The organism is Winogradskyella sp., from assembly GCF_013213835.1.
In the GTDB taxonomy this organism is placed as follows: domain Bacteria; phylum Bacteroidota; class Bacteroidia; order Flavobacteriales; family Flavobacteriaceae; genus Winogradskyella.
In genome coordinates this window covers 1-110,836 of record NZ_JABSSU010000002.1, presented here as the reverse complement: position 1 = coordinate 110,836, position 110,836 = coordinate 1, and the positions used below count along the sequence as shown (strand labels likewise).

At 33.6% G+C, this 110,836-nt stretch carries 102 protein-coding genes, 1 tRNA gene and 1 pseudogene; 62 read left to right on the top strand and 42 right to left on the bottom strand.

Translation table 11 applies throughout. The annotated features are described in order from the left end of the window. The 8 genes from HRU50_RS02810 to HRU50_RS02775 all read left to right on the top strand — a co-directional run. On the top strand, positions 1-2,846 hold a 2,846-nt coding region (locus HRU50_RS02810), incomplete at its 5' end, for a gliding motility-associated C-terminal domain-containing protein (RefSeq protein WP_296347947.1). Positions 2,847-2,880: 34 nt separating this feature from the next. Beyond that, positions 2,881-3,807 (top strand): type IX secretion system membrane protein PorP/SprF, encoded by a 927-nt coding sequence (locus HRU50_RS02805; RefSeq protein ID WP_296347945.1) that lies wholly within the window; start codon positions 2,881-2,883, stop codon positions 3,805-3,807. Positions 3,808-3,818: 11 nt separating this feature from the next. Continuing rightward, a complete protein-coding gene (locus HRU50_RS02800; RefSeq protein WP_296347943.1) occupies positions 3,819-5,798 on the top strand; it encodes an OmpA family protein in 1,980 nt (659 codons plus the stop codon). Positions 5,799-5,903: 105 nt separating this feature from the next. Then, entirely contained in the window at positions 5,904-6,428 is a 525-nt protein-coding gene (idi, locus tag HRU50_RS02795; protein ID WP_296347942.1) for an isopentenyl-diphosphate Delta-isomerase, read from the top strand. Next, a complete protein-coding gene (locus HRU50_RS02790) occupies positions 6,428-6,838 on the top strand; it encodes a 6-carboxytetrahydropterin synthase (protein ID WP_296347939.1) in 411 nt (136 codons plus the stop codon). Before idi ends, HRU50_RS02790 begins: the two co-directional genes overlap by 1 nt. 7 nt (positions 6,839-6,845) lie before the next feature. Then, a complete protein-coding gene (locus tag HRU50_RS02785) occupies positions 6,846-7,817 on the top strand; it encodes a type I phosphomannose isomerase catalytic subunit (RefSeq protein WP_296347937.1) in 972 nt (323 codons plus the stop codon). Positions 7,818-7,888: 71 nt separating this feature from the next. Continuing rightward, positions 7,889-8,158: a hypothetical protein gene (locus tag HRU50_RS02780; protein ID WP_296347935.1), complete on the top strand. Its 270-nt coding sequence runs from the start codon at positions 7,889-7,891 to the stop codon at positions 8,156-8,158. 48 nt (positions 8,159-8,206) lie between these two features. Next, positions 8,207-8,280 (top strand) — tRNA-Thr (locus HRU50_RS02775). A gap of 66 nt (positions 8,281-8,346) precedes the next feature. Here the strand turns inward: HRU50_RS02775 and HRU50_RS02770 are convergent. From HRU50_RS02770 to HRU50_RS02735, 8 genes are all read right to left on the bottom strand, one after another. After that, positions 8,347-9,057: a DUF4369 domain-containing protein gene (locus tag HRU50_RS02770; protein ID WP_296347932.1), complete on the bottom strand. Its 711-nt coding sequence runs from the start codon at positions 9,055-9,057 to the stop codon at positions 8,347-8,349. Between the two features lie 22 nt (positions 9,058-9,079). Continuing rightward, positions 9,080-10,387 carry a DUF819 family protein gene (locus HRU50_RS02765; RefSeq protein WP_296347930.1) on the bottom strand — a complete coding sequence of 436 codons (1,308 nt, stop codon included), beginning with the start codon at positions 10,385-10,387 and terminating at the stop codon, positions 9,080-9,082. A gap of 63 nt (positions 10,388-10,450) precedes the next feature. Beyond that, positions 10,451-10,627: an Arc family DNA binding domain-containing protein gene (locus HRU50_RS02760; RefSeq protein WP_296347928.1), complete on the bottom strand. Its 177-nt coding sequence runs from the start codon at positions 10,625-10,627 to the stop codon at positions 10,451-10,453. Between the two features lie 8 nt (positions 10,628-10,635). After that, positions 10,636-11,142 (bottom strand): DUF1648 domain-containing protein, encoded by a 507-nt coding sequence (locus tag HRU50_RS02755; protein ID WP_296347926.1) that lies wholly within the window; start codon positions 11,140-11,142, stop codon positions 10,636-10,638. A 2-nt stretch (positions 11,143-11,144) separates the two neighbouring features. Further along, positions 11,145-11,303 (bottom strand): DUF4177 domain-containing protein, encoded by a 159-nt coding sequence (locus HRU50_RS02750; protein ID WP_296347924.1) that lies wholly within the window; start codon positions 11,301-11,303, stop codon positions 11,145-11,147. A 12-nt stretch (positions 11,304-11,315) separates the two neighbouring features. After that, positions 11,316-12,176 (bottom strand): SPFH domain-containing protein, encoded by an 861-nt coding sequence (locus tag HRU50_RS02745; RefSeq protein ID WP_296347923.1) that lies wholly within the window; start codon positions 12,174-12,176, stop codon positions 11,316-11,318. Positions 12,177-12,474: 298 nt separating this feature from the next. After that, a complete protein-coding gene (locus tag HRU50_RS02740) occupies positions 12,475-13,404 on the bottom strand; it encodes an alpha/beta hydrolase (RefSeq protein ID WP_296347911.1) in 930 nt (309 codons plus the stop codon). 376 nt (positions 13,405-13,780) lie between these two features. Then, on the bottom strand, positions 13,781-14,386 hold the full coding sequence (locus HRU50_RS02735) for an alpha-ketoglutarate-dependent dioxygenase AlkB (protein ID WP_296347908.1): 606 nt from the start codon (positions 14,384-14,386) through the stop codon (positions 13,781-13,783). 83 nt (positions 14,387-14,469) lie between these two features. Between HRU50_RS02735 and HRU50_RS02730 the strand changes: the two genes are divergently transcribed. After that, complete coding sequence (locus HRU50_RS02730; protein ID WP_296347905.1) at positions 14,470-15,147, top strand: M15 family metallopeptidase; 678 nt, start codon at positions 14,470-14,472, stop codon at positions 15,145-15,147. Here HRU50_RS02730 and HRU50_RS02725 read toward each other — a convergent pair whose 3' ends face one another. The 3 genes from HRU50_RS02725 to HRU50_RS02715 all read right to left on the bottom strand — a co-directional run bounded on the left by HRU50_RS02725 (position 15,148) and on the right by HRU50_RS02715 (position 17,089). Continuing rightward, the gene (locus HRU50_RS02725) at positions 15,148-15,666 is read right to left on the bottom strand and encodes a hypothetical protein (RefSeq protein ID WP_296347903.1); all 519 of its coding nucleotides are present in this window, start codon (positions 15,664-15,666) and stop codon (positions 15,148-15,150) included. An 8-nt stretch (positions 15,667-15,674) separates the two neighbouring features. After that, positions 15,675-16,652: a hypothetical protein gene (locus tag HRU50_RS02720; protein WP_296347901.1), complete on the bottom strand. Its 978-nt coding sequence runs from the start codon at positions 16,650-16,652 to the stop codon at positions 15,675-15,677. Between the two features lie 92 nt (positions 16,653-16,744). Continuing rightward, positions 16,745-17,089: a DUF6249 domain-containing protein gene (locus HRU50_RS02715; RefSeq protein ID WP_296347900.1), complete on the bottom strand. Its 345-nt coding sequence runs from the start codon at positions 17,087-17,089 to the stop codon at positions 16,745-16,747. Positions 17,090-17,231: 142 nt separating this feature from the next. On the opposite strand from HRU50_RS02715, the gene HRU50_RS02710 reads away from it, so the two are divergent. Continuing rightward, a complete protein-coding gene (locus HRU50_RS02710) occupies positions 17,232-17,816 on the top strand; it encodes a sigma-70 family RNA polymerase sigma factor (RefSeq protein WP_296347898.1) in 585 nt (194 codons plus the stop codon). After that, positions 17,803-18,210, top strand: coding sequence for a hypothetical protein (locus tag HRU50_RS02705; protein ID WP_296347895.1), 408 nt, complete (start codon positions 17,803-17,805; stop codon positions 18,208-18,210). The genes HRU50_RS02710 and HRU50_RS02705 overlap by 14 nt, the downstream gene beginning before the upstream one ends. On the opposite strand, the gene HRU50_RS02700 is transcribed toward HRU50_RS02705, so the two are convergent. The 4 genes from HRU50_RS02700 to HRU50_RS02685 form a co-directional block, all read right to left on the bottom strand. Beyond that, positions 18,207-19,532 (bottom strand): hypothetical protein, encoded by a 1,326-nt coding sequence (locus HRU50_RS02700; protein WP_296347893.1) that lies wholly within the window; start codon positions 19,530-19,532, stop codon positions 18,207-18,209. The two genes, HRU50_RS02705 and HRU50_RS02700, sit on opposite strands and share 4 nt — an antisense overlap. A 206-nt stretch (positions 19,533-19,738) precedes the next feature. Further along, complete coding sequence (locus tag HRU50_RS02695; RefSeq protein WP_296347891.1) at positions 19,739-20,335, bottom strand: Crp/Fnr family transcriptional regulator; 597 nt, start codon at positions 20,333-20,335, stop codon at positions 19,739-19,741. Between the two features lie 273 nt (positions 20,336-20,608). Further along, positions 20,609-22,516 (bottom strand): molecular chaperone HtpG, encoded by a 1,908-nt coding sequence (gene htpG / locus HRU50_RS02690; protein ID WP_296347889.1) that lies wholly within the window; start codon positions 22,514-22,516, stop codon positions 20,609-20,611. Positions 22,517-22,766: 250 nt separating this feature from the next. Then, on the bottom strand, positions 22,767-25,208 hold the full coding sequence (locus HRU50_RS02685; protein ID WP_296347886.1) for a prolyl oligopeptidase family serine peptidase: 2,442 nt from the start codon (positions 25,206-25,208) through the stop codon (positions 22,767-22,769). Positions 25,209-25,385: 177 nt separating this feature from the next. On the opposite strand from HRU50_RS02685, the gene HRU50_RS02680 reads away from it, so the two are divergent. Then, positions 25,386-26,396, top strand: coding sequence for a 3-oxoacyl-ACP synthase III family protein (locus tag HRU50_RS02680; RefSeq protein WP_296347884.1), 1,011 nt, complete (start codon positions 25,386-25,388; stop codon positions 26,394-26,396). 322 nt (positions 26,397-26,718) lie between these two features. Here the strand turns inward: HRU50_RS02680 and HRU50_RS02675 are convergent, their stop codons facing one another. Then, positions 26,719-29,166: a TonB-dependent receptor gene (locus HRU50_RS02675; RefSeq protein ID WP_296347882.1), complete on the bottom strand. Its 2,448-nt coding sequence runs from the start codon at positions 29,164-29,166 to the stop codon at positions 26,719-26,721. 97 nt (positions 29,167-29,263) lie between these two features. Here HRU50_RS02675 and HRU50_RS02670 point away from each other — a divergent pair, with 97 nt between their 5' ends. After that, positions 29,264-29,626 (top strand): CoA-binding protein, encoded by a 363-nt coding sequence (locus HRU50_RS02670; RefSeq protein ID WP_296347879.1) that lies wholly within the window; start codon positions 29,264-29,266, stop codon positions 29,624-29,626. Position 29,627: 1 nt separating this feature from the next. Here the strand turns inward: HRU50_RS02670 and HRU50_RS02665 are convergent, their stop codons facing one another. The 3 genes from HRU50_RS02665 to HRU50_RS02655 form a co-directional block, all read right to left on the bottom strand. Then, on the bottom strand, positions 29,628-30,953 hold the full coding sequence (locus tag HRU50_RS02665) for a vanadium-dependent haloperoxidase (protein ID WP_296347877.1): 1,326 nt from the start codon (positions 30,951-30,953) through the stop codon (positions 29,628-29,630). Positions 30,954-30,956: 3 nt separating this feature from the next. After that, positions 30,957-34,202, bottom strand: coding sequence for a VCBS repeat-containing protein (locus HRU50_RS02660; protein WP_296347875.1), 3,246 nt, complete (start codon positions 34,200-34,202; stop codon positions 30,957-30,959). Positions 34,203-34,305: 103 nt separating this feature from the next. Beyond that, positions 34,306-35,844: a sodium:solute symporter gene (locus HRU50_RS02655; RefSeq protein ID WP_296347872.1), complete on the bottom strand. Its 1,539-nt coding sequence runs from the start codon at positions 35,842-35,844 to the stop codon at positions 34,306-34,308. A gap of 79 nt (positions 35,845-35,923) precedes the next feature. Between HRU50_RS02655 and HRU50_RS02650 the strand changes: the two genes are divergently transcribed. The 4 genes from HRU50_RS02650 (at position 35,924) to HRU50_RS02635 (ending at position 41,722) form a co-directional block, all read left to right on the top strand. Further along, a complete protein-coding gene (locus HRU50_RS02650) occupies positions 35,924-38,479 on the top strand; it encodes a T9SS type A sorting domain-containing protein (RefSeq protein ID WP_296347870.1) in 2,556 nt (851 codons plus the stop codon). A gap of 76 nt (positions 38,480-38,555) precedes the next feature. Beyond that, positions 38,556-39,173, top strand: coding sequence for a recombination mediator RecR (gene recR / locus HRU50_RS02645; RefSeq protein ID WP_296347868.1), 618 nt, complete (start codon positions 38,556-38,558; stop codon positions 39,171-39,173). Positions 39,174-39,185: 12 nt separating this feature from the next. Then, complete coding sequence (locus HRU50_RS02640; RefSeq protein ID WP_296347867.1) at positions 39,186-40,292, top strand: glycosyltransferase family 2 protein; 1,107 nt, start codon at positions 39,186-39,188, stop codon at positions 40,290-40,292. An 83-nt stretch (positions 40,293-40,375) separates the two neighbouring features. After that, a complete protein-coding gene (locus tag HRU50_RS02635) occupies positions 40,376-41,722 on the top strand; it encodes a dihydrolipoamide acetyltransferase family protein (RefSeq protein WP_296347865.1) in 1,347 nt (448 codons plus the stop codon). Between the two features lie 91 nt (positions 41,723-41,813). Here the strand turns inward: HRU50_RS02635 and HRU50_RS02630 are convergent, their stop codons facing one another. Further along, positions 41,814-42,893, bottom strand: a complete 1,080-nt coding sequence (locus tag HRU50_RS02630; protein WP_296347862.1) for an NADH:flavin oxidoreductase — start codon at positions 42,891-42,893, stop codon at positions 41,814-41,816. Positions 42,894-43,003: 110 nt separating this feature from the next. On the opposite strand from HRU50_RS02630, the gene HRU50_RS02625 reads away from it, so the two are divergent. The 10 genes from HRU50_RS02625 (at position 43,004) to HRU50_RS02580 (ending at position 50,682) form a co-directional block, all read left to right on the top strand. Further along, entirely contained in the window at positions 43,004-43,780 is a 777-nt protein-coding gene (locus tag HRU50_RS02625; RefSeq protein ID WP_296347860.1) for a 3'-5' exonuclease, read from the top strand. Positions 43,781-43,890: 110 nt separating this feature from the next. Next, on the top strand, positions 43,891-44,787 hold the full coding sequence (locus tag HRU50_RS02620; protein ID WP_296347858.1) for a carboxypeptidase-like regulatory domain-containing protein: 897 nt from the start codon (positions 43,891-43,893) through the stop codon (positions 44,785-44,787). Between the two features lie 38 nt (positions 44,788-44,825). Continuing rightward, positions 44,826-45,437: a fumarylacetoacetate hydrolase family protein gene (locus tag HRU50_RS02615; RefSeq protein ID WP_296347856.1), complete on the top strand. Its 612-nt coding sequence runs from the start codon at positions 44,826-44,828 to the stop codon at positions 45,435-45,437. Between the two features lie 5 nt (positions 45,438-45,442). After that, a complete protein-coding gene (locus HRU50_RS02610; RefSeq protein ID WP_296347854.1) occupies positions 45,443-45,784 on the top strand; it encodes an Hpt domain-containing protein in 342 nt (113 codons plus the stop codon). After that, positions 45,785-47,032, top strand: a complete 1,248-nt coding sequence (locus HRU50_RS02605; RefSeq protein WP_296347851.1) for a competence/damage-inducible protein A — start codon at positions 45,785-45,787, stop codon at positions 47,030-47,032. It abuts the gene before it with no gap. Positions 47,033-47,196: 164 nt separating this feature from the next. Beyond that, on the top strand, positions 47,197-47,433 hold the full coding sequence (gene rpmB / locus HRU50_RS02600) for a 50S ribosomal protein L28 (protein WP_296347849.1): 237 nt from the start codon (positions 47,197-47,199) through the stop codon (positions 47,431-47,433). Between the two features lie 26 nt (positions 47,434-47,459). Beyond that, the gene (rpmG, locus tag HRU50_RS02595) at positions 47,460-47,642 is read left to right on the top strand and encodes a 50S ribosomal protein L33 (RefSeq protein WP_296347847.1); all 183 of its coding nucleotides are present in this window, start codon (positions 47,460-47,462) and stop codon (positions 47,640-47,642) included. Between the two features lie 6 nt (positions 47,643-47,648). Continuing rightward, positions 47,649-47,801, top strand: a complete 153-nt coding sequence (locus HRU50_RS02590) for a DUF4295 domain-containing protein (protein WP_008271041.1) — start codon at positions 47,649-47,651, stop codon at positions 47,799-47,801. Positions 47,802-47,945: 144 nt separating this feature from the next. After that, complete coding sequence (gene ftsY, locus HRU50_RS02585; RefSeq protein ID WP_296347846.1) at positions 47,946-48,920, top strand: signal recognition particle-docking protein FtsY; 975 nt, start codon at positions 47,946-47,948, stop codon at positions 48,918-48,920. Between the two features lie 103 nt (positions 48,921-49,023). After that, on the top strand, positions 49,024-50,682 hold the full coding sequence (locus HRU50_RS02580) for an amidase family protein (RefSeq protein ID WP_296347844.1): 1,659 nt from the start codon (positions 49,024-49,026) through the stop codon (positions 50,680-50,682). On the opposite strand, the gene HRU50_RS02575 is transcribed toward HRU50_RS02580, so the two are convergent. Further along, positions 50,679-51,728: a serine hydrolase gene (locus HRU50_RS02575; protein WP_296347842.1), complete on the bottom strand. Its 1,050-nt coding sequence runs from the start codon at positions 51,726-51,728 to the stop codon at positions 50,679-50,681. The two genes, HRU50_RS02580 and HRU50_RS02575, sit on opposite strands and share 4 nt — an antisense overlap. 239 nt (positions 51,729-51,967) lie before the next feature. On the opposite strand from HRU50_RS02575, the gene rimO reads away from it, so the two are divergent. Further along, the gene (gene rimO / locus HRU50_RS02570) at positions 51,968-53,272 is read left to right on the top strand and encodes a 30S ribosomal protein S12 methylthiotransferase RimO (protein WP_296347840.1); all 1,305 of its coding nucleotides are present in this window, start codon (positions 51,968-51,970) and stop codon (positions 53,270-53,272) included. On the opposite strand, the gene HRU50_RS02565 is transcribed toward rimO, so the two are convergent. Further along, positions 53,262-53,948 (bottom strand): hypothetical protein, encoded by a 687-nt coding sequence (locus HRU50_RS02565; RefSeq protein WP_296347838.1) that lies wholly within the window; start codon positions 53,946-53,948, stop codon positions 53,262-53,264. The genes rimO and HRU50_RS02565 overlap by 11 nt on opposite strands. A gap of 4 nt (positions 53,949-53,952) precedes the next feature. Further along, a complete protein-coding gene (locus HRU50_RS02560) occupies positions 53,953-56,433 on the bottom strand; it encodes a M14 family metallopeptidase (protein ID WP_296347836.1) in 2,481 nt (826 codons plus the stop codon). A 132-nt stretch (positions 56,434-56,565) separates the two neighbouring features. On the opposite strand from HRU50_RS02560, the gene bshC reads away from it, so the two are divergent. From bshC to yidC, 9 genes are all read left to right on the top strand, one after another. Then, positions 56,566-58,167, top strand: a complete 1,602-nt coding sequence (bshC, locus tag HRU50_RS02555; protein WP_296347834.1) for a bacillithiol biosynthesis cysteine-adding enzyme BshC — start codon at positions 56,566-56,568, stop codon at positions 58,165-58,167. Between the two features lie 3 nt (positions 58,168-58,170). Next, positions 58,171-59,541, top strand: coding sequence for an aminotransferase class V-fold PLP-dependent enzyme (locus HRU50_RS02550; protein WP_296347832.1), 1,371 nt, complete (start codon positions 58,171-58,173; stop codon positions 59,539-59,541). A 77-nt stretch (positions 59,542-59,618) separates the two neighbouring features. Beyond that, the gene (gene guaA / locus HRU50_RS02545; RefSeq protein WP_296347829.1) at positions 59,619-61,154 is read left to right on the top strand and encodes a glutamine-hydrolyzing GMP synthase; all 1,536 of its coding nucleotides are present in this window, start codon (positions 59,619-59,621) and stop codon (positions 61,152-61,154) included. Between the two features lie 60 nt (positions 61,155-61,214). Further along, positions 61,215-63,113, top strand: coding sequence for a LysM peptidoglycan-binding domain-containing protein (locus HRU50_RS02540; protein ID WP_296347827.1), 1,899 nt, complete (start codon positions 61,215-61,217; stop codon positions 63,111-63,113). A gap of 4 nt (positions 63,114-63,117) precedes the next feature. After that, entirely contained in the window at positions 63,118-63,519 is a 402-nt protein-coding gene (locus tag HRU50_RS02535) for an OsmC family protein (protein ID WP_296347825.1), read from the top strand. Between the two features lies 1 nt (position 63,520). Beyond that, the gene (locus tag HRU50_RS02530; RefSeq protein ID WP_296347823.1) at positions 63,521-64,066 is read left to right on the top strand and encodes a DUF922 domain-containing protein; all 546 of its coding nucleotides are present in this window, start codon (positions 63,521-63,523) and stop codon (positions 64,064-64,066) included. A 1-nt stretch (position 64,067) separates the two neighbouring features. Continuing rightward, positions 64,068-64,295, top strand: coding sequence for a DUF3820 family protein (locus HRU50_RS02525; protein WP_296347821.1), 228 nt, complete (start codon positions 64,068-64,070; stop codon positions 64,293-64,295). Between the two features lie 136 nt (positions 64,296-64,431). After that, a complete protein-coding gene (locus tag HRU50_RS02520; protein ID WP_296347819.1) occupies positions 64,432-66,048 on the top strand; it encodes a CTP synthase in 1,617 nt (538 codons plus the stop codon). A gap of 113 nt (positions 66,049-66,161) precedes the next feature. After that, complete coding sequence (gene yidC, locus HRU50_RS02515; RefSeq protein ID WP_296347817.1) at positions 66,162-68,066, top strand: membrane protein insertase YidC; 1,905 nt, start codon at positions 66,162-66,164, stop codon at positions 68,064-68,066. Positions 68,067-68,196: 130 nt separating this feature from the next. Here yidC and HRU50_RS02510 read toward each other — a convergent pair whose 3' ends face one another. Together HRU50_RS02510 and HRU50_RS02505 are read right to left on the bottom strand one after the other, a co-directional pair. After that, complete coding sequence (locus tag HRU50_RS02510) at positions 68,197-68,610, bottom strand: DUF2141 domain-containing protein (RefSeq protein WP_296347815.1); 414 nt, start codon at positions 68,608-68,610, stop codon at positions 68,197-68,199. 158 nt (positions 68,611-68,768) lie between these two features. Then, positions 68,769-69,788, bottom strand: a complete 1,020-nt coding sequence (locus HRU50_RS02505; RefSeq protein ID WP_296347813.1) for a fasciclin domain-containing protein — start codon at positions 69,786-69,788, stop codon at positions 68,769-68,771. 68 nt (positions 69,789-69,856) lie between these two features. On the opposite strand from HRU50_RS02505, the gene HRU50_RS02500 reads away from it, so the two are divergent. From HRU50_RS02500 to HRU50_RS02420, 17 genes are all read left to right on the top strand, one after another. Further along, the gene (locus HRU50_RS02500; RefSeq protein ID WP_296347810.1) at positions 69,857-70,567 is read left to right on the top strand and encodes a toxin-antitoxin system YwqK family antitoxin; all 711 of its coding nucleotides are present in this window, start codon (positions 69,857-69,859) and stop codon (positions 70,565-70,567) included. A 104-nt stretch (positions 70,568-70,671) separates the two neighbouring features. Then, entirely contained in the window at positions 70,672-71,472 is an 801-nt protein-coding gene (locus HRU50_RS02495) for a DUF3050 domain-containing protein (RefSeq protein WP_296347808.1), read from the top strand. A gap of 100 nt (positions 71,473-71,572) precedes the next feature. Continuing rightward, positions 71,573-72,760 (top strand): tRNA 2-thiouridine(34) synthase MnmA, encoded by a 1,188-nt coding sequence (gene mnmA / locus HRU50_RS02490; protein ID WP_296347806.1) that lies wholly within the window; start codon positions 71,573-71,575, stop codon positions 72,758-72,760. A 74-nt stretch (positions 72,761-72,834) separates the two neighbouring features. Then, positions 72,835-73,776 (top strand): nitronate monooxygenase, encoded by a 942-nt coding sequence (locus HRU50_RS02485; protein WP_296347804.1) that lies wholly within the window; start codon positions 72,835-72,837, stop codon positions 73,774-73,776. A gap of 8 nt (positions 73,777-73,784) precedes the next feature. Further along, on the top strand, positions 73,785-74,411 hold the full coding sequence (locus HRU50_RS02480) for a Crp/Fnr family transcriptional regulator (protein WP_296347800.1): 627 nt from the start codon (positions 73,785-73,787) through the stop codon (positions 74,409-74,411). Between the two features lie 64 nt (positions 74,412-74,475). Continuing rightward, positions 74,476-74,682 (top strand): DUF2892 domain-containing protein, encoded by a 207-nt coding sequence (locus tag HRU50_RS02475; protein WP_296347798.1) that lies wholly within the window; start codon positions 74,476-74,478, stop codon positions 74,680-74,682. 192 nt (positions 74,683-74,874) lie between these two features. Continuing rightward, a complete protein-coding gene (locus tag HRU50_RS02470; protein ID WP_296347796.1) occupies positions 74,875-75,441 on the top strand; it encodes a PAS domain-containing protein in 567 nt (188 codons plus the stop codon). A 152-nt stretch (positions 75,442-75,593) separates the two neighbouring features. Further along, positions 75,594-77,339, top strand: a complete 1,746-nt coding sequence (locus tag HRU50_RS02465) for an aromatic amino acid hydroxylase (protein WP_296347794.1) — start codon at positions 75,594-75,596, stop codon at positions 77,337-77,339. 299 nt (positions 77,340-77,638) lie between these two features. Next, positions 77,639-78,706: a ribosome small subunit-dependent GTPase A gene (gene rsgA, locus HRU50_RS02460; RefSeq protein ID WP_296347793.1), complete on the top strand. Its 1,068-nt coding sequence runs from the start codon at positions 77,639-77,641 to the stop codon at positions 78,704-78,706. A 291-nt stretch (positions 78,707-78,997) separates the two neighbouring features. Beyond that, positions 78,998-79,753: an SDR family oxidoreductase gene (locus HRU50_RS02455; protein WP_296347791.1), complete on the top strand. Its 756-nt coding sequence runs from the start codon at positions 78,998-79,000 to the stop codon at positions 79,751-79,753. A gap of 192 nt (positions 79,754-79,945) precedes the next feature. Then, entirely contained in the window at positions 79,946-80,863 is a 918-nt protein-coding gene (locus HRU50_RS02450) for an AraC family transcriptional regulator (protein WP_296347789.1), read from the top strand. Between the two features lie 18 nt (positions 80,864-80,881). Next, on the top strand, positions 80,882-81,367 hold the full coding sequence (locus tag HRU50_RS02445; protein WP_296347787.1) for a hypothetical protein: 486 nt from the start codon (positions 80,882-80,884) through the stop codon (positions 81,365-81,367). Between the two features lie 125 nt (positions 81,368-81,492). Further along, positions 81,493-82,038 carry a hypothetical protein gene (locus HRU50_RS02440; RefSeq protein WP_296347785.1) on the top strand — a complete coding sequence of 182 codons (546 nt, stop codon included), beginning with the start codon at positions 81,493-81,495 and terminating at the stop codon, positions 82,036-82,038. Between the two features lie 261 nt (positions 82,039-82,299). After that, the gene (locus HRU50_RS02435) at positions 82,300-83,238 is read left to right on the top strand and encodes a HEPN domain-containing protein (RefSeq protein ID WP_296347783.1); all 939 of its coding nucleotides are present in this window, start codon (positions 82,300-82,302) and stop codon (positions 83,236-83,238) included. A gap of 113 nt (positions 83,239-83,351) precedes the next feature. Further along, on the top strand, positions 83,352-84,395 hold the full coding sequence (locus tag HRU50_RS02430) for a nuclease-related domain-containing protein (RefSeq protein WP_296347782.1): 1,044 nt from the start codon (positions 83,352-83,354) through the stop codon (positions 84,393-84,395). Positions 84,396-84,473: 78 nt separating this feature from the next. Further along, on the top strand, positions 84,474-85,631 hold the full coding sequence (locus HRU50_RS02425; RefSeq protein ID WP_296347780.1) for an agmatine/peptidylarginine deiminase: 1,158 nt from the start codon (positions 84,474-84,476) through the stop codon (positions 85,629-85,631). Positions 85,632-85,677: 46 nt separating this feature from the next. Further along, entirely contained in the window at positions 85,678-87,060 is a 1,383-nt protein-coding gene (locus tag HRU50_RS02420) for an MATE family efflux transporter (protein WP_296347777.1), read from the top strand. A 248-nt stretch (positions 87,061-87,308) separates the two neighbouring features. Here HRU50_RS02420 and HRU50_RS02415 read toward each other — a convergent pair whose 3' ends face one another. Beyond that, positions 87,309-87,605, bottom strand: a complete 297-nt coding sequence (locus HRU50_RS02415; RefSeq protein ID WP_296347775.1) for a GIY-YIG nuclease family protein — start codon at positions 87,603-87,605, stop codon at positions 87,309-87,311. A 343-nt stretch (positions 87,606-87,948) separates the two neighbouring features. Between HRU50_RS02415 and HRU50_RS02410 the strand changes: the two genes are divergently transcribed. After that, positions 87,949-88,176 (top strand): hypothetical protein, encoded by a 228-nt coding sequence (locus HRU50_RS02410; RefSeq protein ID WP_296347773.1) that lies wholly within the window; start codon positions 87,949-87,951, stop codon positions 88,174-88,176. Then, entirely contained in the window at positions 88,176-88,748 is a 573-nt protein-coding gene (locus tag HRU50_RS02405; RefSeq protein ID WP_296347771.1) for a phosphatase PAP2 family protein, read from the top strand. The genes HRU50_RS02410 and HRU50_RS02405 overlap by 1 nt, the downstream gene beginning before the upstream one ends. Here HRU50_RS02405 and HRU50_RS02400 read toward each other — a convergent pair. The 5 genes from HRU50_RS02400 to HRU50_RS02380 are packed head-to-tail and all read right to left on the bottom strand — an operon-like array spanning position 88,735 to position 93,385. Beyond that, positions 88,735-90,357 carry a glycosyltransferase family 39 protein gene (locus tag HRU50_RS02400; RefSeq protein ID WP_296347770.1) on the bottom strand — a complete coding sequence of 541 codons (1,623 nt, stop codon included), beginning with the start codon at positions 90,355-90,357 and terminating at the stop codon, positions 88,735-88,737. The two genes, HRU50_RS02405 and HRU50_RS02400, sit on opposite strands and share 14 nt — an antisense overlap. After that, positions 90,350-90,973 (bottom strand): lipid-A-disaccharide synthase N-terminal domain-containing protein, encoded by a 624-nt coding sequence (locus tag HRU50_RS02395; RefSeq protein ID WP_296347768.1) that lies wholly within the window; start codon positions 90,971-90,973, stop codon positions 90,350-90,352. The genes HRU50_RS02400 and HRU50_RS02395 overlap by 8 nt, the downstream gene beginning before the upstream one ends. Beyond that, entirely contained in the window at positions 90,970-91,686 is a 717-nt protein-coding gene (locus HRU50_RS02390) for a glycosyltransferase (RefSeq protein WP_296347767.1), read from the bottom strand. Before HRU50_RS02390 ends, HRU50_RS02395 begins: the two co-directional genes overlap by 4 nt. Before the next feature lie 39 nt (positions 91,687-91,725). Further along, a complete protein-coding gene (gene meaB / locus HRU50_RS02385) occupies positions 91,726-92,808 on the bottom strand; it encodes a methylmalonyl Co-A mutase-associated GTPase MeaB (RefSeq protein ID WP_296347766.1) in 1,083 nt (360 codons plus the stop codon). Between the two features lie 10 nt (positions 92,809-92,818). After that, a complete protein-coding gene (locus HRU50_RS02380; protein ID WP_296347763.1) occupies positions 92,819-93,385 on the bottom strand; it encodes a DUF2911 domain-containing protein in 567 nt (188 codons plus the stop codon). Positions 93,386-93,583: 198 nt separating this feature from the next. Between HRU50_RS02380 and HRU50_RS02375 the strand changes: the two genes are divergently transcribed. From HRU50_RS02375 to HRU50_RS02360, 4 genes are all read left to right on the top strand, one after another. Next, positions 93,584-94,141 (top strand): RNA polymerase sigma factor, encoded by a 558-nt coding sequence (locus tag HRU50_RS02375; protein WP_296347969.1) that lies wholly within the window; start codon positions 93,584-93,586, stop codon positions 94,139-94,141. Further along, positions 94,125-94,694, top strand: coding sequence for a hypothetical protein (locus tag HRU50_RS02370; RefSeq protein WP_296347761.1), 570 nt, complete (start codon positions 94,125-94,127; stop codon positions 94,692-94,694). The genes HRU50_RS02375 and HRU50_RS02370 overlap by 17 nt, the downstream gene beginning before the upstream one ends. A 56-nt stretch (positions 94,695-94,750) precedes the next feature. Further along, positions 94,751-96,370, top strand: a complete 1,620-nt coding sequence (locus HRU50_RS02365) for a hypothetical protein (protein WP_296347759.1) — start codon at positions 94,751-94,753, stop codon at positions 96,368-96,370. A 118-nt stretch (positions 96,371-96,488) separates the two neighbouring features. Next, positions 96,489-97,175 carry a peptidoglycan DD-metalloendopeptidase family protein gene (locus HRU50_RS02360; protein ID WP_296347757.1) on the top strand — a complete coding sequence of 229 codons (687 nt, stop codon included), beginning with the start codon at positions 96,489-96,491 and terminating at the stop codon, positions 97,173-97,175. Positions 97,176-97,187: 12 nt separating this feature from the next. Here HRU50_RS02360 and HRU50_RS02355 read toward each other — a convergent pair whose 3' ends face one another. The 11 genes from HRU50_RS02355 to HRU50_RS02305 all read right to left on the bottom strand — a co-directional run bounded on the left by HRU50_RS02355 (position 97,188) and on the right by HRU50_RS02305 (position 108,585). After that, positions 97,188-97,589 (bottom strand): hypothetical protein, encoded by a 402-nt coding sequence (locus tag HRU50_RS02355; protein WP_296347753.1) that lies wholly within the window; start codon positions 97,587-97,589, stop codon positions 97,188-97,190. Positions 97,590-97,627: 38 nt separating this feature from the next. Continuing rightward, positions 97,628-98,050 (bottom strand): VOC family protein, encoded by a 423-nt coding sequence (locus HRU50_RS02350; RefSeq protein ID WP_296347751.1) that lies wholly within the window; start codon positions 98,048-98,050, stop codon positions 97,628-97,630. A 13-nt stretch (positions 98,051-98,063) separates the two neighbouring features. Beyond that, positions 98,064-99,665 carry a WG repeat-containing protein gene (locus HRU50_RS02345; protein WP_296347750.1) on the bottom strand — a complete coding sequence of 534 codons (1,602 nt, stop codon included), beginning with the start codon at positions 99,663-99,665 and terminating at the stop codon, positions 98,064-98,066. A gap of 41 nt (positions 99,666-99,706) precedes the next feature. Next, positions 99,707-99,913 carry a hypothetical protein gene (locus HRU50_RS02340; protein ID WP_296347749.1) on the bottom strand — a complete coding sequence of 69 codons (207 nt, stop codon included), beginning with the start codon at positions 99,911-99,913 and terminating at the stop codon, positions 99,707-99,709. After that, the gene (locus HRU50_RS02335) at positions 99,882-100,256 is read right to left on the bottom strand and encodes a hypothetical protein (RefSeq protein WP_296347747.1); all 375 of its coding nucleotides are present in this window, start codon (positions 100,254-100,256) and stop codon (positions 99,882-99,884) included. Before HRU50_RS02335 ends, HRU50_RS02340 begins: the two co-directional genes overlap by 32 nt. A gap of 86 nt (positions 100,257-100,342) precedes the next feature. Next, positions 100,343-103,696 (bottom strand): preprotein translocase subunit SecA, encoded by a 3,354-nt coding sequence (gene secA, locus HRU50_RS02330; RefSeq protein ID WP_296347745.1) that lies wholly within the window; start codon positions 103,694-103,696, stop codon positions 100,343-100,345. A gap of 225 nt (positions 103,697-103,921) precedes the next feature. Continuing rightward, entirely contained in the window at positions 103,922-104,143 is a 222-nt protein-coding gene (locus tag HRU50_RS02325) for a DUF2795 domain-containing protein (protein WP_006989959.1), read from the bottom strand. A gap of 157 nt (positions 104,144-104,300) precedes the next feature. After that, positions 104,301-104,876, bottom strand: coding sequence for a cob(I)yrinic acid a,c-diamide adenosyltransferase (locus HRU50_RS02320; RefSeq protein ID WP_296347733.1), 576 nt, complete (start codon positions 104,874-104,876; stop codon positions 104,301-104,303). 295 nt (positions 104,877-105,171) lie between these two features. Beyond that, the gene (locus tag HRU50_RS02315) at positions 105,172-105,858 is read right to left on the bottom strand and encodes an ABC transporter ATP-binding protein (RefSeq protein WP_296347731.1); all 687 of its coding nucleotides are present in this window, start codon (positions 105,856-105,858) and stop codon (positions 105,172-105,174) included. Positions 105,859-105,940: 82 nt separating this feature from the next. Continuing rightward, on the bottom strand, positions 105,941-106,705 hold the full coding sequence (locus HRU50_RS02310) for a class I SAM-dependent methyltransferase (RefSeq protein ID WP_366927331.1): 765 nt from the start codon (positions 106,703-106,705) through the stop codon (positions 105,941-105,943). Between the two features lie 8 nt (positions 106,706-106,713). Continuing rightward, positions 106,714-108,585: an ABC-F family ATP-binding cassette domain-containing protein gene (locus HRU50_RS02305; RefSeq protein WP_296347730.1), complete on the bottom strand. Its 1,872-nt coding sequence runs from the start codon at positions 108,583-108,585 to the stop codon at positions 106,714-106,716. A 100-nt stretch (positions 108,586-108,685) separates the two neighbouring features. Between HRU50_RS02305 and HRU50_RS02300 the strand changes: the two genes are divergently transcribed. After that, on the top strand, positions 108,686-109,489 hold the full coding sequence (locus HRU50_RS02300; RefSeq protein ID WP_296347728.1) for a polysaccharide biosynthesis/export family protein: 804 nt from the start codon (positions 108,686-108,688) through the stop codon (positions 109,487-109,489). 4 nt (positions 109,490-109,493) lie between these two features. Then, a pseudogene (locus tag HRU50_RS02295) lies at positions 109,494-110,836 on the top strand (sugar transporter); the annotation flags it as partial.

Sequence of the window (110,836 nt, the reverse complement as noted above, 5' to 3'; positions counted from 1 at the left end):
CGGACACCAATGTTGATGACACGAGTGATGATGGTGATGACAGTGATGGCAATACAGAAGACGATCCAACGGATACTGATATTCCAGAGATGCCAGAATTAGAGTTAACAAAAACAGTTGTAATTAGTAATGATCTTACACCTGTTGGAACCCCAAGTTTAGGTGACGAGTTAACATATACATTTACTGTTGAAAATACAGGTAATGTAACAATGAGTAATATTGTTATTGACGATGCGTTAACTGGATCTGCAGGTCTAGCGATTAGTCCATCTTCATTAGCACCTGGAGAAATTGGAACTGTAACAGCAACTTATATCATAACACAAGCAGATGTCGATGCAGGTAATGTAACGAATAGTGCGACTACTACAGGTGATAGTCCTTCAGGAACTAGTGTAACTGAAACTAGTGATGATGGTGATGACAATGATGGTAATACAGAAGATGACCCAACTGTTATCGATATTCCACAAGATCCAATGTTGGCAATAGAAAAAACAAGTAGTTTAGATTTAGGCTCAGATAATATTGCAACGGTAGGTGATATTATAACTTATACCTATACTGTTACCAATACAGGAAATGTGACAGTCTTTGATGTTAGTGTGACTGAAAATGCAGTAAACTTTACAGGAACTGGGACATTACCTGTACCAACATATCTTAGTGGTGGTGCTGACCTAGATGGTGAAGCAGATCTTGAAGATATGATTGTCGGTGCTGAGACAATAGTTTATACTGCTACTTATGCGATTACTCAAGCAGATATTGATAGTGGTTTTGTAACTAATCAAGCACTAACAGATGGTACAGGACCTCTTGGTGATGCAGTTAACGATATTAGTGATGATCCATCGGATACAACTAGTGACGATGACCCTACAGTTACAACAATCCCACAAGAGCCAAGTATTGCAATAGAAAAGATAAGTAGTTTGGACTTAGGAACTGATGGTATAGCAACAGTAGGTGATATCATTACTTATACATATACAATTACCAATACTGGTAATACTACAGTCTTTGATGTAAGTGTAACTGAAGATGCAGCTAACTTCACAGGGACAGGTGTATTACCAGCACCAACATATGTAAGTGGTGGTAGCGATGAAGATGGAGAAGCTGATTTAGAAGACATGATAGTAGGTTTAGGTACAATAGTGTATACAGCAACATATGCAATTACCCAAGCTGATATTGATGCGGGAATTGTAACGAATCAAGCTTTAGCAGTTGCAACTAGCCCGCTAGATGTTACTATTGATGATAATAGTGATGATCCATCAGATACTACAAGTGATGATGATCCTACAGATACTATTATCCCTCAAGATCCTAGCATCGTTGTTGATAAAACCAGTAGTTTAGATTTAGGGGCTGATGGTATTGCAACAGTAGGTGATATCATTACATATACTTATACCATTACAAATACTGGTAACACTACAGTCTTTGATGTAAGTGTAACTGAAGATGCTGCTGACTTTACAGGTACAGGTACTTTACCTACACCAAACTACTTAGGTGGTGGCGGTGACATAGATGGTGATGCTGATTTACCAGATATGATAGTTGGTTCTGATACTGTAATTTTTGAAGCAACATATGCTTTAACACAGGCTGATATTGACGCTGGTATAGTTACAAACCAAGCTGTGGCTGGAGCAACAAGTCCACTCGGTGTAATATTAAGTGATGACAGTGATGATCCGACGGATCCTACAACGGTAACAGATGATCCAACAGATACTGAAATCATTCAAGTACCTTCAATAAGTCTTATTAAAACGGCATTACCGTTAGCGGATACTAATGGTGACGGAATTGAAGGAAGTTTAGGAGATGTTTTAACCTATGTATTTACAGTAGAGAATACAGGAAATGTTACTTTAACGAATATAGTAGTTGAGGATTTATTACCAGGCTTAAACTTGGTAGGAGGACCTATTGCCTCTCTTGCACCAAGTCAGGTTGATAGTACTACATTTACGGCGACATACGTAATTACTCAAGAGGATTTAGATATTGGATTTGTAACGAATTCCGCTACGGTAAGTTCAGAAGCACCATTTGGTGATCCAACCGATCCTTCAGATGACATAGTAGATACTAGTGATGATCCTAATGATGATGAAGAGGAAGATCCAAACGGTGATGGTAATCCTGATGATCCGACAGTAACAGAATTAAATTCAATTTTCGATTTAGAGGTAACTAAAGTTGTTGATGAATTAACACCAGTAGTAGGAGACGAAGTAACCTTTACAATTGAAGTTGCTAATGTTGGTAATGTGACTGCAACAGATGTTATTATAAGTGAAGTAATACCAGATGGATATGTGTTTGTTTCGGCAATAACAACAACTGGTACTTATTCTGAGTTTGACGGTGAATGGATAGTTGGTCAATTAAACCCTGATCAAGTAGAAATACTTCAGATAACAGTTGAAGTTCTTGGTTTCGGTGACTATCTAAATACAGCCTTTGTTGCCAATGCTAATGGTGGTGATGATATAAATACAAGTGATAACGAAGACGATGCTTCAGTAGATCCTATTTGTTTAACGATTTGGAATGAATTCTCGCCAAATGGTGATGGTGTTAATGAAACATTCTTGATTGATTGTATAGAAAGATTCCCAAATAACACATTAGAAATTTATAATAGATGGGGTAACATCGTTTATAAAACAAAAGGCTATTTAAATGATTGGTCAGGAACATCTAATGGTAGAGCTGTAATTAATGGTTCAGACCATTTACCAGACGGAACATATTACTATGTGTTAGATCTAAAAGATGGTTCAGAGCCTAGAGTTGGATGGTTATACATTAATAGATAAGACTAATTAACACTTAATTATAAAATACATTAAAATGATACATAAATCATCGATAATAAAAGGATTAGTAGTTTTAGTATTTACACTAATGAGTGCTAATAGTTTTGCACAGCAAGACCCTCAGTATACACATTATATGTACAATACTCTGAGTGTGAACCCTGCATATGCAGGTCAGAGAGAAACACTTAGTGTAGTAGGACTGCATAGATCTCAATGGGTTGGTATAGATGGTGCACCACAAACACAAACTTTAGGAATCCATTCGCCACTAAGAAATGAGCGTATTGGGTTAGGTTTAAATATTGTGAGTGATGCTCTTGGACCAGCAAGAGAAACATCGGTTGATGCAAATTTTTCGTATACCATTCCATTAAACGCTAATGATTTAAAATTGTCGTTTGGAGCAAGAGGAGGATTTCATATGTTAGATACAGATTGGAGTAAAGGGCGTTTCAGAAATCCGGATAGAGTTTTTAATAATAACTTAAATCTTATATCACCAACAATTGGGGCAGGTTTATACATGCACACTAGAAAGTGGTATTTAGGACTATCAGTTCCAAATATTTTACAAACAGATCATTATGATGATTTCCAAGAGTCAATAGCTACTGAGAGTCAACATTTCTATTTAATAGGCGGTTACGTTTTTAATGTAAGTGAAACAACTGAATTTAAACCAGCATTTTTATTAAAAGGGGTTTCAGGAGCACCTTTAATTGCTGACGTTTCTGCTAACTTATGGTTTCAAAAGAAACTAACAGTGGGTGTCGCTTGGCGCTGGGATGACTCAATGAGTGCTTTAGTAGGATTTCAAGTAACACCAGGAATGTTCATAGGATATGGATATGATGTTACAACCACTGGCTTAAATAATTATAATGGTGGATCGCATGAACTAACATTAAGATTTGAAGTAAAACGACTAGGTAGAATTTTATCACCAAGATTCTTCTAATATATAATAGTATGAAAAAAACAGTGAGATATATAAGTATAGTGTTAATTGGATTACTATCTCTTCCAATACTTGCACAAAATGGAAAAATCAAAAGTGTTGAAAATGACTATAAAGATTTTGCTTATGTAAAAACCAGTGAAGTCCTTCTCGAAGTAGCCAATAAAGGATTTAAATCATCTGATCTTTTTCAAAAATTGGGGAACTCGTTTTATTTCAGAAATGATATGGAAAATGCATCAAAATGGTATGCTGAATTAATGACAATGAGCGATGTCATAGATCCTGAATATTATTTTAGATATGCCATGTCTTTAAAAGGAATTGGTGAATATGAGGAATCTGATAAATGGATGAAAAAGTTCAATGAACTTAATCCAAAAGACACCAGAGGTAAAGCCTTTTTATCTAAAACGGATTATAAAGCGTCAATAGAAGAATTAAGTAGAGACGATATCGAAGTTGAAAATTTAGATTTCAATACTGAAGTCTCAGATTTTGGGACTACAGAGTATGAAAACTCTATTGTATTTTCATCTGCACGAGGTGGTGGAAGAAAATATAGATGGAACGAAGAACCTTATTTAGATATTTATTCAGTTGAAAAAACTGAAAGTGGATTTGGAGAGGTTACAGAAATACAAGGTAAGGTAAATACTAAGTTTCATGAGTCTAGTGCAGTATTTTCACCAAATGGACAATATATGTTCTTTACAAGAAATAACTTCTTTAATTTAAAGTATAAAGAGGATGAAGATGGAGTTAATAGACTTCAGTTGTATAGAGCTACAAAAAGTGAAGACGGAACTTGGGACGAAATTCATAAAATACATTTTAATAGTGAAGAGTATAGTGTTACGCATCCAGCTTTAAATCTAGAAGGTAATAGATTATACTTTGTTTCTGATATGCCAGGATCCTTTGGCCAATCAGATATTTATGTTGTAGATGTTAATGATGACGGAACTTTAGCACAACCAGAAAATCTTGGACCTGCAATAAACACAGAAGGACAAGAGTCTTTTCCATTTGTAAATACTAATGGCGACTTATATTTTGCATCTAATGGTTATCCTGGTTTAGGAGGATATGATGTATACAAATCTGAAGAATTAGACAAAAAAGTAGCATCTGGTAACAATAAAAACTTTCCAATTGAAAATGTTGGGATGCCTGTAAATAGTCAGTTTGATGACTTCGGATACTATGAAAACCTTGTTACAAAACGTGCTTTTTTTAGTTCTAATCGTGAAGGTGGAAAAGGTAGCGATGATATCTACACATTTGTTATTCCAGAATGTGAGCAATTGGTAGCAGGTACAGTGGTTGACAAAAAGACTAGTGATTTAATACCTAATGCCACAGTCATTTTATACGATGGTGAAGGTAACGAACTTAATCGTATGACTGTTGGAGAAGATGCGGCTTTTAAGTTTGAGTTAGATTGCGAGATGGAGTATTTAATTAGAGGTGAGAAAGAAACATATACTTCTGATGAAAAACGCTTTACTACACCAAAGAAGAGTCAAGAGCTTACTTTACAGTTATTATTAGAGAAGGATGAACAAGAATTATCACCTTGTGATGATTTAGCGAAGTTATTAGATATACCAACTATCTATTTTGATTTAGATAAGTACGATATTAGATATGATGCTGAAATAGAACTACAAAAAGTTATAGCTGTATTAAACAAGTATCCAACTATGACTATAGATATTCGTTCGCATACAGATTGTAGAGCACCAATGGCCTATAATGAAAGACTTTCTGAAAATAGAGCACAGTCTACGCGTCAATATCTTATTGATAATGGCATTGCTAAAGAGCGCTTAACAGCCAAAGGATATGGTGAGTCTCAATTGGTTAATGATTGTGGCTGTGAGCCAACAAATGAATCTAGTTGTACAGAAGAAGAACATCAGTTAAATAGACGAAGTGAGTTTATTGTTACAAGTATCAACGGTAAGACATGTGATGATAAGGAATAATAAGTCATAAAACTTGAAGTAAAAAGAGCCGCTTAATATTTTAAGCGGCTTTTTTTTATGAATTCCTTTACTTTTTTTAAATTTTAACAACTTAATTTTGCTTACATGATAGAAGAACAAGTTATTCTCGTTGACGAATACGATAATCAAATTGGCTTAATGCCAAAGATGGAAGCTCATGAAAAGGCTGTTTTGCACAGAGCATTTTCTGTATTTATTTTTAATAACAGAAATGAATTAATGTTGCAGCAACGAGCGATGCACAAGTATCACTCGCCAGGTTTATGGACTAATACATGTTGTAGTCATCAACGTGATGGTGAAAGTAATTTAGAAGCTGGCAAAAGACGTCTTGAGGAAGAAATGGGTTTTGTAACAGAGTTAGAAGAATCAACATCATTTATTTATAAGGCGCCGTTTAGTAATGGTCTTACAGAGCATGAGTACGATCATATTATGATTGGTTATTATAATGATGAACCAATTATAAATAAAGAAGAAGTTGCTGACTGGAAATGGATGAATTTAGAAGCAGTAAAGCTTGATATAGCTCAACATCCAGAGAATTACACGGCTTGGTTTAAAATCATATTCGAGAAGTTTTACGAATTCATAAATGTGAATAAATAATGAAAGTTACTGTACATAGAAAAGCACACTTTAACGCTGCGCACAGATTATATAGAAGAGACTGGAGTTTTGAGAAAAATGAAGAAGTATTTGGTTTATGTAATAATCCTCATTTTCACGGTCACAATTATGAATTGATTGCCAGTGTTACTGGTGAGGTTGATCCAGAAACAGGTTATGTGATTGACGCAAAGGTTTTAAAGGATATCATTAAATCAGAAGTTGAAGATGCATTCGATCATAAGAATCTTAATATTGAAGTACCTGAGTTTAAAGAAATGAATCCAACCGCAGAAAATATTTCAGTGGTAATCTACAATAAGATAAAAGCCAAAATAGATCCAGAATTTCATTTAGAAATAACTTTGTACGAAACTCCACGTAATTTTGTAACTTACTCTGGAGAATAATTATTTCATGAAAGAATCTTTACATCCATTAAAGTTTCAGCCTATATTAAAGGACAAAATCTGGGGAGGAGAGAAACTTATTAAACAATTTAATAAAGCATCAAAATCAAAAATCTTAGGAGAAAGTTGGGAAATAAGTACAGTGCCAAATGATGTGTCTGTAGTTTCAAATGGAGCTCTTAAAGATAAAACCTTGCAAGAATTACTAGATTCTTATAAAGCTGATTTATTAGGTAAGAAGAATTACAGCAGATTCGGTAACGATTTTCCTTTACTCATCAAATTTATTGATGCTAAACAAGATTTAAGTATACAACTACATCCAGATGATAAACTTGCTAAAGAACGACACAATTCTTTTGGTAAAACAGAAATGTGGTACGTGATGCAGGCAGATGAAGATGCAAATCTAATTGTTGGATTTAATCAAAAAATGGACAAGGAAACATATCTAAAGCATCTAGAAGATAAAACCTTAACGCAAATATTAAATTTTGATAAAGTAAAAGAAGGCGATACCTATTTTATTGAAGCAGGTAGAGTACATGCAATAGGTGCAGGAGTTTTATTGGCAGAAATTCAGCAAACTAGCGATGTGACTTATAGAGTATATGATTGGGATAGAGTAGATGCAGAAGGTAACTCAAGAGAACTGCATAATGATATTGCTATTGACGCATTTAACTTTGAAATGGAAGATGATTTTAGAGTTGAATATGATACAGAGCAAAACATCTCTAATGAAATGGTAAGTTGTCCATTTTTTACAACAAATTTCCTTGAATTAGATACATCAAGAAGTATCAAAAATACATATGATTCATTCTTGATTTATATGTGTGTTGACGGTGAAATTGAAGTCACAACTGAGAATTCTAAAGATACAATTTCTAAAGGTGAAACAATTTTAATACCTGCTTCAGTAGATGCGTTTAATATTAATACAAATTATGCTAAGCTTCTTGAAGTTTATGTGTAAAACTTCAGTTGGCTAAAGTGAGGATTTAGTATTGTAATCATTACCTTTGTATCACAAATTATAAGTAAATTATGGCAAATAAAAGAGACTTAAAAAAAGATATTAATTACGTTTTTGGTGATATTATTGAAGCAGTTTATTACTGGGAACTAGAGAATGCTCAAAAACCTTCAACTGAAAGTGAAGCTATTATTGACGATGCCATCGCTTCTTTTGATGAGTTAATTACGCGTGTAAATGATAGAAGCGTAGAGGATAGAAAGGCACATTTTAAAGCTATTAATACAGATCTTGAAGCAAAAGGAAAAGCTTTAATAGAACGTATTAATAAATTAAGTTAAAAGTATTTGCAGATTTAAATTTCAAGTTTAAATTTGCGCCCATCTTTTGCCGATATAGCTCAGCTGGCTAGAGCAGCTGATTTGTAATCAGCAGGTCGTGGGTTCGAGTCCCTCTATCGGCTCAAAAGAATAAAAAAAGTCCAATCGTTTTGATTGGACTTTTTGTTTTTAATATTCAGCATTCGGTATTATCTTATAGGTCTATTTTCAATATATTCTCTCAGCTTTATTCCGTAAAATGATTTCTTAATATTAGTATCTAGGCCGTTATAAACCGAATCTATATATCTTGGATTAGCTGAAGGGATTTCATAAAGTGCTAGGTAAGGTGCAATTTCGCTGTCCTTATGATTTAATGCAAACTGAATGGTGAAAGAGTATTTTCGTTTTAATAAAGTCTCTGAAACTTTTGTTAAAGAATCAACCGCAATACTATCATTTTCTTTTTGGGCTAATAATGAGGCTTCAATGATATCTAGATTTTTATCATTGTATTTCCCCATAATTTCAAGATACTCATCTAATAAGGCTTGTTGCTTTGAACCACTAATTTCTGCGTCAAAATTAAAGTTCTTTAAAGTTGTATGTAAAGTCATTTCGCCTTTATCTGCAAAAAACGGAATGTAGTGTTCTTCATTATCGTTTTTGTGAAGTTTTAGGTATAATAATAACGGTTCTTCAATATTTGTTCTAAGGCTAAAGTCTGGCTGACCAGTAATGATCATAGAGTCTAAGTCTATGATATCTGTAGAGTCACCATTTTTTTGTAAATAAACGATGCCTTTTTTTAATCCTTTTATGCTTGCATTAAGTGTAAAGTTGGTGTCCTTATCCTTTCCACAAGAAACATTTAATAAGATAATTGCTATTAAGCTTAAAAGTTTTGATGTTTTTGTCATGTTATGATTATAATATTATTAGTTAGGTTAAAGGTGCTACTATTCGCATGAGTTCTGCCGTAAGCATTGCGCCATAAGTTCCAACGACATAGCCAAATACTGCTAGTAAAACTCCCACTGTAGCTAATGAAGGATGAAAAGCTGCGGCAACAACAGGTGCTGATGCTGCACCCCCAATATTTGCCTTGCTACCAACTGCTAAAAAGAAATATGGTGCTCTGATTAATTTAGCTACTAAAAACAAAAGACCTACATGTATAGCCATCCAGATTAAGCCTACTACAATTAATCCTGGATTGTCTACAATCTTTGTAAGATCCATTTTCATACCTATTGATGCTACTAAAATGTAGATAAAAACACTACCAATTTTACTTGCCCCAGCACCTTCATATTTTTTCACTTTAGTAAATGACAGAATAATACCTAAGAGTGTAGCAATAGATATCATCCAAAAGAATTGAGAGCCAAATGAAGACCATGCCGATTTCTTATCACTTACAGCCTCAATATTTGCCTTAAGAAATTCTGAAATTACATTTGCACCAAAGTGAGAGACACCAACAACTGTAAATGCAACGCCAAGAATCACCATAAAGTCTGTTAGTGTAGGATTTCGTGAAATACTTGCGGCATAACTAGACACCTTTTCTTTCAAAGATTCTATGGCCGTATTATCTGCCTTTAGCCATTTATCAATTTTCTTTTGTTTACCAATACCAAGTAATAATATAGCCATCCAAATATTAGCAACTACAATATCTACGATAACCATACCAGCATAATTATCTGTGTTGTATTCATATATTTCTAACATTGCAGCCTGATTAGCGCCACCACCAATCCAACTACCTGCAAGTGTGGAAAGTCCTCTCCATACCGCATCAGGTCCAGCTCCACCAACGGTTTCTGGTGAGATTAAAGAAATTAAAAATACTGCTATTGGACCACCAATTATGATGCCTAAGGTACCGGTACCAAACATGGCTAGAGCTTTCCAACCTAAATTAAATACAGCCTTTAAATCTACACTTATGGTCATTAAAACAAGTGCTGCTGGAAGCATAAATCTACTCGCAATAAAGTACACCTGAGATTTATGTTTTACCACTTCACCTGAGGTCTCAACCGTTTCCCATTCGGGTGCTATTAATCCGAAAGTAGTTAAAGCTGCTGGCATCATATATGCCATTAATAAGGCTGGGATGTATTTGTAGAATTTTTTCCAAATTCTATATTCACTAGAAGACGTGTAGAATACAAATCCTAGCATTAACATTAATAGTCCGAAAACAATTGTGTCTTGTGTAAAGAAAGGAGTAGAGTCCATAATTGATAAATTGAAGGCGCAAAATACCAAAATAATGTGCATTAAAAAAGTGATCTGTTAGGATCACTTTTTGTTAGTATCTGTTTTGTTTTTGGGTTCTCTTTTATGCGCTTTAAGCTTTTGCATAAGCATCCATTCTATTTGACCGTTGGTACTGCGAAATTCGTCAGCTGCCCATTTTTCAATAGCTTTTAACATGTCTTCATTAAGACGTAATGCGAATGCTTTTTTCTTTGCCATATGTCGTTCTATTTAATCATTCTTTTCTGATAAATCAATATTACTATTGGCAGTAAAATACTAGCACCAATTATCGTAATAACAAATCCCATTCCTAAATCTGTTTCATTTGTCTTTGCTCCTAACAGTATTTGATAGTTGATGTATGCAAACATTATGGTGCAAAGAAGATTAACAACACGTAAGACGGTTACTGAAAAACGATATTGTTGTGGTGCATTTTTTTCAGTTATATTAACCATATAATTGTGCTGATGCGGATATTTTGTTAATACAAACATTAAGATATAGAGTCCTGTTGCGAGTATCGGAAGAAAGAATAAAAAGTTCTTTCCGCTATAACTATCAGGTTGTCCAGCACTATTAAAATGAGAAGGAACTGTTTCTGGAAGCTCACCAAATACCATTGCAAAATGAACCCAGATGTACACTAGTAAGCCAATTGAACAACATTCTATAATAATATCAAAAGGTGTAAAAGGGACTTTATGGATCGGTCTATTGGAGTGGAACATAACTACCTATTTTTTTCACGCTCTAGAATAACTGAAGACCAACCATAAGGTATTTGTACCATTCGCCAACCTTCTCGAGCATGTTGATTTAATAAATCTTCGAACCTTTGGGATCTATTTCTAAAACCAAGTTTGAACTCTACTACTTTATATTCTTTCATAATATTTAAATTTTAATGACTTAAGGTTCCTGTATTAACTACTGGTGAAGCTTCTTTATCACCACAAAGTACTACCATAAGATTACTAACCATGGCAGCTTTGCGCTCTTCATCTAAATCTACAATTTGGTTTTTGTTAAGTTCTTCAATTGCCATTTCTACCATACTAACTGCACCTTCAACAATTTTATGTCTTGCTGCTACAATTGCGGTAGCTTGTTGACGCTTTAACATGGCATTTGCGATTTCTTGAGCATAAGCTAGGTAACCTATTCTAGCCTCTAATACTTCGATGCCAGCAATAGATAAACGCTCATCTATTTCTTTTTCTAAGGCTTCACTTACTTCATTAACGCTAGATCGAAGTGTTATGTCTTCATCATGGCCTTCATCAGCAAAATTATCATAAGGATACATGCTGGCTAGTTTACGTACAGCAGCGTCAGTTTGCACACGAACAAAGTTTTCATAATTGTCTACGTCAAAAGCAGCTTTATAAGTGTCTTGTACACGCCATACTAAAATGGTACTTATCATTACTGGGTTTCCTAACTTATCATTTACTTTAAGACGTTCACTATCAAAGTTACTCGCTCTAAGAGAAATTTTCTTTTTTGTATAAAATGGGTTTACCCAATAGAAACCGTTCTTTTTTATGGTGCCTACATACTTGCCAAATAATAGTAAAACCCTTGATCCATTTGGTTGAACCATTACAAATCCGAAAGCCATTACTAATGATAAGAATATTACAATTGCCGGTGTTGGTGTTTGATACATTATGATTGTCGCAATACTGCCAAAGAACAATACTAAAAATATTAATAGCATAAAGTAGCCATTTGCCGGAACGATGATTTTCTCTTCTTTCATAATTTAAAAATTTAATAGGTTAATCATTTGAATTCTATATGATATTAAAATGATATCATAAAGATATAATTTATTTCATTAGTAGACAAATGAAATGTTTTGTTACACTTTTTATATTTTTTTCAAAAAAAGAAGTTTGGCACGCGGTTTGATACCAAGTAAGTGTAATGGATACAGCGAGAGTTACAAACGTAACACTTACTACAAAATCGCGACATTACATTTTGGTTGGTTAGTTAGTAAAAAAGCATCTCTTAGAGATGCTTTTTTAGTTTAAGTAAATTGTACGATAGATGGGTTACTTTTTCACGAAGTTTACGATGTTTTCAATGAGTAATGCTGATATTTCTCTAGAAGATTCATTATAAGATTTTGAGTTCTCTAAATCACCCCCAACAATCTCAAAAAGGACATGATTCATATTTTCAATGATATTTAATTGAGCATTCTCGTTTGCCTCTTTTAGTAAATTTGCCTCATTCTCTGAAACTTGAAGATCTTTAGTGCCATTGATAATGAGTATTGGAATTTTTAATTCATGGATAATTTCTGTAGGCTCATATGACATCCAATTTATCATAAAATCTTGAATATCTGCATTAAAAACACTAGCTAAAGCTTGTGGAAAATCTGTTGTCTTTTCTCCAGACTTTAATTTATTTACAACTTTCTGTGCTTCTTCACCAAGTTGTGGAGACATCTTAGCGACTTGCTCAACAATGACGTCACCAATGTTTTGACCTGCACCAGCGAGTGAAATAAATCCGTCTACATCCTTTTCTGAAGCTAGCATACCTACTAAACTTCCTTGACTATGACCAGCTATATAAATTTTTGAAAATTTTTCTGATTCTGTAAAATAGGTGACTACAGCTTTTGCGTCGCTCACAAAATCATCAAAGAGAAGATCTTTGTCAATATCTCGATTCAGTATTTGTTTAATAATACGTTTGTCGTATCTAAATGTCGCAATGCTTTTGGCAGTTAAACTTTCGGCCAATTTTTTTAAAGCATCGTTTTTCATAAAGTTTTGATTTCCATTTCTATCTGTTGGTCCAGATCCTGCAATAATGATTACAAGAATTGGCTTTTCGATGTCATTGGGAATTAATAGTGTGCCATCTATATGTTTAGAAACAGAGACTTCAGTTTCTTTATATGTCATTTCTTGAGCTACAGCAATATGTATTGTAAACAATACTATTAAGATTGATAGAAAATTTTTCATGATTTGTATTTAATTATCCTAAACATAAATGTAGTTGATATTTACAGAAACTATTAATTCTTAAACAGAAAAAATATGGATTTCGTATAGGTATTAAGAAGGTATCATATGTTAATATTTCACAAAACCATCGACGAAATGCGTTTTTTCACTGCTAAATGTTAAAATACGATGTATTTCATCGATTAATAGTGTTTTTAAACGGATAAAATAGAATCTAATATTATATTTGACTTGTACTAAAATGTAGTTTTTAGTTCAATGGATTAATTAATTAATATTTGCATTATGTTGTGTTGAGTTAGAGACCCTAAATCTATCACATAGAAAAAGCAAATAACGAAAACTGGGTTTGAGGGAACCCAGTTTTTTGTTTTTATGAGTGTATTAAAGTTCTAAACGTTAGATTAATCCTAGGCTCAACTTTCTTTTTTGTTTTAGCAATTTGATGTAACCAAAAATGTTGCATTTCTCCTTTCATTAGTAATAAGCTTCCATGAGATAAATTAATTTTATAACGCTCTTCTTTTATACTGCGGTGTTTAAAATGAAATGGTCGTTCTTCGCCAAAACTAACGGAAGCAATAACAGGATTTTGCCCTAGTTCTTTTTCGTTATCCGCATGCCAACCGTTACTATCATTACCATCTCTATAAAGATTAATTAGTAGTGTATTAAAATGGTGTTTGGCATATACTTCAACTTTATTTTTTATTGTTTTTAAAGTTGTCGTGAATGGCTCCGGATACATTGTAATGTTAGAATAACTATAAGGTTGTTGATTATCTCCAAAAAGCGCTGTGAGCCTTGGTTGCTTATAAGTTTTACCAAAAACTTTAATGTCATCATGATGCCAATTTGTTTGGTGGTTGATGGTATTAAAAAAACCATCTGACTCTTGTTTCGAAAAGAAGTTTGAAACATATATTAATTCAGCATTAGGGAGAACAAATTGCTCTTTCTCTTGTGAAAACAACTCCATAGATTTTTTTTATCTAAATTAGTGTATCAGTATAAATGAAGCAAATGGTTATACTTTAGCTTCAAGAAATAGAAGAGTATTACATGAATTACAAATCATTTATTTATGTGTTTTCATTGGTTATTATTGCATTTTTGTCTCAGAAACAGAATTTACCAGATGGTTTTGTGTATGTGAAAACAATAGTTCCAGATTTAGAAGTAGAATTAAAATATTATAGTGTCGATAATTTTGTTGGTGACACTATTGATGGTTATAAATCTAATACCCTGATTTTAACAAAACCTACTGCAGAACAGCTAAAGCTGGTTCAAGAAGAGTTACAAGAACAAAATTTATGTTTAAAAGTGTTTGATGGTTATAGACCACAGCGCGCAGTTGACCATTTTATACGTTGGGCGAAAGACTTAAATGATACTATAAACAAATCTCAATTTTATCCTGATGTCACAAAGAAAAATCTGTTCGTTGAGGAATATATAGCATCGCGGTCTGGTCATAGTAAAGGTAGTACAGTAGATTTAACTATTATAGATGGTAATACTGGTGAGCCTTTAGATATGGGAACACCATTTGATTTTTTTGGAAAAGAATCTTGGGTAAATTATGCAGGAATTTCAGAAGAACAAAAAAAGAACAGACAGTTACTCCAATTTATTATGCTTAAGCATAATTTTAAAAATTATTCACAAGAGTGGTGGCATTTTACATTAAAGAATGAACCTTTTCCAAAGACATATTTTGATTTTGAGGTTGAGTAACTATTTGTTAATTTTTAAATCAACATTAACATCTTGTGTTCCATGATATTTTTTACCAAAAGTGATGTCAATGTCATATTTAATTCCGTAAAGTTCTAATACTTTGTAAACATCTTCTTTTTTCGATTTTGCAAGTTTTAAGTCATTTAAATAAGTATTTAATGGGCCAGTAGCCAAAGGAATAACAAATAGCAGACCAACTAAAGAAATAACAAATGGTGCAGCTGCAACTACTCTAAATTTTAATAAGTATTGTGCTAAGAAGTAACCAGTTAAGATTACTGCTATGCCAGCAATAATAAATATCACAAAATTTGTATAAACTAACCATTTCTGGTTCAAAACACTTTGATACTCAACATTAGTAGATTCAATTTTTTCTTCTAGTTTAGAATTGAATTCTGCATTAATACATTTGTTTACGAAAATGGGCTTTTTCATGGTTAAACCGCATAATGTTCCAATTCTAAAATCTACTTCTTGATGATTGCAAAGTTGACAGTGTTTAGTGTTTTTCATTTACAAGTTTAGTTCTCTTTAAACGTTTTATACTTTAAACCAATGCCATAATTGTATAGTTCTCTTTTAAGTAAACTAGATTCAAATCCATTGCCTTTATCAAACTTCACCCAATTATTACCATTTATAAAAACGCGTTTTATAAAAGTATTTTTATCTTTAATTTGATTTGTAAAAGGTAAAAGTGGTCTAAAATTGGTTGGTATTTTTACAACACCATTTTTAGATTTTATCTCTTTGTACTTTTTGTTAGGTAAAAGCTTTCCAGATTTATCGGTATAACCCATGGCTTGTATGGAAACAAAAAAACCGTCTTCTGGCATATGTAAGTTGTAATCTTCAACATTAAGCTCATAAGAATCACCATCTTCTTCTGTAGCTCTAAAAACTATAGTTTCGTAGGTGAGTACTTGTCCAGGTAGTCCATGATCATTCGCATAAAATTGAACCTTAAATAGTGTAGAAAACTTTTTCTTATCACTATTGGAACGTTTTCGTTTTTTCCAGTCTTTGGACTCTAAGGCAATTGGAAAAATAATTGAACTCAGTTCTTGATCTTTATTAGTGGTTTTTGGGAAGTATACGGCAATTTCAGATTCTATTGTTGGTAACCAACAATTATAATAATCATCATCTAAATAAGGCTTAAGAGTTTCAATTTTAAATTTCCTATTTAGTATGTTACCAATAACAACTACTTCGTCTAGTTCATCAGTACTAGCGGTCATAAAAAGTTGCTTAGGTAATTGATTTGTGGCAACAGCAATATTTTTAAAGCCAATTGCAGATACAAAAAGAGAATCTACATCTGGATATAATTTTGTATTAAATACAAACATGCCTTCATCATCAGCAAAAATACCTTGTCCATCACCAAAAGAAATTGTAGCATAACTCACAGGGAATTTAGAGACACTGTCTAGCACGGTTATCTGAGCAAGACTCAGGTTACTTATTAAAAATATGAAGAATAAGAATCTGGGCATAAGGTATACTTTGAGTTAAATATACATTATTTATAGCCATAAAAAAACGCCTCACTAAATGAGACGTTTTTAAATGATTGATTGGTTTTTATTTATTCTTCTAAGGCTTTCTTTGTCTGCGTAAACCCTACATAGAGTCCTAAACCTGCCATTAAGAATATCATCGATGGATATACGGCTTCGTCATCTAAACTCGTGTAAGTGTCTAAAATATTTGCAATAAATACACCAAGACCAATACCCATTAAAAGAAATGCTAAGTTGAGTACAATGACTTTCCATGAAGACCCAGATTTCTTTCCTATGTTAAATATACTTGCATCCGCACCTTTTTCTATTAATGCTAATCGCTCTTTATTTCTTGTTGAATAATACAGATAGACCATTCCAAAAATTGCTGCAAATAATGAGATTGGTATTAAAATTTCTTCGTCCATAATGTTTATTTTTTAATTGATTATTAATTGTTGGTTCAATGCTTATGACGACATATATTTGATTAAGGTTACACTTTTTTTAAAAAATATTTTTTTACTACTTTATGTAACCTAATTGAATCATTTGTCGTCTTAACAAGAAATGACCACCATCGACGAGAACATATTAATAGATTCTATTAAGAACGGCGATACTAATGCTTATGCAAAGTTAGTAGATCGTTACAAGGACCTGGTGTATACTTTGGCTATAAGAATGCTAAAGAATAGGGAAGAAGCAGAAGAAATAGCGCAAGATACCTTTATAAAAGTATTTAAGTCTTTAGATAAGTTTAAAGGTGATTCAAAGTTTTCGACGTGGATTTATAGAGTGGCATATAATACATGTCTAGACGCTATAAAGAAGAATAAAAAGCATCAAAATGATGTGGCAATAGATGAATATACATTTAATAAATTAGATACTATTGATAATGCTTTAGAGAGCATTATTAAAGAAGAACGAAGTGTACTAATAAAGAATTGTATCAGTAGATTGCCAGAAGAAAGTAGTGTAATATTAACGTTGTTTTATTTTGAAGAATTATCTTTAGAAGAGATTTCTAAAGTTATTAATATTGAAGCTAATACTGTAAAAGTAAAGTTATTTAGAGCTCGAAAAAAATTAGCTGTAATTCTTGAAGAATATTTACAACCGCAAAACAGAATAAGCTATGGAAAAGGATGATAAGAGAATAGAAGAAATTGTAGAAAAATTAATGTCTGCTGATAGTTTAGAAAAAGCACCAGAAGATTTTACGTTTAATGTTATGTCTAAAATAGAGGCGTTATCTACAAGTTCAAGCACCACAGAATACACGCCTTTGATACCAAAATATATTTGGTGGATTTTAAGTGCAGGTTTTGTTGCATTGATAGCTAAAATTATCCTTGGTAAATCTAAAACCGATACTAGTGTAGCTGAGCGTTATAATCTACCAGAAGTTTCGTTTAATTTTTTAGAAAATCTATCAGTTGATTTTTCTAACACCTTATTATATGCTTCAATATTTTTAGCTGTTATGGTATGTATACAAATACCATTATTAAAACAGTATTTTGATAATAGATTATCCTATTAATTAGGAAAATACCAAAAAGGAATCGTAGCATATCTTACTGTTTGTGTATCCTTTTTCCTAATACGTTTTCTCAATATATTAAGCATGTGTTTACCTTCACTAAGGTTTTTTAATCCAACATAAGTTTCAAAACCCTTTTGATTTTTGATACTCTTACTTACAATAAATTCACTTTTATAATCTATAGAGTCAATTTTAATCATAAAAATTTCATTTAAGGTTTTCATGTAAGATGTTCTTAAACTATCCCGCTTTCGCCATGGCAATGAATTAATAATGAGCATATCAGAATCTAAACCTCTAATATCTTTTTCGGGTTTAAGGCCTTCATTAAAGGTAAATACGTAATCATCAAAATCATCATCCAAGACCATGAAAATTTTCAAATGATTATTAAGTATTACTTTAGAGTCTATTGCCACATTTTCAATAAATTCATCTTCTTCTAACATGTTTTCATAATTGTTACTATTGGCAATTATTTTATTTGATGATAAATCGCTATTAAAATAGTTTGAAGTTTTGTAGTTAAAACTTGTGCCAACAAGGATTAAAAAATAGGAAGGTACTAAAACCATGCTTATGCGTCTACCAAATTTATTGTCCAAAAAATTATAGACCAGCGGACGATATAAAAATGCCAATGTTACCTTGCTAAAAACCCAATAAATAGGAAAATAGATTTTACTAATCCAATTCTTTTTCTTTAACCAACCAAGTGTAATGAAATCAATAAAAGTAAATAATGCGCCAAAAACCATAAACATCATTAACGGTATCCCTATCCAATAACTTATGGTGTCATTTTCAATGATTTTAGAATCATTATCTAAGAATAACCTGGCAATTAAAACGAATACTATAATTGTAAAGGTAAAGGCGAGTACATAAAAAATAAGCATAAATGAGATAGCGAAAATAACACTACAGTAGTTTTCTAACTTGGCAATGTACTTATCAAAAGACCCCACTTTTTTCTTAAGATAACTGCTGAATTTTTTACCGTAATTGAGTTCATCATAATCAATATCTCCAGAAACATAACGAAGTCCTAGAGCACCTATCCACAATCCTCTTAATACCACATGAAGTAGTAAATTAAAAATTAGTATGGCACATGAAACAAGGACAACTAGTAAAATTATAAATGAATAAATTTGATGATCGTTTTTAGCCGCCTTTACAGCTATATTTATATGTGGGAAGGCTGTAAATAGACCAAAGATGGCAAAACCAGAAATCAGTAACTCTAGTTGCCAACTTTCTTCTTGTAATTTTTGTAAAAGCTTTTTAAATGCCGGACTATTATGCTCTTGACTCATCTTAATGAAATTAGAGTTTTCCTTTTCTAAATTTACTCATTATCCATTAAATTTCACTTTTTCACTCAAAATTTGAAACCCTAATAAAAATCTTTAGTTTATCTTAAAACGGATCTTTACGACACAAATAAGTGGGTATATAAATTTAATTGTTTATTGTCTAAGAAATGAGATCAAAAGATTTAGAAAATAGTTAGCCTAGTATATTAAGCCCTTGATAGCTCTTTTCTAATTCTACTTAAACTTTCGGTAGTAATGCCTAGGTATGAAGCAATGTGATAATTCTTTACATTTTGTTCTACTTCTGGGTAATCATTAAGAAACGATAAATACCTTTCACTAGCATTTAATGATAAGTAAGATAAAATTCTTTTCTGCATTGTAGTACAAGACCATTCTGCACGTTTACGAAAAAACGTTTCAATCTTTGGGATTGCTTTGTACAAGTAATTTAAATCTTCAATTGAAATTTTTAAAAGATCTGCATCTTTAATGACTTCTACATTCATGATTGCCTTTTCCTGAGAGAAAAATGCTGTATAATCACTTATCCACCAATCATAGATACCAAATTGAGCAGTATGTTCTTTTCCGTTTTTATCTACATAAAAGGATCTAAGGCAACCAGAAATGATAAAGTATTGACAATCAACATTATTGCTAATTTCAACTAGTCGTTCCCCTTTTTTTGCAAAGACGCGGTCAAGACGCGATTCAATTAAAATCACTTCTTCATCGGTAAGCACTAATCCTTCAAAAATCTGAGGGATAGATTGATTGAGAGATAGTTTTCTTAAATTCATAGGGCTTCTTGGCGGTTTTTATTAATAGCTACAACAAATAAATGTTGGGTTATAAGTAGGTTTTTGGTTAATGTAAGAACAACTGCAGATTCTTTAATGTTTGATAATTAATATTTTATGTTTAATTAATCATCATAACATTGGTCAAATTATAAAAAAATGTCTACACATACAAAAAAAATGAACCGTTTAACAAGAATTTTGTGTCTCTGAACAAAAAATCCATCTGACTGGCAGATGGATTTTTATATTTAGTAAAATAGATGACTAAATTTATTTAATCATATCGTAACTTCTTTTAATAAAGTTAGTTAGCTCTTCACCTTTAAGTAGGCCTTGAGATAATCTCGCTAAATCTAAACTTTGATTAATCAGTCGCTCTTGCTTTTTCTTAGTCTTAGTGTTTAAGATTTCACTCACTAATTCGTGATTTGTATTAACAACCAAATTATACATTTCTGGCATGTTACCCATACCAAACATTCCACCACCAGTTTGTTGCATTTCTTTCATTCGTCTCATAAACTCTGGTTGCGTTATCATAAAAGGTGACGCATTACTATCCATAGCTTCTAATTGAACCATAAACTTTTCAGATGGTACTACCTCTTTAAGTAGCTCATCTAATTGTGTTTTTTCTTCATCTGTCAGTTTTGAAATTGCTGTGTCGTCCTTTTTGATAAGGTTGTCTATGTGGTCAGCATCGACGCGAGCAAAAGAAATATTTTCTTTAGTAGTCTCTAACTTTTGCATTAAATGACTAACTATAGGAGAATCTAATAATAAGACCTCGTAATTTTTGTCTTTTGCGGCTTGGATATAGCTATGTTGTTCATCTTTATTTGACGCATAAAGAATCACCATTTTATCATCTTTGTCTGTCTGCTTCGCCTTAATAGCATTGGTTAACTCTTCAAAAGTGTAGTATTTACCGTCTACTGTTGGGTAAAGCGCAAAGGCATCTGCTTTTTCGAAGAATTTTTCTTCAGATAACATTCCGTATTCAATAACGATCTTTATATCATCCCATTTTTTTTCAAAATCTTCTCTATTGCTATTGAATAATGACTTTAATTTATCTGCAACTTTACGGGTAATGTAAGAAGAGATTTTCTTCACATTTCCGTCAGCTTGAAGATAAGAACGCGATACGTTTAATGGAATATCTGGAGAATCGATAACACCTCTTAGCATCGTTAAAAATTCTGGTACAATACCTTCAACATTATCAGTTACAAATACTTGGTTTTGGTATAATTGAATACGATCCTTTTGCATGTTAAGATCGTTAGTCATTTTTGGAAAATATAAGATACCTGTTAAATTAAACGGATAATCAACATTAAGATGAATATTGAATAATGGCTCTTCAAACTGCATAGGATACAGTTCTCTGTAAAAGTTTTTATAATCATCTTCTTCTAAATCTGCAGGTTGTTTTGTCCAAGCCGGATTTGGATTGTTAATGATATCATCTACAGTAATTTGTTTGTGTGGTTCAGTAGTTTCTTTACCATCTTTATCTGTAGTAGTTTTTGGCGTGAAATCTGGGTCGTTTATTTCTTTAGTTCCGAATTTAATCGGAATAGGCATAAACTTATTGTACTTGTTTAGTAACTCACGAATTTTACCTTCTTCTAAAAATTCAGTAGAATCTTCTGCAATATGAAGTATAATCTCAGTTCCTCTATCTTGCTTGTCAGCTTCTTCCAGTGTAAACTCTGGTGAGCCGTCACATGTCCAATGTGCAGCTGGTGCATCTGTATGAGATTTTGTGATTATCTCAACTTTGTCTGCAACCATAAATGCAGAATAGAATCCAAGACCAAAGTGTCCAATGATTCCGGTTTCTTTAGCAGAATCCTCATATTTGTTTAAGAATTCTTCAGCACCAGAAAACGCTACTTGGTTAATGTATTTTTCTACTTCTTCAGCAGACATACCTAAACCTTGATCAATGATGTGAAGCTTCTTTCCTTCTTTATCAATCTTTACTTCAATTTTTGGTTCACCATATTCTGAGTTAGATTCGCCAATACTTGTTAAATGTTTTAATTTTAAAGTTGCGTCTGTAGCATTACTAATGAGCTCACGTAAAAAGATTTCGTGATCACTGTATAAGAACTTTTTAATTAACGGAAAGATATTTTCTACAGATACATTAATACTTCCTTTTGCCATTTTTTTTATGTTTTTAGAGTCACTTCGAATGTTTTCAACTAGTAAAAATGTATTGAGAAGTTCTCGATACTTTGACTTCGTTTCAATTCGAACTGACGAGCGTTGATATTTTTTATACAATACTGCTTATTCAAATAAAATACCAAGTCAATAATTGTGACAAGATGACATAAAAAAGCCTTTCACTTTGGAAAGGCTTTAATGTCATTCTGAACTTGATTCAGAATCTAAAATATTTTCAAAGTTGAGGTTAATCCTTAATAGTTTCATCTTTTTTAATTTCTTGTTCTTCAACTTTTCTGTTCTTTACATGCTTTTCTAACCATTGGTCTTGTTCCCAAAGCATATGCATTATAGATTCTTTAGCTCTGTAACCATGACTTTCTTTAGGTAACATTACCAATCTTACAGGTGCGCCTAAACCTTTAAGCGCATTAAAATAGCGCTCACTTTGTAATGGGTAAGTTCCAGAATTATTATCTGCTACACCATGAATAAGAAGTAATGGTGTTTTCATTTTGTCAGCATGCATAAAAGGTGACATATTATAATAAATTTCTGGAGCATCCCAATAACTACGTTCTTCACTTTGAAAACCGAAAGGTGTTAACGTTCTATTATATGCACCGCTCCTTGCAATTCCGGCAGCAAATAAGTTAGAATGCGACAATAAGTTTGCGGTCATAAAAGCACCATAGCTATGCCCACCAACAGCAACTTTATTTCTATCAATATAACCAAGGTTATCTACAGCATCAATAGCAGCTTTACCATTGGCAACTAACTGCGTTCTAAAAGAGTCGTTTGGTTCCTCGTCACCTTCCCCAACAATAGGGAAAGCGGCATCATCTAAAACAACATAGCCTTTAGTTACCCAATAAATAGGTGAACCCCAATAAGGGTAAACAAATTCATTAGGATTAGCTGTACTTTGCGAAGCACTAGACTTGTCTTTAAATTCTCTTGGGTAAGCCCAAAGAATCATTGGGTATTTTTTACCTTCTTTATAATCTAGCGGGAGATAAAGTGTGCCTTCTAAATCTAATCCGTCGTCACGTTTGTAACTTATAACACGTTTATCAACCTCCTCGAGGCTTTTAAAAGGGTTTTCGAATTCAGTGATTGCCTCGAGTGAATTCTTTTTAATATTTCTAATATAATAGTTAGGATATTCTTTTTTAGATTCAATTCTTACTAGAATTTCACCAGTTTTCATATCGATGGCATCATAAAGACTTTCTAATTTATCTGTGTACTCAGAACGATATAGACGCTTTGTTTTTCCTGTTTTGATATTGTATTCATCTATGAATGGAAATTGTCCTTCTTTAGAATATCCATCACCCATTAGGAACAGTTTACTACCATTCATTGTTAACGTGTAGCGGCCGTAGTCATTTTTTGATGTTATAAAACTACCAGGATCACTGTAAACGTCTTGGTAATTTCTATCTGTAATTACTTTAGTTTTTCCGTTTGAAGGGTTGAAGTGATACGTTTTTAAGTTTCTAGTATTCCACCAGTAGTCATATGCTATAGCATTGTTATCATCTCCCCATTGTATGCCAGAAAAGCGTTGTTTAGTTTTTAAAATCTCTTTTGGCTTACCATTAAAAGGTGCATTTAATTCATAAACAACATCTCTGAAATCTACTTCTACTTCAGGATCACCTTGGTCTAATGCCTCTGCCCAGACTAAAGTGGATGGTTTATCTCCTCGCCATTGCATATTTCGTTTACCCATTCTAGTAGACATAAATCCTTTTGGTCTTACTTCATCTAACGGAACTTCATTTACTATTTTTATTTTGTTTCCATCAGTATCATACATCACTGATTCGCTTGGAAATCTAGAATAGGTTACGATATAAGAAAATGGGCGTTTCACTTTAGAGATCATCACATACTTACCATCTGGCGAAAAACTCACTCCTCTATACATGTCAGCCTCGAGGAAATCTTGTATCTCACCATTTATTGATACTTTTTTGATTTCTGATCTGGCTAATTGTTCAAAATTAAATTCATCATTAGGTGTTTTTAGTAAATCTTGATAGGTTCTATTTTGAGCTTTAGCTCCATCACTTACAGAAATTGTAGGTCCTGTTGGTACCGCAGTTTCAGTATCAATTAGGGCTTTTCTGTCACTAGGAAGTATTTTTACTAGTAGATTTTTATTGTCTTTAAACCAACTAAGTGTGCTACCCATATTTGCATTTACATTATCATTAGTTAATTTGGTCACTTTTGCGTCTGCAATATGAAGTACCCAAACTTCTACACCTTTTGAGGTCGTATTTAAACAGGCAATCATGGTTTCATCTGGTGACCATCTAAAACCTGAAAGTCTTGCATTATCTGGTAAACCTGAAACTTGAGTTGCCTCATTATCTTTTACCTTTTTCACCTTAATATTGGTGATGTAGTTAGTTCTGCTTCCAATGTTTGTGACTGGGTTAATTCTTAAACCAGCTAACCTTAATTCGGTTTCAGATAACTCTTGAATGGATTTATATTGGTTTCGATACAGAAGAACCATGTTTTCACCTTTACTGTCAAGTTGAACACCTGGTGCAAGATCTACATCTGCCAATTCTAAAATTTCGTCAGACGGTTGCTGATAACTTAAACTTTGTTGCGCGTAACTATTTAAAACAAATAGAAACAATAATAATTTGATTAATGATTTCATAATTTTTATGATTAATTAGAGGCTTTAAGATATTTGAAAAAATGAAATATAATCTTTAAACGATTGTTAAATTTTTAGGCAAAAGAAGAATTCGTTTTTGTTATGCGTGCATAACGAATTGATTTAAGAATCCTTTGAAAAGGCGTAAATTTGTGTTTTTAACTTTATTATGAACGCATGTACAATTCAAGAATAACTGGACTCGGGAAATATGTCCCACAAAATGTTGTAACCAATAATGATTTAAAAGAATGGATGGATACTAGTGATGAGTGGATACAAGAACGCACTGGTATAAAAGAACGTCGTTGGATAGATCCTAAAACAAGTGATGATACTACATCTATAATGGGAGCTAAAGCAGCTAAAATTGCTATTGAACGTGCAGGTTTAACTAAGGATGATATAGACTTTATCATCTTTGCTACATTGAGTCCAGATATGTATTTTCCTGGTGGTGGTGTGAGAGTACAGGAGCTTCTAGAAATGGATACTATTGGTGCTTTGGACGTAAGAAATCAGTGTTCTGGATTTATTTATGGCTTGTCTGTTGCAGATCAATTTATAAAAACGGGTATGTACAAAAATGTGCTAGTTATCGGAAGTGAAAATCACTCTGGTGGGTTAGAACGTTCAACAAGAGGTCGCGGTGTTACCGTGATTTTTGGAGATGGTGCTGGTGCTGCAGTATTAAGTAGAGAGGAAGATAATGCTAAAGGTATTTTATCAACGCATTTACATTCTGAAGGTAAGCATGCCAAAGAATTAGCTTTAGAAGGACCAAGTACAGGGCGTTGGGTTGATGCTATTATGGAAGAAAACGATCCAGATGATGTGTCCTATTACCCTTATATGAACGGGCAGTTTGTGTTTAAACACGCGGTTGTAAGATTTAGTGAAGCCATTATAGAAGGCTTAACCACTAATAAAATGCAAAAGGAAGATATTGATATGTTGATTCCGCATCAAGCAAACCTTAGAATTTCGCAATTCATACAGAAAAAGTTTGGTTTGGGTAATGATCAAGTATACAATAATATAATGCGTTATGGTAATACAACGGCAGCCTCGATTCCTATTGCGTTAACTGAAGCTTGGGAAGAAGGTAAAATTAAGGAAGGCGATAATGTTGTACTTGCAGCTTTTGGTAGTGGTTTTACTTGGGGAAGTGCTATTATTAAGTGGTAGAATAACAATTTATTTAATAAACCAAAAAAGCCCAAACATACAGTTTGGGCTTTTTCAGCTATTAACCAACTTTTTAATTAACACTACTCGTCAATTAAAACTTATCTCTGATATATAGACGTTACAATTGGAGTATTATTTCAAACTTTAACATTTTTAGGTCAATTTTAACAAAAACCCGAAAACTAAAGTTTTCGGGTTTTCTTTCTCTAACGGCAACATTAACACTAACCATCAACTATTTTTGTATGCTGTTAGATAACTCTTGCTATGTTCTCTTCTATTATATAGACGACTCTAAACTAAAAATGTTGCACATTTTTTAGAAAAATCCGCCACCTCCAGATTTTTCGTCATTATCTCTACGTTTACGCGATTTTGCTCGGTATTTTCCGCCACCAAAACGGTATGATAATCGCCCTGTGATTTGCTGACTTTCCCAGTTAAACTGTCCGTTTTGTACAAATGGTCTGTCACTACTAAATCTTGCAAACATGGTGTCAAAAATATCGTTGTAGCTAAGGTTGAAGTTGGCTTTACCATCAAGAAATGTATACCTCATACCTAGGTTAACCATGAGCATATCTTTCATGTCAAATTGTACGTTTCTATTTTCACCTCTATACATACCAAATGCTGAAAAACTTAAACTTTTACTCACCTTAAAATTGTTAAAGGCTCTAAAATTTAATGCTACGTTGTCAACTTCAAATGTATTTAATACTATATCACCATTGGTGTCAAAAACTTCAGCGATACTTTTTTGGGTTTGAGAAAATACGTCAAAACTTGCATTAATACTCCACCATTTTGTTGGTCTATAGTTTGAAGAAACCTCTACACCATAGGCATATGTATTATCAAAGTTTAAATTTGTAAGAATTAATCTGTTTGGATCAGCTCTATCAATGAGAACAGCTTGTTGAATTTCATCCTCTATTATTCTATAGAATATACCTGTGGTAATACTACCTTTTTTCAACTGTCTTGTGTAATTGACCTCAAGAGAGTTAGTGAATTGTGGTAATAATTCTTGATTTCCAAACTGAGATACAAGAGCGGTATTAAACTGAGGTAAAGGATTTACCTGGTCAACACCAGGTCTGTCTATTCGTCTACTATAGCTTAATTGATAAGAATTCTTTTCGCTAGGTGAGTAGGTAAAGAAAGCAGAAGGATATAGCTCAAAGTAATCGTTTTCAAAAGGAATAATTAATTCTTCATTTGTTGATAAGTCTATTCGTAACGCGTCAGAATCAACATTAACATTTTCAGCTCTAAGTCCTACTTGATACGACCATTTTTCAAATTGTTTGCTGTATGTGGCATAGGCTGAATAAATATCTCTTGTGTAATCAAATTGGGTTGTAGTTGGGATATATTCTCCTAGAATATTTTGTTCTCGACCGTCAGATTCATAAAATAAGTTGCTCTCAAATAACCTAGCTTGTAAACCGGCTTCAACCTTTGTTGTTTCAGATAATGGATTTACATAATCTAAATTAACTGTTGTTCTTTCTCTGTCTGTATCTGTTATTTCAAAGAAATCTGGACGCTGTGCACTAAAAAAAGCATTATCAACATTAGCTAGACCTTCAAAAGCATTATAATCTACTTCAAGTTCAATATTATGTCCATCTTTATCAAAGTCATGTTTGAAGTTTAAATTGTACTGCTGTGAGTCGTTTTCATTTTCACCTAATATCGCCTGAGATTCATTTAAGGCAGGATTATTGAAAAAATCTATTGTCGTAGTAACATCTGCACCACCATCAAATATATTTTGATTAGTAAAAAACGAAAACGTGTTTTTATCGTTAATGTAGTAATCTAAACCTATCTTAAAAAGATGCGACTGATTATCATCTAAAATATTAAATCGTTGTTCTACCTCTTGTTCTGTTCTGATGAGGTTACCGTAATTAACGTTTTTTATAACACCATTGTTATAAGAGCCATACAAATTAACCTTACCATTTCTGTAGTTGGCGTCAATTGAACTGTTAAACTTTGGCTCTATATCATAGGCTAAACTTACATTAAAATTACCATTGAAACCAATCATCGTATTTTTATGAAGTACAATGTTAATGATACCACTCATACCTTCTGGGTTATACTTTGCTGAAGGATTGGTTATGAGTTCAATACTCTTAATTGATGTTGTAGGTATTTGTTTCAATAACTGATCAGCTGAAATATTTGACAATTTTCCATCTATCATTACAACAACATTTTGATTACCACGAAGACTTATCGCACCACTTTGTTGATCTACACTAACAGAAGGAAGATTATTCATAATTTCACTGGCAGTTGCACCAGCTGTCTGCAAGTCTTTACCTATGGTAATCACTTTCCTGTCTACTTTTTGTTGGATGGTAGAAACATCTGCGACTATAGTGACTTCATCTAAACTTGATGATTCTTCTTCTAAAAAGATATCACCCATTTTAATGTTATAGTTCCCTCTTCCGATGGTTTCTTGTTTCGTTATAGTCTTATAGCCAATAAAAGTCACTTCAACTATAATAGCACCTTCTGGAATCTTCTCTATCGTAAATGTTCCATCTCCGCTAGTTATACCTCCAGTTAATACCTTTTCTTTCGCATCTTTAACGACTATATTTGCGTATGGAATAGGTTCTTTGAGTTCGGCGTCTAGTACACGACCAGATACAGAACCGTTTCTGACATCTTTATTTGAATTGGGTTGGGCAATTGCTATTGAAGAAAATACAATAGCAAATACTGCGAGTAATTGTTTCATTGATTGTTTATTTTGATTGATTGAAAGTTTGTTATTGGGTAGACGACTATTAATAGAGCATGTTACTTATTTTAACATTTATTAACATTTTTAACACATGAATAAAAAAACCTTAGTAATTGGAGCGTCTTTAAAACCAGAACGTTACTCAAATATTGCAATCAGTAAGTTGAAAAGTAACAATCATGATGTAGTGGCCTATGGATTAAAAACTGGTATCATTAAGGATGTTAATATAGATACTGATTTGATAGATTATAAGGATTTGGATACCGTTACATTGTATTTAAACCCATCCCGTCAAGAAGCATATTACAACTATATTGTTGGTCTAAATCCAAAACGTGTGATTTTTAATCCAGGTACCGAAAATCCTGAATTTTATAAGATTTTAAAAGAAAATAACATAGCCTACGAAGCTGCTTGTACTTTGGTATTACTTAGTACAAATCAATATTAGACTATTTCAAAAATTCTAATTTAGAATTCACTAAATTTCCGACACCAATACCTTGTTCTACACCAACCTCTACTGCTGCTTTGTAGTGTATGCTACCGTATAAACGACTAACTGCGGCTTCTTGTGCGGCTAATCTAAAGGATTTAAAACGTCGCATCGGAAGTCCGTAAGGTAGTTCTGTCGTGTCATCAAAACTAAAATTATCACCAAAGATATCCGTTAGTGCTTCTGAGGAAGCTCCGGAAACTACAGAATGTCCGCTGGTGTATTCAGGAAATGGTGGAGTTTGAAGAATTGGAGACCAATCAGTGTCAATATGCTTATTTATAAGCGTTTCTGGTCTGATTAAATTACTTCTGTATTTCTCATCCCAGCAACTAATAAAGGCGTCAGCAATGGCTATTGAAGTTTTGGTATACGCAAATATTGTTTTCTGATAATCTGAGTTGGTGTCTTTGCATGCAATTTTACAAATTCCAATCCAATGTGCTCCAGGTGTAATTTTTTTCTCTGCAAACATAAAATGTCCCTTATTAACGGAGACAAACGGATTGCAATCCCAAAATCTTGCGATTTGTATTTCTTCGCAATTATCACCTTTGGCTCTAATATTATTGGTAACATTATAAACATCTATTAGCTCTTGGTAAAAAGCAGAGCCTTCTTCAAGTGAGAATTTTGGATGTTTTTTCGGTTTAAATTGTGCAGCTGAATCTAATACAAATGGTCTTATTTTGTTCCAATGAGGTTCTATGCCTTTCATATATGCTGGTGGAGTAGGTTCCCATTGCGAAGGATCATTTGTATAGATATTATAATCTGGCATTGTACGTGTTTCAGCATAGTTGTCTTTATTCATCCAAGCGATGATTTGTTGGGAGATCTCTCTTCCGTAAGACTTAGCAATGTTAAACTCTTTAGAATTAATGTCATCCCATTCCTTATAAAGACTATCGCGATATTTAGTTATGCTATCTTTTGAAAATACAAGTTCTTTGGCCACGTCCAAGTAAGCAACTATAGAAGCTAATTTTAAATTTGGCACATCAGCGTTTTCGGGCGGATTTAATGTTAGGTCATTGAGTTGACCATTTAATGACCTATAAGAAGCATTATTTTGATTTAATGTTTCGTAAGCCGCAATATTTGGATAAGCATATATTCTACTCGCAACAGGTGGTGAGAAAATATCATGAATCATCACCTGAGTTAATTTATCTACAGCGTTATGATAATCATTAGAGCTAATTTCAATTGGTTTTTCTTCTTTACATGAAAAAACTGTAAAGCATAGAACTGGAAATAGTATTAAGTGCTTCAATCTCATATCTTAGTCTTGAAAAGTATAGGTTCTAATGTCATCATTGTTAGTCACTACAATTAGAATGTTTTTATCCTTCATTTTGATAGTTTCTAGTTGTTTTATTTGACCATCAAAAGGACTTATGCCTTCTGTTGATATAGACTTAAATTTAGTAATATCATTAACTAAAAGTCCTTTAAGAGATGTGTATGATCCGTGATAGGTATTCACTTTGTATGAGTTACCCGCTACTATTAATTGAGGTTTATCGCCAATATTAATTTTAGAAAAAGTATTTACTGGTGCCATTTGAAAAGCATCTGGTAATTGTATTACTTCCTTATATTCTCCGTTATCATTTTTGAGATAACTCGTGGCGAATGTGATTGCTTCATATATGGTTGATTCGTTTAAGAAATTTGGTAAAATAATTTTATCAAATGGCTTACCGGCATAGCTTTTATGATCGGTATAAACTTTATTGACGAGATTCATTTGTCCAGCCATTTCATCTTTAGAATTTAATGGATAATAAACGCCATTTTTACTGTAAGCTAGAAGTGTTTCAAATTTACCATTTTCATCAAAATCATTGTGGTACATTTTAAGTGGTCCATCTGTATTTAAACTTAGTTTGGTGTTTGTTCCCCAGTTGCCCAATAAAATATCTTTATCGCCATCATTATCAATGTCAAAAGTGTTAATTGATTGCCATAAGCCCTTGTAATTTTCTGATAAGCTTATTAATTCAAGACCACCAGTGGAATTCAAATAAATTTTTGGTGTATCCCATTCAGTAGCTACAATTAGGTCTGATAGACCATCATCATTTATATCTTCCCATTTTGCATCGGTAACTTTAGAGGTTAATTCAAATTCATTATCAATAGTAAAGTTTCCTTTGCCATCATTATTTAAAATATATGAAGTCGTTAGTTTACCGAAATCATTAGCATCAGCGAGAATACCAATAAAAAGATCTATATCTCCGTCTTGATCATAATCACTCGCAGAAACTGTTGAAGTTACAAGAGTATTCTCTGGAATCTGATTTTGCGCTTTTACATAAGTACCGTCATTATTGATGTATAATCTGTCGTGTTGATAGTTTATATCTTTCCTTTCATTAACACCTGAGGCAACGTACAAATCTAAATCTCCATCATTATCCGCATCAAAAAATACAGCGTCGTTATCTTCAAATGCAGCGTCTTGTTCTAATACTGTTTGTTTAGTTTCAATAAAACGCGTTCCAGTATTCTTGAAAATTGTACCGACTTTGTCAGAAGCATTTCCTAAAAATAGATCTTCATAACCATCATTATCAATGTCACCTATTGCTACGGCTGGGCCTTGCATTGATATCTTATAGGGGATTAATTTTTCTTCGGCAAAATCATTATAAAGATCCTCAGTATGTGTATATTCAATCAAATCTTTCTTTTTAAAGATGGTGCTTTTTTGCTTAGAGTTGTCATAATCTTTTACATTATTCGATGGCTTAAAGCTTACCGATAATGATTGGTTGATTTCCGGGTTTTTAATAATTTGAACTTCGTTATTTGGCCATATAATTTCTAAAGAGTCTATAGTTTTAGTTTGGCCTAAACCAAAATGTATTTTGCTTTCAAATGAAGACATAAAACCACGTGATTTGAATAGCTGTTTCAACTGACGCTTTTTATTGGTGTAGATTATTACTTTTGATCCTATTCCTTCTATATTAGAATCTTTATAAATAAAATCTAATTCTATGTAGTTCTTATTTTTAGTTGTGTTTTCTAATAATGAAGCTGTTTCTCCATAATTATTTGTTACAATGTCTAAATCGCCATCTAAATCTAAATCTACATAGATGGCACCATTAGAAATATTTGGTTGGTTTTTAATCCAATTCCCAGTTTGTCTCTTAAATGTTTTAGAATTTCCTTCGAATATTTCATTTGTTACTTTTCCACTTGCCATTTCATTGATTGAGTTGTAAAGCCATGCTAAACCTTCAGCTTCAGATCTTCCTTTAAATGCACTTGAAATATACTTTTTAAAGTCTAAACCATTTGGTCTTCTCAATATTCCGTTAGAAACAAATAAATCTTGGTAACCATCATTGTTATAATCAGCAAATAGCGGTGACCAACTCCAATCAGTGTCTGCTACATTATTAAGAATGGCGGTTTCTTGAAAAAATTCACCAGAATTATTCATTTGCAACATGTTTCTAGAATATTGATCCTTATATCCAAGATTATTTAAATGCACCTGCATATTAAACATCGAATCGTCACCTTCAGTTTCTTTTAAAACAACTTCATCCCTAGGTAACATATCTAAAGTCATTAAATCTTGGTAGCCATCGCCATTTATATCCGATGCATCGCTGCCCATTGAAAACCTACTAATTGTAGTAAAACTTTTGGCTAATTGTTCTTTAAACTTACCATCTTTTTGATTGATGTAGTAGTAATCGTCTTCATGAAAATCATTACAGACATAAATATCGTCCCATCCATCATTATTAAAATCTGCTATAGTGGCACTGAGTCCGTATCCGTTAATACCACCATAAATGTTGGCTTCTTCACTTACATCAATAAATTGCCCATTATCATTTTTGAGTAGGACATCTCCAGTTAAAGGTTCTCTTTTATGTCTTAATTCCGCTTTTCCGTGGGACAGTGAAGTATGTACAGCATGATTAACAAGGTAAGCGTCTAAATCCCCATCTTTGTCATAATCGAAAAAATAAGATTGGGTAGAATAACCCTTAAAATCAAGTCCGTAATCTTTTGCTTTTTCCGTGAATGTATTATCTCCATTATTAATATAAAGTTCGTTATGACCTTTAAAGTCTAAGTATTCAGAAACAGCACATATATAAATATCTAAAAAACCATCATTATTGATGTCAACAAGTGTCACGCCAGTTTGCCAACTCGCATTTCCCGAAATATTTGCTTTGTCAGAAATATCCTCAAATTTAAGGTCTCCTTTGTTAAGGTATAACTTATTATTACCCATATTAGAAACAAAAAATAAGTCTGACAGACCATCGTTATTAACATCTCCTGTAGCTACACCACCACCATTATAATAATAAATGTAACTAATAATGTTGTGTTCCGCATCTTCGGTTACAATATTGGCAAACTCTATTCCTGATGATTCTGGGGAGACTGTTTCAAATAAATAAGATGATGAATTGAGCTTCTCTTGTTCGTTAGAACAAGAAAATAAAAATGCTATTGCTAAAAAAGCAACGTTTAGTTTCTTCATTAAAGTTGTGACAGTTAGTTGATGTCACAAATATAATGATTTAACAAATAATTAACTTAACAATAGTTGTAAACAAAACGTTTTTGAATAAAAAATAAGAAAACTATGAAAGTATTGTTTTTTTCTTAATTAGAAATAATCCCACAAAGGTTATTAAACCATTTATTGGTAGTATTTCCCAGTGAAAGTTGTAAAAGTATTTTTGTGCGTATAATGCTGCACATTCCCAATTTGATTTTGTGCAATCTTCTAGAAATAGCTGCTCACTAAAAGCATAGTAGGTTGGTATTTGTGTTATACAATACGTCAGGACTATTGATATTAATCCAACCATCCAAACATATTTATCCTTAATATTGAATTTGGTTAATATTCCAAACGCGAATAAACCTAGTAATGGGCCATAAGTGAAAGTAGCGAATTTGAATAAATTACCTACAACATTACCTTCTAACATATTAAACAATAAAACAACTATAATTAGCAAGATTGATACACCTATATGAACTTTTTTTCTAAGTGGTTTTTGTGCCTCAACAGGCTTTTTCTCAATATTTAAAAAGTCTACACTAAATGAAGTAGTCAAAGATGTTAAAGCGCTATCAGCACTTGAGTAAGCGGCTGCTATTAAACCAATTAAAAAGGTTATTGCTAAGCCAGTTCCAAGACCTTGGTTCATTGCAATCTCAGGGAATAATAAATCTGTTCTTGTTCTTCCATCCAAAAATGGTATTGTGAGATTAAATTTTTCGGAATAAATAAAAAGTAAAGCACCTAAAGAAAGAAATACAAAATTGACTATTATTAATAAGGTTGCCATACTAAAGATATTTTTTTTTGCTTCCCTGGGATTTTTACAAGTCAAGTTTTTTTGCATCATGTCTTGATCTAATCCAGTCATGGTTATTGCAATAAATATCCCTCCTATAAAATACTTCCAAAAATACACCTTAGCATTTGGGTCATCAAAAAAGAAGATTTTTCCTCGTTTATTGAATTCATTTGAATTAAGGAAGTCAAAATATGACCATTCTAATTTTGAATTAATGAGATAAATTGCAACACAGACTGAAACTAACATAGCTAGAGTTTGAAGTGTATCTGTCCAAACTATTGTTTTAATTCCGCCACGGTTGGTATACAACCAAATCAAAGCTATAGAGATCACCACCGTCAACCAAAATGGCACACCTAATTCTTTAAAGACAATATATTGCATGGCTATTGCAACTAAAAATAACCTGAAAGAAGCACCTGTAACCCTAGATAATAAAAAGAAAAATGCCCCAGTCTTATAACTCATAAAACCAAAGCGCTGTTCTAAATATTGATAAATTGAGGTTACATTTAACTTATAGTATAGCGGGATTAACACGGTCATAATAAATATGTAGCCAACAAAAAATCCGAAAACTCCTTGCATGTAAGCAAATTGTTCGCCTCCAACAATTCCTGGAACAGAGATAAAAGTAACTCCTGATAGGGAAGCTCCAATCATTCCAAAGGCAACAACATACCATGGAGATTGTCTTTTAGCTTTAAAGAAAACATCATTACTGTCATCTCTACCTGTTGCATATGAAATTAGGATAAGTATACTAAAATATCCAACGATAAGTAATAAGATTGACGCTGTGCTCATAAAAGTTAGGTTTAATGAAGATAAAGAAATTTGAAAAATAGTATTTTTGGGAGTAAATTGTACTCAAAAATTGAAAATTATGAAAAAGATTATTGCCATTCTGGCCTTTTCTGTGTGCTTTTTAGTGAGCTATGGACAGAATTATCAAGACCTTATTAATGACGGAAATTATACCGTTGAATATATTTCCCAGATAGCAGAAGAACATTTTGATTCTATAGGTAGAGGGAAAGGTACAGGTTATAAGCAGTTTAGACGTTGGCAGTATTTTGCGGAACGAGCAATGGACGACTCTGGAAAATTGAAGTCGCCAGAATTTTATTATAATGAATTAAGAAATTACAATTCACAAATAAATAGTGAAGGTGTTGCAAAAATGACAGAAGTTGGTGCATGGGAAGATATGGGTCCAACATATTGGGATGCAACTTCAGGTTGGAATCCTGGTGTAGGTAGAATAACGTCAATCGCGATCGAAGAAGGTAATCAAAACCACATAATTATTGGTGGAGAAACAGGTGGTGTTTGGAAAACTTTAGATGGTGGTGCAACATGGACTGTTTTAACAGATAATCTTTCTAATATAGATGTGTATGCATTGGCTATTGATCCTTCAAACAATAACACATATTATTGGGGTTCTACTGGTGGTACCATTTTTAAATCAATTGATGGTGGTTCTACATGGAATTTTCAAGGTAGCGTGTCTGGTGGAACAGTGAATAAAATAATGATTGATCCGACCAATTCAAATAAGGTTTATGCAAGTGCTCAAGGTAATGGTTTATATAAGTCAACGAATGGTGGATCTTCGTGGAGTTCAATTTACTTTGCAGGTACAGGCTCAGGTTTTGATTTTGAGTTTAAACCTGGTGATCCTAACACCATTTATGCGTCAAGTTCTAGCTTTTATGTCTCAACAAATGGTGGCACTTCATTTTCACCGGTAAACGGTACTGGCGGAAATCAATTTGGCGGTGGGCCTAAAATGATAGGTGTTTCTGCTGCTAATCCTAATGTGGTTTATGTAGTAGAGGCTTCTGGTGGCGCTTTTGGTGGATTATATAAGTCAACAAATAGTGGTGCTTCTTTCACAAAATTAAATCATGATGGTAGAAATTATTTTGGTTACAGTTCAAACTCATTGGATCCTGGTGACGCCGGGGTAGGACAAGCACCAAGAGATATGGATATTGTTGTGAATCCAAATGATGCAGATGATGTCCATATTGCTGGTATTAATACTTGGAGATCAACAAATGGAGGACTGAATTTTGGAATTACGTCACAATGGGTTCCAGGCAATGCGAGCAATGCGAATATCGGTTACTGCCATGCAGATGTTGATATATTGTTGTTTTCGGGTACTGGCGCGAATGCTAAATTATATGCAGGAACCGATGGCGGGATCTTTAGAGCAGATAATCCAACTGTGGTTAACAGTAATTATTATACAGACCTTACGACTGGTTTAGGTATAAGACAATTTTATAGAATAGGTATTAGCCAAACAGATCCTGTAGTGGTTACTGGCGGCTCACAGGATAATGGTTCTTCGGTTTTGAGAGAAGACGGTTTATGGAAGGATTGGCTTGGTGCAGATGGTATGGAAGGTTTTATTGATAAAAATAATCCTTCAAGAATGTTTGGAACATCTCAATTTGGGTCACTCTATTCTACAGAGTTTAATTTCCTAGGTTCTAATGGTGTCAATTTTCTAAATGGACCTGATGGAAAAGGCGGTACATTCCAGTGGAATTGGATTGTGCCTTTTGAGCAAGATCCTCTAGTTCAAAATACTATTTATGTGGCTTTTGATGAAGTCTATAAATCTTTAAATGGTGGTTTTAATTGGTCTTCTATATCTCCTAATATAAATGCTAACATAGATCACTTTAAGATTGCTCCGTCAAATAATCAATATATGTATATGGCTAACAATGGAACATTCAGATTTTCTACAAATGGAGGTGCGACTTGGAACTTTTCTTCACTTAACCTAGGAGGTAATTTTATAAATTCTATTGCTGTCCATCCTACTGATCCGGCAAAACTTGCAATTGCCGTTACAGGAAGTCAAAAAGTGTATACAAGTACAGATAACGGAGTATCATGGACGGCTATACCATGGGATTTACCAAATTTTTCTGCTCAAGCGGTGGTATGGCAAGATAATGGGAAAGATGGTTTGTATGTTGGAATGAATTATGGGGTATATTATACGGATACTGATCTTGGCAATAGCTGGACAGCATTTAATAATGGATTACCAAACGTTCGTATTAATGAACTGGAAATTAATACGGCTGATGGTAAAATCTATGCAGGAACCTACGGAAGAGGTTTGTGGCGATCAGACTTGTATCAAGAGAGCCTAAGTCTAGATGAATTTGGCTTATCAGATTTTTCATTATATCCGAATCCGGCAAATAATGAAATAAATGTAAGATGGGATAAATCAGATGGCGTAAGTGTAAGGATATATAACTCCTTAGGTAAGTTGATGTTTTATGGTAAAGATTTAAGTTTAATTAATGGCTATAAAATAGATATGACGTCTTTTGAATCAGGTGTTTACTTTGTGAAATTAAGTAGTGAGCTTGGTGAAGTTACTAAGAAGCTAATCTTAAAATAAAAATAATGAAATAGAGAAAGCCCAACTGATTGGTTTCAGTTGGGCTTTTTTGTTTAAAATCTGTACCTTCGCAAACATGGAATTCTCTTCTAAACTTCTAGAAAATGCGGTAAACGAAATGTCTCAATTACCAGGTATAGGTAAGCGTACAGCATTGCGTTTGGTGTTACATTTATTGAGACAATCAGAAGAACAAACCTTTCAATTAGCTGATGCCTTATCTAAGGTGCGTGCAGAAATAAAATTTTGTAAATCGTGTCACAACATTAGTGATAAAGAGATTTGCGAAATCTGTGCTAATCCTACTAGAAATAAAGAAGTTGTTTGCGTTGTTGAAGATATTAGAGATGTCATGGCCATTGAAAATACGAGTTCTTTTAAAGGTTTGTACCATGTTTTAGGTGGTAAAATATCTCCGATGGATGGTATTGGCCCACAAGATTTACAGATTAATTCTTTGGTAGATAAAGTGAAGTCAGGCCAAGTCAAAGAATTGATATTTGCAATGAGTCCAACTATGGAAGGTGACACGACTAACTTTTATATTTTTAGACAGATTCAAGATTATAATATTAAAATGTCTACCATAGCAAGAGGAGTTGCTGCCGGAAATGAATTAGAATATACTGATGAAGTCACTCTTGGTCGAAGCATTATTGATCGTATTCCTTTTGAAGCTTCGCTAAAATCTTAAGATATTATTTTTTTGAAGTTATCAGTCATCATACTTAATTATAATGTGCGCTACTTTTTAGAATTATGTCTAAGAAGTGTTGAAGCTGCGATTACAGATATTGATTCTGAAATCATAGTAATAGATAATGATTCTTCAGATAATAGTTGTGAGATGGTGATGGATCTATTTCCAAATGTTAAGTTGATTGAGAATAAAGAAAACTCAGGATTTTCAAAAGGAAATAATATTGCTGTTAAAGAAGCTAAAGGTGAGTATTTGTGCATTCTTAATCCAGATACGGTTGTGTCAGAAGTTACATTTATGATGCTACTTGATTTTTCAATAGAAAAAGAAAATTTGGGGATAGTAGGTTGTCAATTGATTGATGGTCGAGGTAAATTTCTGCCAGAAAGCAAACGAAATATTCCTTACCCTAAAGTTGCTTTCAAAAAGATGATTGGTAAGTCTAACGATTATTATGCTAGTCATATTCAGTCAGACGCTTCAAGTAAAGTTGATGTACTTGTCGGGGCATTTATGTTTGTTAAGAAAACTGTTTACGATGCTGTTGGTGGTTTTGATGAAGACTATTTTATGTATGGTGAAGACATAGATTTATCATACAAAGTCTTAAAGGCTGGTTATGATAATTACTACTTTGGTGAAACAACCATTATTCACTTTAAAGGTGAAAGTACGTTAAAAGACGCAAATTATGCCAAACGGTTTTATGGGGCGATGCAAATTTTTTACGAGAAGCATTTTAAACAATACTTAGTGTTTAACTTGTTGGTGTCGTTGGCAATTCAATTATTACAAAGATTAAAGTCAGTATCAAATGAAGAAAAGATATTGACTGATGAAGTATTTTTGTATTCAATTGAAAAGATAGAAGGATTACATCGTCATTTTAGATCATCTATTCAACATTACTCTGAAGTTAAAAGCAATATGAAGCCTTTCAGTATTCATATTTACAACTTGAATGATTTTGAAATTAAAGCTGTTATTCATGATATGAAACTAAAAGCAGGGCAAGACAATGTACTTTTTAGGTTTTTGCCGAAAAACGCTAATTTTATCCTCGGAAGTGACAGTAGCGTATTGCGTGGTGAAGTACAATCTATATTGGAATAATATTTAAAATAAAATCAAAAAAACATTACTTTTTTTAGTAATTTTGCATTCGATTATCAAATAAAGACCTTTAAATTATTAATATGGCAAAGTTTGAACTTAAATTACCTAAAATGGGAGAATCTGTTGCGGAGGCAACAATTACGTCTTGGCTTAAAGAAGTTGGCGATACCATTGAGATGGACGAAGCTGTTTTAGAAATTGCAACCGATAAAGTAGATAGTGAGGTGCCAAGTGAAGTTGATGGTGTTTTGGTAGAAAAGCTTTTTGATGTTGATGATGTAGTTCAGGTTGGGCAGACGATTGCTGTTATTGAAATTGAAGGTGAAGGGACAGAATCTGTTACGGCACCAGCTAGCGAACCTATTGTCGAAGAGGTTGAAGCACCACAAGTGGTTGAAGAAGTAGCGCAAACTGTTGTAACTGCTAAGGCCGTTGTAGAACCAGTAATTTCATCTGGAGACCGTTTTTATTCTCCATTAGTTAGAAATATTGCTCAGCAAGAAGGTATTTCTCAGGAAGAATTAGATACAGTTCCAGGTACAGGAAAAGATGGTCGTGTGACTAAAAATGATATCAAAGCTTATTTACAATCTCGAGGGTCTCAACCTGCTAAAATTAAAAAAGTTGAGGTAAAGCCTGTTAAAGTAGAAGTATCAAAATCACAACCAGCTAAACCTGTTGAGAAGAAAGTTGCTCAACAAGCAGTAGTAACGAATGGTGAAGATGAAATCATAGAAATGACCAGAATGGGCAAACTCATTTCTAAGCATATGGTCGATTCGGTTCAAACATCTGCTCATGTACAATCATTCATTGAAGCTGATGTTACAGATATATGGAACTGGAGAAAGAAACATAAAGACGCGTTTAAAAAACGTGAAGGTGAAAATCTAACCTTTACACCAATCTTTATGGAAGCTGTTGCTAAAGCTTTAAGAGATTACCCAATGATGAATATTTCCGTTCAAGGTGATAGTATCATCAAGAAGAAACATATTAATCTTGGTATGGCTGCTGCTTTACCAGATGGTAACCTTATTGTGCCTGTAATAAAAGATGCAGACCAACTGAATCTTTTAGGTATGGCAAAGAAGGTTAATGATTTGGCAAACAGAGCACGTGTTGGTCAGTTAAAACCAGATGAAATTCAAGACGGAACTTATACGGTAACTAATGTTGGTACATTTGGTAGTATTATGGGTACGCCAATTATTAACCAGCCACAAGTTGGTATTTTAGCATTAGGTGCAATTAGAAAAGTACCAGCGGTAATAGAAACACCTCAAGGTGATTTTATTGGTATACGTTATAGAATGTTTATGTCACATTCATACGACCATCGTGTGGTTAATGGTGCACTTGGTGGCCAATTTGTAAAAGCAGTTAAAGATTATTTAGAAGCTTGGGATAGCGATAGAGAAATTTAAAAATAGACTGCCATTGAGAGACTTTTGTGAAAAAGTCGTGGCGATCTTTTATCAAACACAAAAGCACAATCATCAGATTGTGCTTTTTTTATTAGTGAGTAACAAAACCTTCCCATCGACGCATATAATTAATAAAGGTATCGCTTAGACCTTCGGACTTTAAATACTCTGGAGAAACAGGATTTTGTATTGGTTTAAAATTAGAGTTTTCAATAACCTTTTTTGGAAAGTCGTGATGCAAAATACCAGACCTTCCAATAGTTACAAAGTCTACACCTGCATTTAAAATTTTCTGAACATCTTCACCACTTCTAATATTTCCAGCAACAGTGAGTTTTACATTTTTATAATTAAGCTCTAGAACATGTTCTAAAAGATTCTTATCACTATCAAGATATTCTTGAGGTTTTTTAAAACAATCCCAAAGTGATAAGTCTAAAAAGTCAATTAACTGACTATCTATAAGTTGTTGACTAATCAATTTTATTTCAGAAAGCTTCATGCCGAATCTTTCAGGTGAGAGCCTAATACCAATAAGAAAATTTTGTCCACATTTCTCTCTAATTCCTTCAATAATTTCAAAAATAAGTCGTGAGCGGTTATCTAAGGATCCACCATAAATATCGGTTCTTTTATTAATTTCTGAGCTTAAAAACTGGGTTAGAATATAGCCATGTGCACCATGAACTTCAACACCATCATAACCAGAAGTTTGTGCTCTTACAGCTGCATTAATAAAGTCATTACGTAATTTATATACTTCATCTAAACTGAGTGCTCTAGCATTATGTTTCTGACTTTCAGAAGGGCAAACAGCCTTTTGGTGAATGACATCAAAGGGAGACCGCATACCTGCATGATGCAGTTGTGCAACCGCTAAGCTGTTGTATGATTGTATTTTAGCGGTTAATTTTTTATGACCTTCAATTAATTTGTCTGAAAATATGCCAAGTTGACCAGGAAACCCTTTTCCAATCTCTTGAACATGCGAAGCGCATGTCATTACCAAGCCAAATCCACCTTTTGCACGCATGGTTAACCATTTAAATTCGTCATCAGATAATTGTCCATCTTCATGGCTTTGCTGATTTGTCAATGGCGCCAACATGAATCTGTTATTCATTATAATTCCACAATTAAATTGAATAGTACTATCTAGTTTAGTCTTCATTTTCTTTGATTAATCGATGTAACTAAATTCGGTTATTTTAACCTTAAAATCAAATTTGTTGGTAGTATTTAGTGAAGTAAATGCACTACATTTGCTTAAAACTATTGTTTATGCAACTCAACCTGAATAAACCTATTTGTTTCTTTGATTTAGAGACAACCGGAATCAATATATCTAAAGACAGAATTGTAGAAATATCTATTCTTAAAGTTTATCCAGATGGAAAGGAAGAAACATATACAAAAAAAGTAAATCCAACAATTCCTATTCCACCGGAGGTTACACAGGTACATGGCATATCTGATGCAGATGTTGCTGATGCACCAACATTTAAAGAGATTTCTAAGGAAGTGTATAACCTAATTAAAGATTCAGATTTAGGCGGTTTTAATTCTAACCGTTTTGATATTCCTTTATTAGCAGAAGAAATGCTTAGGGCAGACGTAGATTTTGATATGAAGAATAGACAATCTGTAGATGTACAAACTATATTTCATAAGATGGAACAACGTACCCTGAGTGCAGCTTATAAATTCTACTGCGATAAAAATCTTAATGATGCACATAGTGCAGAAGCTGATACCAAAGCTACATATGAAGTTTTGAAAGCGCAATTATCACGATATGAAGAACTAGAAAATAGTACTAAGTTTTTAGCTGAGTTTAGTGCACGTAAGAAGTTTGCAGATTTTGCTGGATTTATCATTTATAATAAAGAAGGTGAAGAGTGTTTTTCCTTTGGAAAACACAAAGGGAAGCGTGTTGTCGACATTTTAGAACAAGAGCCTGGCTATTTTGGTTGGTTGCTAAATGCAGACTTTCCGTTGTATACTAAAAAAGTGTTAACTGCTATAAAGTTACGACAGTTTAATAATAAATTGGGGTAAAAGTTTCTGTGAAAGTAGAAATCTCTAATGCTGTAAGGTTTTTGTAGCCTTGTAGGTTTATCAATCATAGACTGTCATTCCTGCGAAGGCAGGAATCTCAATTTAAAGTTATGCGACTGCTCTTTTTACTATTTCCAATTCTGCTATTCTCCCAATCCCAAACTGCAAAAGGTGTTGTATTAGATAAGGAGACAAATGCGCCAGTTCCTTACGTAAATATTTCAATTTTAGCATCTCAATCGGGTACTTCCAGTGATGAAGATGGTACTTACAGTTTAGATATTAAAAAGGATGATCTTAATAAAATAGTTAAGTTATCTTCTTTAGGTTATGAGGATAGTAGTTTGACTATTTCAATGTTTTTAAATGCCAGTAAAATCTATCTAAAATCTAAATCTGAAGTTCTTGATGAAGTTTTTATAAACGAAAAGATAGATGATGTTAATATCGTTGTAAATGAAATAGAAGATTCAGAGTTATGTCAAGGTTATGGTTCAATGGCAGAAAACCCCTGGATTATGGCATTGTACTTTCCATATAATGATGAATATGAAAAGACAGAGTTTTTAAAATCTGTAAAATTCCATTTTGGTAATTTTAAGAATAAAAAATCAAAATTTAGGTTACGATTATTTTCTGTAGGTAAAGACAGTCTTCCCGGTGAAGATATTTTAAAAGAAAATGTTATCGTAAGTCTAAAGAAGAAGCAAAAATTTGCAGAAGTAGATATTTCAGAATACTATATTCTTTTTCCGTATGAAGGTGTTTATGTAGCTTTTGAATGGTTGTATATTCCTTATAATGTAGAAGAGGTGACTTATCACTTTGAAAATAAAAAGAAAGAAAAGCGATTAAAATATCATCCAATTTTGTCAAGTACTTGTGAAGAAGCCGGGAAATTTACAGTTGCGACATATGTTTCTGGTAGATGGATTTTTTATTCAGCAAAGAAGTATAAGAGTGAAGAAAAATCTATTCCTGCAATATCCTTAACTTTGTCAAATTAATCTAAGCAAGTCTAACAAGTCTAAGTAGTCTAATAAAAGTGAAACTCATCTGTATAGGTCGCAATTACACTGACCACATTAAAGAATTAGAAAACGAAAAACCAACAGACCCAGTTGTGTTTTTAAAACCAGATTCATCTATTTTATTGAAGAAACAGCCGTTTTTCATTCCAGATTTTTCAAATGAAGTTCACCATGAAGTAGAAGTCTTGGTAAAAATTAAGAAAGTAGGCAAGTACATAGATAAAAAATTTGCTCATAAATACTATGACGAAATCGGACTTGGAATAGACTTTACGGCTAGAGACCTACAAGCACAATTAAAAGCAAAAGGTTTACCTTGGGAAAAGGCTAAAGCCTTTGACGGTGCTGCTGTTATTGGGAAATGGCTTCCAAAAGAAAAGTTTGAAAATTTAAACAATTTAAGTTTCAGTTTAAAGAAAAACGATGAGGTTGTGCAGTCTGGCAATACCAATTTAATGCTCTGGAAGATTGATGAACTTATAGAATATGTTTCAAAATACTTTACTTTAAAAATAGGAGACATTATCTTTACAGGAACTCCTGCAGGAGTTGGTAAGGTTTTTGCAAACGATGAATTAAAAGGATATATTGAGAACCAAGAAATGTTTTCGATAAAAATAAAATAAAATAAATGGCACAATATTATAAATTAGACATGGTACGTGAAATGGCTGATAATGATGAAGATTTTGTGATGGCACTAGCAGCAGCCTTTATAGAAGAAGTTCCTGAAGATGCGGAACGTTTGAAAGTTGCAGTACCATCTGGTGATTTTACTGAAGCCTACCAAGCTGCGCATAAAATGAAACCAACAATACAATTGTTCGATTTAGGTGTGTATGATGAACTTATTGAGGTTCAAGATTGGGGTAAGTTTAAGCAAGCGGATAAAAATGTTGAAAATCAACTTGCAGTGGTTTTAGAAGCCGTTGAAAATGCTACAAACGAAATAAAGGCCGACTTCGGATTATAAATGCAAGCCGAAATAATTACAATTGGCGATGAGATACTCATTGGTCAGACCATAGATACAAATTCTGCGTTTCTAGGTAAAGAATTCAACAAAATAGGTGTTTCAGTTTATCAAATTACTTCAGTTCAAGATGATAAGGAACATATTTTAAAAGCTCTTGAAGAAGCAGAAGGCAACGCAGACATTATTATTATCACTGGTGGTTTAGGACCAACTAAGGATGATATTACCAAACACACTATTTGTGAGTACTTCAATGATGTTTTAATTGAAGACAAAGATGTACTAGCTCATGTAGAGCACCTTTTTGAGAAATATATTAATACCCCAATTTCAGATTTAAACCGACGCCAAGCTTTGGTACCATCACAATCTACAGTATTAAAGAATAGGTTTGGTACGGCGCCTGGTATGTGGTTAGAGCGCAATGGGAAGGTCTTCGTGTCATTGCCAGGCGTACCATATGAAATGAAGGCTTTAATAACTTACGACGTTATTCCAAGATTGAGGGCAACCTTTAAATTTCCTTTCATTAAACATCGAACTGCACTTACTTTAGGTCTTGGTGAAAGTGCTATAGCGAATAGAATTGAAGCGTGGGAAGATGCATTGCCAAGTTTTATTAAATTAGCATATCTACCAAGTCTGGGTAGAGTGAAATTAAGGTTATCAGGGAAGCATAATAATAGAGCTGTTTTGGAGGCTGAACTTCAAAAACAGGTAGAAGCATTATTACCTCAGATTCAAGATATTTTTGTTGGTTACGAAGAAGATGCGTCGATAGAAGAGCTGATTGGAAATGAGTTAAAATCAAGAGGAAAAACCATATCTATAGCAGAAAGTTGTACCGGTGGAAAAATTGCACAAACAATAACAGCCATAGAAGGTGCTTCGGCATATTTTAAGGGAAGTGTCGTAAGCTATGCTACAGAGGCTAAGGTTGATATATTAAACGTAAAAGAAGATGATATTACAACATATTCTGTTGTAAGTAAGGAAGTAGCTGAATCTATGGCACAGAATGTAAGAACTTTGTTTAATACAGATTATGCAATTAGTACAACGGGAAATGCAGGTCCGACAAAAGGTGAGTCCGATGCAGAGGTAGGAACAGTTTGCATTGCTATCTCCACAAATGAAGGCGTGTATTCTGAAGAATTTAACTTCGGTAATCACCGCCAAAAGGTTATTAATAAAGCCACCAATAAGGCTTTTGAAATGCTTAGAAAAGAAATTTTAAAAAAGTAATCATTTCTATTTGTTGAAATGTAAAGTTTTACTAAATTTGCACCCTGTTTTGAAATATCCTTTTTCGGATGTTATGATTTTACACGAATTAAGGTTTGAAAATACTTTAAATTAAAATTGGTAAAATCAACAGAAAAGAATAACACACCTAAAGAAAGAATACAATGTCAAGAGTTTGTGAACTTACTGGGAAAAAAGCAATGGTTGGAAACAACGTTTCTCACGCCATGAATAAAACTAAGCGCAAGTTTAACGCTAACTTAATTAAGAAGCGTTTTTACATTCCAGAAGAAGATAAGTGGGTAACGCTTAAGGTTTCTACAGCAGCATTAAAGACTATCAACAAAATTGGTATCTCTGCAGCATTAAAGGAAGCTAAAGCAAAAGGTTTTTACAAATAATAGCATTCGATTAAAGTCAATTTACGATGGCAAAGAAAGGAAATAGAATACAAGTTATCTTAGAGTGCACAGAGCACAAGGCTTCTGGTCAACCAGGAACTTCAAGATATATCACAACAAAGAACAAAAAGAATACGCCAGGTCGTATGGAGATTAAGAAATTTAATCCTATCCTTAAGCGTATGACAGTACATAAAGAGATAAAATAATAAATCATGGCAAAGAAATCAGTAGCATCTTTACAGACAGGATCTAAGCGTTTGACAAAAGCTATCAAAATGGTGAAATCACCAAAAACTGGAGCATACATGTTTGTAGAATCAGTAATGGCACCAGAATTTGTCAATGACTTTTTAAATAAGAAATAATCTTATTATAGAGATATAGATTTACAAAACTGCTTTCATTTGAAAGCAGTTTTTTTATGGCTATATTTGAGCCCTATATGACAACTTAGCAGTTTCCAGCCAAGGGCAAGATTATTGCTTTAGTCAAAGCAAATAGAATATTGAATGAGTTTTTTTAAGAAAATCTTTTCATCGGAAAAGAAAGAAACACTTGATAAAGGTTTAGAAAAATCTAAATCCTCCTTTTTTACAAAGCTAAACAAGGCGGTTGCAGGTAAGTCTAAAGTAGATGATGATGTCTTAGATAACCTCGAAGAAGTATTAGTAACCAGTGATGTTGGAGTTAATACGACTTTAAAGGTTATAGAACGCATAGAAGAACGCGTTGCGAGAGATAAATATCTTGGAACTTCTGAGTTAAATAAAATTCTAAGAGAGGAGATTGCTGGTTTATTATCAGAAACCAATTCTGGTGAAGATACAGATTACACAATTCCGGAATTACCAAAACAAGAAGATGGAACAAAAACACCATATGTTTTAATGGTTGTAGGAGTTAATGGTGTTGGTAAAACAACAACAATTGGTAAGTTGGCGTATCAGTTTAAAAATAAAGGTTTGAATGTCGTGCTGGGTGCAGCAGATACTTTTAGGGCTGCGGCTATTGATCAATTGCAAGTTTGGGCAGATCGTGTAGATATACCAATGGTAAAACAAGAAATGGGCTCAGATCCTGCTTCAGTAGCTTTCGATGCTTTACAATCTGGTGTTAACCAAAATGCAGATGTTATTATCATAGATACAGCTGGTCGTTTACACAATAAGGTTAACTTAATGAATGAGTTGTCTAAAGTAAAACGAGTAATGCAGAAGGTTGTTGGGGATGCGCCTCATGATGTACTCTTGGTTTTAGATGGTTCAACAGGTCAAAATGCATTTGAGCAAGCTAAGCAATTTACTGCTGCAACAGAAGTAACATCATTAGCTGTTACAAAGCTAGATGGAACAGCAAAAGGTGGAGTTGTTATTGGTATTTCTGACCAGTTTAAAATACCTGTAAAATATATTGGAGTTGGGGAAGGCATCGAAGATTTGCAAGTATTTAATAAATATGAGTTTGTAGATTCTTTCTTTAAATAAAATAATTCCTGCAAGATCAGGAATCTTAATAAATAAACTGAGCCCTATTAGCTGATTTGAAATCTAATAGGGCTTTTTGTATTTTTATAGAAATACACTTACCATGCGATTTTTATTTATCATTTTCATTTTTCTATTAGTCTATTCATGCAAAGATTCTACTTCTCGAGACGCTAGAGAACCTGTATCCAAATCAGAAACTGTTGAATACAGTCAAGATTCTTCAGATTTAGATGCTATTTCAACTAAAGATGTCAAATTTAAAGTCTTAGATTCTAAGCATATTTCTAAATCAGATATTTGGGCAGAAATCAATCTTCAGATGGAAGATTTTACTAAAGCAGATTATGAGCGTTTAAAGCCATTAATTTTAGAACAAGATATTCCAAAACTTCAAAAGCACATTTCAGAAGGTAAATTTGATTATGTAGCATTGACAAAATTTTATTTATATCGTATCAGAAAGTTCGACAGGGAAAATAACTTATCACTAAATTCAGTAATTTCAATTAATCCAAATGTGATTAAAGAAGCAAAAGCTTTAGATCAGGCTAGCGATGAAAATCATTTAATATATGGAATGCCAATCCTTTTAAAAGATAATATAAATGCTTCAGGTATGCCAACAACAGCTGGTGCTGTCGCCTTAAAAGATAATATAACTGAAGACGCGTTTTTAGTAAAACAATTGAAATCAAAAGGTGCATTAATTTTAGGTAAAGCAAACTTGAGTGAATGGGCATATTTCTTTTGCGGTTCTTGTCCAAGTGGTTATTCGGCAATTGGTGGTCAAACCTTAAATCCTTATGGGCGAGAAATTATCGATACTGGTGGTTCTAGTTCTGGTAGTGGAGTTTCGGCATCCGCCAATTTTGCGGCCGCTACTATTGGCAGTGAAACCGCTGGTTCAATTCTATCACCAGCAAGTCAAAACTCAGTTGTTGGTTTAAAACCAACTGTAGGTTTAGTAAGTCGAAGTGGAGTAGTGCCAATCTCTTCTACATTAGATACAGCAGGGCCAATTACTAGATTTGTAATAGATAATGCTATTGTACTTGATGCCATTTTTGGAGAAGATGTCTCAGATTCTAAATCATTTATGATTCTTTGGGATTCAGGATTTTATACAGAAAAGATTCAAGAAGCAAATTTACAAGGAAAACGTTTTGGTGCACCTAAGTCTCTAATGAATGACTCATTGTTCAATAAAGCAGTTGAAGTTTTAAAACTTCAAGGTGCTCAAATTGTAGAAATAGAAGAGCAAGATATAAACCTACCTAATTTTATCAATTTACTGAATATAGATATGAAAAAGGATTTGCCAAATTACATGGAGAGTTATGCAAATTCCAGTATTAAATTAAGAACAGTAGCTGATGTCATGGCTTTTAATTCTAAAGACTCAGTTAGCACAATGCCTTATGGGCAAAGTCTGTTCAGAGGTATTGTTAATGATAATGGCGATGAGGTTTTTTTAGAAAAGATAAAGGATACTTTAAAAACCAATGGGAAACAGTTTTTTGATGTTCCTATGAAGCAAAATAATTTAGATGGATACCTTTCAATTAATAACTATCACGCTGCTTATGCTGCAGTTGCTGAGTATCCTGCAATAACGGTTCCTATGGGTTATACAAAAACAGGAGTCCCAAAGGGTTTAACTTTTATTTCGAAATCACTTAAAGAAAAACAACTACTTGAATGGGCTTATATTTATGAGCAAGCTTCTAAAGCGAGAAAAGCTCCTAAAGATTATAACTAATTAATAAGTGCGTTGATTTTTTCCCAAAGCTCATTATCAAAATTAGATAAAGCGAAGTTTTCGGTATCAGCGGCTTCACCCATTCTTAGGACAACGAGTTTTTTACTAGGTACAATATAGATTTTTTGGTCATTTTTACCTAAGGCTGCATACATATCGTTTGGTGCATTAGGAATGAGTTCACCTGTAAATTCAATTTGTGTTTGTGGCGATCTAAACGATGATTTGCCATTCAGCCACCACATGTAACCATAAGATTTGTTAAGGTTTTGAGAAGTATTTGTGGCTTCACTTAAATAGGCTTCAGGTATGATTTGTTCATCTTGCCATTTACCATTTGCATAAATTAGCAGACCGAATCTTGCCATACTTCGAGAAGTACTCCAATACACATTAAAATCATTATTTTGTAACCAAGCGCCTGTCATTCCTATTTTATTTTTCAATTTCGTATTGAAGTAATTAGACCAACTTTGGTTGCTTGCAGCAGATATTACATCTTGTAGTTTTACATAAACATTATGATAGGCCCAACGTGTACCAGCATCTGCGACGAATTGTAAATTTGTAGGTGACGTATCATCACCAATACTGTCATCTAAACCAGATGACATCGATAGAAGATGCTTACAGGTGATTAAGTTTTCCTTTTCTAAAGGCGCACTTGTCCAACCTGTACCGATATAGTCTGCTACTTTGTTATTAATGTCTAAAATTCCTTCATCTTCCGCAATTCCTGCCATTGCAGTTGTTAAGGTTTTACCGGCACTAGCCCAATACCAAGGTGATGTGTTTGAATGGCCGTTAAAATAACGCTCCACGACAATTTTACCATCATGAAGCATCATAAAGCTTTTTGTGTTTTTATTGTCTAAATAATCTAGTAGAGGTTGCAGTTCAGAGTTATTCCAATTAAGATCTGCGATTGTTTTTGTCTCCCAAATATCAGAGTTTATAGGCGGATAATAAATCTCTTCAGTTTGTGGATTATTATCATTAGGATCATTATTCTCATTGTTGCTTGAACATGAATGGCTAACAACCATGATCCATATCAAAACTAGATAATTTATATAGCGCATTTCGGTATTTTCTACTTTAGACGTATAAATATATAAAAGGTTTAATTCTTTTCATTATTTAGTTTTAGGTGTAAAGTAAAAAGTGTGAAGAGATAGTTTGTAGTTAGAACTCCCAAATCCCAAATCCCAAATCCCTAAATCGTAAATCAACAATCTGAAATCCTAATTTGTTCCTTATCTTTGCGCACTGTTTTATTGAAGGTATGAGAACAAAGACTTTAAAAAAGAATAGAATTAATGTTGTAACACTCGGTTGCAGTAAGAATGTTTATGACAGTGAAGTGTTAATGGGACAGCTTAAAGCTAGTGGAAAAGATGTAGTTCACGAACAAGAAGGTAATGTTGTAGTTATTAATACTTGTGGTTTTATTAATAATGCCAAAGAGGAAAGTGTGAATACTATTTTACACTATATGCAAAAGAAAGAAGAGGGCGATGTAGATAAAGTTTTTGTTACAGGATGTTTGAGTGAACGCTACAAACCAGATTTGCAGAAAGAAATTCCTAATGTAGATCAGTATTTTGGTACTACTGAATTGCCAAGTTTATTAAAAGCTCTTGGTGCAGACTATAAGCACGAACTCATAGGTGAACGTTTAACAACCACTCCTAAGAATTACGCGTATTTAAAGATTGCTGAAGGTTGTGATAGACCTTGTAGTTTCTGTGCTATTCCATTAATGCGCGGCAAACACAAGAGTACACCCATAGAAGAACTGGTTACTGAAGCTGAAAAATTAGCTGCTAATGGAGTAAAGGAATTAATCCTGATTGCTCAAGATTTAACCTATTACGGTTTAGATTTATACAAAAAAAGAAATCTAGCAGAGCTTCTTGAGAATTTAGTAAAGGTTGAAGGGATTGATTGGATTCGTTTGCATTATGCATTTCCGACAGGATTTCCTATGGATGTTCTTGATGTAATGAAGCGTGAACCAAAAATTTGTAACTATTTAGATATTCCTTTACAGCATATATCTGACTCTATTTTGAAGAGTATGCGTCGTGGAACTACAAAAGAAAAAACAACCAAGCTTTTAAAAGAATTTAGAGTTGCTGTTCCAGAAATGACGATAAGAACAACCTTGATTGTGGGTTATCCAGGTGAAACTGAAGAAGACTTTCAGACATTAAAAGAATGGGTTAAAGAAATGCGTTTTGAACGTTTAGGATGTTTTACCTATTCTCATGAAGAAAATACACATGCATATAATCTTGAAGATAATGTACCTGAAGAAGTCAAACTGCAACGTGCCAATGAGATTATGGAAATTCAATCTCAAATCTCTTGGGAATTAAACCAGCAGAAAATAGGTCAAGAATTTAAAGTAGTTATTGATAGAAAAGAAGGTAATTATTTTGTTGGACGTTCAGAATTTGATTCACCAGATGTTGATAACGAAGTCTTAATCGATGCCACTGCTACTTATTTAAAAACCGGTGAATTTACCACAGTAAAGATTGTAGAAGCCGAAGATTTCGATCTATACGGTGAGGTTACATCTTAAAATCGATGAGGTTACCTTGTATTTCAAAAGGATGAAACCTAGAAAACAATTCTTCTGAATACCAACCTAGCTCTCTAGTTTTTTTAACCATATCGGCGTGCTTTTGGTTCTTATAGGCATAAGCCATCATATCTTCACCTTTTTGCCAAAGTGAAAATGTGGCCTGCATTAAAATTGGCCATTCACCAATTCCTTTAGAATAAATAAGTCCTTTATGTCCGTCCATTGATTTTGAAACCGATGGTACATATTTCCAAAATTTATAAGCCAGTTTTGGTTTAATAGTAGCCCGTGTAATCACCGCGAGTGGTTTAGATTGGTTAAATTTTGCACTAGATTGAAATGGTGATTGTTTACTCCATTCGCCATGGGCTTTCACGGTATGCATTAATATATGGCTGAAATTTTCACTATCCTTAGTGTATTCATCCATTATATGAGAGGCTAGGAATGTTTTAGCATCACGCTCAGAATTAAAAACAGTTAATAAGCCAAATGTTGAGAAGTCTGGCCAAATTGAAAAACCATTGCCACTTCCACTTCCCAATGCTTTCCAAAAAGATAAACCTTCTATTGTTGATTTTAATAAAGGTGGTCTACCCATGCGGCCGAGGGCTTGCCATTTATTTCTAAAGCCTTTGTATTTAAAAAATGAAACAACTGAGGTTTGTGGCATTTAATTATAGCTCGTATGCGTTATTGTTTACAAAGAATATGGAGTTGACAAAAAATAATTTGCCATTTTCCCAGAAACTTCTAAATAATGTATTGTCAACAAAATAAATGAAGCTTCCATTTCCTTTGCGTTCCTCACCAAAAATTAGTGTACTTTCTAAATTTGCAAGTGCATCTTTTCCGGCAAAACCCGAGTACACTTTAGTATCATCTAGATAAGCGACATTATAACCATTATCTAATAAGTTATAGGCAGAACTACCCAATTTTAAGGTAAAGTAATCCTGACCATAACCAAAAGCCATGGGATGTGTGTCATCTACTTTTGTTTTAAAGATGGCACCAGTAATCAGTTGGTTTGTGTATTGACGTTCACGCTCAGCATATGGTACCAAATTGTTGTTTTCACTACTATTGTCTGATGATTTATAAGATAAGTTAAAACCATCTTTACCTGCAAAACTTCTCAATGCACCATCAATAGCAATTACCTTTCCACCAGAACGTACCCAATCCTTAATTTTTGTCATATTACTCTCGTTAAGGACACTACCATAATAGCCATTAGGAAGTATTAAAACGTTGTATTTTCTTAGATTGGTATTGCTTAAGTCATCTGTATTTATTGATGTTATTGGATATCCCAATTGTTGTTCAAAGAAATGCCATACTTCACCATAGCTTAGAGAAGACGTGCCTTCACCAGTTAATACAGCAACCTTTTGTTTATTTATTAACTTAATGTCCGGCGAACCAATATCTGGTGTGCTTTGAGAGAATCCTGAATATATCTCAGTAAGAGGTTGTTTATGCTTTTGAGCAAGTGTATTTAAAGTGCTTACAAAATCATTGATATGTTTGTTATCTCCTTTTGTGATGATTAAAGAACCTCTTTCAAAATTTGTATTATTTGATTTGAATGGCTTCTCAGTGAATCTTACTTTAATATTATGTTTTAATAATGCAACTAGAAACTGAGCATCATCCATAGAATTCCATTTGCTAACGTAACCATAAGCATCATTAATCTTAGAAATAGATTTGTTGTTGTCTGGTTTTGTACTGCTTACTTTGGTGGTAGTGGCAACCGCATCTAAACCATAGGCATAAGGTACTGACCAAGCAGTGATATCATAAGTTAGTGAATCTGAAAGTTTCGCATTAGGTTCAAAAAGCACCTTAATCATTTTACCTTTTGGTTGACTTGTATGAACCACTAAAGTGTGGTCGTCAAGATTTAAACTACCTTGTTTAGCTGTACTGTAATTGTAACCCGAAACTTTTGAGGTATTTGGTTTTTCATAGCTGATCTCATGCTTGTCTAGAAACGATATTAACTTGTCAATTTTATCCTCATTTCCATTTAGAACATAGCTCTTGTATTTTAAGTTGGAATTTTGAAAGAATTTCGCAAACTCAGTATTTAGCTGTTTTGCATTTTTTGAAGCAACTTCAACTGTAGAAAGACTCGTAACTGTATGGTGCGTTAAGCGTTCCTTTAGAGTTAAAACATGACCTTCATCGTTAAGAATACCAAGCCCGGAAATACCGTGACCTGCTTGTTCGTATGTCATCCCAATCGCGCCCATATATGTAGGGTAAGTATCCCCATAACTTGGGTAGAATAAGTCAAAACGCTCTCTAGTAAAGAATAACCAACCTTCAGCATCAAAATATTTCGCATTATTTTTTCCTACTTCGGTTTGTAGGTCTCGTTGCCAATCTGTAATTATCTCATGAAATGGTTCTGCCGCTGGTGCAAAATAATATGGCTCGTTTGGTCCTTGTTCGTGGTAATCTGCATGAATATGTGGCATCCATTTATTGTATACTTTTAAACGCGTTTCTGATTCAATTTGTGTTGCCCAAGCCCAATCTCTATTTAAATCAAAAAGATAATGATTTGGTCTTCCACCTGGCCAAGGTTCATTATGTTCGTTGGCTTGTATGTCTGTATTATATGGTTGATGCGCGACTTTGTTATACCAATTGACGTAACGATCTCTTCCGTCAGGATTAACACTAGGATCGATAATTACTACAGTGTTTTCAAGTAAATCCTTACGTTCAGTTAGTAATTTATACATGGTAAGCATCGCTGCTTCAGAACAAGATGCTTCATTACCATGCACATTATAACTTAACCACACAATAGCAATATCAGTGGCTGTTGGTTTACCTTCTAAAATTCCGGCGTTTTTAAGGTTATTCTCTCTTATGGTTTCGAGTTGAGCCATATTAGCCTCGCTAGTGATATAAGCCACGTATAAATTTCTTCTTTCAGTGGTCTCACCATATTTTTCAAGTTTTACATGACTTGGAACTGCTGCACTCACAGCTTTAAAATAATCTATAACTTCATGATTTCTGCTAAATTGTGTGCCCAATTCGTAACCTAAAAAATCGCTAGGTGATTGTAAATTTTGAGCATTTATAGTTGATGGAAAACTGATAGCAAGACATGCTAAGAGAATAAGATAACGCATATTGTTTTGTTAGTTTGAAAAAGTAAATATAATCACTTCAACTTTGAGATAGACCTTTGATGCTTGAATTAACTAAAAATTAGTAGTTATAATTTGCGCTTGCCGTATATTTACAGACCGAAAAATAAAACTATGCCAACCGACTGTATCGCTTTTAGAGACACTAATTACTTTTCAGATTTTATTTGTGATTATCTAGATCAGAAACCTGAATTAAAAGCACTCTACAACCGGTACCCAACCATAGAAGATTTTAAAGCGCAGATTGAAGAAAAGTTAAAAAGTGGTCACCTTGAGCGCAGTCGAAAGGTACTTTTTGACGTGCTGAGTAATCAGTATAAAGATTTACAAACCTCAAATGTGACACAGGTTAATATTGAAAGTCTAAAAGACTCTAGAACCTTTACAATCACCACTGGTCATCAATTGAACCTTTTTACTGGTCCGTTATATTTTTTATACAAAATCATTTCAACAATTAATTTAACTAAACAGCTAAAGGAAGCCTATCCTGAATATAATTTTGTGCCAATATACTGGATGGCTTCTGAGGACCACGATTTTGAAGAAATAAATTACTTCAATTTCAAAGGAAAAAAGGTGCGTTGGAATTCTAATCAAACCGGTGCTGTTGGGCGTTTTGGAACACAAGGGTTAGATGAGGTATTCAATGTAGTTGCAGGCGAATTTGGACTAAGCATTAATGCTGAACAGTTAAAGGCTTGGTTTAAAAAGGCTTATTTAGATCACAGTAATTTAGCAGATGCTACACGTTATATAGCAAATGCGTTATTTGGGGAGTATGGTTTAGTAATTATAGATGCCGATGATTCAGATTTAAAGCGACAATTTATCCCAAATCTTAAGCAGGAGTTATTGCAACAGACGTCGTTTAAAGAGGTTTCTAAAACCAATGAAATCCTTCAGGATTTAGGGCTAAAAGTTCAGGTGAACCCAAGAGAGATTAATCTCTTTTATATTGATGGAAATATAAGAGAACGTATTGTGTTTGAAGATGCTGTTTTCAAAGTGAATAATACTGATATTTCATGGGATGAAAAAGAGATTTTACAACATCTTGAAGAACATCCTGAGCGATTCTCCCCAAACGTTATTATGAGGCCTTTATACCAAGAAGTGATTTTACCAAACCTATGTTATATTGGTGGTGGCGGTGAGATGATTTATTGGTTACAGCTTAAGTCTAGTTTTGAAGCCCAAAATGTAACATTTCCAATGTTGTTATTGAGAAATTCTGTTTTGGTTGCATCAGAAAAGCAATCACGTAAGCTTCAAAATTTAGATATTTCCTTAGAGGATTTATTTCTAAATCGTAACACATTTATAAATAAAAGAGTTCGAAAAATATCGAATATAGATATAGATTTTTCATCACAGATACTGCATTTAGAATCTCAATTTAAAGGTTTATACGATTTAGCTGATAAAACTGATAAGTCCTTTTTAGGTGCTGTAAAGGCTCAAGAAATAAAACAAATAAAGGGATTACAATATCTTGAAAAAAGACTGCTTAAAGCTCAAAAGAAAACATTAGCTGATCAAATTCAAAGAAGTACTGAGTTGCAAGAACAATTGTTTCCTAATCAAAGTTTGCAAGAGCGAAATCGCAACTTTTCAGAATTATATTTAGAATATGGGAGTCAATTAATCCCGACGCTATTAGAATCATTAGACCCATTATCGGGTCAATTTACAATACTTAAGTTAGAATAGTTTATGCATAAAATAGATTTTGATCTGGTAGAAATGACCATGGATGTCATGAAGTATACCATAGATCGTATATCTCATACCAAACAAAAAGTAGGAAAGCCACAGAAAGCTGTGGTGCTCAAAGAACTTGTAGGTGAAACCATAACCAAAGAAGGTATTGGAGGTGAAAAGGCTTTTAAACTTTGGAAGAAGCACTTGGCAAAAGCTAATGTACCCGTAGATCATCCTCGCAACTTAGCCTTTGTACCTGCAGCACCAACACGAGCAGCTGTTATGTTTGATTTGGTAACATCAGTTTCTAGTATCCATGGTGCATATTGGATGGAAGGTGCTGGCGGTATTTTTTGTGAAAATGAAGCTATGAAATGGATGGTGTCATTAACTGGCATGACAGAAGGAGCATTTGGCGTTTTTACAAGTGGCGGTACAGCTGCAAATTTATCTGCCATTGTTACAGCAAGAGAACGCTGGCGAGAAGATGATACATATAAAAGAGAAAAAGGTCTTATTATCACATCTATTGGTGCACATTCATCAGTAAAAGCAATGGCGAAAGTTGCAGATGTTGATATTTTACTAGTAGATTCTGAAGAAGAATTAAAAGGTGAAGATTTAAGAAATACTATTGAAAATCTAACCTTCCACCAACGGAAACGTTTGTTTGCTGTTGTGGCGACAGGTGGAACTACCAATGCAGGTATTATTGACGATTTAGATGGTATAGCTGAAGTTTGTGAAAAAGAGAAACTGTGGTTTCATGTTGATGCGGCTTATGGTGGCGGCGCCTTGATTGCGGATTCTGTACGTCATTTATTTAATGGTATTGAGAGAGCAGATAGTATCACTATAGATCCACATAAATGGATGTTCTCGCCATACGATTGTGGTGCAGTGATCTATAAGAATCCAGATTATGCTAAGAACGCACACTCACAAGAAGGTTCTTATCTAGATATTTTTAAAGATGAAGGTGCACATGGTTTTAACCCTGCAGATTATCAGATTCAATTAACACGTCGTGTTAGAGGTTTACCATTATGGTTCTCTTTAGCGACTCATGGTACGGATCGTTATAAAGCTTCAGTAGAACGTGGTATAGAATTAGCGCAGATTGCAGGTAAAATAATTGAAGAGAATCCTAATGTGGAATTGGTACGTGAGCCAAGTTTGTCTTGTGTGTTGTATAGACGTATTGGTTGGCAACCAGAAGATTATACGCATTGGACTTATGAAAACCACAATAAAGGTTTTGCTTTAGTGACACCAACAAAGTGGAAAAATGGTGATATGTTTGAGACGGTTTCAAGGTTTTGTTTTATAAACCCGGACACAACAGAAGAAGATATTAGGCTAATTATAGAGTCCATGGCATAATCAAAATGATGTCAATAACTCGTGAAAAAATAAAGCAGTTAAAAACGTCATTCTAAAATCAATTATTACTTTTGCGCATGCAACACAACAAAGTACTTATTTTAGATTTCGGTTCGCAGTACACGCAGCTCATTGCTAGACGTGTAAGAGAGTTAAACATCTATTGCGAAATTCATCCATTTAATAAAATTCCTAACGATTCAGATAGTTTTCAGGCTGTTATTTTATCTGGTAGTCCAAATTCAGTAAGAGGTGAAGATGTATTACATCCAGACTTATCAAATATAAGAGGTGAGAAGCCGATGTTGGCTGTGTGTTATGGTGCACAGTATTTGGCACACTTCTCAGGTGGTGAAGTCGCTGAATCAAGTACTAGAGAATATGGTAGAGCACATTTAGAGTTCATTAAGTCAGACGAAGATTTCTTTGAAAACATTCATGAAGGTAGTCAAGTTTGGATGAGTCATAGTGATACCATTAAACAATTACCAGATAATGCAGTATTATTAGCCAGCACTGAAGATGTAGAAAATGCGGCTTATAAAATTGAAGGTGAAAATACTTATGCCATTCAATTTCATCCTGAAGTATACCATTCAACAGATGGTCACCAATTGTTACAAAACTTCTTAGTGAAAATTGCAGGTGTAAATCAAGATTGGACACCTAACGCATTTGTTGAGGAGACCGTTGAAGATCTCAAGAATCAATTAGGAGATGATAAAGTTGTATTAGGTTTATCTGGTGGTGTAGATTCATCTGTGGCTGCTATGTTATTGCACAAGGCTATTGGTGAAAACCTCTATTGTATCTTCGTTAATAACGGATTACTTCGTAAGAATGAGTTTGAAGATGTACTACATCAATACGAAGGCATGGGCTTAAACGTAAAAGGTGTTGACGCTTCGGCACGCTTTTTGGATGCCTTAGCTGGTAAGAGCGACCCTGAAGAAAAACGAAAAATAATTGGTCGTGTGTTCATTGAAGTTTTTGACGATGAAGCACATCTTATCAAAGATGTAAAATGGTTGGCGCAAGGCACTATCTATCCAGATGTGATAGAAAGTGTTTCAGCAACTGGAGGACCAAGTGCTACAATAAAGAGTCACCATAATGTTGGTGGATTGCCAGACTTTATGAAACTTAAAGTTGTAGAACCTTTAAAAGCATTGTTTAAAGATGAGGTAAGACGTGTTGGTGCATCTATGAATATGGATGCGCACCTGTTAGGTCGTCATCCATTTCCAGGTCCAGGATTGGCAATTAGAATTCTTGGAGATCTAACTCCTGAGAAAGTTCGTATATTACAAGAAGTTGATGCAATTTTCATCAATAATTTAAGATCTTGGAATTTATACGACAAGGTTTGGCAGGCAGGTGCAATGTTATTGCCTGTAAATAGTGTAGGTGTAATGGGTGATGAGCGTACGTATGAGAAATGTGTGGCATTAAGAGCTGTTGAGAGTACAGACGGAATGACTGCAGATTGGGTAAATTTACCGTATGAGTTTTTGCAGAAAACTTCTAATGAAATAATAAATAAAGTAAAAGGCGTTAATAGAGTAGTATATGATATCAGCTCAAAACCGCCAGCGACAATAGAGTGGGAATAAAATTGTGGTGACTTATGGCCAAATTTTGTTTCTTAATTATGGTCAACTAACATAAAGTACATGAGAAATTTTATAACCATCTTTTTAATTCTTTTCACATTTGTTGTTAATGCTCAAAAGTATAAAGAGCATAAGGTAAAGTCTGGCGAAACTATTGAAAGTATTGCGAAGCAGTATTTGGTTACTCCATTTGATATTTATGCCTTAAATCCTGATGCGAAAACAACACTTGCACCTAATACAGTTTTAATTATTCCCAATTCAAGGGTGAAGAATCAACCAATTGAAGAAGATTCTAGAGAGCTAATTGGTTATAAGAAGCATAAAGTAAAACGAAAAGAAACACTTTACGGACTTTCTAAAAAATATGGTGTGTCTGAAGAAGAAATTAAGAAAGCGAATCGTTTTTTGTATTCTGAAAATCTTCAAAAAGGACAAAAGATTAAAATACCTCAATATAAAACCTTCATTTCTAGACAGACATTAAAGAATACATTAAAAAAATACACTGTTCAAGCGAAAGAAGGTAAATGGCGTGTAGCTTATAAGTTTGGCATTAAAGTGGCAGATCTTGAAGCTTTAAACCCATCTATGAATGAGGTGCTTCAACCTGGTGATGTATTGAATGTGCCAAATATTGAAGATGAAGAGGAAAAACCTGTAGAGACTAATTATGACTATTATGAAGTCTTACCAAAAGAAGGTTTCTACAGACTAAAAATTAAAACTGGTTTAACACAAGAAGAACTCGAAGTACTAAACCCTGAGCTAAAAGAAACAGGTTTAGTAGCAGGTATGGTATTAAAGTTACCAGTTGGGGCAGAAACAAGTAGTATTAACGTTAATACGGAGACGACTCGATTAATATCAAGTTTAAACAATTTTGAAACCAAGAAGTTAGCCTTAATGTTGCCGTATCAATTACATAAGATTGATACTGATTCTGTTGACGTTACTAAAAGTGAAATAAGAAACAATAAACTACTTTCTTTGGTTTTAGATTTCCATGTTGGTGTGACCATGGCATTAGATTCTGCTAAAAAGCTTGGTATTTCTACTGAGTTAAAGGTTTTGGATACAAAATATAGTACTGCAGCAACAGGAGATTTACTTAGAACTCATGACTTTTCTGGCTATGACGCTGTGATAGGTCCAATAAATGAAACATCATTTGATAGAGTTGCTTCAGAACTTAAAAGTGATAGAATCCCAGTAGTGGCGGCATTAAAGAAACCAAAGGAATTATATAGTAATGTGTTTCAGACCATTCCTGAGGATGAATTGTTACGAAAGGCCATCATAGATTTTGTAAAAAAGGATACCTTAAAAGCAAGAGTAATGATTTTTGCAGATGCTGCTAGTAAATCTAATGTAGATAAATTAGTTGCTGAATTTCCTAGAGCCACTGTAAAATACGCTAGAAAAAGTAAGAAAACAGGCTTACCATTTTTCTACCCAACGGATTTGACGGATATGATTCCAGAGGGAAAGACTTATGTCTTTTTAGAGGCTAAAAGTAATGCATTCGCATCAAGTGTTATAAGTATGCTTAACGGTGAAGTTGATGACAATACCGAAATTATTTTAACGACATTAGATAAGGGCAAAGCATTTAAAGGAAAGGATATTTCCAATAATAACTTATCTAAATTAAAGTTTCATTATGCATCTGTAAATAAGGATTTTAATGAGACTGAGCAGAAAGGTTTTGTAGCGGCTTATAAGAAACAATTTGGAATTTTACCTAGTAAATATGTTGCTCGAGGATTTGATATTACTTTAGACCTATTATTGCGTTTGGCATCAAATGAAGACTTATATGAATCGTCTAATGACATTATCGAAACAGAGTATGTTGAGAATAAGTTTAGGTATAATAAATCCTTATTTGGAGGTTATAAAAATGAGGCGGTTTATATTGTAAAGTATCATGATTTAAGAATCGTAAAAGTAAACTAATACTATGACATCAAAAGTTAAATATTTGGGAGGTTTACGTACCGATAGTACACATTTAAAATCTGGAAATTCTTTTATCACAGATGCGCCAACAGACAATAATGGCAAAGGTGAAGCGTTCTCACCTACAGATACTGTTGCTACAGGACTGGCAAGTTGTATGCTTACGGTTATGGGAATTAAAGCAAGAGATATGGATGTAGATATGTCCGGAACTACAGCTGAGGTTACTAAAACAATGTCGAGTAACCCAAGAAGAATTTCTAAAATAGAGGTTGTTGTTCATCTACCATTTTCTGCTGATGATAAAACCAAACAGATTTTAGAACGTACCGCAAATACTTGTCCTGTGCATTACAGTTTACATCCAGATATCGAAAAAGATATCGTTTTTAACTGGCAATAACATGCAATTAAAATATGTTTTCCTAACTGTAATTTTTCTGATTTTTGGTAATCAACAGGATGAAGAAGTTATCGAATGGAACGAATCAAGAACCTTAACTTGGGCTGACTTTAAAGGTGACCCCATTCTAAATACAAACGCTGTTGCGTTAACGGCTTCGGGTATTACATTCGGTTATTCTGTTAAAACATCAAATGGAAAGATTGTCGATTTTTCAACAACTGTAGAATCTCATTTTTATCCGAATAAATCATGGCATATTAAATCAAAGTCAAATGATTACATCTTAAAGCATGAACAATTACACTTTGATATTACAGAGCTTTATACAAGAAAGTTTAGAAAACAGATTCAGCAATTAAAAGTCAATCCAAATATTAGACAACAATTAAATGATCTTCATAATGCTATCAACCAAGAATTGAGAGACACACAAAAACGCTACGATGAAGAAAGTGAACATTCCATTGTTAAATCGGAACAACAACGCTGGAATATGTATATCGCGGAAGAATTAAAAAAACTTGACAGCTACAAATCTCAATAAGTTGGAAGGAAGTAAAGAAGCACTTATTGAGTTAGCCCATTATAAAATGCCTTTCGGAAAATATAAAGGTGAATATCTAGTTGATATACCTGAATATTATTATACATGGTTTAAACAAAAAGGATTCCCTGAAGGTAAGCTTGGTCGTATGATGACACAGATGCACGATATTAAAATCAATGGACTCGAAGAAATGATTTATACCATTAAGAAGGATTTTAAGAAGTAAAAAGTACTCAAATAATTGATTTAAAATGTGTTACTACATTTACTGTTGACCACGTGATAACATATTAACAAACCTTAAACAATTCTTAAATTACTCGTTTTATTTTGTAAATTTGCCTGCGTTTTAATCACGCAATATGACTACAAATCCTAAGTATATTTTTGTAACTGGCGGAGTATCTTCATCTCTTGGAAAAGGTATTATCGCGGCATCTTTAGCCAAATTACTTCAAGCTCAAGGTTACAGAACAACCATCCAAAAACTAGATCCATACATAAATATTGATCCAGGAACATTAAACCCATACGAACATGGTGAATGTTATGTTACTGATGATGGTGCTGAGACCGATTTGGATTTAGGTCATTACGAGCGTTTTTTAAATGTACCAACATCACAGGCTAATAACGTTACTACAGGTAGAATTTACCAAAGTGTTATTGACAAAGAAAGGCGTGGTGAGTTTTTAGGTAAAACAGTACAGGTTATTCCACATATCACTGATGAAATAAAACACAGAATTCAAATTTTAGGTAATTCAGGTGATTATGATATTGTAATAACAGAAATTGGTGGTACTGTTGGTGATATAGAGTCGTTACCATACGTTGAAGCAGTACGTCAATTACAATGGGATCTTGGTGAAAATAATGCTTTGGTTATTCATTTAACCTTAGTACCTTATTTATCTGCAGCAGGAGAATTAAAAACAAAGCCTACACAGCATAGTGTTAAGACCTTAATGGAAAGTGGTGTACATGCCGATATCTTGGTTTGTAGAACAGAGCATGAGCTGAGTGAAGGATTAAAAGAAAAATTAGCGCGTTTCTGTAACGTTAAAAAGGAAGCGGTGATTCAATCAATTGATGCTTCTACTATATATGACGTACCAAACCTAATGTTAGAAGAAGGCTTGGATAAAGTAGTGTTAGAAAAGTTAAAGCTCGATAGTTCTCAACCAAATTTAGAGCGCTGGAACGAATTCTTAACGCGTCATAAGAATCCAAAAAATACGGTAACTATTGGTTTAATTGGTAAGTACGTAGAACTTCAAGATTCCTATAAATCAATATTAGAGGCATTTATTCATGCAGGAGCTGAGAACGAAGTAAAGGTGAAGGTTGAACCTATTCATTCTGAATTTTTAAATGAAGATAATATAGAATTTAAATTAGGACACTTAGATGGTGTACTTGTAGCGCCTGGTTTTGGTGAACGTGGTATAGAAGGTAAAATTGATGCTGTAAGATTTGTACGAGAAAATAATATTCCATTTTTAGGTATTTGTTTAGGAATGCAAATGGCTGTTATTGAATACTCAAGAAATGTTTTAGGGCTTCAAGATGCTAATTCTACTGAAATGGATGAAGCAACTTCAAATCCTGTGATTAACTTAATGGAATCGCAAAAAGATGTTGTTAATAAAGGCGGAACAATGCGTCTAGGTGCTTGGGATTGTGATATTGTTGAAAACAGTATCGCACATCAAGTATATGGTGCAACTCAAATTAAAGAACGTCATAGACATCGTTTTGAGTTTAATAATGATTATAAAACGCAAATTGAATCTGCAGGCATGAAAGCTACAGGTTTAAACCCAGATACAGGACTTGTGGAAATTGTAGAAATACCATCGCATAATTGGTTTGTTGGTGTACAGTATCATCCAGAATATAAGAGTACTGTAGCAAATCCGCATCCGCTTTTTGTATCATTTGTAGCAGCTTCTTTAAAGCATCAAAAGAAGAAATAATGTGTCATGTTGGCACAATTTAAGTAATTGGATAACTTTTTGGTTAATCGTAAAGAGTAATCAACTAATGCGTTGAAGATGATTTTCAGCGTAGTCGAAAGACAATAAGACATATGGAAGAAAAGAAATTAGACATCAATTCAATTATAGGATTCGTATTAATCTTCGGAATCCTAGTATATATGATGTATCAAAATCAGCCTTCACCAGAGGAGATTGAAGCACAAAAGAAAGCCGAACAAGAACAGGTAGAAGCTGAGAAAAAGAACTCTAAACAAAATGAAGCTGTAGTTACCACTGCAGAAGATTATTCATCAAGTCAAGTTTTAGATTCAGCACAGGTAGCAGCGCTGCAAACTAAAATGGGTGCAATATCTTATGCATCTACCTTACCAGGCGAAGAAATGACTACTGTTGAAACCGATGTTTTTGAATTGAAATTTCAAAGAAAAGGTGGTCAATTAGCAGAAGTTAGGCTGAAGAAGTTTGTAGATTATGATTCTCTACCTATTTATATGGTAAAGGATTTAAATAGTAATTTCAATATTACATTTGGTACTTCAGATAATCGTACTCACAATACGCAAGATCATCCTTTTCAACCAAGTGTAACAAAGAGCGGTGACAATACTATAGTATCAATGAAATTAAAGTTTTCTGAAAGTGAATTTTTAGAATACAGATATGAGTTGAAACCAGATGACTATATGATTGATTTTTCAATCAAATCTCAAGGGTTAAGCAACGTTTTTAATACCTCTCAGCCTATTCATTTAGATTGGAAACAAAAAGGGATGCGTCATGCAAAAAGTATTTCTTATGAAAATCGTTACACACGTTTAACCTATATGCATGAAGGTGATAGAGTAGAGAAATTATCTCAAATGGGTGATGACGAAGAGACTGTTGAAGATGTAGAATGGTTATCATATAGACAGCATTTCTTTAGTTCAATTTTAGTAACAAAAGATGCACCATTCAAAAAAGCAGAGTTAACTTCTAAGAATTTAGTGGAAGATGAAGAAGTAGATTCATTATTTACTAAAATGTATACGTCTAAAATGCCGTTGGCCTATAATGGTGGTGAAATCAATAAAAGTCTTGGTTTGTATTATGGACCGACGGATGCTAAAGTTTTAAAGGCTTACGATAAAAATCTGCAAGAGAGTATACCATTTGGTTGGGGAATTTTTGGTTGGATTAACAAAGCCTTATTTATCCCATTATTTGGTTGGCTAAGTAGTATGCTGCCATATGGTATCGCTATTATTGTAATGACAATATTAGTAAAGTTGATGTTGTCTTTTGTACAGTACAAACAATTCTTGTCTCAGGCAAAAATGAAAATTTTAAAGCCGGAATTAGATGCTATTAGAACGAAGTATAAAGACAACAAATTAAAAGCACAACAAGAAACTATGGCTTTGCAGAGTAAAGCTGGTGCAAGCCCATTAAGTGGATGTTTACCAGGTTTAATGCAAATACCTGTATTTTACGCCTTGTTTATGTTCTTCCCAACAGCTTTTGATCTGAGACAGAAGAGTTTCTTATGGGTGGACGATTTAAGTTCATATGATTCTATTGCAGACTTACCATTTAATATTCCATTTTATGGCGATCACGTAGCGTTATTTCCAATATTAGCGGCTATAGCTATTTTCTTTTACATGAAAATGACTACTGGTCAACAAACAGCTATGCAAGCACCACCACAAGAAGGAATGCCAGATATGGGTAAGATGATGAAGTACATGATTTACTTCTCACCATTATTAATGTTAATCTTCTTTAATAACTACGCTTCGGGATTAAGTTTATATTATTTCATTTCCAACTTAATTAGTATTGGAATAATGTTAGTAATTAAGAACTACATTATTGACGAGCAGAAAGTTCTTGCTAAGATTGAAGTGAGTAAGAGTAAGCCTAAGAAGCAAAATCGTTTCCAGAAGAAGATGGCAGAAATGATGGAAGAAGCTGAAAAGCAAAAAAATGCGCAACAAAAAAGAAAGAAATAGAGTAAGTAACTCAAATAAAGAAGCCTTGAACAGAAAAATGTTCAAGGCTTTTTTATTCATTTATGTTATAAACAGAAATTTTAGTCTCATATGTTCTATTTCATATGGCTAAATTATAAAGTGATAATAACTAGTTTATAAGTGCAATAGTTATGGTTTTAGAATCAGATGTTAAATTAAACTTACATTTCTTAAAGCTTGGTTTACCAAAAGGACGCACATTATTGCTAAACCCGTAAGGTTCTTTTGGTGGTCCATAAAACTTTTTATCTAATTTTCTGTTGCCATTAAGATCTTGAAAGGTTGAAACAGCATATTCACCTGGTTCCAGTTCAAAATTAGCTATAACTTTATCATTATTAATCTTAACGTATTGAAATGATATTGGTGTTTCTAAAAAGTTTTTTTCCTTAAAAATAGCCACAACCACTTCAGAAGATTCCTCCTTTTCAAATCCTTCTATTTTAACCGTCAAGTTAGTCTTGGTAACGTTATCAGATTGAAGTATCAAAATGGAAAATATAGCAACAATAATATGTTTCATTGGTGTAGAAATTAAATGTTATAACAAAATTAAGTCAAATTCAATAGAACAATCATTATTAGAAAAGAAGAAGCCAGACTCACTGAGTCTGGCTGTCTTACTAACTAAATCAATCAATATAAAAATGAGGTAATCAGCCTCTATTTTCCTAATTAAGTTTATAGACCTGGTAAGATTACCTTGTCTATAACGTGAACAACACCATTCATTCCCTGTATGTCAACTAGTGATGTTACAATGTTACTTACTCTATCGTTTGAATCTGTAAGTGTAAAGTTTGTTGCATCTGCGGTGATATCACCACCTAAAGTAGTTACTGTACCAGAAGCTAATTGATCAGATTGAACGTTTGCACTAACTAAGTGTAATAATAATACTGCATCTGTTGTAGCACCATTAAGTTGTCCTTCACCTTCACCGAAGCCTGATAACCCTAATTCAGCTAATACTCCATTTGTTGGGTCAGTAAAAGCTGCGTTTACTGGCGCAAATACTGTGAAAGGTCCTGCCGTGTCATCTAAAACTGTATTGATATATGGTACTGTTCCTGCACCTGAATCATCAGCGTATGATAAGGCTGCTACTAAAGTAGAAAGCGCTGGGTTTGATGTTGCAAATGTTCCTATTGTTGGTAATGCTATTACAGTGTCTACAATATGCACAACACCATTAGTAGCTGTAATATCAACATTATTTAAATCGATGTTTGACTGTCCGTTGATTACAGCGCCATTCGACGTATTAAAGTATAAACTTAAATTTTCACCATTAGGTCCTACTGCCGCAGTCTTCGCATATCCGTCACCAGCATTCACTAGATCACTTGACATAATTTCTGGGCCGATTATTACATGGTTTAATAAAATATTTCTTACTAAATCTTCTTGTGCATCAGTTAAGTTGTTTAAATCTAAACCTGTATCGTTTAATAGAGTGTCAAAAGCATCGTTCGTAGGAGCGAATACTGTAAAAGGTCCAGCTCCTTGAAGTGTTGTTACTAAGTCTGTAGCTTGTAAAGCAGCTGCCAGAGAAGTTAATCCATTTGCAGCAGCAATATCTACTACAGTCGTTGCTTGAACCCCAGGTCCGTTGTTGTCGTCGTCGTCACTACATCCAGTAACACCTAAAACCAATAGAAATACTGTAAGTAATTTGAAAGTTTTTGAAATAATTTTCATTTTTTTGAGTTTTTAATTGTTCATCATTGCACAAACTTCGCGTTAGTTTGTTTAATAAAAGTATTAAAATGATTAAACACAATTTATACTTAGTATTTATTTTTACAATAACTTTAACAGTTGGCTTTGCACAAAAGTCGGTTAATCAGTATGATAAAAACGGCAAACGCCATGGCTTATGGACGAAGGACTATCATGGTACAGACCAAAAACGCTACGAGGGAACTTTTTATCATGGAAAGGAGATTGATACTTTTAACTATTACACATTACATAACGGGAAAAGTGTTTTAAGTGCGATTAAAGTGTTTAATGATAAAGACAGTATTTCCCATGTTACATTTTACACCTCTACAAAAAAAGTAATTAGTGAAGGTCAAATGAATGGTCGAAAATATATTGGCAAATGGATCTTTTATCATAAAAATTCAACTGACATTATGATTGAAGAGCATTACAATGATAATGGCCAACTACATGGTAAAAGAAAAGTATTTTATAAGAATGGAATTGTTGCTGAAGAAACGAGCTATGTTAATGGTAAATTAGATGGCATGTCTATTTGGTATACTGAAAAGGATAAGATTTTAAAGAAGTCCATGTATAAAAATGATATGTTAAATGGTGAAAGTATTTACTATGATTCTGAAGGATATGTGACATCTCAGGGTAATTATGTAGATAATAGAAAAGAGGGTATTTGGAAATATTACAAAAACGGAAAGATTAAAAAAGAAATAGATCACACAAATAATATAGTGATAAAAAAGTATGAATAATTTTTATCTATAATGTTATAATTTTTTGTTAGGAATTAATTATTACAGTTTACCATTCCAAGTTGTAATTTCGCTGAAATTAATTCCAACCCTCAATTTTCGTAATGGATAAATTAGCGTATCTAGAATCTCAATTAGAACCTTCACGACAAAAACTCAATAATCACCCATTATATACCAATCTTAAAAGTATTGATGACATCAAAATTTTCATGGAAAATCATGTATTTGCTGTGTGGGATTTTATGTCATTGTTAAAGTTTCTTCAGTTGAAACTTACGACTGTTAAAATGCCATGGGTTCCTTCAAAAGATCCGATGCTTTCAAGATTTATTAATGAGATTGTACATGGTGAAGAAAGTGATGTAAATGAATTGGGTGAACCCAAAAGTCATTTTGAGATGTATTTGGATGCTATGATTCAAACTAAAGCAAATACAAATCAAATTAATCAGTTTATAGAATTCATTAGATCTGGTAAATCTGTTGCGGAAGCATTTCACAAAATTGAAGTTGACAATCGCGTCGCAGATTTTGTGAATTTTTCGTTTTCTCTTATAGATACAGACAAAGCACATTTGGTCGCTTCAGCCTTTACTTTCGGTAGAGAAGATCTTATTCCCGATATGTTTATTAAAATATTAGAACGTAAAGATTCTGACAACACAACTTATAATAAATTGAAGTACTATTTGGAACGTCATATCGAATTAGATGGTGATGATCATGGTCCTTTAGCACTTAAAATGATAACTGAGCTTTGTGGTGATGACGATCAAAAATGGCATGAAACTTTAATTGTTGCTCAGGAAGCGCTTGATAAAAGAATAGAGCTTTGGGACGCTATTAATGAATTAATATTAAAAAATGTTTCTACTACTCAAACAATAATATCCAAGATATAAGATTTAACTATAGGTAGAATAGTCTAAGACTATAAATTTTGCGGTATAATTACCTCTTTTATTTTGTAATTTTGCCGGAGTTTTAGAGACTAAAAAAATCATGAAAAGAGTAATCGTTGGACTTTCTGGTGGAGTAGATTCTAGTGTTGCAGCCTATCTTTTAAAAGAGCAAGGTTATGAGGTTATTGGCTTGTTTATGAAAAACTGGCATGATGACTCTGTGACCATTTCAGACGAATGTCCTTGGTTAGAAGATAGTAATGATGCTATGTTGGTAGCAGACAAGCTAGGTATACCATTTCAAACCGTTGATTTAAGTGCGCAATACAAAGACCGTATTGTGGATTACATGTTCAATGAATATGAAAAAGGACGTACGCCAAATCCTGATGTGTTGTGTAATCGCGAGATAAAGTTCGATGTGTTTATGGATATTGCTATGGACCTTGGCGCTGATTATGTTGCTACGGGTCATTATTGCAGAAAAGATAGCATTACCAAAAACGGAAAAGAAGTTCATCGCTTATTAGCAGGCGTTGATAATAACAAGGATCAGTCTTATTTTTTATGCCAATTGTCTCAAGAGCAATTGTCTAAAGCATTATTTCCAATTGGAGAATTAACAAAGCCCGAGGTTAGAGACATTGCTAAAGCGCAAGATTTAATAACCGCTGAGAAAAAAGATTCTCAAGGGTTGTGTTTTATAGGCAAAGTAAGGTTACCGGAATTTTTACAACAACAATTAAAGCCAAAAGAAGGTGTTATTGTTGAGGTTGATGCTGCTTTAGATGTTTATACAAAAGAACAACCAGTATTTACTTCAAAAGAAAACGAATTAGAATTCTTAGCTCAAAAACCTAAGTATGCTTTAGCTGATGGTAAAATTGTAGGGCAACATCAAGGTGCGCATTATTTTACTAAAGGTCAGCGTAAGGGATTGGCTGTTGGAGGTACAAAAGAGCCGTTGTTTGTTATTGAAACTGATGTGGAAGAAAATATCATTTATACAGGTCAAGGTAAACATCATCCAGGTTTATTGCGCAATGTGCTTTTTGTGTCTAACGAAGAATTGCATTGGGTTAGAGAAGATTTAGCAATAGCTGATGGAGAAACCATGGAAGTGATGGCGAGAATTCGTTACCGTCAACCATTAGAAAAAGCGACACTTCATAAAGTTACTTCAGGACTTTATGTAGAATTCGCAAACAAACAATCAGCCATAACTGAAGGTCAGTTTGTAGCTTGGTATACAGATGAGGAACTCATTGGTTCTGGTGTAATTTCATAAATTAAAATTAGTGTCATACTGAACTTGATTAAGCATCTTTTTGCATAACTTTACTGTACTAAATAAATAAGTCAATGCAAAATAGAATCACTTCACTTTTCGGAATAGAACATCCAATTATCCAAGCAGGTATGATATGGAATAGCGGTTGGCGATTGGCTTCAGCAGCTAGTAATTCTGGTATTTTAGGACTCATTGGTGCAGGTTCAATGTATCCAGAAGTGCTGCGCGAACATATTCAGAAGTGTAAAGCTGCAACCGACAAGCCGTTCGGTGTCAATGTACCAATGTTGTATCCAAACATTGAAGAAATTATGGATATCATTGTAGACGAAGGCGTGAAAATTGTATTTACGTCCGCCGGAAATCCAAAGACTTGGACCAAATGGTTACAAGATAGAGGTATCACAGTGGTGCATGTCGTAAGCAGTGTAAAGTTTGCTTTAAAGGCACAAGCAGCTGGAGTCGATGCTGTAGTTGCAGAAGGTTTTGAAGCTGGTGGCCATAACGGTAGAGACGAAACCACAACATTAACCTTAATTCCTATGGTCAAAGAGCAGTTGGAGATTCCTTTAATTGCTGCTGGTGGTATAGCAACAGGTAAGGCCATGTTAGCATGTATGGTTTTAGGTGCTGATGCAGTACAAGTTGGTAGTCGTTTCGTAGCCAGTAATGAATCCTCTGCTCATCAAGATTTTAAGCAAGTGGTTGTTGATGCTAAAGAAGGTGATACACAATTAACATTAAAGGAGTTAGCACCTGTAAGACTGATTAAAAATAAATTCTATAACGAAGTTGAAGCATTATATAAAACAGGTCCTACACCAGAACAGCTTAAAGAACTACTAGGAAGAGCACGTGCAAAACGCGGTATGTTTGAAGGTGACTTAGAGGATGGTGAGTTAGAGATTGGTCAAATATCGGGGCTCATTCACGACATTAAACCAGTGGCAGAAATCGTGAAAGAGATGATTCATGAATTTGAAGAAGCAAAATCTACGATAACATCTTTTTAAAACCAACAATGGATATAGCACAAAATCTATTATCATTTTTAAAACCTGAACTTGTAAAGGAAATTATGGATGCCTCTACAATTCAATATATTCCACAAGGAACTGAGATTCTTAGAGAAGACCAATATGTCAAGGTGTTACCTATTGTAATTGAAGGTTTAGTAAAAGTGCACTCAAGATTTAAGGAGAAAGAGCTGTTGTTATATTATATTGAACCCGCACAAAGTTGTGTGGAATCCTTTCATGCGGCGCTAAATAACAAGCCAAGTCGAGTTTTTGCACATACCGAAGAGGATACTAAAGTAATGCTGATACCCGCGCGTTATTTGTCTTCTTGGTTAAGGGATTATCCTGAGTTTAATTCCTTATTTTTCGATCAATACAATCTCAGGTATTCTGAGTTGTTAGATACCATAAGTCATTTACTCGTTGATAAAATGGATAAGCGAATTTATAACCACCTCAAAAAAAAGTTTGAACTATCTAATAGTACTTCACTAAAATTAAGTCATGGACAAATTGCCAACGAATTAGGAACTGCTAGAGAGGTCGTATCACGCATTATTAAAAAGCTTGAAAACGATGGATTAATTGAACAAAATTCAGGCTACATAAAAATCACTACTACCTTGTGACTTGAGTCACTGTGTGCCTCAAATTCAAACATTAAGTTTGTCTCAAACAATTAAATGTAGTCCCATGAAGAAAAATTTAGGTGCAATAGATCGTGTTGTGAGAATACTAATTGCTGCAGTTGTAGCGACATTATTTTTTACGAACATAATTTCTGGAGTTTTAGGTACCGTACTTTTAGTGGTAGCAGCAGTGTTATTGCTAACAAGTTTCATTAGTTTTTGTCCTTTATATGCGCCATTTGGCATTAGAACATGTAAGCTAAAGGAGTAAATTAGACAATTCATACTAATTAATGGCAGAAGTGGTTTTAGGGATATTCTAAACCACTTTTTTTGATGAATAGGAAACTTTAGGCCAATAGATAACGTCTATTTCGTTATAAAAGATGTTAATGTTTGCTTTGAATTCCTAATATTCATAATAGTTTCATAGTTTTGACGTTCAGGTAGAAATAGGCAAATTATGAAGTATAACATGGCAGATATGTATGCCTTAGATCTTTATCTGTCTAATGCAGACAAAAAAGATTATAAAACGGCAATACAAAATATAACAGTTCCGAGTGCCAGGCACATGTCTTTATTAAGTTGGGACTTATATATGAATTCATACAATGAGCGTTTAACGAACGCCATAAAGCGCAATGAGTTTGGACAAATCTTATCTTACGCAGAGCATTTTAAATGGCAAAATAACTTAGATTTAGTATTCTCTGAAAATGATTACGAAGCACTAATTATTACAGATAAGAATCAAAAAATCATTTGGGTAAATGATGGTTTTACTTCTATGACGGGTTATTCAAAATCATATGCATTAAGCAAAACACCGAGATTTTTACAAGGTGAACAAACGTCTATAGAAACTAAAAAACGTATCAAGAATAAAATAGCACAAGACGTACCTTTTGAAGATGTTATTATAAATCACAGAAAGGATAATACGACTTATAAATGTGAAATTAAAGTGTTTCCATTATTTGGAGAAAATACCACACATTATTTAGCCCTAGAGAAGGAGATAAAGTAATGTTATCTTATCAAAATATACCAAAGCGGTTTGAGTGTTTACTCAGACCGTTTTTTATTTAAATACAAGAGTAAGTCTTTTGATTACTTGATTTAAAAACACGAACTTCGCTTTTTAAATGACCACTAGTAAACGTTGATTTTAGGAGACCAATGACGCAAGATTACCAGAGCAATGAATTAATAGATAGACTTCCTAAGCACTTAAAGCAGTTTATCAAACCTCAAAACTACGATGATTATACGCCTATAGATCAGGCTGTTTGGCGCTATACACTAAGGCGATTGGTGAATCATTTATCTAAGGTTGCCCACCAATCATATCTTGAAGGGTTAGAAAAAACAGGTGTCAGTGTAGACGCTATTCCAAGTATGTATGGCATGAACCGCATTCTTAAAGAGATCGGTTGGGCCGCAGTAGCTGTAGACGGATTTATTCCACCAAATGCTTTTATGGAATTTCAAGCCTACAAAGTGTTGGTGATAGCCTCAGACATTAGACAATTAGAACATATTCAATACACACCAGCACCAGACATTATTCATGAGTCGGCCGGACATGCGCCAATAATTGCTAATCCAGATTATGCCGAGTATTTAAGACGTTTAGGAGATATTGGAGCAAAAGCCATATTGTCTAAACACGATATGGATATGTACGAAGCGGTTAGAAAATTATCTATCCTTAAAGAAGCTGAAGGTATTCCTCAAGAAGCCATTAATGAAGCTGAAGCCGAAATTACAGCACTTCAAAATGAAACTGTTGAGCTTTCGGAAATGGCGCAAATCCGTAATTTACAATGGTGGACCGTTGAGTATGGATTAATTGGCTATCTTGAAGACCCTAAAATATATGGAGCCGGTTTATTGTCATCAATAGGAGAAAGTACCTCTTGCCTTAAAGAGACTGTAAAAAAAATACCATATTCTATAGATGCGGCTAACCAAGCTTTTGACGTTACCAAGCCGCAACCACAACTATACGTTACACCAGATTTTTCTAAGTTAATGCAAGTACTTGAAGAGTTTGCAAATACCTTAAGTCTTCGTAAAGGAGGACGAAAAGGCTTACAGCGACTTATAGCATCAGAAATGGTTGGAAGTATAGAACTCAATACGGGTTTACAAATTTCGGGTAAGTTTTCTCGAATGATATTAAATGATGATAATGAGATTATTTTCTTTAAAACTGAAGGTCCTACAACGTTATCTTATCGCGAAAAAGAACTCATAGGTCATGGTATAGATTATCATAAAGAAGGTTTTAGTTCACCTTTAGGTAAATTGAAAAATATCAATTTGGCCATTGAAGATATGGGGCCTGTAGATTTAAAAGCCTATAGTTTTTATGATGGAAAATGGTTAGAATTTGAGTTTGAAAGCGGTATTAAAGTAGAAGGTCTAAATATTACAGGCATTAGAAACTTACAAGGCAAACTCATGCTCATTCAATTGTCTAATTGTACGGTGACTTATAAAGGCGAGATCTTATTTGCACCAGAATGGGGCACTTTTGATATGGCCGTTGGTACAGAAGTAGTGTCGGCTTTCGCTGGGCCTGCAGACAGTAATTCCTTTCCTAATTTATATGGTGAGTCTCTCACAAAAACCATTAAGAAGGTAAAGAATAAGGCCACTGAGGCAAGCGAGCAAGATTATGCTTTGGTGAGATATATGAGAGAATCAAGTGATGCAAGCAACGAACAAATCTCGGCTTTATTTCAGAAATATAGAGATAATCAATCTAAAGAATGGTTGTTGTTATTAGAGCTATTAGAAATTACAAAAGATGATACACTAGCAACATCTGTAGAGGACTATCTTCATCAACTTATAGAATCTCATCCATCATTAAAAGTCCTGATTACAGATGGTATTAATTTGCTGAAAAATACGTAATGTAACAGTTAATTCCTTAAGAGATTAACGCAGTCATTATTTGATGCCTTTTAAGGAATTTTTTAACTTTGTATTCTAATTACATTTTATGTCAATTTCATCTGTAATATCGTATTCGGATATTGTAAAATAGGTAGTCTGTTTCTACAGACTATTACCATTCATTACTTCAGATAACCATCTGAGGTGTTACCATTTATTTACATTTTACAAAAAACACATAGTTATTGTGAATGCTAGGGTATTTAAATTTCTATACACATACCAGATTGTTTACGATACTTTAAAACATACAAGAGATGAAATTAGAAGATTTCGGATACAACGATACCATTAAACAATTAAGGACACAACATCACTTTTCAGAGTTTGAAATCGGAAGAGTGATTTCAGAACACAAAGAACGCTATACGGTTAAAACCGAACAAGGTGACTTAGATGCAGAAATCACAGGGAATTTGAGATATACAGCTCAGTCTCGAATGGATTTTCCGGCAATAGGTGATTGGGTTGCAATTTCAGAATATGATGATCATAAAGTGCTTATTCACTTTGTATATCCAAGAAAATCAATCATTAAAAGGCAAGCCATAGGCAAAACAGGAGAACAGCAAGTCATTGCTACAAATATTGATGTTGCCTTTATAGTGCAAGCTGTTGATAGAGATTTTAATATCAATCGATTAGAACGTTTTCTTACCATTTGTAATGCATCACAAGTAAAGCCGATAATCATTTTGAATAAGATTGACTTAATTGATGATATTACGTTAAATCAATTGCTAACTAAAGTTAAAACAAGAGTTGCCGAGGTACCAATAATGGCTATAAGTAATAGCTCTAAAACAGGAATTGAGAACGTAAAGGCACACATAGAAAAAGGTAAAACCTATTGTTTGTTAGGTTCTTCAGGCGTTGGAAAATCTAGTCTTTTAAACAACCTTGCAGGTAAAGCATTGATGAAGACCAATACTATAAGCTCAAGCACAAATAAAGGAAGACATGTTACCACACATAGAGCATTGATAGTTCTAGAGCATGGTGGTATTATCATTGATAATCCTGGTATAAGAGAAGTTGGTATTGCAGATGCTGCGGGTGGAATAGACAAAACTTTTGAAAAAATACTAGTGCTTGCTGATCAATGTAAGTTTAAAAATTGTTCGCATACCATTGAAACAGGTTGTGCTGTTATTACAGCTGTAGAAGGTGGAGAATTAGACCAATTGTTCTATGAAAATTATCTAAAAATGAAACGCGAAGAAGAGCATTTTGAAACTACTGTTGCAGAAAAACGAAAAAAAGATAAGGACTTTGGTAAAATGGTGAGACAAATGAAGCACCTAAAACAATCTAGGAAATACTAAGTGCATTCTCATGACTCAAATAGCGGCGAGATGGCAATATCTCGCTGCTATATTTTTAATCACAATCAGTTGATGTGAGTTGTTAAAATGTGCAGTTTTAAGTAATAAAAACATACTTAATAATCTACCTTGACCGGGAAATTCCTTGATTGAAAAAACGAACGTCTAAGTCAATATAAATAGCCCCAAATTCAACTACCGTAGATTCGGAAAACAACTCCATAGATTTGGAACATTTTAGAAGGATTTAGCTGCGCACCTTTGTAGTGTTAATTATTAAAACACATTACAATGAGTCAAAAAACTGCAATTATTACAGGTGGAAGCAGAGGTTTAGGTCGCGATATGGCTATTAGTCTAGCCAAAGATGGAGTTGATATTATATTCTCATATCACACAAATAAAGCGCAAGCAGATGAGGTCATTTCAGAAATTGAAGCTTTAGGACAAAAAGCAACAGCTTTTGCTTTTGATGCCAACAATCCAGAAAACGGTAAAACATTTATAACACAGGCAACCGCATACTTAGAACAAGAAAATGGCAATCCAAATTTTGATTTCTTAGTCAATAATGCCGGCACAGGCACCTTTAATTTGGTTGCTGACACTTCAGAATCGCAGTTTGATGAGATGATGAATATTCATCTTAAAAGTGTCTATTTTATAACCCAAGCCGCATTACCATTTATAAATAAAGGTGGTCGTATTGTGAATATTTCTAGCGGATTGGCACGCTTTAGTTTACCTGGCATGTCTGCTTATGCCATAATGAAAGGTGCTGTCGAAGTATTTACACGATACTTAGCCAAAGAACTTGGGGAGCGTAAAATCACGGCTAATGTTATTGCACCAGGAGCTATTGCTACAGATTTTGCTGGCGGAAGCAATAAAGATGAGAAAAAGGCTGCTATGATTGCAAGTATTACAGCACTTGGTAGAGTAGGAGAAGCAGAAGATATTGGTGGTACTGTAGCATTCTTGTGTTCTGATAAAGCAGGCTGGATTAACGGACAACGTATTGAAGTTTCTGGCGGAATGCTAGTCTAATTCTATAAATCGTCAGTTCGAGTGATTCAGAGGTACGAAGAATTGTATCGAGAACAAGAATCAGTATCTTCTAGTTTCAATTATCCAAAACAATAGAAATGTCACACTGAGCCTGTCGAAGTGTATCAAGTTACTATTAAATAAAACTCGAACTGACTTCACATGTAAATAGATATACTTAACTTTAATGCTATGAAAGACCTTAAACATTTTAAAAGTGTTAGTGACTATCATAAACTCGCTAATTTATCCTCACCGGAGCATCCATTAATCAGTTTGGTGAATTATAGCGATGTGCAGTATCCAGAAGATATAGATAGCATAAGATGGAGGCAAGATTACTACACCATTGGGTTAAAACGCAATATACCTTACAAGTTCTTTTATGGACAACAAGAGTATGATTTTAATGAAGGCCTAATGACGTTTTTAGCGCCAAACCAAGTGATGAGTTTGGCGAGTAATCCTAATGTTAAAGCGGGTAAGCCCGAAGGCTTTTTATTGTTGATTCACCCAGATTTCTTATGGAATACCGCTTTAGCGACACAGATGTTATCGTACGACTTTTTTGGATATACCGTAAATGAAGCCTTATTTCTGTCCGAAAAAGAAGAAGGTATGATGCTAGATTTGTTGCGTAATATTCAACGCGAGTATCAATCTAATATCGATAAGTTTAGCCAAAAGATTATCATCTCGCAGATAGAACTCTTATTAAATTATGCAGAGCGTTTTTACGAACGCCAATTCATTACGCGTAAGATTACAAATCACCACATTCTTACCCAACTTGAAACCCTTTTAGAAGACTACTTTAATGAACCAACGTTGATAGATAAAGGTTTACCAACAGTAGCTTGGGTCTCAGAGCAACTGCATTTATCACCCAATTATCTAAGTAGTATGCTAAAGTCTGCAACAGGGCAAAGCACGCAACAGCACATACACAACAAACTCATAAAAAAAGCCAAAGCCCAATTGTCTGGTACTACAGATTCTATCAGTGAAATCGCCTACAGTTTAGGTTTTGAGAGACCATCATCCTTTACCAAATTGTTTAAAAGCAAGACAGAAATGTCACCATTAGAATTTCGAAAAACATTTAATTAAACTATTTGAAGCGAACACATGTCCCAATTCCTCGGTAAGTTTGATTTTGTCTTAGTGATATTGCAAAGTATTGCAGTACAAGCTCTATTTACAGGTGTCTATAGGTTGTATGTAGCTTATAATGAAGACAAATGGGATGTTTTGTTTAGTGAATCTGTAATAACCCAAGAGCATTTATCTCATATACGCTATAAAGAGTTCGTAAGTAATGATCTTGATTGGAAGATCATGGTAGCATTAACAATTTTAACAATAGTCATTCTATTAAACAGATATTTTACCATTGGCCACATTAATACTGTACTAGTTTTGGCAGTATCTGTATTTTTAGCCCGAACTGGCTTATTTACTTCACCATATAATAGTTGGCGCTTAGATTATTATGAAACTATGATTAGCAATAACACCAAATTTACATACGTCACTGGTGGTTGCTTTTTCTTGGTTTTAGGTTTGGGTGTACTGTGGCGATCTATTGTCTTAAATGTGAACGCTAGACGTTAATATCATGTCTAAAATACGTAATGTTACGTATTGATTTCCTCAAAGAAAAATACGACCTTCGCTTATCAATTGATATAGTTCATTAGTTAACAGAACCATATCTTAACGTTAGCTACAATATCTGAATGAAAAAAGGGAATTTAAAAAATTGGAAAATTGATGGAACTGAAGAGCTAGATTTATTCTTTGCTCAAAGAATGAATGAATTACTATTTGACTATACTCTTGATTCTTATAAATATTATGCATTAAACATCTATTTACTTCTTTTTGAAGCAAGAAGTAGATTAAATAAGATTAAGGATGATTTAACTAATGATGTCAACTTAAAAGATATTGTTGACGAGATTAATCTCAAAGCTAAGACAGATATTGTCACCAAAAGTATTTTAGGTCCGAAATATCAAATATACTTTCCTTTAAAAATTGAAAATGATAAATCGAAATTTAGAGTCGATTTAGAAATTTTATCTAATAAGCTTTCCTTAAATCAACTCATACCAAAACTATTCGAACTTATTGAAAAAGAATTAGATTCTGGTTCAAAAATTAAGCTTAACATATTGGCCAGCCAATTGGTTACGGCTTTAATTAATGTTGGGTTTCATCAAAGTTATATTTATCATCAGGTTAATTTTTACTTTTTCAAAGGAAGATTGCCTCAAAATTGAGGTATATCACACTTCTTTAAATATTTTGAACCTGAAAGAAAAGAGTTCATTGTTTATATAAAGGTCTCAGATAGCTTTAATGAAATAAAAGAACTTTGCTCAAAATATAATCTAGAAATACTTAGCGAACTCGATTTAAGGAAGATTAATGAAAAAACTAAGGAATTCATTTCTTCAAAAAATGAAAATGAAGTATTTGCTAAATGTTTAAAAATAAGAGCTTTTGATTCTCAGTCAGCAAGACTAAAGGCGATAAAATTATTGAATACATTAGCTAGTTTCTTTTCATATTTTCATCATAAAAATCCACCCACAATTGATAGGTCAGCTATAATAAGTCAAGAAAACAAACATTTTTTAATCGAGCCAACAACTTCACCAATGGCTAAAGGAGAGGATATGTCACATAAAGCAGCTGCTGAAATGTTAGAAGCATTCTTGAAAAAATTTACACCTAATGATACAACAAGATTGAAATTTAATCGTGCGGTTAACCTTCATAGTCTTGCAATTCAATCTGACTCAAACGAAAATAGATTATTAAATTTATGGATTACATATGAGACTTTGTTCGGAACAGGAAAAACTACGACAGTAGTTCATATAATAAATTCATTAGGGCATATTACCTCGTTAAAATATTTTGAAAGAATATTTGATGAATTATCTGTATCTATATACAATTGGAACAAAACTGAATTTGATGAAATAAAGAAAATTACTGGTGAAAGTTCTGATAATGATGCAGTTTGCTCATTTTGCTTGTCAGCTGAATATGATAATGAAAGAAAGTCTTTATATGGTAAGCTAAATGATTTTCCTTTATTACGTTATAGGATTGATGATTTAAATAAAAATCTTAATTCTACTAAAAACATATTATCTTATCTAGAAAAGCATAATCAGAGGATTAGATGGCATATAAAACGAATTTATAGAACTAGGAATAACATTGTCCACGATGGCAGAAATTCTAGAAACTTAGATATTCTAGTCGAAAATGCGCATTCTTATTTTGATATTTTTATGGATGAATTTATTACTGATAATATTTTGTCTAACTCATTAAATAGTATACCACAAGCAGTAAATCATTATAAAACACTCAATGAGAATTGGATTAGAATATTAAAAGACGATACAATAATTACTAAAGACAACTTTAAAAAATATCTACTGTACAAAGAATACTGTAGCTAACAATGTATAAAAATAATAGCGGTTTAATCGCTAAAACGAAAGTCATATTAAAAGCTTAAAATTTCTCTTAGATTAGTACATAGTTATAATTAAGACCGCAATATTAATATCAGGTGGCAAGAGTATATGGCAAAATAGAGTCTTTAAAATCATTAAAATCTGAGTTAGTCAGTAATGGGATTCATCGGTTTAATTCTATCAAAGAGATAAAAGATTTTTTATCTAACTTCAAAAAAGAAAAACTTAAAATTCTAAATGATGAATCTGAGAAATTAGATAGTGAGTACAAAGATACTTGTATTAACCTCAAAAAAAGAATGCGACAACGTGTGGCAATAATTGCGGAGGAAACTGAAAAAATAGACAATCAAATTTCAGATTTCCAATTAAGAATTAACTCCATAAATACCAGAAATAAAGGCTTTCTAAGAAAACTGTTCACCTTCATCAAGTTATCCTCTTTAAAAAAGCAATCAGAACACTTTATAAAAAATAAGAGTTCATGGGTAGATATGTCGGTTAAAACTATTACACGAAATATTCAAAAAGATGAAGACTTTATTCAGAGATATAAAGCTGATAAGCAGAATATAATTGCAGAAAGAGCTAAACCTAAACTAAAGAAATTAGAAAAGACAAAACTCGTAATAGAACAATCTAGAAATTTAATTTCTGGTGCAATAGGTGAAAATTTAGTTGTAAAAGAAGTAAAAAAACTTTCGGACGATTATGTCTTAATAAATGACTTTAATCTTAGATTTTCAGAACCTATTTATTACAGGAAGCAAAACCATAGAATTTATTCAATTCAAATAGACCATTTATTAATTTCTAAAGCAGGTATTTTTATAATTGAGACTAAAAACTGGAGTGAGAAGTCGGTTAATTCCATCAGTTTAAGGTCGCCAATTGAACAAATTCAAAGATCAAATTTTGCGCTTTACATTTATATATCTGAGAATATACCTTTTTATCATCATTGGGGTGAACAAACTATTCCTATTCGTAATCTCATTGTGATGATTAAAAATAAACCGATGGGGCAATTTAAATATGTTACTGTAAAATTGCTTAAAGAACTGAACGATTACATTACATATTACAAACCTGTTTTGACAGATAAGCAATTTAATAGACTAGTTGCAGAGCTAAAATAATTATCAATTAAAGTAGCTATATTTCACAATAAAAACTTTCATCGATAAGTTATTAAGGCAAAGTACTACCTTGGTTTTATGATAACAGCAATGCGTCAAATGAATATTTTACTTCTAATACTTCTAGTCATGACAATGGCCTGTCAAAAAGATACAGATGATACAGCTCAAACTAATGCGGCAGACGTCTTGTATACCATGCCAGAAGAAAGTGAGCTACATGAAGGTACATGGTTACAATGGCCGCACCATTACCAATATGGCTTGGCGTATCGCAACAGCTTAGATGCCACTTGGGTTGCCATGACTAAGGCATTGGTAACCAGCGAGAATGTCCACATTATTGCATATAACCAAACAGAAAAAGATAGAATTATAGCTTTACTTACCAATGAAGCGGTGGCATTAGCCAATGTAGATTTTAAAATTTATAAAACAGATGATACCTGGGTAAGAGATAATGGGCCAATTTATGCCAGAGACAATAGTGGTCAATTGGTGATACAAGATTGGGGCTTTAATGCTTGGGGCAATAAGACAGATGAGTTCAGTGGCTTACCAATTCAATCAGATCATTGTGATGCCATTCCGTCTAAAATAGCTGCAGACCAAGGTAAAACGCTAGTAGACCTCAATGCTGTAATGGTTAATGAAGGTGGCAGTGTAGAGATTGATGGTCATGGTGCCTTAATGGCTTGTAAGAGTTCTATTCTTAATAACAATAGAAATCCAGGCATGACCCAATCACAAGTCGAAGCCATTTTTAAGACCTACTTAGGTGTCACAAATTTTATATGGTTAGATGGGCAAGCAGGTTTAGACCTTACAGATCAACATATAGATGGTTTTGCAAGATTTGGTAATTCAGAAACCATAGTTACCATGGCAGAAAACGACTTGCTAGACTATGATGTTAAACCAACTGATATCACCAAACTTTACGCTGCCAAAAACAAAAATGGTAATGCTTACACCTTTGTTAATGTGCCACTAACACAGCAAAATGTGGTGACCACGGATGGGACAGATTTGGGCTATAAAGGCTCTTATGTTAACTATTATATTGCCAACACAAAAGTGTTAGTGCCAAATTATAATGATCCTAATGATGCAGTGGCAAATGCAATTATTCAATCTCTATATCCTTCAAGAACCGTTGTAGGTATTGATGTGAGAAACTTGTACGCCAATGGCGGAATGGTGCATTGTGTTACCCAACAGCAACCTGCTGAATAAAAAATAAATTCTCAAATTCTTATCCCAAAACCATTACCTTCGCGGCATGGTTCTAAGCAATTACACCAAAGAGTTTCGGTACAACCTTAAACTAGCGTCACCAGTTATTTTAGGCATGCTTGGGCATACCTTTGTAAGCTTTGTAGACAATGTTATGGTTGGGCAATTGGGTGCCGCAGAATTGGCAGCTGTGTCTTTGGGTAATAGTTTTATTTTTATTGCCATGTCATTAGGTATTGGCTTTTCTACAGCCATTACACCATTAGTGGCAGAAGCAGACACAGAGCAGAATTTTACAAAAGGCAAATCGGTGTTTAAACATGGTTTGTTTTTGTGTACAGTTTTAGGGATTGTACTTTTCTTGCTAGAGTTAGTAGCCAAACCCTTAATGTATGTAATGGATCAACCAGAAGAAGTGGTGGTTTTGGCGATTCCGTATTTAGATTTGGTGGCCTTTTCTTTAGTGCCGCTTATCGTATTTCAGGCGTTTAAACAGTTTAGTGATGGCATGTCATTGACTAAATACCCAATGTTTGCAACCATTGTAGCTAACGTGCTAAATGTTGCGATCAATTATGTGCTTATTTTCGGGAAGTTTGGTTGCCCAGAAATGGGAATTGTTGGCGCTGCTGTTGGGACATTAGTGTCGCGTTTTGTGATGGTATTTTTCTTATGGTGGTTACTCGCGAAGCGTAAACGTTCAAGACCTTATGTTACAAATATTAAGTTTTTTAAACTCTCTAAACAGCCTATCAAAAAACTGATGAATCTTGGGTTACCAAGTGCTATGCAAATGTTTTTTGAAGTGGCCATTTTTACTGCAGCGATTTGGCTCAGCGGACTTTTAGGTAAGAATGCACAAGCAGCCAACCAAATTGCACTTAACTTATCATCAATGACCTTTATGGTAGCGATGGGACTAAGTGTAGCCGCCATGGTACGTGTTGGAAATCAAAAAGGATTAAAAGATTTCGTCAACCTCAAACGCATTGCAGAATCCATATTTTTAGTCGGTTTTATGTTTGCTGTGGTATTTGCCTTGTTCTTTGTGATTTTTCATCAAGCTTTACCAGATTTATATGTCGATTTAGATGATCCAACCAATGCTTTAGATACTGCTGAGGTTGTAAAAATTGCGGCTACTTTGTTATTGGCATCTGCAGTATTTCAGATTAGTGATAGTCTGCAAGTGATTGTTCTTGGTGCTTTACGTGGTCTGCAAGACGTTAAAGTGCCAACCATTATCACCTTTATTTCATATTGGGTGATTGGTTTTCCAATCAGTTATTTTTTAGGTAAAGAAGACGCTTATGGCAGTCTTGGGATTTGGATAGGACTCTTAGCAGGTCTAACAGCTGCCGCCATTTTATTGTTTATTAGGCTTCGTTATTTGACTAAGAGGCTTATTTCTCATTCTAGTACTGCATAATTTAGACGTCAGTTCGAGTGTTTCGCAATGGCGAAATGTATCGAGAACAAGTCTAAATCCTCATATATTATAGGTATTGTATAGATTAAAGTACGCTTTCAAAAGGTTCTCGATACAATTTTTCGTACCTCAAAATCACTCGAACTGACGTGGTTTTCAATTTGGTGTTTTCAGTTTTCGTCAATTCAAGTGAATTTCAATTGTGATAACAAGGGAAATTTGTATCGAGAATTAATTGTAGTGAGAAGTTATTTAGAGCTAAAATTCTTTTTAGCGAGGTTCGGTAAAGCATCAAAATTACCATTAATCAAAGCTTCCTTTTTGACTCTAGACCATTTTTTAATTTGCTTTTCAGTTTCTATTGCTAAGTTAATGTCTGTAAATTCAGCATAATAAACGAGTTTAACAGCTCTTCTGTTGAACGTATAGCTATCTGGATTTTTTCCAGATTTGTGTTGAATGAATCTATCATTAAGGTTTGAAGTTACTCCTGTATAATAAGAGTTATCTGAACATTTAAGAATGTATACATAGAATAGTTTCATGTTTTAAATATAGTTACTTCTCGATACAAATTTTTAATTAAAGCATTAAACGTCACTTCGAGTGGTCACGCTATACGTGATTGTATCGAGAAGTAAACGTACTGATTTTTAATCATAGAGGTTTTTAGTTTAATGAGTTCTCGATACAATTTTTCGTACCTCAAAATTACTCGAACTGACACTCAGATTAATTTATATGTGTTTTTGATTTGAACGAGTTTGCAGAAATCGTCAGTTCGAGTGGATTTCAGTTGTGTTAGCAAATGAAATTTGTATCGAGAACAAGATTTCATTATTCAACTCTAACTAAATTTGTACTTTTACGCGCATCAAAAGTTAACAAATGGAATTGCCAAAATTTATACTTGGAGATAATACAGACTATCCCGATGCTATTTTTATAATTCATACTGAGTTTCCTAGATTTATTATTAATTTAGAAAATGATGAAGTAGAATGGTTTGAAGAGTTCGATCAACACGACCAAAAAGAACTCGAAACAGAAACTGAAAATTATATAAGATTGGCTACTGAGTTTTATGATAGAGAAGTAGCACGTTACGAAGATTAATGCTAGAGAGACTTTTAGAATTAGATACAGATCTTTTTGTATACCTCAATGGTCTAGGTTCTGAAACCTGGGATTGGCTGTGGTTAGCCATAACCAATAAACTCACCTTTGTACCACTTTACGCGCTTCTATTATTTCTAATTTATAAAAAAATGGGCTGGAAATCATTACTGATGATTATGGTAGTCATTACACTAATGATTTTATTTACAGACCAAACGACTAATGTTGTAAAGCGTTCAGTACTTAGGTTTAGACCTTGTGCTTGTGATGAAATTAAAGACTTTATACGGTTTATAGCAGAACGTTGTAGTTCGCAACGCAGTTTCTTTTCAGGGCATGCGTCTAATTCTATGGCAGCAGCAGTATTTGGTGGTTTAGTATTACGACCGTATTACAAAAGACTTATTTTTATCTTATTGGTTTGGGCATTTTTAGTAGCCTACAGTCGTATTTATGTTGGTGTACATTTTCCTGTAGATATCTTATGCGGAATGACCTTTGGTGCTTTAGCAGGATTTGGGTTTTATAAGTTGAATACTTACGTACTTAAGCGATTTATTTCAGAGTAAGTTTATACAATTGATTTACCAATCGACCACGATGACTTCGTGTCCCCTTTTTTCCGGAATAATTTAAATCATAAGTGTCTATAAAGTCAATATTATAGAGCATTGCGAGTTCCTTAATATCTGCCGGATTTGTTTTTGAAGTGAGTAAATAGAAACGCTTTTCTGTCGGAATCGTATAACCTTCACCAGATTTTAAACTTGGTATTTTATCGCCGTAATTATAGATCGCTTCTGGCGAAACACCTTCAAGATAATACAGTTTTAAATTTGAATTTTGCAGTTTAGAAACTGGTAAATATTCGGGCTGTTGTTGTGTTTTTGCTAATGGTAAAGCAAAGAATCCAACATTCATCATTAAGACCACTAAAAGATAAACAACGTGCTTAATTTGTTTGGCTCTGAGTTGTTTTATTATGAATATACCTATAACAGCTAAAACTAAAGACCCTATAATATATCGAGCAAGCATAAGACCAGATAAGTCATCAAAAACAACAAACTTAGTAACCCAAAAACTTAATCCAACAAGTGCAATTAATCCAAATTGAAAATACACTGGAAAAGTTTCGCGTTTGTCTTTAAGGTTTTTAAACTCACGAATAAGATATTCAATATAAAACCCAATATTGATAGCTAACGGAATCAACACTGGCATCAGGTATCTTGATTTTTTTTCAGGAATAACAGAAAGTAATATCACTGCTATGATTGTCCAGAAGAAACTGAAACGATACGCTTTTAGATGAGAAACCCTAGATTTTAAATATGGATACAATAAACTGATAAATGCTGGAATAGTCCATAAACCACTTTGCACAAAGAAACTCCAGTAGTAATAAAATGGTCTTACGTTATAGCTACTCCAGTTAGAGGTTTCTTTAGAAGCAATGGCCGTAAAAGTTTCAGGATCTGCCACGCGTACATGAAAATACCACCAACCGCCAAGTACAATACCAAAAACTAATAAACTGATAAGTTTGAGAAAGTACATCGTACCACCTTTAAGCTTAAATGCAATGCCATAGGCTATAATAAATGACAATAATAAGACATACAACGACACAGGTCCTTTAGATAATACCGAAGCTGCTAAGAACACAACAAATAGCAAGCTTCTTAATGTGTCTGTGTACTTTGTTTTAAACATTATAAATAGTTGGTATAATGCCATAAGCATAAAGCCGTGTGTATAAATATCCCAAGGTGCTTCTATGGTAATGCCAATCACATAAAAAGATGTTAGAACAATAAAACTGTTGATTAGACTATGTGATTTGTTAAGCTCTAGTTTTTTAGACAACAAATATGTTGAAATACCAATACTTGCTAAAAATAATAGTGCTGGCCATCTCAAGGCAAGTACAGATTTTATTCCGAATAGATAACCGAATACAGCTGTAATCCAAGTTGGTAAAGGCGGTTTTTGGTAACGTGCTTCACCGTTCATAGTCGTTAAAATCCAATTGTCATCAGTAAGCATTTCTCTAGCCGAAATAAAATTTCTGGCTTCCATTATCGTTACAGGAATACTATCAATCGTAAAGCCTAAAGTAATCACTACAAAAAGCAATAAACTCAATATCGGATATTTTTCTATGAGCTTAATCATTGGTTTTTCTTATGAGGTAAGCGTTTCTAGCATATATGGTCATTCCCATTAAATGACTCAAAAGCAATACAGGATCTCTTCTTATAATCGCATAGGTTAAAATGAGTGAGGACCCAATTAAACTCAATACCCAAAATCCCATTGGCAAGGTAGATTCTTTTGTACGCTCTGCATGAATCCATTGATAGACAAAACGCATGGTAAATATAATTTGAGAAAAAATACCTAATAGCATCAGCCATAACGGAATGTCTTCATTCTTAAATAGAAGATCAATATCAATTTTATTGTTGTTATAGTAAAAGATAACGATAAAAACAGGCACCGTAAAAAATAACCATTGCACCAATTTCGGAAACTTTTGCCATTGGCCTTGTAGCTGTAAATTTCTGATGTATATGAAATAGGTTAAACTCTGACCTAGCATAATGGCAAAGTCATAACGTAAGTATCCGTAAATAAATAAAAGAAACGATGCGATTAAACTCAATAACCAAAAGGTGGATGGAGTAATGACTTTTCGGCTACGTTCTGACGTTACCCATTGAATGATCAGTCTTGCTGAGAATAGTACTTGAGCTAAAAACCCAATGGAATAAATGATCCAGTCTTTCATTTACTAGTTTTAGCGACGTCGTAATTAATGTACTTTTTCTTCATCCATAGGTAAGCAAAACAATCCATTAACGGACCTAACAAGCGGTTCCATAAACCAAAGTTTGCAGTACCAGCAATTCTTGGAAAATGTTGCACAGGTACCTGAGTTACACGTCCGTTTTGAAGCATAATCATAGCAGGTAAAAAACGATGTAGACCTCTAAACATTGGGATGCGTTTGGCATAATCTGTTCGTATAATTTTTAACGGACAACCCGTATCATCCATACCATCTTTAGTAAAAGCACGTCGTATACCATTAGCAATCTTAGAGGACATATTTTTTACAAAAGAATCTTTTCTGTTAGATCTTACACCAGTAACTAATTCATAATTGTCAATATGTTCTAGAAGTATATTAAAATCTTCTGGTGCAGTTTGTAAGTCAGAATCAATATAACCTACAAGTTCTGAGTCAACGTAATCAAAACCCGCTTTAATGGCTGCACTAAGACCTCTATTTTCTTTAAACAGCACATAATCAAACGCCGTATTGCGTTCGCAAATAGATTCAATGAGTGTTTGACTATTGTCTTTAGAACCGTCATTAACAAAAAGTACAGATGTAGCTACCGATGCCATAGAAAGGTACTTTGAAAGTTCTAGTTCTACACGTTCAAGATTTTCTTCTTCGTTATAAACAGGTACTACAATAGTTAACTTGTAAGACATAGAATGTGATTGCTTAGTCTGTGCAAAAGTATTGTTTTTTTACGATAACGAAAGCAAATATTCAGCTGCAGCAAAAGGTGTTATTTTTCCAGCTTCCACAAGGGCAATTTGCTCCTTAATACTTTCCTTAATAATTGGTGTATTGTAGAAGTTGGTTTTTAATTGTTCCTCTATGGTTTGAAGCAACCAAAAGGTATTTTGATTATTTCTGTTTTGGTCAAAATATTGGTTAGATCGTGTTAGTGTGAGATATTCCATTATCAATGCCCAAACATCAGAAATACCTTCTTGTTTAAGTGCACTACATAAGGATACTTTTGGTGACCAGCCAGATTCTTTTTCAGGATATAAGTGTAAAGCTCTATTGAATTCTAATCGTGCTGATTTAGCCGCTTTTAAATTGTCGCCATCCGCTTTATTAATAACAATGGCATCTGCCATTTCTATGATACCGCGTTTTATACCTTGCAGTTCGTCTCCTGCACCTGCAAGTTTTAAGAGTAAAAAGAAATCTACCATACTATGCACAGCGGTTTCACTTTGTCCAACACCAACCGTTTCGATAATTATAGTATCAAAACCTGCAGCTTCACATAGAATAATAGTTTCTCTTGTTTTTCTGGCAACGCCACCAAGCGAATCCCCAGAAGGTGAAGGTCTAATAAACGCATTTTTATCCTTTACAAGATCTTCCATTCTGGTTTTATCACCTAGAATACTTCCTTTGCTCAAACTGCTACTTGGGTCTACAGCTAAGACTGCTACCTTTTTACCTTGAGATGTTAAATAGCCACCAAAAGCTTCAATAAAGGTGCTTTTACCAACACCTGGCACACCAGTAATACCTATTCTAACAGAGGCTTTGGTATGCGGTAAGCATGCAGTAATAATATCATGGGCTTTTTGGGTGTGTTGGGTATTTGTACTTTCTATTAAAGTAATTGCTCTACTGAGATCAGTAATATTACCCGTGAGTATACCAGACACCAATTCATCTACAGTAGGTTGTTTTCTGCGTTTAGCTTTTATAGAATTTGCAGAGTTTGTGCTTAAGGATTCTGGTGGTGCAATACCATCTTGCTCTTGTAAAGCAGATTTATATGTTTTTTTATCCTTCGCCACAATACACTATTTATGGATTCGAAGGGTCGTACACTTTGAGAGGTAGCTCAACTAGTGTCGTGTCCCAAGCCATAGTTAATTTTAAGTTTCCTGTTTTATTATCAAAGGCAATGGTGAATTTCTCAACAACTTCATCTATTGTTTGACTAGCAACTTCAGTTTCTAATACATCGTAATTAGGATCCCACAAGGGTTGCATTTTCTCATCAACTCCCCATTGGTATTGCTTAGAATTGAACATAATCTTCCAAGTGTTCTCCATTGGTACTGTCCATAAGGTGTATTTCCCTTTTTTTAATAAAATACCATCAATCATTAAATCTTGGTTGCACTGAAACGTCGTCGCCTCATTTGCACCGGTTCTCCAGACTTTATTAAATGGTACTAAAGCGCCAAAAATGTCACGTTCTCGTTTAGACGGTCTATTGTATTCTACTTTTAAATCTAAATCATTAAGTGTAATCTTAGCAGTATCCTTAGGACTAAGTCTTGGTGCGAATATGTTTTCTACAAAAACAGTATAGATCAAAAGCCCTAAAGCAATTATAGAAAGTACTATTAATAAACGTTTTAACATTGTGGTTTTATTACCTTTTTTATTCGGAGTTAAATATAATTCAATTCCCTAAATTTATAGAATAGAACGCCTAATTTTAGAGAAATCTTATAAAATCGAAAATTTTTAAAAATTTTTTGCAACACTCATTTTTTTGTGTCGTCTTTAGTGTGAATTCGATTTTAAATAAGAGTTCAATCAACCAAAAACCAATTAATCATCAGTACGTTACAGATACATATTGTTGAACAGTGTAAACAAAACAATAGGAAAGCGCAAATGCAGCTTTACAGGCAGTATTGTGATGGTATGCTTATAGTTGCTAAACGTTTCATTTCTGATACAATGGAAGCGGAAGATGTAGTTCAAGAGGCATTTATTAAAGCATTTTCTAAACTAGAACAATATAAAGGTGAAGTGACTTTTGGAGCTTGGTTAAAACGCATCGTGATTAATAAGTGTATTGATGTGTTGAAATATAAACGTCAACGCAGTATAGAGTTAGAGGAGCATCATCTAAATGTAGTAGATGCTGATTATGAAAGTGAGTGGTTGGTAGATGACGAAATCACAATTAATGAAGTGAAGGCAGCAATTGATGAACTGCCAGAAAAATATAAATATGTTGTAATGCTGTATCTCATTGAAGGATACGATCACAAAGAGATATCAGAAATACTCAATATTTCTGAAGTTGCATCGAGAACACAACTATCAAGAGGAAAGCAGAAGTTACAGACAACCTTAAAAACAAGAAGAAATGGCACAAGATCTTAGAAATTTATTCAAGGAGAACACAAAAGATCAAGGCATTAAAATGTCGGAAGGTCATGAAGCGCGCTTTTTCGAGAAGCTCGAAAAAGAATTACCAATTGAGGAGAAGCCAAGTCGATTTTCATTTTTCTACATCGCTGCGAGTGTTGTGGTATTATTAGGTCTGAGTTTTGGTGCGGTGAAATTTTTTCAGAATCCAACTATAGTTGAACCGAACAACGACCAAAAAATAGTTGAGACAGATTTAAAGACCATTGGCGATTATTCGCCAGAATTAAAGAAAGTAGAAGACTATTATTTAGCGAGTATCAATTTAGAACTGTCTAAAGTTGAGTTAACTCCAGAAAATAAAGATTTAGTTGACGGTTATATTTTAAGACTGAAAGAACTAAATGATGAATATCAAAAGCTCACCATTGAGCTCAATGAAAATGGACCAAATGAAGAAACATTAGATGCATTAATTGAAAACTTAAAGCTGAGATTAAATCTTGTAACACGATTAAAAGAAAAGCTTAAGGAATTTAATGATGATGCTTTTGAACAAATAGGGTAAGTACTTAATATATCATATAAATCAAAAAACGAACAGTTAATCAAAACAATCAAAAAATGAAAACAATAAAAATTTTAATGCTGTGCTTAATTACCAGTTATGGTTTTGCACAAAAGAAGTTAAGTAAGACTTCACAATCAATCAAAGTCAACAAAGATGTCGTTGTGGACTTGAACACAAGTTATGCAGAGATTGAAATTGATACTTGGAACAAAGACATTATAGAAATTGAAGCATATGTAGAAAGTGATAAGCTTTCAAAAGAAGAATTACAACGTGTCTTAGATGCCTGGAATTTAAAAGTAGACGGGTCTAATGATAGAGTAGAAATTTCTTCAGAAGGTGGAAAGGCTATTAGTTTATACGGTACAGAAGGTTACACGTATTTATTGAAAGATTTAGAATTTGAACTTGCAGATTTACCTGAAATACCAGAAATCAATTTTCCAGATAATGTTGTAATAGGTTATGCCGGTATGCCAGAGTTTCCTGAAATGCCAGACATGCCAGAGTTTCCGGAATTACCTGAGCTTCCAGATGGTATTACGACTATAAAATTTGATTATGATAAGTATCAAAAAGAAGGCGATAAGTATCTGAAAGAATGGAGTAAGCGCTACGAGAAAGAAGGAGGTAAAGAACTTCAGAAGAATATGGAAGAATGGGCAAAACGTTTTGCTGAATCTGGTTACCAAGAAAAGATGGAAAAATGGGGAGAAGAATATGGTAAACGTTTTGAAGGTAAGTGGGCCAAAGACATGGAGAAATGGGGAGAAGAGTTTGGTGAAAAGTTTGGTAAAGACATGGAGAAATGGGGAGAAGAGTTCGGTGAGAAATTCAGTAAAGAATGGGCTGAAAAAATGGAAGCATGGGGAGAACGTCTTGGTGCAGAGATGGAGAGAAAAGCTGAGCTAATGGAGAGAAAAGCAGAAATGATGGAACGAAGAGCAGAGAAACAAGAACGCATGGCAGAACGCCAAGAAAGATTAGCAGAGCGCCAAGCTGAACGTGCTGAAAGTTTGGAGCGCAGAAAAAAGGAAATGCAAGAGCGCAGAGCTGCAACAGGCTATAGTTTTAGAGCTGGTGAATCTGGTACTAATAGCAAAGTGAGAAAGGTCATTAAAATTAAAATACCTAAAAAAGCGAAGCTAAAAACCAATATTAGACATGGTGAATTAAAATTGTCTTCAGTTATTCATAACCTTAGAGGAGACATTTCACATGCTTTTTTAATAGCAGAAAACATTGATGGAAGTGATACTTCCATCAATGTATCTTATTCGCCAGTGGTTATTAATACATGGAATTTAGGAACATTAAATTTAAATTATGTGGATAAGGCACAAATTAGAGCTGCTAAAGATTTAGTCTTAAATTCAAAATCATCTAACGTTAATATAGAATCACTTAGTGAAACAGGTATCATTGATGGTAGCTTTGGTGATTTAACAATTTCGAATTTAACGGAGACGTTTAAAAATTTGAATTTGATTTTAGAAAATAGTGATGCTTTAGTAAATCTTCCAAAAGGTGTCAATTATACAATGCATTTTAAAGGAAATAAATCTAAATTAAATAACAGAGCTACAAGTCAAAAAACAATTAGAGGTGAAGGACAATCTTTAGGTGGTAATATTATTGTAAACGCTAAATATAGTAGTGTGATTATGAATTAAAATTACTTGTTTTTGCCGACTTATTTCTTAATCACACAAGTTTAGTTATTAAACTATTTTCTTCTCCTTTCTTTTATTTTCCATAAAATAGATTCCTTATTTTTAGGAAAATTTTTTTATGCCTGAAACTGAGTTCCAATTACTGCTAAAATCTCTTGATGCTCATAAGTTGGTGGACCCGTCTATAAGCTATGATAGTTACGTTGCTTTAGACTTATCTGTTCAAAACGAAACCCTAAAACATATAGATGTCTCCTCTTCTCAAGACTTAGAAAAGTATATATGGACATATATGTCAAAGCACAACGCTAAAGTGGCGTATGGAGGTTATATAGAACATCGAGGTATATACAATCGTAGCGATTATTTTAATCAAGCAGATCCTGAAGAAGAGCGCAATATTCATCTTGGACTAGACTTATGGATTGAAGCAGACGAACCAATTTACGCACCATTACCTGGAGTAATTCACAGCTTTAAGAATAATACCAATTATGGCGATTATGGCCCAACAATTATCATAGAACATTTGATAGACGGCTTTAGGTTTAATACGCTTTATGGGCACTTAAGTCTAAATTCTATTGAGAATATTCAAACTGGGATAGAAGTAAAGCAAGGTCAACAGATTGGTACGCTCGGCACTGCATCTGTAAATGGGGACTATCCTCCGCATTTACATTTTCAGATTATAAAAAATCTTCAGGATAATTATGGTGATTATCCAGGCGTTAGTAACCAAAAAGACTTAGCGTTTTATAAGGCTAATTGTCCTGATCCCAATTTGTTATTACAAATTTATTGATGTTATAAAAATCTATTTGACAAGGTTTTTTGATAATCGTTTACCAATTAAGAAACCGATGATAGCAAGTATACCGTCAGATAACGAAAACCATAATTCTTTAGGTAGCGTTATAATATTAAAAATTGTAGCTAATAGCATTAAACCACCAACAATATAGCACGGAATCATACTAGTTTTAGAGATTTTAGATGCCGTAAACATACCGACTACAATACCCATAAAGTGCCCTATAACAACACATACCTTTGCACCTACAGGTATTTTATCCATATTGGCTTTTATCCATTCTATATCCATAGGGTCAACACCTTCTGGTAATGGGAATAAACTATGCCCAATGAGGTTTTCAATAAGGAATACCGTTGCAGATGCCACAATAAAGCCCACAACAGTAGCGATTACATTTTTCATAATTAGAGTGATTAGTTAGTGGCTATAATTTACAAAAATTAATCTAGAGCATTACCGTACTCGTCTAACTCTAAAAATGGATTATATGCAATCTCCCATAAGTTGTCATCTAAATCACTTACATAGGCACTGTAACCACCCCAAAACACCTCTTGTGGTTCTTTAATAATTGTAACACCTTTAACTCTTAATGCTTCAATGGTTTCATCAACTTCTTTTTTTGAAGTTACATTGTAAGCCATTGTAAATTTTTTAAAACCATAGCCTCCGGTATCTAACATAGCATCCTTAGCGAGTTCATCTTCATTATAAAGCGACAATAAAATTCCGTTCAGTTTAAACAAGGAGATATTTGTATTACTTGCTTCTGTTTTATGCCAACCAAATTTCGTTTCGTAAAAGTCAGTGGATTTTTTTAGATCCTTAACACCTAATGTTATGATGGTTAAGCGTTGTTGCATAACTCAATTAATTCTAATTTTTAGCATTCTCAATTTCAATATCTTCTCTAGTGAAACCGATAAAGTTTCCTTTAAAATCCACAAGTCCTCGGCGTTCACCAAAACTGACGTGGGCTAATCCTTTTTCTGGATAAAGCTTTATGTTTTTAAATAATAAGTCTATAATAATATTACCATTTTTATCGATATATCCATTTTTTGTACCAACCAAGCCAGCATTTTTTTCAGAAACTGTTCTGACCTCGGCATATCCGTATTCATCGAAATCTTTAATATAGCCAAATTGTGGTTCAACAATAAACTCACCTTTTGTGTTTATAATACCCCATTTATTGTTCAATTTTACTTTAGCCATGCCTTCTTCATTGAAAGGAAAGGCCAACTCAAATTTCTGTTCAATAATAAACTCACCTTTTTTATTAATGAAACCCCATTTACCATCAATCTCTGCTGGTGCATAAGGAAGAGATTGAAACCCAAATGCGGTATCAAACTTATATGGAATGACTACTGTCCCTGTTGTATCCATAAATGCATGTTTGTTATCCTTTTTTATTACCACCAAATCGTTAAATGAGTAGGGATCGCCATATTCAAGATTAATGGGATGGATTAATTCACCCTTATTATTGACAAACCCGTATTTGTTATTTTTACTGACCCTGGCAACATTTGAGTTTCTAAAATCTGTAATGGTACTATATTTTGGTTCAACAACAATTTCACCTTTTCTATTGATTAATCCATAAAGATAATTTTCTCTTATCTCTGCATGTGCTCTGTTTTCAAAGCTTTTAATGTATTCAAACTTTGGTTCAATAACAAGGGCCCCATTATTATTTATAAACCCCATTTTACCATTTAGTCTTATATCCGTAAGGTCATATTTGCCGTAATTGCCTATGGCATCATATATGGGTTGAATTATGGTGTCACCTTTAATACTAATAATGCCGTATTTAATATCACCAGATTTATTTTTAATACCAATTTGCGCATATCCTTCTGCAGCAAAACCACTGTTGAAATTTGTCGCTGAGTTGTAAGTGGCATTAATGGCTAATTGACCTTTGGCGTTTATGTAGTTATGTTTATCATTTATCCAACAATGTGCTATTTCACCATTATAGAAGCTACTAATGTAATCGTATTTTGGTACAACAAGCGTATCACCTTTGATATTCATCATGCCCCATTTTTCGTTGTCTTCAAATCTTATAATGTCACTACTTTGATCTATTTCTAAGCGATCAAATTTGGGTTCAATAATAAAATCGCCAAAAATATCCATGATACCATATTTGTCATCAATCTCAGCGATTAAATAACTTACGTTTTTTTTAGGAGCACTTATATAAGTATATTTTGGTTCAGATATAATGTCTCCAAACTTATTAATGAACCCATATTTTCTTTCTTGATATACAATAGAGATCTCTTTATCGAAAAAGTTATCACTCAGATATTCAAATTTAGGTTCAACAACGACATTACCCACAGAGTCCATATAACCATATTTGTAATCTTTATTGTTAAAGGCATATAAATCTATTTGTTTTTGTGCTTGAATGGTAAAAACAGTAGAGAAAAGGAACAGTAGAAATCGTGTTTTCATCAATGTAAATTTATTGTTGAAAGTTAATAGGTATTCTTTAATTACTCACATTCAGATTGTGTTATTTTATTTTGCCATTGTATCCAATATTCTTGTAAACCTTCTTTAGTTGTTTTTAGTTTGCTAATGCAGAGATGGTGCCCTTTAATTAATGCGTTTTGAAGTTGTGCTTTTCTTTTTATTAGTTCTGGCTTATGATTCCAACCACCAACATGATCAAATGATATATGCGTCGCATTTATTTTCAACTCTAGAAAATGGAATTTTAAGATAATAGGCTACATTTCCAGTACCCATACCTTCAGTAGTCATCACTATATTCTTAAAATCTACTTTACTGAATTTACCTTGTTTGTATAATGTTTTGAGTTGTTCACCAACTTTACTTGACATTCTATTTGAGAATTGATGAGCAACATCATCACCATTTATAAATTCTTTGCCTTGATATGTGCCTTGACAGTTGTTGTCTGTGCAGATGATATTATTTTCAGTGGATAGAGAATAGGTTTGATTTTCAAATTGTCTATTACATGTGAATGAATAAACCACAAAAATTAAAAAATAGGTCTGTATTTTTATAAGATTCATATTTAAAAATAAAAAATCCTGATTAAAGTTATCAGGATTTTTTAGATTCTGAAATGAATTCAGAATGATAGTAATTTTGAATTGGTTTAATCATTCACTAAAACCCATTCACCTTTATCAATTAATGGAATAGCTTGTTTGTATTTTACAACTTTGTTTTCGCCACTCATTACATGCTTAATTGTCACTTTGTCGTTACGACCAATTTTTGGCTGTTCTCTAACAATAGTTTCAACAACTTGTGGCTGACGAGAAGCACCTTGTCCGGCAGCTCTGTTTTGTGCTGCACGCTCATCCATATTTGGGATTTCTTCTTTTTGCTCTGTTGTTTTTTCTTGACGTCGTTTTTTAGCTTCTTGAATTGTATTAGCCGTTTCTTGAGGAATTTCACCTTTAAATAAGAATGAAATAACATCTTTATTCACTTGGTCAATCATACTTTTGAATAACTCAAAAGATTCGAACTTATAAATTAATAAAGGGTCTTTTTGCTCGTGTACTGCTAACTGAACAGATTGCTTTAACTCATCCATTTTACGTAAATGCGTTTTCCAAGCATCATCTACAATAGCAAGTGTAATGTTTTTTTCAAAATCATTAATTAACTGCGTTCCTTTTGTTTCGTATGCTTTTTCAAGGTCTGTAACAACTTGAAGGTTTTTAACACCATCTGTAAATGGTACTACAATACGCTTAAAACGATCGCGTTGTGTATTGTAAACATTTTCAATTACCGGATATGCTAAATCTGCAGCACGTTGCATTTTTTCGCGATAGTGTTTGAATGCTTCTTTATAGATTAAACCAGCAATTTCCTGCTCACCCATTTTTGCAAATTCAGTTTCAGAAATAGGTGACGCCATAGAGAAGTAGCGGATTAATTCAAACTCAAAGTTTTTGTAATCATTAGCTGCCTTATTATTCATTGCGATACCTTCAGAGGTATCAAAAATCATGTTAGCTAAGTCTACTCTAAGACGTTCTCCGTGTAATGCGTTACGACGACGTTTGTAAACAACTTCACGTTGAGCATTCATAACATCATCATATTCTAACAGACGCTTACGAACACCAAAGTTATTTTCTTCAACTTTTTTCTGTGCACGCTCAATAGACTTAGAAATCATAGAATGCTGAATGACTTCACCTTCTTTAAGTCCCATTCTATCCATCATCTTAGCAATACGCTCACTACCAAATAAACGCATTAAGTTATCCTCTAGAGACACGTAGAATTGTGAACTCCCTGGATCTCCTTGACGACCAGCACGACCACGTAACTGTCTGTCTACACGACGAGAATCGTGACGCTCAGTACCAACAATTGCTAAACCACCAGCAGCTTTAACTTCGTCACTTAATTTAATATCGGTACCACGACCGGCCATATTTGTGGCGATGGTTACCTGACCTGCATTACCTGCTTGGGCAACAATATCGGCCTCTTTTTTGTGCTGCTTTGCATTTAAGACGTTATGAGGAATCTTACGAATACTCAACATTTTTCCTAAAAGCTCAGAGATTTCAACGTTAGTTGTACCAATAAGTACAGGTCTACCAGCTTGAGATAAACCTACAACTTCATCAATAACAGCATTGTATTTTTCACGTTTTGTTTTATACACTAAATCATCTCTGTCATCTCTTGCGATTGGTCTGTTTGTTGGGATTTCTACAACATCTAACTTGTAGATTTCCCAGAATTCACCAGCTTCTGTAACCGCCGTACCTGTCATACCAGATAACTTGCGATACATTCTAAAGTAATTTTGAAGTGTTACTGTTGCAAAGGTTTGTGTTGCCGCTTCAATCTTTACATTTTCTTTAGCTTCAATCGCTTGGTGTAAACCGTCGGAATAACGACGGCCATCCATAATACGACCAGTTTGTTCATCAACAATCATTACTTTGTTGTCCATGACTACATACTGTACATCTTTTTCAAAAAGCGCGTAAGCTTTTAGTAATTGGTTAAGTGTATGGATACGTTCAGATTTTACACTAAAATCTCTGAATAATTCTTCTTTAAGAACCGCTTCTTCTTCAGTTGATAAGCCTTTGTTTTCAATCTTAGCAATCTCAGTTCCCATTTCTGGCATTACGAAGAAATTAGGGTCATCTTTACCAGAAAGGTATTCTACACCTTTATCCGTTAATTCAACTTGATTGTTTTTCTCATCGATAACATAGTAGAGTTCTGTATCAACTTTTGGCATTTCCCTGTTGTTATCTTGCATGTAGAAGTTCTCCGTTTTTTGAAGCAATTGTTTTACACCTTCTTCACTTAAAAACTTAATTAATGCTTTATTCTTTGGAATACCTCTATAAACTCTTAATAGTTGGAATCCACCTTCTTTAGTATCTCCAGAAGCGATTAACTTTTTAGCTTCTGCTAAAACACCAACTAAATATTTACGCTGCACAGCTTCAATTTGCTCAACTTTTGGTTTAAGTTGGTCAAATTCGTGCTCGTCTCCCTTTGGAATAGGGCCAGAGATAATCAGTGGTGTACGCGCATCATCAACAAGTACAGAATCTACCTCATCTACAATAGCGAAATGATGTGGACGTTGCACTAAGTCTTCAGGTGAGTGTGCCATATTATCACGTAAATAATCGAAACCAAATTCGTTATTTGTTCCGTATGTGATATCTGCATTATATGCCTTGCGACGTGCATCAGAGTTTGGTGTATGATGGTCTATACAATCTACACTCAAACCGTGAAACTCAAAAATTGGTGCCATCCATGCACTATCACGTTTTGCTAAGTAGTCATTTACAGTTACTAAGTGTACACCTTTACCTGAAAGTGCGTTTAGGTATACTGGAAGTGTTGCAACCAATGTTTTACCTTCACCAGTTTGCATTTCTGCAATTTTACCTTGGTGCATTGCAATACCACCTATAAGCTGTACGTCGTAGTGAATCATGTCCCAAGTCACTTCTTTACCAGCAGCGTCCCAAGAATTTGCCCAAATAGCCTTGTCGCCATCTAGAGTAACATAATCTCTCACAGAAACTTCTCTGTCAAATGCATTTGCAGTAACTGAGATTTCAGTATTATTTACAAAACGCTTAGCTGTTTCTTTAACAACAGCGAAAGCTTCAGGCAAGATGTCATTAAGAACGTCCTCTGTTACTTCGTAGATTTCATCTTCAATCTTATCTGCAGCAACATAAATATCTTCTCTTTCATCAATATCTTCAGTAACTTCTGCTTTAGCTAAAAGCTCATTTTGTTTTTCGAGAAGTGGTTTTCTAGCTTCTGCTATTTTGTCTTTGAATTCTAAAGTTTTAGCTCTTAACTCATCGTGAGATAATGCTTCTAAAGCTTGTTCAAAGGTTTTAATTTTGTTTACAATTGGTTGTATAGCACTAACGTCTTGTTTGGATTTATCTCCAACAAAAACCTTAAGTACTTTATCTAATATACCCATGTTTTATATTTTGAATCAGATGAGAATCGCTCATCTTAGTTTTGTTAGTTTTTTTGATTTATCACACTAAGTGCATTTGAAGCACTTTTTGTGATTTCTTTTAAAAGTAGGCTTCGACTGCACTAAGCCTAACAATTTGAACTCAATTAATATAGAGTTTTCGAAAATAAAAAAAGTCTCTTAGTTGAGATAACGCAAGAGACTTTTTTGTGATTTTATTATATGTTAATATTCGTCCTCGTTCCAGAGGTAATCTTCGTCAGTTGGATAGTCTGGCCAAATTTCTTCAATAGAATCGTATGAATCTCCTTCGTCTTCTATTGATTGTAAATTTTCAACAACTTCTAGAGGTGCTCCGGTACGGATTGCATAATCTATAAGTTCGTCTTTTGTTGCTGGCCAAGGTGCATCACTTAAATAAGATGCTAATTCTAATGTCCAATACATTTGCGTAAGGTGTTTAATTTTTGCAAAAATAATTTTTTAGCTGAATAATTCAAGTAAAAATTAAATTATTTCATCATTAATAAAAGAACGTTTAATTTTCAGCTTTTTAAGTTTAAACAATTCACTGTTTTCTACTTAAAATTGAATAAAATTTAGATTACGATTCTTTTTGAGGAATCCACTTTATTTCTTCAGCTTGCAAATCATGTGACAACTTCCGTGCCAACACAAAAAGGTAGTCAGAAAGGCGGTTAATGTACATTAAAGTTTCTGGTTGAAAAGGCTCTAACTCATTAAGATGAGACGCTAAACGCTCTGCTCTGCGGCAAACAGTACGTGCTATGTGACAGAATGACACAGTTTGATGTCCGCCAGGAAGCACAAAGTGCGTCATTGGAGGTAGACTTGCTTCCATAATATCCATTTCTTTTTCGAGACGTTCAATATCTTCGTTTGAAATCTTAGGAATATTTAAGCGTTGCTTTCCACTTTTTAAAACTGCTTTTTCAGGATCTGTTGCAAGGATTGCACCAACTGTAAATAATCGGTCTTGAATATGCATTAACGTGTTTTTATACAACTGATTGATTTTTTGATCTCTGATGAGACCAATGTGTGAGTTTAACTCATCAATAGTTCCGTAGCTTTCTATTCTGATGTGGTGTTTTGGTACGCGTGTACCTCCAAAAAGTGCAGTAGTACCTTTATCACCTGTTTTTGTGTATACTTTCATACTAACAAATTTAAAGGTTCTAAATTTTAATTTGAAAAGTTTATAAAAGTTTTAAGGTTCGTCAAATTTGAAATGGCTTAATATGATTCGTTTTGTCTTTATACAAAACCCTTCGACTGCGCTCAGGATAAACCAAGCCAAAAAATCAAGCTGAAATAAGAAATTTTTCAGTTAACTGAAAATCAAAAATAAAATCTAAATTTCTTCCAAGGTTTCAGGAATTCTTAACGAATTGATTAGCTTTCATCACTAATCACTAATCACTAATCACTAATCACTAATCACTAATCACTATTTACTGATACGTATCACTCTCAATAATACCATCGCGTAAGCGAATGACACGTTTAGCGTGAGCTGCAATGTCTTCTTCGTGAGTTACCATTATAACCGTGTTTCCTGAAGCATGTATTTGGTCAAAAAGTGCCATGATTTCAGTCCCAGTTTTAGAATCTAAATTTCCTGTAGGTTCGTCGGCAAGAATGATAGAAGGTTTATTTACTAAGGCTCTTCCGACTGCAACACGTTGTCTTTGTCCACCTGAAAGTTGATTTGGTTTGTGATCCATTCTATCAGCAAGACCAACATCAGTTAAAACTTCAGAAGCGCGGTCTATTCTCGATTTTTTAGACGCACCAGCATAAATCATAGGAAGTGCAACATTGTCCAATGCAGTAGTTCTTGGTAAAAGGTTGAATGTTTGAAACACAAAACCGATTTCGGTATTTCTGATATCAGCCAATTCATCATCTGCCATTTGACTTACATCTTTTCCATTGAGCATGTAAGAACCAGCTGTTGGTGTGTCTAAGCAACCCAATAGATTCATTAAAGTAGATTTGCCTGAGCCAGAAGGTCCCATTATAGCTACATATTCGCCACGTTTAATGTCTAAATCAATTCCTTTTAGAACATGTACAGTTTCTTGACCTAATTTAAAATCTCTGATGATTCCTCTAATCTCAATGACGTTGTCGCTCATAGTTTGAATAGTCTTGGTTGCTTATTTCTTCCTGCAAGATACAGGAATTTACAGTTAATAAGACGTTAAAGTTGCGAGGTTGTTACAGTCTAATTTTAAAATGTTCTTTGACTTGTTCTTTTCTAAAAAATACAAATCCTAAATGAAAACAATCAACTGTTACAGTTACTGACTTATGAGCTTTTATATATTCCCAAGCTTCAGTCATTTCTTTAGACCAATAGATGTCATCAAAAACAAAAATGGAATCGTTATGCGCTTTTGGTAAAAGCATCTCAAAATATTCTATTGTGGCTTGTTTGCTGTGATGTCCATCAAAGAAGATGAAATCTAATTTATCTTTATTTAAAGTAGGAATAACATTTTTGAATTCACCGGTTAGTAAGCTCACATTTTTGAATTTACTAAGTTGTCTATTTGCTTGTTCAGCAATGTTTGTACAACCTTCGATACTTGTAATATTATTTTCAGGATTTCCTGAAGCTAATGCTTGAGTCGCAATACCTAACGAAGTGCCAAGTTCTAAAGTTTTTTTAGGTTGAAAGTAATTAGATAATCTGTAGAAAAGTTTAGCTCTTTTTAAAGGTGTTCCAGAGATGCGAGCTATTTGGCTAATTGTTCTTTTGTTGGTTTTAAAAACACGCGAGCCTGAACCAAAATCAGTGATTTCAATACTGTCTTTGTTTTTAAGAAGTGTGTTTCTGTAGTCTTTTAGTTTATTGTAGTCTTCGTATTTCGACCTGTCATATAAACATTTGGTGACGAAATTGTATATAAATGGCGAATGTACTCCATGCTGATTGGTGGATGAAAATAGAAACTTTATGTATGCTTTTATTTGGTACACTATTTTGGCTATTGGCTATTGGCTTCAAGCTTTTCTGCTAACTCAAACCAACGCATTTCTTTTTCTTCAATAGCGTCAATGATAACTTGTAATTCACTAGAAAGTTTATTGATATCGTCTTGTGATAAATCAGGATTGTTAAACTTTTCTTCTAGTGCTTTTTTATCGAGTTCTAGTGAGCGAATTTTAGATTCTAAATTCTTGTATTCCTTTTGTTCGTTATAAGAAAGCTTATTTGCTGTGTTTTGTTTTACAGCTTCTGTATTGCTGGCTTTCTTGGTGGTTTCGATTGGTTTTGGTTGACTACTTTCATAAGCTCTATAATCTGAATAATTTCCTGGGAAATCATCTACAATTCCTTCACCTTGAAATACAAAAAGATGGTCAATAATTTTATCCATAAAATAGCGGTCGTGAGAAACTACAAGCAAAACACCAGGAAAATCCATTAAAAAACTTTCTAATACATTCAGTGTAACAATATCTAAGTCGTTAGTAGGCTCATCTAAGATTAAAACATTTGGGTTTTGAATAAGAACTGTACATAGGTACAAGCGTTTTTGTTCGCCACCGCTAAGTTTTTCGACAAAGTCGTATTGTTTTTTTCTGTCAAACAAGAAGCGTTCTAATAATTGCTGGGCACTTATTTGTCGTCCTTTTGCTAAAGGAATATAATCACCATAAGCTCTAATGACATCGATAACTTTTTGGTCTGGTTTTACTGTAATTCCGCCTTGAGTGTAATATCCAATTTTTACAGTTTCTCCAATAACTATTTTTCCGCCATCAGCTTGAAGACTTCCTGTAAGAAGGTTTAAAAATGAAGATTTTCCTGTACCATTCTTACCAATGATTCCGACGCGTTCGCCCTTTTTAAAAGTGTAGTCAAAACCATCTAGAATTTTCTTGTCTTTAAAGGCTTTTGACACATTATGAAACTCAATGATTTTGCTACCAAGACGTTCCATATTAATCTCCAGTTGCACTTGATGGTCTTTTCGTCTTTGGTGCGCTTTTTTCTTTATTTCGAAGAAGTCGTCAATTCTACTTTTAGATTTTGTTGTTCTTGCCTTTGGTTGACGACGCATCCAATCGAGCTCTTTTTTATAAAGTTGTTTAGCTTTGCCAACTTCAATACTTTCGCTTTCAATTCTGGCTTCCTTCTTTTCTAAATAGTAAGAATAATTGCCTTTGTAGGTATAGAGTTGTCCATGGTCTAATTCTATAATTTCGTTACAAACACGCTCCAAGAAATAACGGTCGTGAGTTACCATGAAAAGCGTTTGTTGTGTTTTAGCAAAGTAACTTTCTAGCCATTCTATCATTTCTAAATCGAGATGATTGGTAGGCTCATCGAGAATTAGAATATCTGGTTTACTTAATAATGCTTGAGCTAGAGCTAAACGTTTTTTTTGACCACCAGAAAGAGTGCTTACTTTTAAAGCGAAGTCATTCAATTTTAATTGAGACAGAATTTGTTGGTATTGTGTTTCAAATTCCCAAGCATTATTTCTGTCCATAGCTTCAAAAGCAAGTTGATATGATTCGGTGTCTTCAGGATTTTTTATCGCATTTTCGTAGGCTTCAATGATTTTTAGAATTGGTATATCTGATGCTAAAATGGTTTCTTCAATTGTAAGTTTATTATCTAGCTCTGGTTCTTGGTCTAAGAACGCCAATCTTAATCCTTTTCTAATTACAATTTGCCCTTCATCTGGTGAGTCTTTTCCAGATAAAATATTAAGAACAGACGTTTTTCCACTTCCGTTTTTTGCAACAAAAGCAATTTTCTGATCTTTATGAATGCTAAAGGACAAATTTTGGAAAAGAACTAGTTCTCCGTATGACTTAGATATGTTTTCTGCGTTAAGATAATTCACATCAATTTTTTTACAAAGAACGAAATAAACCAAAAAGAAACCTAATTGTTTTGTTATTGAGGTTGATGCGTTATATTTGTCTGTAAACACCCTTTTATTTATGAAGCATTACGGGCTTTTTATAATATTACTACTATCCGTATTTGTAACGTCTTGTATACCACATAAAAACACCTTGTACTTTCAAGAAAATGCAAATGCTACTAACGATACAATCCCTAATGATCTTTCTGAAATTCAAAAACCATATAGAGTACAAGTAGATGATCAATTAAACATTAGAATAAGAGTTCTTGATCAGGATAATGTACAGATTTTTAATCCGATAAGTGATAGTGGTACATTGAATGCGAGTAGTGCCGAACGTGCGTATTTTGATGGGTTTACAGTGGATTTACACGGGAATATTCGTATACCTACCTTAGGCCAATTTAATGTATTGGGTCATACAGTTGTAGAAATAGAAAAGTTTATTGAAAAACGATTGTTAGATGAACAATTTAAAGAGACAGCGAATATTTTTGTAATAGTAAAGCTTGCAGGATTAAGATACACAACAACAGGTGAAATTGGGAGCCCTGGTACAATTGTACTTTTCGAGGAGCGTGTTAATATCATTGAAGCAATAGCCAATGCTGGTGAAATTCCAGTTACTGGTAACAAAAAAGATGTTATGTTAATAAGGCAATATCCTACGGGTCAGAGAATCCATCATTTAGATTTAACGAATGTAGAAGTCATGAAGTCACCTTATTATTATATTCAACCGAATGATATAATATATGTTCCACCTCTTAGACAAAAGTCAATTGGTTCAGGAGAAACCGCAGTTTCGAGCTTGGTAACATTGGCTACTATCGCATCTCTTATTACTTCAGGAATTTTGATTTTTTCGAGACTTTAGGTTTATGGATTATAACGATGATATAGAATTTAATGAATCAAACCGTATAAGCTTTGATTTTAAAGGTATGTTTTTTAAAATATTTAGCTACTGGCCTTTAATTGTTTTATTTGTTCTTCTCTGTTTGTCAGTAGCGTATTACATTAACATAAGAAAACAAAATATTTATAGGTTAGAATCTCTTATTTCGGTTGAAAATGATCAAAATCCATTTTTTACTTCTACAACAAGCATCTCTTTCAATTGGGGAGGTGTTTCTAACAAAGTTGGAAGTATAATTACAGAGGTGAAAACCAGAACACACAATGAACGTGTAATTGACTCTCTTCAATTTTATAAAGAGTATTTAAGGCAAGGCAAGTATCATTTAGAGGATGTATATAAGCAGGCTCCATTTGAGGTTAATATAGATGTGAATCAACCTCAAGTTATTGGTAAACCACTTCAGATTAAAATTATTGATGACTCAACTTTTGAGTTAGTTTATGATTTTCAGAATTCAGGTTCTACAGCTCAAATTTATTCGACCAAAGAAAAGGTTCAAATAAGCACACCTGTTGGATTGTTTTCTCAAGTATTTAAGTTTGGGGATAAGATTAGTTTACCATTTTTTAATGGCATTGTCAAATTAAAAGTTAACTCTAATTATTCAAATAATACTGATTACTTCATAAGATTTTTAAATTTTGATTCTGTTGTAAATAAATACAAGAGTACTGTAAAAATTGAAACTTCTTCTAGGGACGCTTCTTCAGTATTGAGGTTATCACTTATAGGGCTAAATAAATCGAAAATTGTAGATTTTTTAAATGCTACAACTGATATTCTTAAAAAGACTGAACTTGAGCGAAAAAATCTCTATGCCACTAATACCATTAAATTTATTGATAGTAGTTTAAGTACCGTTGGGGTTCAGTTAAAGGACGTAACTGACGAGATGGACAACTTCATTAAAACCAACAAAATATATGATGTTAAGACTGAAATAAATCAATATGCTGAACAACTTAAATCATATGATCAAGAGAAGTTAAGCGAACAATCAAAACTAAACTATTTAAACAATTTAGAAGACTATCTAAGAACTAAAACTGATTATACAAAGATTGCCGCGCCTACAACCGTAGGAATTGATGAAGTTAATATTTTGTCAGGTGTAAGAAATATTATTACACTTTCTACCGAAAGGAGAAATTTAGAATATTCGACAAAGGAAGGTTCGATTATATTTAATGAAATAGATAGAAGAATAGATGCCGAGAAAAGTGTATTATTAGAAGCTATCGCAATTACAAAGAGAACGATAAATCAACAACTCAACATAGTGATTGGTGAAATATCTAAGCT

Excerpts from the sequence above, each read along its gene's own strand:
- ftsY (WP_296347846.1), top strand. The coding sequence starts at position 47,946 with ATGAGTTTTTTTAAGAAAATCTTTTCATCGGAAAAGAAAGAAACACTT.
- HRU50_RS02415 (WP_296347775.1), bottom strand. The coding sequence starts at position 87,605 with ATGAAACTATTCTATGTATACATTCTTAAATGTTCAGATAACTCTTAT.
- HRU50_RS02390 (WP_296347767.1), bottom strand. The coding sequence starts at position 91,686 with ATGTCTTACAAGTTAACTATTGTAGTACCTGTTTATAACGAAGAAGAA.
- HRU50_RS02480 (WP_296347800.1), top strand. The coding sequence starts at position 73,785 with ATGGATATAGCACAAAATCTATTATCATTTTTAAAACCTGAACTTGTA.
- HRU50_RS02625 (WP_296347860.1), top strand. The coding sequence starts at position 43,004 with ATGCAACTCAACCTGAATAAACCTATTTGTTTCTTTGATTTAGAGACA.
- HRU50_RS02765 (WP_296347930.1), bottom strand. The coding sequence starts at position 10,387 with ATGGACTCTACTCCTTTCTTTACACAAGACACAATTGTTTTCGGACTA.
- HRU50_RS02785 (WP_296347937.1), top strand. The coding sequence starts at position 6,846 with ATGAAAGAATCTTTACATCCATTAAAGTTTCAGCCTATATTAAAGGAC.
- HRU50_RS02485 (WP_296347804.1), top strand. The coding sequence starts at position 72,835 with ATGCAAAATAGAATCACTTCACTTTTCGGAATAGAACATCCAATTATC.
- HRU50_RS02605 (WP_296347851.1), top strand. The coding sequence starts at position 45,785 with ATGCAAGCCGAAATAATTACAATTGGCGATGAGATACTCATTGGTCAG.
- secA (WP_296347745.1), bottom strand. The coding sequence starts at position 103,696 with ATGGGTATATTAGATAAAGTACTTAAGGTTTTTGTTGGAGATAAATCC.
- HRU50_RS02700 (WP_296347893.1), bottom strand. The coding sequence starts at position 19,532 with ATGAGTCAAGAGCATAATAGTCCGGCATTTAAAAAGCTTTTACAAAAA.
- HRU50_RS02395 (WP_296347768.1), bottom strand. The coding sequence starts at position 90,973 with ATGAAAGACTGGATCATTTATTCCATTGGGTTTTTAGCTCAAGTACTA.
- HRU50_RS02450 (WP_296347789.1), top strand. The coding sequence starts at position 79,946 with ATGAAAGACCTTAAACATTTTAAAAGTGTTAGTGACTATCATAAACTC.
- HRU50_RS02325 (WP_006989959.1), bottom strand. The coding sequence starts at position 104,143 with ATGTATTGGACATTAGAATTAGCATCTTATTTAAGTGATGCACCTTGG.
- HRU50_RS02635 (WP_296347865.1), top strand. The coding sequence starts at position 40,376 with ATGGCAAAGTTTGAACTTAAATTACCTAAAATGGGAGAATCTGTTGCG.
- idi (WP_296347942.1), top strand. The coding sequence starts at position 5,904 with ATGATAGAAGAACAAGTTATTCTCGTTGACGAATACGATAATCAAATT.
- HRU50_RS02560 (WP_296347836.1), bottom strand. The coding sequence starts at position 56,433 with ATGCGTTATCTTATTCTCTTAGCATGTCTTGCTATCAGTTTTCCATCA.
- HRU50_RS02780 (WP_296347935.1), top strand. The coding sequence starts at position 7,889 with ATGGCAAATAAAAGAGACTTAAAAAAAGATATTAATTACGTTTTTGGT.
- HRU50_RS02660 (WP_296347875.1), bottom strand. The coding sequence starts at position 34,202 with ATGAAGAAACTAAACGTTGCTTTTTTAGCAATAGCATTTTTATTTTCT.
- HRU50_RS02530 (WP_296347823.1), top strand. The coding sequence starts at position 63,521 with ATGCAATTAAAATATGTTTTCCTAACTGTAATTTTTCTGATTTTTGGT.
- HRU50_RS02680 (WP_296347884.1), top strand. The coding sequence starts at position 25,386 with ATGTACAATTCAAGAATAACTGGACTCGGGAAATATGTCCCACAAAAT.
- HRU50_RS02650 (WP_296347870.1), top strand. The coding sequence starts at position 35,924 with ATGAAAAAGATTATTGCCATTCTGGCCTTTTCTGTGTGCTTTTTAGTG.
- HRU50_RS02665 (WP_296347877.1), bottom strand. The coding sequence starts at position 30,953 with ATGAGATTGAAGCACTTAATACTATTTCCAGTTCTATGCTTTACAGTT.
- HRU50_RS02535 (WP_296347825.1), top strand. The coding sequence starts at position 63,118 with ATGACATCAAAAGTTAAATATTTGGGAGGTTTACGTACCGATAGTACA.
- HRU50_RS02575 (WP_296347842.1), bottom strand. The coding sequence starts at position 51,728 with ATGGTTGTTAGCCATTCATGTTCAAGCAACAATGAGAATAATGATCCT.
- HRU50_RS02760 (WP_296347928.1), bottom strand. The coding sequence starts at position 10,627 with ATGGCAAAGAAAAAAGCATTCGCATTACGTCTTAATGAAGACATGTTA.
- HRU50_RS02800 (WP_296347943.1), top strand. The coding sequence starts at position 3,819 with ATGAAAAAAACAGTGAGATATATAAGTATAGTGTTAATTGGATTACTA.
- HRU50_RS02710 (WP_296347898.1), top strand. The coding sequence starts at position 17,232 with ATGACCACCATCGACGAGAACATATTAATAGATTCTATTAAGAACGGC.
- HRU50_RS02630 (WP_296347862.1), bottom strand. The coding sequence starts at position 42,893 with ATGAAGACTAAACTAGATAGTACTATTCAATTTAATTGTGGAATTATA.
- guaA (WP_296347829.1), top strand. The coding sequence starts at position 59,619 with ATGCAACACAACAAAGTACTTATTTTAGATTTCGGTTCGCAGTACACG.
- HRU50_RS02705 (WP_296347895.1), top strand. The coding sequence starts at position 17,803 with ATGGAAAAGGATGATAAGAGAATAGAAGAAATTGTAGAAAAATTAATG.
- HRU50_RS02510 (WP_296347815.1), bottom strand. The coding sequence starts at position 68,610 with ATGAAACATATTATTGTTGCTATATTTTCCATTTTGATACTTCAATCT.
- HRU50_RS02410 (WP_296347773.1), top strand. The coding sequence starts at position 87,949 with ATGGAATTGCCAAAATTTATACTTGGAGATAATACAGACTATCCCGAT.
- recR (WP_296347868.1), top strand. The coding sequence starts at position 38,556 with ATGGAATTCTCTTCTAAACTTCTAGAAAATGCGGTAAACGAAATGTCT.
- HRU50_RS02715 (WP_296347900.1), bottom strand. The coding sequence starts at position 17,089 with ATGGACGAAGAAATTTTAATACCAATCTCATTATTTGCAGCAATTTTT.
- HRU50_RS02465 (WP_296347794.1), top strand. The coding sequence starts at position 75,594 with ATGACGCAAGATTACCAGAGCAATGAATTAATAGATAGACTTCCTAAG.
- yidC (WP_296347817.1), top strand. The coding sequence starts at position 66,162 with ATGGAAGAAAAGAAATTAGACATCAATTCAATTATAGGATTCGTATTA.
- HRU50_RS02695 (WP_296347891.1), bottom strand. The coding sequence starts at position 20,335 with ATGAATTTAAGAAAACTATCTCTCAATCAATCTATCCCTCAGATTTTT.
- HRU50_RS02475 (WP_296347798.1), top strand. The coding sequence starts at position 74,476 with ATGAAGAAAAATTTAGGTGCAATAGATCGTGTTGTGAGAATACTAATT.
- HRU50_RS02420 (WP_296347777.1), top strand. The coding sequence starts at position 85,678 with ATGGTTCTAAGCAATTACACCAAAGAGTTTCGGTACAACCTTAAACTA.
- HRU50_RS02620 (WP_296347858.1), top strand. The coding sequence starts at position 43,891 with ATGCGACTGCTCTTTTTACTATTTCCAATTCTGCTATTCTCCCAATCC.
- HRU50_RS02405 (WP_296347771.1), top strand. The coding sequence starts at position 88,176 with ATGCTAGAGAGACTTTTAGAATTAGATACAGATCTTTTTGTATACCTC.
- HRU50_RS02550 (WP_296347832.1), top strand. The coding sequence starts at position 58,171 with ATGCATAAAATAGATTTTGATCTGGTAGAAATGACCATGGATGTCATG.
- rimO (WP_296347840.1), top strand. The coding sequence starts at position 51,968 with ATGAGAACAAAGACTTTAAAAAAGAATAGAATTAATGTTGTAACACTC.
- rpmG (WP_296347847.1), top strand. The coding sequence starts at position 47,460 with ATGGCAAAGAAAGGAAATAGAATACAAGTTATCTTAGAGTGCACAGAG.
- HRU50_RS02315 (WP_296347731.1), bottom strand. The coding sequence starts at position 105,858 with ATGAGCGACAACGTCATTGAGATTAGAGGAATCATCAGAGATTTTAAA.
- HRU50_RS02445 (WP_296347787.1), top strand. The coding sequence starts at position 80,882 with ATGTCCCAATTCCTCGGTAAGTTTGATTTTGTCTTAGTGATATTGCAA.
- rpmB (WP_296347849.1), top strand. The coding sequence starts at position 47,197 with ATGTCAAGAGTTTGTGAACTTACTGGGAAAAAAGCAATGGTTGGAAAC.
- HRU50_RS02730 (WP_296347905.1), top strand. The coding sequence starts at position 14,470 with ATGAATTACAAATCATTTATTTATGTGTTTTCATTGGTTATTATTGCA.
- HRU50_RS02745 (WP_296347923.1), bottom strand. The coding sequence starts at position 12,176 with ATGAAAGAAGAGAAAATCATCGTTCCGGCAAATGGCTACTTTATGCTA.
- HRU50_RS02500 (WP_296347810.1), top strand. The coding sequence starts at position 69,857 with ATGATTAAACACAATTTATACTTAGTATTTATTTTTACAATAACTTTA.
- HRU50_RS02505 (WP_296347813.1), bottom strand. The coding sequence starts at position 69,788 with ATGAAAATTATTTCAAAAACTTTCAAATTACTTACAGTATTTCTATTG.
- HRU50_RS02675 (WP_296347882.1), bottom strand. The coding sequence starts at position 29,166 with ATGAAACAATTACTCGCAGTATTTGCTATTGTATTTTCTTCAATAGCA.
- bshC (WP_296347834.1), top strand. The coding sequence starts at position 56,566 with ATGCCAACCGACTGTATCGCTTTTAGAGACACTAATTACTTTTCAGAT.
- HRU50_RS02320 (WP_296347733.1), bottom strand. The coding sequence starts at position 104,876 with ATGAAAGTATACACAAAAACAGGTGATAAAGGTACTACTGCACTTTTT.
- HRU50_RS02590 (WP_008271041.1), top strand. The coding sequence starts at position 47,649 with ATGGCAAAGAAATCAGTAGCATCTTTACAGACAGGATCTAAGCGTTTG.
- HRU50_RS02355 (WP_296347753.1), bottom strand. The coding sequence starts at position 97,589 with ATGAAAAATGTAATCGCTACTGTTGTGGGCTTTATTGTGGCATCTGCA.
- HRU50_RS02750 (WP_296347924.1), bottom strand. The coding sequence starts at position 11,303 with ATGAAAGAATATAAAGTAGTAGAGTTCAAACTTGGTTTTAGAAATAGA.
- rsgA (WP_296347793.1), top strand. The coding sequence starts at position 77,639 with ATGAAATTAGAAGATTTCGGATACAACGATACCATTAAACAATTAAGG.
- HRU50_RS02350 (WP_296347751.1), bottom strand. The coding sequence starts at position 98,050 with ATGCAACAACGCTTAACCATCATAACATTAGGTGTTAAGGATCTAAAA.
- HRU50_RS02610 (WP_296347854.1), top strand. The coding sequence starts at position 45,443 with ATGGCACAATATTATAAATTAGACATGGTACGTGAAATGGCTGATAAT.
- HRU50_RS02685 (WP_296347886.1), bottom strand. The coding sequence starts at position 25,208 with ATGAAATCATTAATCAAATTATTATTGTTTCTATTTGTTTTAAATAGT.
- mnmA (WP_296347806.1), top strand. The coding sequence starts at position 71,573 with ATGAAAAGAGTAATCGTTGGACTTTCTGGTGGAGTAGATTCTAGTGTT.
- HRU50_RS02565 (WP_296347838.1), bottom strand. The coding sequence starts at position 53,948 with ATGCCACAAACCTCAGTTGTTTCATTTTTTAAATACAAAGGCTTTAGA.
- HRU50_RS02345 (WP_296347750.1), bottom strand. The coding sequence starts at position 99,665 with ATGAAAACACGATTTCTACTGTTCCTTTTCTCTACTGTTTTTACCATT.
- HRU50_RS02370 (WP_296347761.1), top strand. The coding sequence starts at position 94,125 with ATGGCACAAGATCTTAGAAATTTATTCAAGGAGAACACAAAAGATCAA.
- HRU50_RS02770 (WP_296347932.1), bottom strand. The coding sequence starts at position 9,057 with ATGACAAAAACATCAAAACTTTTAAGCTTAATAGCAATTATCTTATTA.
- HRU50_RS02755 (WP_296347926.1), bottom strand. The coding sequence starts at position 11,142 with ATGTTCCACTCCAATAGACCGATCCATAAAGTCCCTTTTACACCTTTT.
- HRU50_RS02300 (WP_296347728.1), top strand. The coding sequence starts at position 108,686 with ATGAAGCATTACGGGCTTTTTATAATATTACTACTATCCGTATTTGTA.
- HRU50_RS02365 (WP_296347759.1), top strand. The coding sequence starts at position 94,751 with ATGAAAACAATAAAAATTTTAATGCTGTGCTTAATTACCAGTTATGGT.
- HRU50_RS02520 (WP_296347819.1), top strand. The coding sequence starts at position 64,432 with ATGACTACAAATCCTAAGTATATTTTTGTAACTGGCGGAGTATCTTCA.
- HRU50_RS02655 (WP_296347872.1), bottom strand. The coding sequence starts at position 35,844 with ATGAGCACAGCGTCAATCTTATTACTTATCGTTGGATATTTTAGTATA.
- HRU50_RS02580 (WP_296347844.1), top strand. The coding sequence starts at position 49,024 with ATGCGATTTTTATTTATCATTTTCATTTTTCTATTAGTCTATTCATGC.
- HRU50_RS02790 (WP_296347939.1), top strand. The coding sequence starts at position 6,428 with ATGAAAGTTACTGTACATAGAAAAGCACACTTTAACGCTGCGCACAGA.
- HRU50_RS02670 (WP_296347879.1), top strand. The coding sequence starts at position 29,264 with ATGAATAAAAAAACCTTAGTAATTGGAGCGTCTTTAAAACCAGAACGT.
- HRU50_RS02735 (WP_296347908.1), bottom strand. The coding sequence starts at position 14,386 with ATGGAGTTGTTTTCACAAGAGAAAGAGCAATTTGTTCTCCCTAATGCT.
- HRU50_RS02470 (WP_296347796.1), top strand. The coding sequence starts at position 74,875 with ATGAAGTATAACATGGCAGATATGTATGCCTTAGATCTTTATCTGTCT.
- HRU50_RS02440 (WP_296347785.1), top strand. The coding sequence starts at position 81,493 with ATGAAAAAAGGGAATTTAAAAAATTGGAAAATTGATGGAACTGAAGAG.
- htpG (WP_296347889.1), bottom strand. The coding sequence starts at position 22,516 with ATGGCAAAAGGAAGTATTAATGTATCTGTAGAAAATATCTTTCCGTTA.
- HRU50_RS02335 (WP_296347747.1), bottom strand. The coding sequence starts at position 100,256 with ATGAATCTTATAAAAATACAGACCTATTTTTTAATTTTTGTGGTTTAT.
- HRU50_RS02540 (WP_296347827.1), top strand. The coding sequence starts at position 61,215 with ATGAGAAATTTTATAACCATCTTTTTAATTCTTTTCACATTTGTTGTT.
- HRU50_RS02380 (WP_296347763.1), bottom strand. The coding sequence starts at position 93,385 with ATGTTAAAACGTTTATTAATAGTACTTTCTATAATTGCTTTAGGGCTT.
- HRU50_RS02425 (WP_296347780.1), top strand. The coding sequence starts at position 84,474 with ATGATAACAGCAATGCGTCAAATGAATATTTTACTTCTAATACTTCTA.
- HRU50_RS02495 (WP_296347808.1), top strand. The coding sequence starts at position 70,672 with ATGGATAAATTAGCGTATCTAGAATCTCAATTAGAACCTTCACGACAA.
- HRU50_RS02720 (WP_296347901.1), bottom strand. The coding sequence starts at position 16,652 with ATGCCCAGATTCTTATTCTTCATATTTTTAATAAGTAACCTGAGTCTT.
- HRU50_RS02400 (WP_296347770.1), bottom strand. The coding sequence starts at position 90,357 with ATGATTAAGCTCATAGAAAAATATCCGATATTGAGTTTATTGCTTTTT.
- HRU50_RS02455 (WP_296347791.1), top strand. The coding sequence starts at position 78,998 with ATGAGTCAAAAAACTGCAATTATTACAGGTGGAAGCAGAGGTTTAGGT.
- HRU50_RS02740 (WP_296347911.1), bottom strand. The coding sequence starts at position 13,404 with ATGAAAAATTTTCTATCAATCTTAATAGTATTGTTTACAATACATATT.
- HRU50_RS02725 (WP_296347903.1), bottom strand. The coding sequence starts at position 15,666 with ATGAAAAACACTAAACACTGTCAACTTTGCAATCATCAAGAAGTAGAT.
- HRU50_RS02805 (WP_296347945.1), top strand. The coding sequence starts at position 2,881 with ATGATACATAAATCATCGATAATAAAAGGATTAGTAGTTTTAGTATTT.
- HRU50_RS02360 (WP_296347757.1), top strand. The coding sequence starts at position 96,489 with ATGCCTGAAACTGAGTTCCAATTACTGCTAAAATCTCTTGATGCTCAT.